This window comes from Epibacterium ulvae, assembly GCF_900102795.1.
GTDB classification, from domain to species: Bacteria; Pseudomonadota; Alphaproteobacteria; order Rhodobacterales; family Rhodobacteraceae; genus Epibacterium; species Epibacterium ulvae.
Map to the genome: position 1 here is coordinate 225638 of NZ_FMWG01000001.1, position 113229 is coordinate 338866.

The window sequence follows — 113229 nt, forward strand, 5'->3', positions numbered from 1 at the left end:
GTTCTTTAAGCGCCGCGAGGTGAGCAAGCGTGCCACCGATGTTACCAGCGCCAATAAGGGCAATTTTGGGTCGAGCCATTGGAATATCTCTCCGGTCCGGTTGAAATTCTTAGAGGTGCCTACGTTCTTCTGCGCGTTCGTGCAAGGGTTCTGCATCGCAGCAAGATCGTATGCGTGGCGATCCTGTCATAGGTTTGGGCGCTAAACAAAATACAAACAAAGGGCTTTGGCGGCGGAAATCGCTGTAATTTTTTGCGTGGTTTTTGCACTTTGACGGAGGCAGTTGTGAAAGTGAACGCAGATCAAATGGGGTGTCCAGACCGAAAACGGCTTTGATTCTGTGCGGGTATCAAGCGTCTGGGAAGCTTCCACCATGTGTTCCCACGGATTAGGCGAAAATTTCCCGGATCACTGCTAGAGGCGTACGTGATGACCGTGACATTCCAGTCGAAAGGTGATCGCAGAATGCATAGGCTGTGCCTGACACATTACTGTGAAGTCCTTTGGCGCGCCGTTTAAGCGTCGCTTTCAAACGCGGGGGCAACTTCGGCGAGTTTTTCGTAAGATTGCCCGGATGCGACCAAACAGGTCAGGCCTGTGGGTGTGGTCACTGTGATTGTCCAAGTGCCCGTATCTGAGGAGGCAAAGGTTTCCATGACCACGCCTTGCTGGCCAATTCCAATACTTTGTCTGCTTTCGCCATATTTTTCTGACAGCCGCTTCACCACGACATCCCGTGGGGCGCAATTGCGACCCGCGTTCTGTGCGCCAGCAACCTGAGTGGAGAGCAAAAGCCCTGCTCCGGCAATCAAGAGTGTCGTTGTCTTCAACATAGATATTACCCTTTCTATAAAGGGCCTGCCGACCGGGATGCCTCTGCGTCCCAACGCCCCGCAGCGAGCCGATTTCTGAGGGTAGGGCGTGTCTTGCCCAACCGAGTCCAAAGGTGCCTGTAAGTGGAGGCGGTAACTAGGGGCCGTGCGGTAAAGGTGGCATAGAGGCTGTTGAAAACTGGTTAACGGGGCGATTTCCTCTATCGCAACAGGCAATGACCGGAAGGGGTTTGCTGTGTTTCTGTGCTAATTTCTGCGTTGCGGAAAGATTATTGTTGAAATTATGTGTCGAAAAACATAGTTCAACTGTAACAAAATGACCTTTTGGAGGGTTGCATGTCTACTCAAATCCGTCCTTACCGTTCTGTTCTGTATATTCCCGGTTCGAAGCCGCGCGCACTGGACAAGGCGCGGTCGTTGCCGGTTGATGCGATCATTTTTGATTTGGAAGACGCTGTTTCCTATGAAGAAAAATCGACCGCACGAGATACGCTGGCAGAAGCCCTGAAACAGGGTGGCTATGGAGCGCGGGCTAAAATTGTCCGGATCAATGGGCTGGATACTGAATGGGGGCGTTCAGATGCCGAGGCGGCCGTTCAGATGGGATGTGACGCCATATTGCTGCCCAAAGTGTCAACGGCCAAAGATTTGGATGCGCTTGCAGAAATCACCGGGAATATTCCGCTTTGGGCGATGATGGAGACGCCTTTGGGGATGATGAATGTTGCTGAAATCAGCGCGCACCCCCGTCTGGAAGGGCTGGTGATGGGGACAAACGACCTCGCCAAGGAGCTGCAGGTGCGATTCCGTGCCGACCGTTTGCCTTTGATGACCAGCCTGGGACTGTGTTTATTGGCTGCTAAAACTCATGGGACAGTGATTGTCGATGGTGTCTACAACGCCTTTAAGGATCAAGAGGGGCTCGCGCAGGAATGTGAGCAGGGCCGCGATATGGGGTTTGACGGGAAAACATTGATCCACCCCGCGCAGGTTGAGGTTGCCAATACGGCCTTTGCGCCTTCGGCTGAGGAACAAGATTTGGCCCGCCGTCAGATTGCGGCCTTTGATGCCGCTGCCGCCGAAGGGCAGGGGGTTGCGGTGGTTGACGGTAAGATTGTCGAGAATCTGCATGTGGAGACGGCTCGGCAGATCCTTGCAAAAGCGGATGCAATCGCTGCGCTCGCAGAGTAGGTGTTAAGTGACTTAACATTTCTGCGGAGACTCACATGATTTTGCTCATCTTAGGCATCCTGCTGTGGTGGGGGGCGCATCTGTTCAAGCGCCTTGCCCCGGCGGCACGCGCAAACCTTGGTGATAAGGGGAAAGGCCCTATCGCGCTTGTGCTGTTTGGCAGCCTTGCCTTGATGGTGCTTGGCTATCGCGGATCTGATGTCTATGATCTGGCCGCCCCGCCTGCGGCGTTGCGCCATATCAATAACCTGTTGATGCTGATCGCCCTCTTTATGATGAGCCCCGCAGCCAAAAAGGGCAGGCTGCTGCACGGGATGCGACATCCAATGCTGATGGGTGTTGGTACCTGGGCGCTTGCGCATCTGTTGGTCAACTGGGATATCGCCTCTTTCCTGCTGTTTGGATCGATGTTGATTTGGGCCGTGGTTGAAATCAAAGTGATCAACCGCGCAGAACCAGATTGGGCACCAGGTCCACAGGGAACATTGTCTAAGGACGCTATGTTCCTTGTCGGTTCAATTGTTTTGCTGGGCGTCATTGGCTATGTGCATAGCCTTGCGGGCCTTGTGCCATTTGGCGGGTAGCCCAAAGGAGATTGAGCCGATGAAACTTTATCGTTTGTTGACCGAAGACGACACTTCAGCCTTTTGCCACAAAGTGACCGAGGCCCTGAATAAGGGCTGGGAGCTGCAAGGTGATCCCACATATGCCTTTGATGCCGCGCGTGGTGTCATGCGCTGCGCGCAGGCTGTGGTGAAAGAGGTTGAGGGAACATACACACCAGAGACCAAACTCGGAGCACATTGACCTATGGTAAACACCCGTCCGGCGAAAACCAATTCAGGTAGATTTTTTGAAGATTACAGCGTGGGGGACGTGATCGCCCATGCGGTGCCGCGCACCGTGTCAGGGGGGGAGCGTGCGCTGTACCATGCGCTTTATCCAGCCCGTCATGCGCTTTATTCTTCGGATGAATTTGCCCGCCGGTCGGGTTTGCCCAAATCGCCGCTGGACGATCTGGCGGCGTTTCATGTGGTGTTTGGCAAAACGGTGCCAGATGTGTCCCTGAACGCGGTGGCCAATCTTGGGTATGCTGAAGGGCGCTGGCTGAAACCGGTCTATGAGGGCGATACGCTGCGCTCTGAATCTGAGGTGATTGGGGTTAAGCAGAATTCCAATGGGAAATCCGGTGTCGTCTATGTGCGCACGCGTGGTTTGAATCAGCGTGATGAAACAGTGATGGAATATGTTCGCTGGGTCATGGTGCGCAAAGGCAATCTGGACGCGCCCGTGCCTGAAACGGTGATTCCAGAATTGCAAAAGGTGATTCCGGCAGATCAGCTGGTCATCCCTGAAGGACTGGATTTTAGCTCTTATGATTTTGCAGCCTCTGGTGAAAGCCACCGCTGGGGCGATTATGAGATCGGAGAGACCATCGATCATGTGGATGGTGTCACAGTGGAAGAAGCCGAACACATGATGGCCACACGGCTATGGCAGAATACAGCTAAGGTGCATTTTGATACAACGGCGCGTCCCGATGGGACCCGGTTAATCTATGGCGGGCATGTGATTTCGATGGCGCGGGCGTTGTCGTTTAACGGCTTGGCCAATGCGCAGATCATTGTGGGTTTGAATGGCGGCGCACATGCCAACCCCTGTCTTGCGGGGACTACAATCCGCGCCTGGTCTGAGGTTTTGGATAAGGCTGAAACCACCGCGCCGGGTGTCGGGGCAATTCGTTTGCGACTGGTTGCGACCAGTGGTGGTGCGCCGTTTGAACTGAAAGGCGAGGATGGCAAATACCGTCCAGAGGTTTTGCTGGATCTCGATTATTGGGCTTTGATGCCCCTCTAAATCTATCCTGATTTGAGGGTAGATTTGATCAGAACTGCGCATCGGTCCCGCCGGTGCGCAGTTTTGCTTTGAGGAATGTGATCTACAGAGAGACTCAATTCGGCAAAATAAATCTGATAGTTTTTATCGGATAGCGTCTTGTGGTCATTTTGTGATCACTAAGTAATTGCTGTGATCACAATGTGGTAATTTTAGCGCGAACAGCGCTTGAACTGGGTGTTTTTTACCTGTCGTTAGCGTGACAGGGCGCAAAAAAACGCTAAAACGTGCACAGCTAACCGGAAAGGAGCCAACATGGCCGATGTAAATCGGGGCAATCGCCCGCTTTCGCCACATTTGACCGTTTATCGCCCACAGCTCACATCTATGTCTTCTATCATGGTGCGGATCACCGGCGTTGCAGCGTTTGGGGCTGCATTCTTGGTCGCATGGTGGCTTCTTGCAGCAGCAGCATCACCTTCTGCATTTGCATTCATTGATGGACTGCTGCGCAGTTGGTTTGGTGATCTTGTGATGCTCGGCGCGACTTGGGCGATCTATTACCATATGTTGGGCCGCTTGCGTCATGTCATCTGGGATTTCGGATATTGCCTTGAAGTGAAGGTTTCTGAGAATCTCGCCATTTGCATGTTTATCGCGGCCACTGCCCTGACAATTGTCACGGCTGTTGCTGTTTAGGGGGCTGAACTATGCGTTATTTAACTGATCGTAAGCGCGCGCAGGGCATGGGATCTGCCGGCCATGGCACCCATCACCATTGGCAAATGATCGTAAGCTCTATTGCCTTGGTTGTGCTCGTACCATTGTTTGTGTTTGTGTTTGGCGCTGGGCTGGGTGGAAGCTACGAAGAGGTTCTGGCCTACTTTAGCCGTCCTTTCCCTGCAATCGTCACAGGCCTTGCATTGGTCGTAGGCATCTTGCACCTCATGCATGAGATTCAAGTCGCCATTGAAGATTACGTACATGGCCTTGCTGAAAAGTTGGCTTTGGTTGGCGTGCAAGCTTTGTCGTATGTGATGATTGCGATGGTGCTTTTCGCTTTGGTCAAGCTCGCCCTTTAAAGAATATGCGCGACAAGGAACAAAAACGATGACAGCAGCATATGAATATGAAACCCACGAATATGATGTCGTGGTGGTCGGTGCCGGCGGCGCAGGTTTGCGCGCAACGCTTGGCATGGCCGAGCAGGGCCTGCGCACGGCTTGTATCTCAAAAGTGTTCCCAACCCGCTCGCATACAGTTGCAGCACAGGGCGGTATTGCGGCGTCTTTGGGCAATATGGGCCCAGACAGCTGGCAGTGGCATATGTATGACACTGTTAAAGGCTCTGACTGGCTCGGTGACACCGATGCGATGGAATATCTGGCCCGTGAAGCGCCCAAGGCGGTTTATGAGCTGGAACATTATGGTGTGCCATTCTCACGCACAGAAGAAGGTAAGATCTACCAGCGTCCTTTTGGTGGCCATACCACTGAATTTGGTGAAGGCCCCCCGGTTCAGCGGACCTGTGCGGCGGCGGACCGGACCGGCCACGCGATCTTGCACACGCTTTATGGTCAATCCCTGAAAAACAACGCGGAATTCTACATCGAATACTTCGCGATTGATCTGATCATGTCTGACGATGGTCAGTGCCAGGGTGTTGTCTGCTGGAAGCTGGACGACGGCACTATGCATGTGTTCAACGCCAAGATGGTTGTTCTGGCAACCGGTGGCTATGGTCGTGCCTATTTCTCAGCCACGTCTGCACACACTTGTACGGGTGACGGCGGCGGTATGGTGGCGCGCGCGGGTCTTGCACTGCAGGATATGGAATTTGTTCAGTTCCACCCAACCGGCATCTACGGGTCAGGCTGCCTGATCACCGAAGGTGCGCGCGGTGAAGGCGGATATCTGACCAACTCCGAAGGTGAGCGTTTCATGGAACGCTATGCACCGAACTATAAAGACCTTGCGCCACGTGATTATGTTTCGCGCTCCATGACGATGGAGATCCGTGAGGGCCGTGGTGTGGGTGAACACGGTGATCACATTCACCTGAACCTCAGCCACTTGCCCGCAGAAGCACTGGCGGAGCGCTTGCCCGGTATTTCGGAAAGCGCCAAGATCTTTGCGGGTGTTGATGTGACCAAAGAACCGATCCCGGTTCTGCCAACGGTTCACTACAATATGGGTGGTATTCCAACCAATTATTGGGGTGAAGTCCTGAACCCCTCTGCGGACAATCCAACCGCCGTGGTGCCAGGTCTTATGGCTGCAGGTGAGGCGGGCTGTGCGTCCGTACACGGTGCAAATCGCCTGGGCTCTAACTCTCTGATCGATCTGGTTGTTTTTGGTCGCGCTGCATCCATCCGGGCGGGGCAGGTGATCGACAAAGATGCGCCTAATCCGACCTTGAACCAAGCATCGGTTGATAAAGCGTTTGCACGGTTTGATGATCTTCGCAATGCAAATGGCGGCACGCCAACTGCAGATCTGCGTCTGGAAATGCAACGCACTATGCAGGCTGATGCTGCGGTATTCCGCACCGACAAGACCCTGAAAGAGGGTGTTGAGAAGATGACTGCGATTGCGGGCAAAATGGGTGATCTGAAAGTCACCGACCGTTCGCTTGTGTGGAATTCTGACCTGATGGAGACGCTGGAACTCGACAATCTGATGCCAAACGCGCTTGCCACGATTGTGGGCGCTGAGGCACGTAAAGAATCTCGTGGTGCACATGCCCATGAAGATTACGCAGAGCGTGATGATGAGAAATGGCGTGTGCATACGGTATCGCGTGTTGACGGGGACAAGGTGGATCTTTCCTTCCGTCCGGTGATCACAGACCCACTGACCACAGAAGATGAAGGCGGTATCAGTCTAAAAACCATCGCACCAAAGGCGCGTACATTCTGATGTCGTTTGTGCCTCCTCGTATATTGTGCATCGGCACGCATCATAAAACGGGTACCGTTTGGATGCGGCGTGTCTGGCGCATGATTGGGGAGGCACTTGATATTCCATTCGTTGCGATCCACGATCCAAATAAATTCCACCGAATTCCTGAAATGGATCGGGTGATTGTTGCAAATTGGGCAGCGCAATTTGCGCCTGAGCTGTTTGCCCGGCGGGATGCGCGCTTTTTGCACGTTATACGTGATCCACGTGATGTACTTTTGTCAGGTGCGCGTTATCACGAAAGCACGTCGGGGCGACATGAGCGTTTTTTGCGTCAGCCTGACCCTGCGTTGAATGGGAAGTCGTATCAAGAGCATTTGCGTGGGTTGAAGACTGAAGATGAGAAGCTTGAGTTTGAAATGCACCGTATGCATCAGCGCGTTCTGGATGAAATGATGAGCTGGCCTTATGGTCATGAGCGCGCTTTTGATGTGCGCTATGAAGATCTAATCGAGGATACGGAGTGCAAGCTCTTTGTTCAGGCATTGCGTTTCTTTGGCTTTAATGCTTCCGAATGTGATGCTGCTCGAGAGATCTTTTTTGATAATTCACTGTTTGGCGGCTTGTCGTCTGACAGCTCTCAAGGGCGCGTTGCACATCATGTGAAATCAGGTAAGGCGCGACAGTGGCAGAACCAGTTACCTGTTGCCGTTGCCCGTAACTACCTGAACCGACATGGAAATGACCTTATTTCACTTGGATATGAGAATGATCATAGTTGGATCAATCATATCGGAGTTAAACAGGTGGGCACAGATGCCCACATCGGGGAGGCATTTTAATGATGCCTGCTTGCACTTTACTCGCGCAAAAGCGCCGCTCAATTTGCCCTATGCTATCTGGGCGCAGCCCCCTTCCCGCGTGCCGTATGTTCCCGGCTGCGGCGGGCAGCTAATTAAGGAGACAGATCATGGTCGAATTCGCACTTCCGAAAAACTCCAAGATCACCACCGGTAAAACGTGGCCCAAGCCGGAAGGCGCAACCAATGTGCGTAAGTTCCAGATTTATCGCTGGAATCCGGATGACGGGAAAAACCCACAGGTCGACACGTATTTTCTGGACATGGACAAATGTGGTCCGATGGTTCTGGATGCGCTGATCAAAATCAAAAATGAGATTGATCCAACGCTGACCTTCCGCCGCTCGTGCCGTGAAGGTATCTGTGGCTCATGTGCGATGAATGTCGATGGTATCAACACGCTGGCATGTATCTATGGTCTGGACGAGATCGTTGGTGATGTGAAAATCTACCCGCTGCCGCATATGCCGGTGGTGAAAGATCTGATCCCGGATCTGACGCATTTCTATGCGCAGCATGCCTCGATCATGCCCTGGCTGGAAACCAAAACCAACCGTCCTGCGAAAGAGTGGAAGCAGTCTATTGAAGACCGTAAGAAACTGGATGGTTTGTACGAATGTGTGATGTGTGCCAGCTGTTCAACATCCTGCCCCAGCTATTGGTGGAATGGCGATCGTTATCTTGGCCCAGCCGCGCTGCTGCATGCTTATCGGTGGATCATCGATTCCCGCGATGAAGCCACGGGAGAGCGCCTGGATGATCTGGAAGACCCGTTTAAGCTTTATCGCTGTCACACGATTATGAACTGCGCGAAGACATGCCCAAAGGGTCTGAACCCTGCAAAAGCGATCGCCAACATCAAAAAGATGATGGTTGAGCGTACGCTCTAATTGATTTTTCGTAGATATTTAAACCCGCCGCACGATTTCGCGCGGCGGGTTTTTCTATGCGCTGATCATTGCGTTAATGTGAGAAATGGAAGGTGGTAAAAGTGTACAAGTTGCTATGCGAAACGCCGCCCTTTGTTATGGGGCGGCGTTTATTTGATGGTATCTGGGATCAGGCGTTGCTGGACAGTCTGTTCCGGAGTTTTTCCAAGGTTAAGGCTTCACTCGCTTGTACCAGATCTGCGGTTCCCGTTTCTTCGGCCAATTCCCCAACCCTATCGTAGAACTGAGACATGCCCGCGAGTGTTTGGGAAACCAAGTCAAAGTCTTGCAGGGCCTGAAATTCCTTGCTTGTGGGTTTGGTTCCCCGTTCGAACACTGTGAAAACAACATCTTCCAGAATCTGCACCTTTTGCTGTAGGTCACGCATTTCCTTGGCGGAAACGGCGCACAATTCATTTATGGTGTTGACCGGGTCTTCCATGTTCAGAGCCGTCCTACCACTTGCTCGATAGCCTGTTTCATTGTTGCAACCGTGAAAGGTTTGCGAATGATATTGTTCAGGCCCAGCTTTTTGCCCACTTCGATGACTTCGGGCGTTGGTTTACCTGTTACCAGAATAAACCCAACACGTTGGGTTGCCTGATTTTCACGAACAGCCTTCAAAAGACCAAGGCCGTCCATTCCGGGCATGTTATAATCAGACAAAACCAGGTGAACCGGTGTCTTAGAGAGTTTCTGAAAAGCCGATTGACCATTGTTTTCAACCAGGTAGTTTTTGATGCCCAATTCATCCAAACATTGGGTCAAAATACCACGGCTAGTTGACATATCATCGACGACCATGACGCGCAGCTGATCTTTTAAGCTCATTTTCGGTTCCTCATTTCCCGTTTCTTTTAGACTGGAGGTATCCGTCTTAGGTGGGGTTGTTGATGTAGGTTGTGACACCTGCGGTGGTTAAATGTGTAGCGGCTGGACCGGACATACGTTCAGAATGTCCGATGAAGAGATAGCCGCCTGGGTTTAGGGCTTTTTGGAAAGCGCTCCAGACCTTTTGTTGTGTGGGCGTATCAAAGTAGATCGCGACATTCCGGCAGAAAATTGCATCGAATTTCCCTTTAAAGGGGAAGGGCTCGATCAAGTTCAATGTGCCAAAGGTAATCATGGACCGGATGTTGTCGGGCATCGTGTCGCCCGTTAGATCCTTGGGTTTGTATTCCTTTGGCAGCTGCGCCAGATCATCAAGCTGATATTTGGCAGCTTTAGCCGTGTTTACGACAACGGGGTCAATATCTGTTCCCAGAATTTTGACGTCCAAGTTGCTGACCTCTGGACACATTGACCGCAGCAACATGGCGATTGAGTAGGGTTCCTGACCAGTAGAACATCCCGCGGACCAAATTCTGACACGCCCGCCTCGACGTGCCTGCTCCAGAAGGGGGGGCAGAGTTTCGTCGCGTAGCGTGTCAAAATGGTGTGGCTCACGGAAGAAGTGAGTCACATTTGTTGTCAGCAGCGACAATAGTTCGTTGCGCTCTTGTCCCGCATTCGGTCCATCCAGCTGTTTGATATAGCTTTGAAAATCCGTAATGTTCAACTGGCGCAAGCGGCGCGCCAAACGTGAAGAAACCAGAGGTTTCTTGCTGCTGGACATCGCCAGACCAAAATTCTTGTGTGCGAACTCTGCGACTTTTTCAAAGTCTTGGTCCGACAACGAGAACTCTTTGGATTGAGAGGGGGGCAGAGGCTTGTTCATGGTTATAATAGAACCTGCTCAGGGGCAGTGATAACGGCATCAAGATTGATGATACGTACCATGCTCTCGTTGTGGGAAATGATCCCTTGAATATATTCCATCGTGTTGCGGCTATCGACCTGAGGCGTGTCTTGAATCTCTTCCGGATTGATCGAAATAATCTCGGATACGGATTCTGCCAAAAGGCCGACCTGCTTGCCATGCACCGCTACAACAATAACAACATTGCGTTCGCTTGCTTCGGTCTGTTGCAGACCAAAGCGTGCAGAAAGATCATAGATCGGGATCACTGCGCCACGTAGGTTCATCACCCCCAGCACATCTGAAGGAGCATGTGGCAAGATGGTCACTGGAGACCATCTGCGGATTTCACGAATTTGCGTGATCTTCAGACAGAACGCTTGGCCTGCAACCGAAAAGCTGACGAACTCGCTAAATTGGGTATGTTTGACTTCGTGGTCAAGTTGTTGAATTTCAGCTTGCGATGGCATTGCTAATTCTCCGATCTGTGTCAAAACCTGCTGCCGAAGGCGAGGCGGCAAGGATGCTTTCGGGGTCGAGGATCATAGCGATCTTACCATCCCCGAGGATGGTTGCTGCGGCGACACCTGGGATGTTTCCACAGACACCGTCCAGGCTTTTGATCACCACTTGGCGTTGGTCATAGATGTCGTCGACAGCGAGCGCGCTGCGTTGACCTGTTTCAGTTTCGACCAGAAGGTAAACCCCTGGAGGCTGGTCGTAGTGTTGGCGGAGGCCCAGGGCATCTGCGACATCACAAATCGGTACAAAATTGCCGCGAATTGACAAAAGCGTACCGTCTGCGCCCAGATTGTTGATCATCTCATCGCTGCCCCGCATCGTTTCAACGATAGAGGTAATGGGCACCACCATGGTCTGATCTGCGACAGAGACGACCATGCCATCCATAACCGCAAGTGTGAGTGGCAGAATGATCGTGAATGTAGATCCTTTGCCCGGGGTTGAAGAGATGTTAATCCGCCCACCGAGCCCGGTTACGGCGTTTTTGACAACGTCCATGCCAACACCGCGGCCTGACAGGTTGGAAATCTCTTTTGCGGTCGAAAACCCGGGTAGGAACAAAAGATTGTCGATTTCATTGTCGGTCAGTTCGGCGTTTTCAGGGATCAGCCCTTTGTCAATCGCAATCTGTTTTACACGCGGACGGTTCACACCGGCGCCATCATCTCTGATCTCGATGCAAACACTACCTGACCGGTGTGATGCGGTGAGGCGAATCTCACCTGCGTTTGACTTGCCTGCAGCAGCGCGGTCTTCGGGTTTTTCGATTCCGTGGTCGACTGCGTTGCGAAGAATATGCGTTAATGGGTCAGACAGCCGTTCGATAACTGTTTTGTCGACCTCTGTCGCTTCTCCTTCGGTGACCAACTTGGCTGTTTTGCCAGTGGCCGAAGAGGCTTCTCGTACAATCCGTGCCATACGCTGGAACAGCGGCTTTACCGGCTGCGCTCGGATTGACATGACCCCTTCTTGGATGTCGCGAGCGAGATTTTTGAACCCTTCAAGTTCTGTCTCGACTTCGCGCACATCACCAGCATCCAGGTTGGCAATTTGCTGGGCCAACATGGAATGATTGATGATAAGTTCCCCAACAGCGTTGATTAGCCGGTCCACCCGCTCAAGATCGACACGGAGCGTAGGCTTTGGCCCGGCCTTGGCGGTCTCGGCTTTTGGGGGAGAAGCTTTTTCTTCGACAGGGGCCGAAACCACAGCTTCAGGTGCGGGGGCCGGCTCTTCAAAAGGGGCTGCGGGTGCCGCGTCCCCAGAGGCGTCGGGATCAGTGCCAAAGGCTGCATTCAAAGCGGCCAGTGCATCGGTGTCTTCTGCTTCATCGGCTTCGGATTCGATTGTCAACTCACACAAACCTTCAACAAATTCGAAGACAGCTTCGATTGCGCTTCGAGGTTCATTCGAAACCAGAGTGAGATCCCATGCAAGATAGCTTTCGTCTGCATCGAATGCGTCGAAACCTGGTAGCTCGCTTTCATTAAGGCGCACAGACAGTTCACCCAGTTCGGACAGAGCCTGGAACAGGAAAAACGGTTCGTTCCCAGTGCCATACATGTCCTTTAGCGGCTGAAACCGAATTTCGTAGGCGCGCTCTGTCGTATCTTCGATGAGCGGCATAGGTGCCATTGCGCCACCCAACCCCATAGGTTCGAAGGTCAGATCTTCTTCTTCTTCTGGGATGTATTTGGCGAGTGCCTCAATCAATACGTCATGATGCGCTTCGTCGGTTGTGCCGCCATCACGTGCGGTTGCGACAAGATCGGCCAGATGGTCGCTTGAACGCAGCAGCAACTGGATGAGTGCGGCATCAAACTCTAACTTGCCGCTGCGCAGCTCATCAAAGACAGTTTCGAACTTATGGGCAAAGCCAACCAGTTCATCCAGGCCAAAAGCCCCTGCACCACCTTTGATCGAGTGAACTGCGCGGAAAATCGCATTTACGACTTCTTGGTCATGCTCCCCGCCTTCAATGGCGGTCAGACCCTCGTCCATTGCTTCAAGGAGGTCTTCGCACTCCTCAAAGAATGTATCTTGAATCGACCCGGACATCTTATGCCGCCGCTCCTGTGACGCGTTTCAGAGCAAAAATGAGAGATTGATCATCAAACGGTTTGGTGATCCAACCGGTTGCACCAGCGGCACGTGCGCGCGCTTTCAGTTCAGGCGCGCTTTCGGTGGTCAGAACCAAGATTGGCACCTTGGAGTTGATGTCAGTGCCGCGCAGTTCTTCGATCACGCCAAAGCCGTCAAGATTGGGCATGTTGATGTCGGTGATTACGACGTCAGGTGCGACATCACCGTACATATCTACGCCATCGCGACCATCTACGGCGCAATGATATTCAAAACCTGCTTCTTCTAGAGCGGCTGCAAGCAAATTCCGGATAGTGCGGGAATCGTCGATTGCCAGAACTTTGGTTTTCATGCTGTTTCCTCGTCTACAAATCGTGTGGGTTCCAAACCCAGCATGGTCAGGGATTTGCGGCACGTTTCAGTGATGTTCGTGACGGCAAACCCTACCTCTTCCGAACGCCATTGCTGCTCTGCACTTAAAAGCAGTTGCAGGCAGCGCGATGGCATAACCTTGGTGTTGCTGCAGTCGATCTCGACTGCTTTTGATTGCGCTCCGCGCAAGAAATCGATCAGAGGATCAAGTTCTGCAAAAGCATTGGGTAGATCCAATGTGAATTTTTGAGTTTCCACCGACATATCCAGCGATTCGCACCCCCGTTGTTGGCGACAGATTTGAATTTCGATGACCTATTGGTATGCGCTGGGCCTTAATATTTGATTGCCGCGAAATCAGAGTCTGGGCCTGGTTGCCCATTCTGGATGATTTTCTTGTGTGAACTTTGCTGGGTAGGGCTGGATATCCACATCTTTATATCTGGCCCTCTTGAGCCCTTTGGCTGGCAGGGCTATGCCAAACGTAAAGGAGAGCCGTCATGCCTGTTTTTCTCAATACACAAGACCCAGACTTTGAAACTGGCTTTGCGACATTGTTGAGCGCGAAACGCGAGGACAGTCCTGACGTTGATGCGGTTGTTGCAGACATTATTTCTGACGTGCGTGCACGGGGAGATGCTGCTGTTCTTGAGCTGACGGAGAAGTTTGATCGTTTGAAACTGTCAGCTGAGACGCTGCGATTCTCGGATGCTGAAATTGATGAGGCCATAGAAAAGGTCTCAGCCACGGATCGGGCGGCGTTGGAGTTGGCGGCAGAACGAATTCGCGCCTATCACCTGCGTCAGATGCCCCAAGATGAAGAGTGGCAAGATGCGGCAGGCGCCACGTTGGGTTGGCGATGGTCGGCAGTATCTGCGGCCGGTCTTTATGTGCCTGGAGGCCTTGCAAGCTATCCATCTTCGGTGTTGATGAACGCGATTCCAGCAAAGGTTGCGGGCGTGGCGCGGCTGGCGATCACAGTGCCAACCCCGGATGGGCTGGTCAATCCTTTGGTGCTGTTGGCGGCACGCCTTGCGGGTGTTGATGAGGTTTATCGCATTGGGGGTGCGCAAGCCGTGGCAGCTTTGGCCTATGGGACGGCAACGATTGCACCGGTTGATAAAATCACTGGCCCCGGGAATGCATTTGTTGCGGCCGCAAAGCGGCGGGTGTTTGGGAAGGTTGGCATCGATATGATTGCGGGCCCATCAGAAATTTTGGTCATCGCAGACAAGAATAACAATCCGGACTGGATTGCGCTCGACCTGTTGAGCCAAGCAGAGCATGATGAAAGCGCGCAGTCTTTGCTGATCACCGATGATGCCGCCTTTGGACAGGCCGTTGCAGAGGCAGTTGATGCGCGTCTAGAAACGTTAGAGCGCCGCGCCATTGCGGGACCAAGCTGGCGTGATTTCGGTGCCATTATCACAGTGCGTGATTTGGATGAGGCCGCTGCGCTGTCAAATCGGATTGCGCCTGAGCATCTGGAACTTTGTGTTGCGGATGCGGATGTTTTGAGCCTGAAAACGGTTCATGCCGGGGCAATTTTCCTAGGACAGTATACGCCCGAAGCCATTGGCGATTATATCGGCGGGCCGAACCACGTGTTGCCAACTGCGCGTTCTGCGCGCTTCTCGTCTGGTCTCTCGGTCATGGACTTCCTGAAACGTACAACGCTAAGCAAGATGACCCCTGAAGCGCTGCGCGCGATTGGGCCTGCTGCAGAGGCGCTGGCCCAAAGCGAGAGTCTTGAAGCGCATGGTCTGTCCGTCCGTGCGCGTTTGGACGGTCTGAATAGCTAATCCTGCGCTTAGGTCGATTGGATCTACTGCTAACGCATTGTCTGCGCGGCGGCCTTGCGTTAGCAATATGTGTCGCTGTTTCATTGAGGGTCGCACGATGAGCCGTATCAGTAAGATCGAATTAGACGATCGCAATCTTCCACCGCCGACACCTGAAATTTCGCAGGAACGTAAGGTGGCTATTTTTGATCTAATTGAAGAGAATAGCTTTGTCCTGCCTGCGCGTGAGGATCGCGTGGTGCCAGAAGGCCCTTATCATCTTGATCTGGCGATTCGTGATAAACGACTGGTCTTTGATCTGGCAACTGAGGCTGGCGACAAAGCTGCAGAGTTCCATCTGTCGCTGTCTCCCTTTCGGCAGGTTGTGAAAGACTACTACCAGATCTGCGAGAGCTATTTTAATGCTGTGAAGACTCTTCCGCCCAGCCAGATTGAAACAATTGATATGGCGCGGCGTGGGATTCATAATGAAGGAAGCCGCGTTTTGCAGGAACGTTTGGACGGGAAGGCTGAGGTCGATACTGATACAGCACGCCGTCTGTTCACCCTGATTTGTGTCCTGCACTTCGGAGCTTAGACCTTGGAGAAACTGCCGCAGTCAGTTCTGTTTTGTTGTGATCATAATGCCGTCCGCTCGCCTATGGCCGAAGGGATCATGAAAAAATTCTATGGCACTGGCACTTATGTTCAGTCTGTTGGTGTCAAAAACGACATGGAAATTGATGGATTCAGTATCGCAGTTTGTCAGGAAATCAATGTTGAGCTGAGCCGTCACAGATCCCGCTCCTTTGATGAGATGGAGCAATGGGGCGATGACCTCTCCTCTTTTGATCTTGTGGTTGCCTTGTCCCCTGCAAGTCAGCGCCGCGCCCTGGAGTTGACGCGTTTCTTTCATTTGGATGTGGATTATTGGCCGATTATGGATCCAACTGGGTTGGGCGAAAATCGTGAGAGTAAATTGCAGATGTATCGTCAAAGCCGCGATCAGATCATCGAAAAGCTGATTTCGCGTTGGGGAGACCCAAAAGAGGCCTTAGTCTGATTTTGGCGATGTGGAAAAGGGGAGCGCTTAGGTGCTTTCTTCTGCCAAGGTGACGATATCGCCCATGATCGCGTTCAACTGGAAGTTTTTGGGGGTGAAGACCCGCGACACACCCATTTCTTTGAGCCGTTCCGCATCTTCGTCGGGAATGATGCCCCCTACAATCACCGGCAGATCTGATAGACCCGCGTCTTTCAAGCGCTCCAAGGTCTCTTCGACAAGCGGAATGTGGCTCCCAGAGAGGATGGAGAGCCCCAGCACATGCGCTTTGTCCTGCTGGGCGCTTTCAACCAATTCTGCGGGCGTCATACGGATCCCGTCGTAGGTGATATCCATGCCGCAATCGCGGGCACGGAACGCAATTTGCTCGGCCCCGTTTGAATGGCCATCAAGTCCCGGTTTCCCCACAACAAATTTCAGTCGCCGCCCCAATTTGTCGCTGGCGGAGTTGACGGCTTCTCGCAGATCTTCCAATCCTTCGGTCTGGTTGGAAACGGAAGCTGACACGCCGGTTGGTCCGCGATAGGTGCCATAGGCCTTGCGCATTTCTTCGGCCCATTCGCCGGTTGTCACCCCGGCTTTTGCAGCCGCAATTGAGGGCTCCATGATGTTTTTGCCTGTTGCGGCAGCCTCTCGCAACGCGGCCAGAGATTGCGCAACAGCATCAGTATCACGGGCGGATTTCCAGCTGTTTAGTCGGGAGATTTGTTCTTGTTCGACGGCTGGATCAACAACCATGATACCGCCGTCTTCGGTTTGTAGCGGTGAAGGTTCGCCTTCAATCCAGCGGTTTACCCCGACGACAGTGGTTTCGCCGCGTTCAATCCGGTTCAGGCGTTCAGCGTTGGAATCAACCAGCCGCGACTTCATGTATTCGATAGAAGCGACCGCGCCGCCCATAGCTTCAAGGTTTGCCAGCTCAGCGCGTGCCCCCTCTTTTAGAGCCTCTACTTTGGTGTCCACCACAGGGTTGCCATCAAATAGATCGCCATATTCTAGAAGATCGGTTTCATAGGCCAGAATTTGCTGCATTCGCATGGACCATTGCTGATCCCAGGGGCGGGGCAGGCCAAGCGCTTCGTTCCATGCAGGGAGCTGCACAGCGCGGGCACGCGCTTTTTTCGACAGGGTAACGGCCAGCATTTCGATCAGAATGCGGTAGACGTTGTTTTCAGGCTGTTGTTCCGTCAGACCCAATGAATTCACCTGCACGCCATAGCGGAAGCGGCGGAATTTTGGTTCTTCAACACCATACCGTTTCTGGCAAATCTCGTCCCACAGGTCGACAAAGGCGCGCATTTTGCACATCTCGGTCACAAAACGAATACCTGCGTTTACAAAGAAAGAAATACGCCCGACCAGCGCGGGGAAATCTTCAGCGGGCACACGCGGTTTGAGCTCGTCCAGAACGGCCTGCGCCGTTGCGAGCGCAAAGGCAAGCTCCTGTTCTGGCGTCGCACCCGCTTCTTGCAGATGGTAGGAACAGATGTTCATCGGGTTCCATTTGGGAATGTTGTGATAGCAGTATTCTGCCACATCCCCGATCATTTTAAGGCTGGGCGCCGGAGGGCAGATATAAGTGCCACGGCTGAGATATTCTTTGATCAGGTCGTTTTGGACAGTGCCCTGCAATTTAGAGATATCAGCGCCCTGTTCTTCGGCAGCGGCGATATAGAGCGACAACAACCACGGAGCCGTCGCATTGATCGTCATCGAGGTGTTCATCTGTTCTAGGGGGATCTGATCAAACAGCGTGCGCATATCGCCAAGATGGCAGACGGGAACGCCAACTTTGCCGACCTCTCCACGGGCGAGAACATGATCGCTGTCATAGCCAGTCTGGGTGGGCAGATCAAACGCTACGCTCAACCCGGTCTGACCTTTTGCCAGATTGGCGCGATACAGCGCGTTTGAGGCGGTCGCGGTAGAGTGACCGGCATAGGTTCGGATCAGCCACGGGCGGTCTGTCTTTGGGGTCTGCTGCGTCTGCGACATGTCCAAGCCTTTCAGATTTAGAAAGCAACTATATTTCCATTTTGTAGCTTAAACAGTAATTTTAAATCTTTGTCAATTCGCTGCGTTGCGGCAATGGATCAGGTCTTATTGACTGTTACACAATCTTCCCGGGGTTCATGATGTTGTCGGGATCAATGGTTTGTTTCAGTTTGGCCATCAAATCGTAGGCGGCGCCGTGTTCTTCAGCCATATAGGCTTTCTTACCTGTTCCGACGCCGTGTTCCCCGGTGACTGTGCCGCCAAAGGAGAGCGCAGCGCGATTGACCGCTGAAGCGAGTGTTTTTGCGCGCGCCATTTCGTCTGTATTGTCAGGTTCTACCAAGATCAGGAGGTGAAAGTTGCCGTCACCCACGTGGCCGACCAGCGGTGCCACAAGGCCTGATTCTGCGATGAGCTTTTTGGTCTGTGCGATGCAATCTGCAAGCGCTGAAATTGGGACACAGCAGTCGGTGACGACACCTTCGCTGCCCTTACGGAGGCTTTTGCCGGCATAATAGGCATCATGCCGTGCCTGCCAAAGACGATTGCGATCTTCGGTTTTTGTCGCCCAGGTAAAGTCCGAGGCCTTAAATTCATCAGCGGCTCTTTGGAACATTTCAACCTGTTCAGCGACACCACGTTCCGATCCATGGAATTCGAGAAAGAGATGAGGTTTCTCTGGGAGTTTCAGGTCCGGGTTAAAGATATTCATACCCCGCATCTGGACATCATCTAGCAATTCAATTCGTGCCATTGGGATACCCATTTGGATGGCCATGATCACGGTGTTGACCGCATCATCAACGGTATCAAAGGCGCAGGTCGCTGCCATGATGGCCTCTGGTTGGCCAAAAAGACGCACGGTCAGTTTGGTAATGATGCCCAGTGTCCCCTCTGATCCGACAAACATATGCGTCAAATCATAGCCTGACGAAGATTTGCGGGCGCGCGTGCCTGTTTCAATGATACTCCCATCGGGCAAGACAACTTCAAGCGCGAGAACATTCTCGCGCATTGTCCCATAGCGTACAGAGTTGGTGCCCGAGGCGCGTGTTGCTGCCATGCCTCCCAATGTCGCATCTGCGCCTGGATCGACAGTAAACATCAAACCTGTTGCGCGCAGTTCATCATTCAGTTGTTTACGTGTGACACCGGGCTGTACGATCACGTCTAGATCACTTTCATTAATCTGTAGCACTCGGTTCATCTGACTGGTGTCGACGCTGATCCCGCCATGAATGGGAATAACATGGCCTTCGAGCGAGGTGCCGACGCCAAAAGGAACCATCGGGATCTTATGTGTCGCGCATATCTTTACGACATGAGCGACCTCTTCCGTGGAGTTTGGAAAGGCAACTGCATCTGGTAACGCGGGCGTGGAATAGGCTTCATCGCGACCATGGGCCTCGCGCACTGATACTCCGGTTGAAAGACGATCCCCCAGTAGAGACTTTAGCTCTAAAAGGGCGGTTGACAGAGAGTCCTGCATCAAATGGCATCCTTATCTGAAGCGGTTTTTATGCGCTGACAAACCGGAAGCGATCACAGGTTGGCGCGCATGAAGCGACCCTAACAATCCGACCTCGCTTGGCAAAGTGCGCAAGAACCTGTGATATGCGTCAGCGGTGTTTCATCAAGGTGGCGCAGCATTGGATATTTGTGCGCGGTCCTCTTGTAATGTATCTGCGGCTGCGCAACATGGGGGCTTGATGTCACAAACAGTTGAACTTCCTCTTTGGCTCTTTGCGCTGATCCTGGTCTTTGCTGCGGTCACCTTTGCCTCCCATTTTTTGTTTCCCTCTGTGCGCTGGTTTTTTCGCCGCCGTCTGGAGCGCGCTGTTGCGCGGTTGAATCAAAGGTTGGAACGGCCAATCCAGCCTTTTAACCTGACCCAGCGTCACGATATGATTCAGCGCCTGATCTTTGACCCACAGGTGACGCAGGCGATTGCGGATCATGCGCATGCTGAGGGAATCCCGGAAAATGTCGCTTTTCAGGAAGCCCGGCGCTATGCCCGCGAAATTGTGCCTTCTTTCTCGGCGTTTACCTATTTCAGTCTTGCAATTCGGGCAGCGCGTTTGCTGTCTAATGCGGTGTACACTGTGCGATTTGGTCACCAACGCAGCGGATCACTGCGGGCTATCGATCCGGATGCAACGGTCATTTTTGTCATGAACCATAGATCCAATATGGACTATGTTCTGGTCACCTATCTAGCGGCTGAGCGCTCTGCTTTGTCCTATGCTGTGGGTGAATGGGCGCGGGTATGGCCGCTTAGTGGCCTTATTCGTGCGATGGGGGCTTATTTTATCAGGCGCCGCTCGCGGAGTGGCCTGTATCACAAAGTTCTTGCAGCTTATGTACGGCTGGCCACACAGGCGGGGGTCACTCAGGCTGTGTTTCCCGAAGGGGGGCTGACACTGGATGGCCGGATTGCCCCGGTAAAGCTTGGCCTTTTGCGGTATATGGTGGAAGCGTATGATCCAAAACGGCGGGACGTGGTGTTCGTACCGGTTGCGTTGAACTATGACCGCGTTTTGGAGGATAGCGTTTTGACATCCGCTGCGCGCCGGGGACAGCGGAGATTTCGTGCGCGCATTGGGGTTATTGCATTGCGCCTGTTGCGGCAGCTTGGACTTTGGCTGATTGGGCGGTATCGCCGAGCAGGTTTTGCAGCAGTGAATTTTGGCGAGCCCTTAAGTTTGCGTGCGTATATGGAAGCCCATCCCACTACCGCAGAAACAGAGAGTGCGGTTGTGCGTGGTATCGGACATGAACTTATGGTGCGGATCGCGCGGAATATGCCCGTGCTCCCAGTGCCTTTGTTGTCTTGGGTATTGTTGAACGCAGGGGATCAAAGCCGTGCAACGCTTTTGGCGCGCGCTGAAGATATTCTTGCCACCTTGTCAGGGGGTACGGTTGCGGCCCGGAAGGTGGATTCAGGACTGGCTCTAGAGCAGGCGCTGGTCCGTATGCAGGCCCGAGGGTTGCTGGATATTCGCGAGGGCTGGGTCACGATCGAGGCTGAGCGCCTGGATGGTTTGCAGTTTTATGCGAATTCGATTGCTCATCTTATCCCTGCCAAGATGTTGGCAGAGCAGAAGGAAAATGCTGCGAGTGCGAACACATGATAATTTTCATAGGACATAAAATTACAAAATAACACCCAAAGGGGTTGCAATATTACTCATCCATTTTTATTCCTATCCGTGAAGCTGCGATTCTGCATCGCAGCGAAATCATGTGTGAAGGAGGCCAGCATGGCTTTGGATACTGAAAACACCGCCCTGTCCTATGACGCGCCCGAAAAAGATCTGTATGAGATGGGAGAAATCCCTCCGATGGGGTACGTGCCAAAGCAGATGTATGCTTGGGCCATTCGCAAAGAGCGCGAAGGCGAGCCTAATAAGGCAATGCTACAGGAAGTTGTGGATGTACCAGAGCTGGACAGCAACGAGGTGTTGGTTCTCGTTATGGCAGCGGGCGTGAACTATAATGGTGTTTGGGCCGGTTTGGGTGTGCCGATTTCGATGTTCGATGTGCACAAACAACCCTACCACATTGCGGGTTCTGATGCGTCGGGTATCGTTTGGGCTGTGGGCGATAAAGTGACACGCTGGAAAGTTGGCGATGAAGTTGTCATCCATTGCAATCAAGATGATGGGGATGATGAGCACTGTAATGGTGGTGATCCGATGTTCTCTAATTCGCAGCGGATCTGGGGTTATGAAACACCTGATGGATCTTTCTCACAGTTTACACGGGTTCAAGCGCAGCAGTTGATGCCACGCCCTAAGCACCTGACTTGGGAAGAAAGCGCTTGCTACACCCTGACCCTTGCGACGGCTTATCGTATGTTGTTTGGTCATGAACCACATGATTTGAAGCCGGGCCAGAATGTTTTGGTTTGGGGCGCGTCTGGTGGGTTGGGCTCTTATGCGATCCAGTTGATCAATACGGCCGGTGCAAATGCAATTGGTGTGATCTCAGATGAAAGCAAGCGTGATTTTGTGATGGGCCTTGGTGCCAAAGGTGTCATCAATCGCAATGATTTCAATTGCTGGGGACAGCTGCCAACGGTCAATACGCCTGAGTATAACGATTGGCTGAAAGAAGCGCGGAAGTTTGGTAAGGCGATCTGGGAGATCACGGGCAAGGGCGTCAACGTCGACATGGTGTTTGAACACCCTGGTGAAAAGACGTTCCCGGTGTCTTCTCTGGTCTGTAAAAAAGGTGGCATGGTTGTGATCTGTGCGGGCACCTCTGGATTTAACTGTACATTTGACGTGCGCTACATGTGGATGCACCAAAAACGTTTGCAAGGGTCGCATTTTGCCCATCTCAAGCAAGCGTCTGCTGCAAACAACTTGATGGTCGAGCGCCGTTTGGACCCATGTATGTCAGAGGTATTCCCTTGGGCAGAGCTGCCAGATGCACATATGAAAATGCTGCGGAACGAGCATAAGCCGGGGAATATGTCTGTGCTTGTACAGGCTCCGCGCACAGGATTGCGAACATTGGGCGATGTACTGGAAGCGGGCAGAAGCTAAGTTTTGTAACTCTTCCAGCCATACATTGGTGAGATTTCCAAAGTCGAAAACACTGAAGGCTCTTCCTAATATGGAAGGGCCTTTTGCGTATTTGGTTAATTTTCAATCAAAAAATGTGCGTATTGCGCACCAATTGGGGAAAATAAAAACCATTTTAACGATCTGTATACGTTCTCATTGACCTCTGAGGAGTGACCCGTGAAAACACATCTGAGCCCAGTGCAAGCTGGCTCCCTTCTTATGAAGGAAAATAAGTATGGGGAAACAGGTGGTTATATGTCGGGCGGCGACTCTCTTGACCAGATCTTAAATAGTATCGAAGCGGTTACACATTTGAATGGCCTTGACGATATTATGCTATGTGCGCGTTCTGCGTTGCAGGTCAAACATGCTGCTTATCTTTGGATAGATGCCAATGGGCAAAACTCGTATTTTGGTACCTTTCGCGAGTCTTGGTCCAAACGCTATCGAGATGCGGCAATGGTACGAGTCGACCCTGTCATAACAGGGTGTTTCCAACGATTTGCTCCAGTGGATTGGCGTGCTTTTGATTGGACTTCAAAATTGGCGCACTCCTTTTGGGCAGAGGCTGAAAATCAGGATGTGGGCACCCAAGGATATTCGATTCCCGTGCGGGGTCCGCAAGGACAATTTGCACTGCTGTCGCTTACGCATAGTTGTGACGATCATATGTGGGGTGAATTTACTGCCGCCCACGGGCATGATTTGATCCTGCTTGCCCATTTTTTACATCGTAAAATTCTTAGATTGGCAACGCAGGATGCGACCGCAACGAAAGCTGCGCTGTCGCCGCGTGAAGTTGACGCGCTGACATTGCTTGCCTTTGGCCACAGCCGCGCACAAGTGGCCGAAATGCTTTCGATTTCCGAACATACTTTGCGGGTTTATATCGAAGGTGCACGTTCTAAACTGGAGGCAACGAACACCACACATGCGATTGCCCGCGCCACAAGCAACGGGTTGATTGTTGTGTAGTTCATTTGATGTTCTACCTGCTCTGGTACTTGTCATAACAGATCTATAGGGTCGCGCCATGACAGGAACAGCCATACAATTTTCAGATGATCAGGCCGCTGCATTTGACAGTGTGACCGAACTGTTACGCCAAGCGGGCGTTGATCTTGATGATGGGCTTTTGCAACCACCGCGTGGCGATTCTGGTGTCATGGCTGTGATCGGAAAAGCGGGCTCTGGGAAAACACTTCTTTTGGCAGAGCTTTATAAAGCTCTCGAAGAGTCCGGGGTAGAGGTTGTTTCGGGAGATTATGAAAGTCGGAAAAAGACTGAACGGCGCACGCTAGCCATTCTTGCGCCAACCAACAAAGCGGCGAGTGTTTTGCGCCTGCGGGGAGTGCCTGCAACGACCATACACCGCATCCTCTATACGCCGGTCTACGATCCTGAATACGAAAAGGTCGCGGAATGGCTGGCGGGGCAGGGGGAAGAGCCCGAGATTGAAGGGCTGACGTCTGAAGTCCTGGCACGCGCTGCGGCATTTTATGAAAAGAACAAATCAATTCCAGGCGCCTTAGCCGTTGCAGGCTTGCGTGGATCGGACTTCATCACGGGATGGAAACGCCGGGATGAGCCGTTGGATATTGGTTTTGTCGATGAGGCATCCATGCTGGATGATCGGCAATTTGATGATTTGAAAGAGATCTTTCCAAACCTTGTGCTGTTTGGAGACCCTGCCCAGCTTGCCCCTGTGAACCAATCTGGATCGATGGTGTTTGAAGGCCTGCCACAGCCGCGCCAATTGGTCCTTAATCGCATTCACAGACAGGAAGCTGACAATCCAATTTTGGATCTTGCCCATGCTCTGGCTGATCCGCAACTTGGATTTGAGGATTTTGAGCGGATGGTTGAAGATACTGCACGTCGTGATGAGCGGGTGGTCTGGGGCCAGCGGGTTGAGGTTGATTTGATGGCGCGTTCTCCGGCATTGGTATGGCGCAATGCAACCCGTATTCGTCTTATCAATGCGTTTCGTAATGTTTATGGCGCGCCGGAAGATGAGTTGTTGCCTGGAGAACCCTTGATCTGTGATGGGCTGGAACTGCCGCTTAAACATCGCAAAAAACGTCTGGATCTGGAAGCGCGCGGTTTGATCAAAGGGGCACAGGTGATCTATTTGGGACCGGGCCGTAAACCGGGATTTTCTAGGTTACATGTGATGGGCGCCGAAGATCCGCAGGTTTCTGCGGCATCCATTGTGAAGATTGAAAAACCCGATGAAGACGAACCTTTTATTCCCTTTGCAGCGCGTATGGGGGCGACATTCCTGCATGGTGCAGCTGTAACCATCCACAAAGCACAAGGTTCACAGTGGGATACTGCTCAGGTCTTTGCACCTGATATTTATGCGGCCGCACGTATGGGGCGTGTTGAAGCAGGGCAACCTTTGTGGAAACGCTTGGCCTATGTGGCAATCACACGCGCACAAGAGCGGCTGATCTGGGTGGTGCGGAATCGTTTGGCAAAGCCATCAGATGTGCTGAGGGTTGATGACCTTAAAACTGCGCCTGTCGCACTGCAGCTGGAAACACAGACAAATGACGAAGGTTAGAGATTAACCAACAGCAGATGCGGGCCCTTGGGTGAATGTTTAAACAGGTAGGGCTCCCGCCGACTGATACAGGCCTAGGGCCAGTATCCAGTTGTTGGGCGTGGCATCTGGCCTTGTGAGGCAAGACCAGATGCGGTTTCGCCATATCTGACGTCAGCCGCTTTTGATCAGACGGAAGACTGCAGAGGCGCTCCACCCAGCAAAAATCGCGATGGCCAGAGACATAATACCATAGAGAAAGGGCTGTTCACGTGACAGATTGAACAGGAAGCGCTCTAGCCCTACCTTTTGCACATTGATCAAACCTTGATGTTCGGTCACTACCTTACCGTAGCGGGTAAGGAGCACGCGCACTTTATATTCGCCCTCTGTCAAATCTGGCGGCATTTCAATGTCGGTGCGAAAGAGTGTCTGTTGGTTCACCTGAACACTGTTTTCGTTCAGAGCATATTTGTCACCGTTTTCGCGAATGCGGATCACCGCATCGACAAAATTGCTGGTTTCTTTGGCATGACCTTCAGATTCGTGAGCTTGAATGGCGCGCTGAACAGAGACGCGATAGGCTTTATCTTCTTCGTCGCGAAGAATTTCATTAAAGGGCGCACTGGTTGCAACTGCATAGAAATCGGGAGCAGATGCGATTTCAGCTGCATCGGCATTGGCCCAGATCCCAAATTGCCTTTCTTTACGTCTTACAGTGAGCGGGTTTTCTGGGCCTGAAAGGGTGACAATCACCTGAACCGGCGCGCCTTCAGGCACGGCAAAGTCTCGTTTGATTGCGCCGTAGATCAGAATGTCTGAGCCGTCGAAATCTGTGGTGATAGAGACTTGATCCTTGCTTAGACCAAGAACAACCTGTTCTTCACTGGCTTGTACAGGCAGTGCACAGCAGAGTGCTAAGATGAAAAAGCGCCACATGTTAATGTCCTCCACCACTGCCAAGGGAGTAGAGTTCTGACGGCATAATCAACAGATCCAATGCCAGTTTGCCACAAACAGCCATAACCATCAGTGCGAGGAGAATACGAAGCTGTTCCGCTTTGAGGTAGACACCAATACGTGTGCCAATTTGTGCACCGATTACACCGCCGACCAACAGAAGAACCGCGAGGACAATATCAACCGTATAGTTCGTTGTCGCATGCAGCATGGTGGTAAAGCCAGTGACCATGATGATCTGGAACAGGGAGGTCCCAACAACCACTTTGGTGGGCATGCCGAGAATGTAGATCATCGCAGGCACCATGATAAAGCCTCCGCCGACCCCCATGATCGCAGCCAAAATTCCGACGCAAATGCCAACCAGAACGGGAGGGATGACCGAGATATAAAGGCCTGACGTGCGGAAGCGCATTTTGAACGGCATGGTATGAACCCAGCCGCGCTGACGTTTTTTAGGAGCACCTGCAGTTGGGCTTTTAGATTTGCGGATTGCGTTTAAGCTTTCGATGAACATCAAGCTGCCGACAATCCCTAGAAAAACCACATAGCAGAGTTTGACCAGAAGATCGACTTGCCCAAGGCTTTTGAGATAGTTGAACACAACAACCCCGATGGCTGCTCCCATCAAGCCTCCGACTTGCAGAACCACGCCCATCTTTATGTCTACCGTTCGTCGTCGAAAATGGGCCAAGACGCCAGAAAATGACGATGCAACGATTTGATTTGCCTCAGTGGCAACTGCAACCGCAGGTGGGATGCCGATAAAGAAAAGAAGCGGGGTCATCAGAAAGCCGCCGCCAACACCAAACATGCCGGAGAGCACGCCTACGAGGCCGCCTAGGCCAAGTAGGAGAAAGGCGTTTACGGAAACTTCTGCAATTGGAAGATAGATTTGCATGAGCTTTGTTAGGCCGTGGTTTGGAACAAAATCAACAGAAGATGCCGCTTTGCTGCATTCTGCGTCTTCTATGTCGCAAGTGACAGGTGGATTAAAGATCCAGATAGGGACACCCGATGTTCCAGACTGGCCAATAATTGAGACCAAACGTCTCATAAATTGTGCAAATAGTCAATCATCTATGCAAATGGCACGCGATAAAGAAAACCCGGTTGATTTAACCGGGTTTTTTGCATCTTTTTACTGTGGTTCTTATCGTTCCTTGACGTAGGGTTCGCCGCCAGCTTTAGGTGGCACGGCTTTGCCGACGAACCCGGCAAGAATGACTACTGTTAGTATGTATGGCAGAGCTTCCATCAGCTGAACTGGTACAGACACACCAGCGATATTGATGCTTTGAAAACGTAACGCGAGTGCTTGCAGTAGACCAAACAAAAGGCAGGCAGATAGGGCATGCCAAGGGCGCCATTTTGCAAAAATCAAAGCGGCGAGAGCGATAAATCCACGACCTGCAGTCATCTCTTTGACAAATCCAGCCTGCAGGGCTGTTGCCAGATACGCGCCCGCGATACCGCATAAGACACCACAAATGCCCACAGCTGCAAAGCGCAGACCAACAACTGAGATACCAGCGGTATCAACCGCTGCTGGATTTTCGCCCACAGCGCGCAGGCGTAGACCAAAGCGTGTGCCAAAGAGCACCCAAGCTGTCAGAGGTACGGCCAGAAATGAAAGGTAAACAAGGATAGAGTGGCCAGAGATCAGTTCGGAGTAGACCTGTTGCAAGGGCGAGGCCTCGGCCAGCAGTTGCGACAGTGGACGACCTGCAGCCTCTGCCTCGGATGCGCCGATCGCAAACGGCAGCTCTACTGGTGCAAACCGGCCCCCTCCGATCAAAGAGGGGGTTCGGCCCCCTTGCTGAAACCAATCCTGAGCAATCAAAACAGTGATGCCTGCCGCAAGAAAGTTGATTGCAACACCAGAAATCAACTGATTGCCCCGGAAGGTGATCGAGGCCAGCCCGTGAAGGCCTGCGAGTACGAGGGAAGAAGCGATGCCCGACAGCAAGCCGAGCCAAACGTTTCCGGTTAGTGCCGCCACGGCTGCCGAGAAAAAGGCAGCAATCAACATTTTACCTTCGAGACCAATGTCGAAGATCCCCGCACGTTCAGAAAACAGACCCGCAAGGCAGGCCAGCAATAAGGGGGTAGACAGGCGAACGGTACTGTCCAGAACCTGGACCAGGGTCAGAAAATCCATCAGGCTTTCTCCTTCCGTACCGCAATGAACAGCTTTTCAAGCGGCATGCGCACCATGTTATCCAGTGCCCCGGTGAATAGGATAACCAAAGCTTGGATCACGACGATCAGTTCGCGTGGAATAGAACTCCACAAAGCGAGCTCTGCGCCACCTTGGTAGAGGAAACCAAACAAAAGCGCTGCAAGGAAGACGCCAAAGGGATGATTGCGCCCCATGAGAGCAACCGCGATGCCAATGAAGCCTGCGCCTTCGGTTGAGTTCAGAACCAGACGCTCGGCCTCACCCATGACGTTGTTGATGGCCATCATGCCGCAAAGCGCGCCAGAAATCAGCATGGCGATCATGGTGATTTTCAAAGGGGACATGCCCGCGTAGCGTGCGCCGGATTCAGATTTACCAAACGCGCGGATCTCATGGCCCAGCCATGTGCGCCAGATCAACAGCCAGACAACAAAACAGGCCGCAATAGCGACCAAGAGGCTGACGTTTGCCGGGGCAGATTTGGAAAAATTAATTCCCAAAGGCAAAAGGATTTCATGCAGCGAGGGCAGGTGGATCGCTTCAGGGAAGCGCGCTGTTGCAGGATCCATCGCCCCTTGGGGTTTGAGGACATTGACCAGCATGTAGTTCAACACTGAAAAGGCAATAAAGTTGAACATGATGGTGGTGATCACCACGTGGCTGCCACGCTTGGCTTGCAAATAGGCGGGGATTGCAGCCCAGGCTGCGCCAAACAGACCCGCGGCAATGGCGGCAACAATCAAAGCAATCGACCAATGTGGCCAAGGAATGAAAAGGCAGATAAGCGCGACACCAAGTCCGCCGAGCATCGCCTGACCTTCGCCGCCGATGTTGAACAGGCCCGCATGGTAGGCAACAGAAACTGCTAGGCCTGTGAACAGGAAATTTGTTGCGTAATAAAGCGTATATCCCCAGCCGTAGGTAGACCCCAAGGCGCCGGTGATCATTGTTTTCACCGCTTCAATCGGGTCTTCACCTATTCCAAGAATCACCAATGCGGATAGGGCAGCGGCCAGAAGCAGGCTGATCAATGGGATCAGCACTACATCGGCCCATTTGGGCATTTTTTCCATTTACGCGGCCTCCCCCGCGACGCCAGCCATCATCAGGCCGAGTGCTTTTTCATCAGTTTGATCAGCAGGGCGTTCGCCCATGATCTGGCCATCGAACATGACGGCAACCCGATCAGACAGGGACAGGATTTCTTCTAGCTCAACCGAGACCAGTAAAATTGCTTTGCCTTGGTCGCGAAGAGCCACAATTTGTTTGTGAATAAACTCAATCGCACCAATGTCCACACCCCGTGTGGGCTGGCCAATCAGCAAGAGATCGGGATTGCGTTCAATTTCACGCGCGACAACGATCTTTTGCTGGTTCCCGCCTGAGAAGTTCTTGGCGGCAAGCCATGGATCTGGGGGGCGGACATCAAATTTGGCCATTTTGGCCTCCGTATCCGCGCGCACCGCAGCATTGTCCATCAACAGCCCTTTTTGGTATTCAGGCGACCGGTGGTAGCCAAAAGCCACGTTTTCCCAAGCATGGAAATCCATAATGAGGCCTTCGCTTTGGCGATCTTCTGGCACATGGCCAATATGCGCTGCACGGCGCGAACGGCCATCAGCACCCAGCCCGCTGAGCGGAAGGGGATTGCCATGCAAACGCACGGAACCTGTGCCGACGGTCATGCCGCCCAAGACTTCCATCAGCTCTGATTGGCCGTTTCCAGCAACCCCTGCTATCCCAAGAATCTCGCCGGCACGTACTGTCAGGTCGATCCCTTTAACGCGCTCTACACCTGCGTCATCTACGACGCGCAGGCCTTCGATTTCCAAGATCGGCGCACCCGGTTGTGCTGGAACTTTGTCCACGCGCAGCAAGACCTTACGCCCAACCATCAATTCTGCCAGCTCTTCTGGGCTGCTGTCTTTGGTTTTGACGGTTGCAGTCATCTGACCCCGACGCATCACAGAAACTGTGTCGGTGTATTCCATGATCTCTCGCATTTTGTGCGTGATGAGCAGGATTGTTTTGCCCTCACTGCGTAGCCTGTCGAGGATGCGGAACAGTTGATCCGCCTCTGAGGGTGTCAAAACGCCGGTGGGTTCGTCCAAGATAAGAATATCAGCCTGACGATAAAGTGCTTTGAGAATTTCCACACGTTGCTGCATGCCCACACCGATTTCGTCAATACGCGCATCTGGATCCACGTTGAGCTCATACTCTGCAGCAAGAGCTTTTAGGGCTTTGCGTGCTTTGGCGAGGGACGGGCGAAGTAATCCACCGTCTTCGGCTCCGAGGATTACATTTTCGAGCACAGTGAAATTTTCAACAAGCTTAAAGTGTTGGAATACCATGCCAATGCCTGCGGCAATTGCCGCTTGGCTGTCTGGGATCTCGGTTTTGTTGCCATTGATCCAGATTTCGCCACGGTCAGCTTTGTAAAATCCGTAGAGGATGCTCATCAGCGTGGATTTGCCCGCGCCGTTTTCACCGATGATCCCATGAATGGTACCGGGTTGTACGCTGATCGAAATGTCCTTGTTTGCCTGGACCGGGCCAAAGGCCTTGGAAATACCTTTGAGTTCAATTGCTGGTGCCGTCATTGGGGCTCCCCTAGCCCTATGAAACCGATCATACGAGTGATCTTACCTGCGGTATCGAGATCTGCGAAATATTGTCCGCGCATCATGTGTGTCCCGTTTGAGAGGAAATCCACAGTGACACGGGTACAAGACGCTGTCTGTGATGTCGCCACGACCCGAGCTTCCCCATCTGGCATATGCGCAGTGAACTGGGCAACATACTCAAGGAAGGCCGCCTGTCCGGTGACCACATCAGGTGTGTTAGGATCGGCATAGGTAAATTGTGGCCCAAGGGCCGCGGTCAGCTTGTCTGCGCGGCTCTCGGGCGGTAGGTCGCCCCAAGCCGAAAAGAATGTGGTGATACAATCTGTCATGGCTTGGGGCCTTTGCTGATTAGAACGACAGAGCGGGGCAGCTGTTGTCTGCGTAGTAGCTTGCGACGTTCAGCTCACCTTTGATGATCTGTTCACGTGCTGCATCGACTGCGGCTTTCATGTCTGCGCTGACCAGCGGGGCGTTGTTATCGTCCAGTGCGTAGCCAACACCTTCTTCGGCCAGGCCCATGGTGAATTTGCCGGTTTCCAGATCGGTGCCTGCTTTCATGGCTTCATAAACCGCAACATCGACGCGTTTTAGCATGGACGTCAGAACTTTGCCGGGGTGCAGGTGGTTCTGGTTGCTGTCAACGCCGATCGACAGGATGCCTTCGTCTGCTGCCGTTTGCAGAACACCAACGCCAGTGCCGCCAGCTGCAGCGTAGACAACATCAGCACCTTGGCTGATTTGTGCTTTGGTCAGCTCAGAGCCTTTCACGGGATCGTTCCACGCCGCGGGGGTGGTGCCGGTCATGTTGGCAACAACAGTGATGTCTGGGTTCACGGCTTTAGCACCCTGTGCATAACCGCAGGCAAAGTGGCGGATCAGCGGGATATCCATGCCGCCGATGAAGCCAACAGTGTCAGATTTTGACGCCATGGCAGCCATCATACCAACAAGATAAGAGCCTTCGTGTTCCGCAAAGCTTACTTGGCGCAGGTTCTCGCCGTCCAGCCAGTTTACGTCGATTGCAACGAATTTGGTGTCGGGATAGTCAGGCGCAACAGAGCTCAGCGGGTCTGCCATGCCAAAACCCATGGTGATCACGGGGTTAGAGCCTGCTTCCGCAAAGCGACGCAGAGCCTGTTCACGCTGGGCTTCGGATTGCAGTTCGATTTCACGGAAAGTTCCGCCTGTCTCATCGGCCCAACGCTTTGCACCATTATAGGCCGCTTCGTTAAATGACTTATCGAACTTGCCACCAAGGTCGAAGATCACAGCCGGATCAGCAAAAGCTGTACCTGCAGTGACAGCGATTGCGGCGGCCGCACCCATAAGAGATTTCATCAGACTCATGTAAGAGTACTCCCAGTTTGTTTTTGTTTGTGGGGTCGGTTTTAATAGAACTGACCGAGCGATTAAAGGCTCTACAAGTGAACCACTTTAGGACGTTGTCCTAGGGCAGGGTCAACAGCATTTTGATCATTTGGTAAGGTTTTATTTCGCGAGTGGAGAGAAAGTACGCTGCATCAGCACTGCGTCGACCAAAACGCCGTCTTTGCGCGCATAATATTCGTTGCGTCTGCCGCTGATCGCGAATCTTTGTGATTGGTATAAAGCCAGGGCAGCGATGTTGTCAGCAGCAACCTCCAGAAAGGCCTGTTCTGCGCCACGGCTTTGGGCTGCTGCCTGCCAGATTGGCATGAGGTTCGTCGCCAGCCCTTTGCGTTGATATTCGGGGTGAGTCGCTAGGGTAAGTAGCTCTGCTTCATCCGCGATAACGCGGACCAAGGCAAAACATCGTGAGTCTCCAGACAAGAAGACGAACGGGCTGTTCAGCAGAGTTGTAATTTCAGCCTCGGTCCAACAGCGTGTCTCCGTAAAGGCAAGAGCGTGTGTGTCCGCCAAATCTTTGATAGTGTAAAGGCTATTCATCGAGTAGTGGAGGTGGCGTATCGCGGCTGGGAGCGGCGTCAGCTGCACGCAGATAAAGTGGAGCGGGTGGGGTGGTTGTCGTTTTGTAGCGATTGGCGGTGTGTCGCGCTATTTGACCTGCTAGACCTGCGGGGCTGGCTGCGGGCGCAAAGGTTAAACCGGCACCGCGTGCAATATCGGAGGCTTCTTGGGCAGACATGAGACGCGGTGCTTCCCCGCGTGGCTGTGCATAAACCTGATCGCGGGGGGCAGGAATTGCAGGCAACTGCCCCACCTGCGCGCGCGCGTCAAAGCCGTCAACTCCCACCGCTGGAATATCTAATCCCAATGCAAGGCCGCGCGCAGCGGAAACTGCAATGCGAATGCCGGTAAAATTTCCTGGCCCGACGCCAACACCTATAGCTGTTAGATCTGACCAATTGATTTCGGCCTCTGACAGAATTTCTTCGAGCAGGGGCATTAGCCGTTCTGCTTGGCCGCGCGACATTGGTTCAATGCGTTCTAATAGGATGTCATCACCGCGCAACAAAGCGGCCGCGCAATGCGCGGCCGATGTGTCAAGCGCCAAAATGACTGGTTTAGAGGGCAACGGGGCGCACCTCTGCCACTTCGGGGATGTAGTGGCGCAGCAGGTTTTCGATGCCCATTTTCAAGGTCAGCGTTGCAGACGGGCAGCCTGCGCAGGCACCTTGCAGGTGCAAGTATACAATGCCGCGATCAAAGCCGTGGAATGTGATATCACCACCATCCTGCGCCACAGCAGGACGTACGCGACTGTCCAAAAGATCTTTGATTTGATTCACAACTTCAGCGTCTTCACCGTCGTGTTCAGCATGGGTTGGCGCCTGTGTTGCACCATCACTGATCACAGGTTGGCCAGATTGGAAATGCTCCATCACGGCGCCTAGGATAGCGGGTTTGATGTGATCCCAATCTACGCTCTCGTCTTTGGTGACCGTCACAAAGTCATTTCCGAAGAAAACACCGTTCACACCGGCAACGTCAAAGATACGCGTGGCCAGAGGAGAGCTTTCAGCAGCTTCTTTGCTAGGGAAATCAGCAGTGCCTGCGTCAAGCACGGATTGACCCGGCAGGAACTTCAGCGTCGCCGGGTTGGGCGTGGATTCGGTCTGAATAAACATGCAAAGTCTCCGTTGTATCTCCCCGGATATGAGGTCAGAGCTCTGGGAAGTCAAGTTTTGGAATGATTCTAAATATGGAGCGCAGGCCAGTGCACTTCAAGCCTTAAGTTGCCATATGCCCTATTCTGGCTGTATTTAAAGACAGGCAGGCGAGACGAGTTTCTACTTTAGGTGATGGCTTCCAGTTTTTCTTTACTGATGTCGCCGGGGACAATTGTTACGGGTACCGGAAGAGAAGTTGAACCGCGCGACAATTGGCTTACAAGCGGGCCGGGGCCTTTGCGATCGGTGCCTGCGCCTAGCACAAGCACACCGATTTCAGTGTCTTCTTCGATTTGAGCCATTATTTCTGGCAAGGCTTCACCCTCGCGAATGACCAGCTCAGGTTCGATCTGCTGCCGATCCCGCATCCATTTTGCGAAAACTTCAAAGTGCACTTCGATCCGCTCACGGGCTTCTTCCCGCATCACTTCGCCAACGCCAATCCAGTGATTAAATTCATCTGGTGGAATGATCGACAAGATCGTGACACCACCACCGGTATGGGCGGCGCGCATTGCAGCAAAGCGCATGGCGTTCAAACATTCGCGGCTATCATCTAACACGACAAGGAATTTGCGCATATGGCCTCTCAAATCAATTGTGCTTAAATCATGACCTATCAGTGCAAGGCGTGCAATAGAAGGTTTTGCAAGTTTCTCAATCGATTGTCTCAGAAGTAGAGAGCGAAGGCTGCGCCTGCCTTTGTGTTTTGCGCAGAATATTCCACGTGAAACCAATGATGGTCTTGTGGCTTCTCGCTGTATTACGGAGAGAGCCGCAAGCCTGTTCATCAATCTGCTGCCCTGTGATCTCTAAGGGCAGCAGGAACCATGATGCCAGCGAAAGCTGGCTGGCTGCGTTAGGTCAATGTTCCCTCAGCCGCGGCGCGAATGTTTTTGATGTTTTCGCCGTAGATTTCAGGTTGAGAGACTGAACCACCTCGAAAGACTGCGGATCCTGCGACCAGAACGTCTGCTCCAGCTGCGCTCAGCAAGGGCGCAGTTGTTGGGTCTACGCCGCCATCGATTTCAATATGAATAGGGCGATCTCCAATCATTGTGCGCAAACGGCGTACCTTTGCTGTCATGTCGATGAATTTTTGACCACCAAAGCCGGGGTTTACGGTCATGACGCAGACGAGATCCGTGAGGTCTAAAAGATGCTCAATGGCTTCGGCTGGTGTGCCCGGGTTTAGAGCAACGCCCGCCTTCATATCTGCTGCACGGATAGCTTGTAGTGTGCGGTGGATATGCGGACCCGCTTCAATATGTGCGGTCAAAACATCTGCCCCAGCATCCGCATAGGCGTCGATATAGGGGTCAACAGGTGCGATCATCAGGTGCACATCCATTACGGTTTTCACATGAGGACGAAATGATTTCACCGCTTGTGGTCCAAACGTCAGATTTGGCACAAAATGCCCATCCATGACATCTACATGGACCCAATCCGCGCCCTGTGCCTCGATAGCTTGGATTTCCTGACCAAAGTTGGCGAAATCAGCGGAGAGGATTGACGGGGCGATTTTGATCTTGCGGTCAAATGACATGCTTTGGCTCCTTGCATAGAGGTGCTGAACTGAAGGTTCAGCTGCTCCTATAGCGCTTCATCGCTTTGGTGCACAGATATCTATGACGGATTCTTCTGCGCTGTCGTTTGTGGTTACAAAACTTTCATTGCGAGGACACAAAACCTTTGGCTGCGGGGATTAGACAGCGCCTCAGAGTTCGATGGGGGCTGTGATGCTGCAGATACAAAAACTGACCAAACGGTTTGGTGACAAGCTGGCGGTAGATACTGCAAATCTGATGATTGATAAGCCGTGTATGATTGGAATTATCGGTCGCTCTGGTGCCGGTAAATCGACGCTGCTGCGGATGGTCAATCGTCTGGCCGCCCCAACGGATGGTGCAATCTTGTTCGAAGGGCGAGATGTGACGGCGCTGACAGGTCATCAGAAACGCATGTGGCAATCGCAATGCGCCATGATCTTTCAGCAGTTTAATCTGGTTCCTCGTATGGATGTTGTTTCTAACGTGCTGCATGGCACCTTGAATCGCCGCAGCACGCTGTCGACCTTGTTCAATCTTTACCCAGCTGACGATATTCATCGCGCAATCGATATCCTGGAACGCCTTGGTATTGCGGAACATGCGCCAAAACGCGCTGAAGCGCTGTCTGGTGGGCAGCAACAACGCGTCGCGATTGCGCGTGCTCTGATGCAGGATCCAAAGATTATTTTGGCGGACGAACCTATTGCCTCTTTGGATCCAATGAATGCGCAAACAGTCATGCAGGCTTTGCGCCGCATCCATGAAGAAGATGGCCGCACCGTTATCGCAAACTTGCATACGCTTGATACGGCGCGCCGCTATTGTGATCGCGTGGTTGGCATGCGTGATGGGCGCATTGTCTTCGACGGCCTGCCCGAGCAGCTGACCACAGGCGTTGCGCGCGAAATCTATGGAGCCAGCGCTGACTTTTCCGAGGCGGCGACCTCTACCGAGATCGAGACCTTGGATAAATCCCATACCGGGGCCACTAGGCCCTCTGCGGCAACGGTTCCTGCCGAATAGACCTGTTTTCATCCCCCGGGGTGAAGTGCTCTGGGGTCATTAACCTGGAGTGCTTCTGAGATGAAAAAAGTAATCGCGGCCGTTCTGGCCACAACCGCCCTGACGACACCTGTTTTTGCGGAAGGTATCAGCGAATTCCGTATCGGTATTCTGGGGGGCGAAAACGCTCAAGACCGTTTGAACAACAACGAATGCCTGCGTCAGTACACCGAAGAAACATTAGGTGTAGAGGCAAAGCTGTTCGCACCTGCTGACTATAACGGTGTGATCCAAGGCCTTCTGGGCGGCACCATCGATATGGCATGGCTGGGCGCATCGTCTTATGCGAAAACCTTCCTCTCTGATCCTGAAGCAGTTGAACCAGTTTTGGTTAAGTACAATCTGGATGGGGGCTACGGTTATCATTCTATTGGTTTTGCCCGTAAAGATGCGGCAATCGCCTCACTGGAAGATATGAAGGGCAAAACCTTTGGTTTTGGCGATCCAAATTCTACTTCCGGCTATCTGATCCCTTCTATTGAGATCCCAGGTCAGATCAATGCCACCATGGAAAGCGGCGATTACTTTGGTGATGTGAAATTCACTGGAGGCCACGAGCAGACCATCGTTGCAGTGAACAACGGTGACGTTGATGGCGGTGTCACTTGGGCAGATGGCCTTGGTGAATGGGAAGATGGTTTCAACTCAGGCGCGCTGCGCCGTGCGGTTGATGCAGGTTTGGTTGATATGAACGATCTGGTCATGATCTGGAAATCCGCGCCCATCCCAGAAGGTCCAATTGTTCTGCGCAAAGAACTGCCTGCTGATGTCAAAGAAAAGATGACCGCATTGGTCGCCGCCCTGCATGAAACAGATCAAGATTGTTTCTATGGCGTTGCTGCAGGTGAAGCGCTGGCCTTCAAGCCAATTGATCACAAAGCGTATGAAGTGATCATTGAAGCACGAAAGCTGAAATCCAAGTAATTTTAGCCCCTACGTCTGCGGGGTTCGGGTTTAGGCCTGAGCCCCGTAATTTCTGTTTGTCCCGTTTGGTACGGGTAACTATTTGACTGGACTTTTCCCGATGGCAGATCTGACAGCAGCGCCTACACAGACAGTGGAGATACGCGAGAGCTACCTTGCTATGACGCAGCGCAAACGTGTCTATGGCGCTATTTTGCTGGTGTTTTTTGTGGCAATGATGGTTGCTGGTTTTCAGACCGCTGATGCGCGCAATGCGGGTGGCTTTTGGGATGGGATCACACGGATCTTTGACTATCCCACCGAAGTATTGAGCGAAGCGTGGGAAAAGGCATCTGAGCTGCCCGGTCATATTGCACACTTCTTCCCGGCCTTGATCGAGACTTTGAATATCGCAGCAGCCTCTACGCTATTTGGAGCGATGCTGGGAACGGTTCTATCGCTTTTGTCGATCCGAGGATTGGCGCGCTGGCCGCGCCTTATTCCTATATTTCGCCGGGTCATGGATATCTGCCGTGCTGTGCCCGAGATTGTTATTGCATTGGTTTTGATCTTTCTTTTAGGCGGCGGCCCAGTGCCTGCGATGATTGCAATTGCCATTCACACAGCGGGTGCGCTGGGTAAATTGTTTTCTGAAGTGAATGAAAACGCCTCCCTTAAGCCAGTCGAAGGGTTGGCTTCTGTTGGCGCCACCTGGATTCAACGCATGTATCTGGGCGTTATTCCACAGGTCGGGCCAAACTATGTTTCCTATGCGCTGTTGCGATTTGAAATCAATATCCGGGCCTCTGCGATCCTCGGTTTCGTTGGAGCAGGCGGTGTGGGTTACGAGCTGAAAAATGCGATGTCCTGGGGGAAGGGGCGGTATGATGAAGCTGCTGCTATCTTTATTTTGCTGTTTGTGACGATTGTTGTGGTCGACCAGCTGTCAGGCATTTTGCGTGATCGATTGACACATGGCACGCGTAGCGGCGCACAGGCTTAAAGGAGAGGTTCTATGACACATACGGATATTTCATCTGAACCGCACATGCATCTAAAAGCTGACATGACGAGATTGTTTCACAGGAAACGCCTTATCAACTTTGCCTTGCCATTGCTGCTGCTCTCATATCTGACTTATGTCTTCTTTGCGTTTGATGTGCCTGACCTCTGGGCGAAAGCGAGCTGGAAAAATGCCAACACGTTGGTGAGTGACAGTTATAGTTATAAAACGCATGTGACGCGTGACAATCGCAACGGTGAAGTGCGCGTCGCGATTGAGGGAGAGCGAAAGGGAGCTTATCCAGCAGGTGAAGCTCCGGCTTGGGTTGCGCTTGGAGAAACCACTGTCATTGATCTGCAAAATGGCCATGAAGTGATTTTTGGGCCTGAAACCATCCGCTATACGATTCCGGGGTATGGGGTCGTGCGCGCGACGCCAAGCCGTAGTGCGGGCGTGCAGGCTGAATTGCCTGCTGGAGAGGTGCCAGAGTGGATTAACGCTTCGAAAAACCGGTTGAGCATCACGACGGATGCAGGACGTTTGACCATCACGCGAAACAGAGCCGAGGTTTTTCGTTATTTTACGGGGTGGGAGCTGTTCTTTTTCACGCTTGATAGCCCCTATCATGGGATGGGTCCCGTTGCTTTGCTGCAGCATGCTGCGCAGGGAGAGGCTGGCGCAATTTGGGACGCATTTTGGAACAATAAGATGTGGCGCCATGCTGATGTTGCCTGGGCGATGGGCGAAACCCTCCTGATGGCCGTATTGGGCACTTTTGGAGCCGGAATTGTTGCACTGCCTGTTGCATTTCTTGCGACACGGAATTTCATGCCACTGCGAAGCTTGCGGTTTGCAACACGGCGCCTGTTTGATTTTCTGCGCGGGGTGGATTCATTGATCTGGACGGTGGTGCTTGCACGTGCCTTTGGGCCGGGGCCTCTGACAGGTGCGCTGGCAATTTTGATCACAGACACTGGGACGTTTGGGAAGATTTTCTCAGAAGCATTGGAAAACGTTGATCAAAAGCAAATCGAAGGCGTACAATCCACCGGAGCAAAACCGCTGCAACGTTATCGCTTTGGGGTCATTCCTCAGATCACCCCTGTTTTGCTGAGTCAGCTGCTTTATTTTCTTGAATCAAACACGCGCAGCGCGACGATTATCGGTGCGATCACGGGCGGCGGTATTGGCCTGTTGCTGACGCAGGCGATTATCACCCAAAAAGACTGGGAAGAGGTCGCCTATTATATGGTTCTCATCGTTTTGATGGTCATGGTTATGGATTGGTTTTCGGGCTGGTTGCGTCGCCGTTTGATCACTGGTGAAACGGAAAGCGCGAATGGCTAGGCTGGGAGAGGAGCCATTCCTTCATGAAGGATGTGTGAGTAACGCAAGCCATTTTGGCCGGTTCGTGGAGATTGGGGCGCAGACACGCCTGAACAATGTGTCATTTGATGATTATTCTTATTGTGATCGTCTGTGTGACTTGGCGAATGTGCGGATTGGAAAATTTGCTAATATTGCCAGCATGGTGCGTGTGGGGGCCACTGATCACCCGATGACGCGGGCCTCACAGCACCATTTTCTCTATCGCTCTGCGTCTTATTGGGACGATACAGAGGACGATGCGCGCTGGTTCCAGCACCGTGCCAGCCGTCTTGCCCATATTGGCCATGACAGTTGGATTGGGCATGGGGCGTTGATCAAACCTGAGGTGACGATCGGGATCGGCGCGGTTGTGGCGTCAGGAGCGGTGGTGACCAAAGATGTTGCGCCTTATGCGATAGTAGGTGGCAATACAGCACGCTTGATACGGTATCGGTTTGCCCCGGATGAAATCAGCACCTTGTTGCAGATCGCGTGGTGGGATTGGTCGCATGAGCGTTTACGCCAAGCGCTTCCTGATTTTAGAGCACTGCCAATCAAGACGTTTCTTGAGAAGTACAGCTAAGGCCTTTGTCGCGCAAAGGCGGGGCTCCCGCGCCTCAGGCTCGTCCTGATAGGGCGAGCCTATGCGCCTTGGGCTTGGCAGATCGCTGTGTGATCTGCGTGCGTATGTATGGAATGTGTTGTAAGGTGAATTAAGCCTCTAACGCCTCTCCATCAACCGTGAGCGCGATCCGGTTGCCCGCAAAATAGGTGATGCCGTATTCGATGGGTGTTCCCGACAGATCTGCGTTGACGCATTCAGACCGTAATAATGGGTCACCTTCTGTCAGTCGGAGATGACCTGCCTGAATCGGAGACGCTGAGATGGCTGTAATACGCGTCCAGACGCGTGTGTAATCGTTCAGGCCCAGTGCGTGAAATGTTGCGGTTACAGATTTCGTGTCGCGGTGAATTTTAGGGAGGTCTGGAAAGCGTTCTGCATCAAAACAGCTTTGGCTGAGACCAACTGGCTGCCCATCCACGAAAGACAGTGCGTCGCAGATGTGGATGAGGGTTCCGGCTGAGACCTGTAATGCTTCGGCTTCTTTTGGGTCCGCGCTACGTGTTGTAATGGCGAGCTGCTCACCACCCGGAATGTGCCCAGCCGCCCGAAGGCTTTGACGAAACCTTACACGTTTTCCAAGGGGATAGTCAGCAGGTGTCGTCGCGACAAAGACACCCGCGCCACGCCGAGCGTGCAAAAGACCTTGTTCAGAAAGCTCTGCAAGTGCGCGCCTTACGGTGTGTCGGTTTACGCCAAATTGCGCGGACAGCTGTGCCTCTGAGGGGAGTTTTGCACCCGTTGCATAGCGCCCGTCCGCAATGTCGCGGGTTAGGGATTGAGCGATGGATTTCCAGATTGCGGTTCGGGCCATTGGGGCGTCCTCAGAAACTGTCGCGAAAGATTTACAAATCCCTGATTGCCAGGAAGAAGTCTCTGCATTAAAATTTGTATAGTTGTCTATATTATGTAGACAAGTTTGCCAAGAGGTAGAAATGACAACAGCTTCTGATCAAACTCCGCGACAGGCTTGGTTGAGCGTGTTGGCAACCGCAGATGCGGCGCAACTACAAGGGCTTTGGCACGAGAGTGGTTTTACACCTGAATTTGATTGGCTGCGGGCGCCGGAAGTGGGTGCGGTTATGACGCGCGCCCGCATGGGCGGGACAGGTGCGCCGTTTAATCTGGGTGAGATGACGGTGACTCGCTGTGCGCTCACGTTGCCAGATGGAACAGTGGGCCATGGTTATGTGCAGGGGCGCGACAAAGTAAAAGCTGAGACTGTGGCTTTGATTGATGCGCTGATGCAGGGCTCCCGCGCGCATATTCTTGATGAGGTTATTTTGGCGCCGTTGCGCAAAGCGCGTCACGCGCGAAAGCGCGTGCGGGCAGAAAAGGCCGCGGCCACCAAGGTTGATTTCTTTACATTGGTGCGAGGAGAGGACTGATCATGGGGGCACATGTATTTTCAGGCGGTTTTGCTGATCCAGCTGTTGATGCAGCGCGTGCGTTTCGCACTGTGATGTCTGTGCTTGCGCGTCCTGGAGAGGTGCAGAACCTTGCAGGAGGGGAGCCGCCGCAGGGGCTTTCTTGTGCTGCAGGCACATTGCTGTTGACCCTTTGTGACCCCGAGACGGGCATTTTTTTGGCGCCAGATGTGGATCGAGCCGAGGTGAGAGATTGGCTGACGTTTCACACAAATGCACCTTTTGTATCGGCCGAGGAAGCTGATTTCGCAGTAGGTGGCTGGTACGAATTGATGCCCTTGACCCAATATAGAACCGGGACCGCTGAATATCCGGATCAATCGGCAACCTTGATTGTCGAGAGCTCGGTGCAAGGTGCGAAAAACGCGATTTTGCAAGGACCAGGCATCAATGAACGAGCTGAGATGGCTCTGCCCGATATCGCGCGGTTTCAGCACAATGCAACACTCTATCCGCAGGGGCTGGATTTCTTCTTTACGTATGGCAGTCAGATTTATGCTCTGCCCCGTTCAACGCATGTGACACCAAAGGGGTAAGCGATGTATGTTGCAGTTAAGGGGGGCGAACGGGCGATTGACAATGCGCATGCCTGGCTCGCAGAGGAACGCCGGGGAGACCTTGCTGTTGCGGAGCTGAGCCTTGCGCAAATCCGTGAACAATTACGTCTTTCGGTCAATCGGGTGATGGCTGAAGGGTCGTTGTTTGATCCCGATCTTGCCGCACTCGCCATTAAACAAGCCCGTGGTGATTTGATCGAAGCGATTTTTCTGATCCGCGCCTATCGTACCACCTTGCCCCGATTTGGGTATTCGTATCCCGTGGACACAGGGCGCATGACCTGTGATCGTCGGATCTCGGCCACGTTTAAGGATGCGCCGGGGGGGCAGGTTCTGGGGCCGACCTTTGATTACACCCACCGTTTATTAGATTTTAAATTGGCAGCGGACGGCGGTGAAGTGGCAAAAGCTACGACTGCAACAGCAAGAGAGGATGACACGCCGCACATTGCGTCAATGCTTCAGGCTGAGAATATCCTGCAGGAAGAGCCGCATTCTGACCAGGAGCCAAAAGACATAACGCGCAGGCCGATGTCTTTTCCAAGTGACCGTGCAACGCGCTTGCAAGCGCTTGCCCGTGGCGACGAAGGGTTTTTGCTGGGGCTCGCTTATTCAACGCAGCGCGGATATGCGCGCAATCACGCGTTTGTAGGTGAGCTACGGATTGGGCGTGTTCCTGTCGAAATGGAGATTCCAGAGCTTGGGTTTTCCATCGAAATTGGTGAGGTCGAGCTTAGCGAATGTGAGACCGTGAACCAGTTTAAGGGCTCAAAAACCGAACCGCCCCAATTCACGCGTGGCTATGGTTTGGTGTTTGGGCAAGCAGAACGCAAGGCGATCGCGGTTGCCTTGGTTGATCGCGCTTTGCGATGGCAAGAGCTTGGCGAAGATAACCTTGGTGCTGTCTCTCAAGACGAGGAATTCGTCTTGAGCCATTGTGATAATATTCAGGCGACAGGGTTTCTGGAGCATATCAAGTTGCCGCACTACGTTGATTTCCAAGCAGAGTTGGAGCTGGTGCGTAAACTACGGGCGAATAGCATGACCGACGAGGAGAACGAAGCATGACGCTGTTAATCTCCACCACTGTCTCCACCATCAAAACCTCCGCTGCTCCCACTGTCAGTTGTCCAGGCACCGCCGGGTTCATACGGGCAGATCTGGGAGGATTTTTTTGTACCATCGGCTTCCACCCAAGCCCAGCTCCCATCATTTTTCTGGTGCAGGCTTTTTCGGCGCGCCTGTGTTCGCTGATGAGAGCGAAAAAGAAAGAAGCAGATCGCAACTGCGATGGCGAGGAACATCAGTTCAAACATGTAATGGGCCTTCTATTTGGTCAGAAAAAAGTTGAGGTCTAAAATGTCTGATTACAACTTTGCATATCTGGATGAGCAGACCAAGCGTATGATCCGCCGCGCCATCTTGAAAGGGCTTGCGATACCCGGCTATCAGGTGCCTTTTGCCAGCCGGGAAATGCCAATGCCCTACGGGTGGGGAACTGGCGGCGTTCAGGTGTCAGCCGCAACATTGACGCCCGAAGACACCTTGAAGGTGATCGACCAAGGCGCGGATGACACAACAAATGCGGTTTCTATTCGCAAATTCTTTGAAAACACGGCAGGGATTGTCACCACTGAAGAGACAACCAAGGCGAGCGTCATTCAGACACGCCACCGTATTCCTGAAACGGACCTGAACGAAGACCAGATCCTTGTATATCAGGTGCCTATTCCTGAACCCCTACGGTTCCTTGAGCCACGAGAGACCGAGACCCGTAAGATGCACAGTCTGCAGGAATACGGTTTGATGCATGTAAAGTTATACGAAGACATCAGCCAACATGGGGCAATTGCAACATCTTATGCCTATCCGGTGAAAGTTGCAGGCCGTTATGTGATGGATCCGTCGCCAATCCCAAAGTTTGACAATCCAAAATTGACGATGGCTGCAATCCAATTGTTTGGTGCGGGCCGGGAGCAGCGTATCTATGCGCTTCCTCCCTATACCGAGGTGGTTTCTCTGGATTTTGACGACTACCCATTTGAAGCCAGTAAAGCGGCTCACACATGTGATCTGTGTGGAGCAGAACACAGCTATCTGGATGAGGTTATTCTCGATGATGAGGGTAACCGTATGTTCGTGTGCTCAGATACAGATTTTTGCGCGAAGCGGCAAAGCGCTGGGCACAAAGGCCGTTTGGCCGGGGAGGTCGCGTGATGGATGAGACGTTGATGGATCAACCATTGTTGCAAGTGAGAGACCTTGCAAAGAATTACGGCGCTCGGATTGGCTGTGCGTCGGTGTCGTTTGACCTATTCCCCGGCGAAGTAATGGGGATCGTTGGGGAGAGTGGCTCAGGCAAATCAACGCTTTTGAACTGCATGGCGGGGCATGTTTCACCGGACGCTGGTAAAGTGCTTTTTTCGACGCGGGCTGATGGTTTGGTGGATACCGTTACTATGGCAGAAGCTGAACGTCGGATGCTTGCGCGGACTGATTGGGCCTTTGTGCATCAACATGCGCGCGATGGTTTGCGGATGAATGTAAGCGCAGGCGGCAATATCGGAGAGCGACTGATGGCTGTGGGCGCGCGCCATTATGGTGATATCCGTGATCAAGCCACGGATTGGCTGTCACGAGTGGAAATTCAGGGCAATCGTATCGACGACCGTCCGAGCGCCTTTTCCGGTGGGATGCAGCAACGTTTGCAAATCGCGCGCAATCTTGTGACGCAGCCGCGGCTGGTTTTCATGGATGAGCCAACAGGTGGTTTGGATGTGAGTGTACAGGCGCGCCTGTTAGATCTGTTGCGAGGTTTGGTCCGCGAATTCGGTCTGAGCGCGATCATCGTGACCCATGATCTTGCGGTGGTGCGGTTGCTTGCGGATCGCTTGATGGTGATGAAAGACGGCCATGTGGTTGAAAGTGGGTTAACCGATCAGGTGCTGGATGATCCACAGCACGCCTATACACAGCTTTTGGTCTCTAGCGTGCTACAGGTTTGAGGAGAGAGAGCAGTGATTGAACTTATCAACGTCAGTAAAAGTTTCACGTTGCACAATCAGGGCAGTGCTGTGATCCCCGTGATGGAACATGCAAACTTAAAGGTGGCTGCAGGTGAGTGTGTTGGGCTTATCGGAGCCTCTGGCGCAGGTAAATCCACACTCATGCGCTTGATTTATGGAAATTATCTTGCGGCTGCGGGGCAAATAGAGATTGGAACAGTAGATGTTGCACAAGCAGCGCCACGTGAAATTCTGACGCTTCGACGTGATACCCTAGGCTATGTGAGCCAATTTTTACGGGTCGTGCCACGGGTGGCCACTTTGGATGTAGTCGCAGAGCCGTTGCTGGCGCTTGGGGTTGCAGTCGATGAGGCGCAAGCACGAGCGGCAGAATTATTGACAAAGTTGAATATACCCGAACGGCTATGGGGGCTTTCTCCGACGACGTTTTCCGGTGGCGAACAGCAGCGCGTCAATATTGCAAGGGGGTTTGCCCATACTTATCCAGCGCTTTTGCTGGATGAACCAACTGCCAGCCTTGATGCCGAAAATCGCGCGACGGTGTTGTCTTTGATTATCGACGCCAAATCACGTGGTGCGGCAATCATTGGGATCTTTCATGATGAAGCGGCGCGCAATGCGGTCTGTGACAGGTTTGTAGATGTCTCAGACTTCACGCCCAGTCGGGTGGCATGATGTCTGAACTTGGCCCTGTTATCGCGGTTGTCGGTCCCTCTGGAGTTGGCAAAGACAGTTTAATGCTTGCGCTGGCTCAGGCCGAGCCACGGCTAAGTCTGCTCAAACGGGTGATTACAAGAACTCCGGATGCTGGTGGTGAAGAGTATCAAGCTGTTTCGGAGGCTGTATTTCAGGATTTGCAAGAGACTGGAGCCTTCGCGCTTCATTGGCAAGCGCATGGTTTGTACTACGGGTTGCCAGCGGCGGACCTCCAGCGCCAGCGCTGCGAGGGCGGCGGTGTGTTGGTGAACTTCTCACGCGCGGTTTTGCTGGAAGCTCAGGCCCTGTTTGATCCGTTTGTCGTTTTTTCAGTGACCGCGACGCCAGATGTGCTGGCCGCGCGGCTAAAGATGCGAGATCGCGAAACGAAGAGCGAGCAGCTGTTGCGTCTTGCGCGGGCGACAAAACCTTTACCGGACGGTCTGTTGCAGGTGATTGAAATCGACAACAGCGGCTCACTTGATGCGGCTGTCATGGCCGCGCAGCACGCTCTTTACCCGCCAAGAGGATAACGATGGATCATATGAAACTGTCCATCCTCAGCCTCGCCAACCAGTGCGATCTCATTGATCTCAAAGGGGGCGGGCAGATACGGGACCAGATGATGCCGAAGTGCGGTTTCAATCGCGGAAAGCTCGGCCTTGGGGCGTTTCCCTGTCAACGTGATATGAAATTTGAATTGATCAAGCACGTAGGGATATCCCCAGCGCAGCAAATGCGCATCTTGCGTCGCCGTCAATCCACCAGCGCGTCGTTTGGCGATCTCGGTATCGCTGGCCGGGGCACGAAACGCATCCAATGTGGTGACGCAGGTCGCCGCAAACTCTGCCAGAGCGGTTTCGTCACCGATTGTGCGCAATGCGAGGAAACGACCAAGTCGCGCAAGCTCAAGCCCGTTAAGCGTGACAGGAGACAAACCGTTGGCCAGGGTTTCACAGGCTTCGGTCAGCTCGGTCAAACTCATGTCATCGGCCAAGCGAAACGGCGGTTTCAAAGTGGCATGAAGCCCGTATTTGCGCGGCGTCTGGGTGATGCCAGATATGTCCAAGTTCGAAATTGTCGGATGCGGAATATGTGTTCCTTGCTCCATATCCCACCCCAGCCAATGCGAGGCGCGCTGTCCCCAGATGCTCCCCTTTGGAGGGGTATAATAAATCGCGTATCGCGTGAATGTCACATTGGCCTCCTATGTCTGGCCGAGCACATAGCCTGAAAGGTGTAATGATCAGATGACAGATGAAATGATCTTTGCCAATGCGATCCTAGTTTTGCCGGATGAAACATTGCATGGCAGTGTGAAAGTGCAAAATGGTGAAATCGTGGATATCGCTACGGGTGTGAACGCCCCCAAAGGCGCCTTGGACTGCGAAGGCGATTTCCTGGCACCCGGATTGGTGGAGTTGCATACAGATAACTTAGAACGCCATATTCAACCCCGCCCGAGTGTCGACTGGCCACATGCGGCAGCGATTATGGCCCATGATGCAGAACTGGCTGGCTGCGGTATTACGACTGTTTTTGATGCGCTGCGCGTTGGCTCGATCGTCAAGAATGAAGCGCGCTACGGGAAATATGCACGGGATCTGACAAATGAGCTTTGGCAATTGCGCGCGCAACAGGTCTTAAAAATCAGCCATTTTCTACATCTTCGGGCGGAGGTCTGCTCTGAAACGCTTGTGGCGGAGCTGAATGAATTTACCGGGGATGATCGTGTAGGTCTTGTTTCATTGATGGATCATACTCCAGGTCAACGGCAGTTTCGCGATATCTCCAAACTGGAAGCCTATGTGAAGGGCAAACATGGGTTTGATGACGCCGGATTTCAGGCGCATGTTCAGTCCCTGAAAGAAATGCGGGCCACTTATGGCGAAAAGCATGAGAAAGTGACGGTTGCTGCGGCCTCTCGTTTTGGCGCCGTACTTGCCAGTCATGATGACACAACCGAAGAGCAGGTATCCGTGTCAGCAGGCTATGGTATTCGTCTTGCGGAGTTTCCAACAACTGTTGAGGCGGCAAGAGCCTGTCGCGCGCATGAGATAAAGGTTATGATGGGAGCCCCCAACCTGGTTCGTGGGGGATCGCATTCGGGCAATGTTGCGGCGCGTGATCTGGCTGAGCTAGAGCTGTTGGATATTGTTTCGTCTGACTATGTGCCTGCAGCCTTGCTGATGTCAGCCATTTTACTGGGTGACATATGGGGAGATATGGCACGTGGATTGGCGACAGTGACCCAGACACCGGCTGATGCGGTGAATTTATCGGATAGAGGCCGGATTGCGTTGGGGAAACGCGCTGATCTCATACGCTTTCGTGTGCAAGATCAGACACCCGTGCTGCGTGGTGTGTGGTCACGTGGGCAGCGCGTGGCTTAGAGGCAAACGGGGGGAGCTCCCGCCCCCCATTGCCAGCTTTGAAAAGTAGGCTGGGCGTTGGGCCAAGCGCCGCGCGAGACGCGCGGCGGCTGCGATCAGGCGAGCGCCACATTGCACTGTTTTGCGCGCGGCAACTGGCTGATTTATAGATGGTAAAAATGGTAGCGATCTTTTGGGATACCCTGCGGTCCTGCGATCGGGGTTAAGCCCACTAAGGGCTGCCCGGAAATGATCAGGCCGTTGGGTTGCATCACACGCGCAATTAAGGGTGAGAGGCGGGCGGCTTCGGCCACATCTTTTTCTTTGACACCAAAACCAAAGTCATAATGCGCCAGTGCAATCTTATGCCCGGAGGCGGCCAGTTTTTCCAGCATTGGTTCCGCTTCACCTTGAAGGAAATCTTCTGCAGGGGGCACGCAGGACGGATGGCATTTGAGAACACGGTCAATCACCCAGACGCGGCGATTGGGGAACAATTCACGCAGGTGATCATACGTGCGCCCGTTGCCAAGCCCCATGTCCAGAATATCACCTTCTGAAGCGGCGATATGGTCTGCGCTCCAGTTCAACCCATCGCGTTGGGCTGTAAATCTGCGCAGCATGCTATCAAGTCGGCTCATGTCAGGTTCCTGTTGTTACGGCGCCGCGTGGGCGTGTGTGAAGTGCCAAGGATGGCCGGGGCCTGCAAGGAGGCGTTCCACAAGGGTTTCGGTAAACCACCATATGCTTGGGTCGTGCACCAGATGATGGGTTAAGATACCATAGGGTTCGGTTGCATCCGTCTTTCCAAAGCGGCGGTCCTGCAGATCACAGGTGAGTTGATCCACCAATATTTGCGGGGCCACTAATGACCGCCCACCGCGCCAGTCAATCAGGTCAAGGTGTGTGTTGACCTGAGAAAGATTGCGCGCCGCGAGAGCGTGTTTACGTGGTGTGAAAGTCGAAATCGCATGATAGCCGAGTGAAGCAAGATTCTGTGTAATGGCAGGGGAGATCCTGTTCCAGGGTGGCACAAACATTGGTTGTACTTTTCCGCCAAACAAGTTTTGCAAACGTTCCAGCCCGGTATTTGCATCGTTTAGAAGAGTTTCCAAAGCGCGATGCTCTCCGAATTCCATTTTCTTTTCCCCCGACGGGGCGTGGTTCTCGTGGGACCAGCCATGCACGACAGGGATGAAGGTGTCATCAAGCGTGTCCGCCAGAGTTTGTTGGGCAAACTTTGGGATAATGGCCAGATGGACAGGTAAGCCCATTTTCTCAGACAGGAGCGACAGAGTTTCAAGCTCTGTTGTGGGCGCAATTGCATCATCATCACGCCACCACAAAGGAAGGACACGGCCTTCCTGTTTCCAAACCTCAAACTCTTCTTCGAGCCGAGACCAATCTGGTTCGATCTGCGGTGTCATCTGAAACCTTTGCGTGATTGCATGTGCTTTGCGATCTCACAGGCCAGTGTCACAGTTTGTGTGGCGCCGTCAAATTGTGACAGGTCAATTTCGCGTGGTGGATCGGCGCAAACCTTCTTCACGGCACTAAGCAAGGTTGTTGCTGTCAGGTCTGCGCTTGAAATTGTGGCGATTCCAGGCAGTTGGGACAAAGCGTTTGCGCGCAGGGATTGTTCCACTTCATTTCCTGCATCAAACGGGGTGACAATCGCTGGGCAACCCGTTTGTAGCAGATCTAGCGCAGTATTATATCCACACATGCTGACTGATGCTTTAGCGTGACACAGCATTTGACGAAAGTCGGGGCGGGCAGGTTCTATGAGCGCAGGGGTGTTCAGCGATTGATATGTCACGATCCGGGCCGCTGCTTCAATGCCGCCAACCAATAGGCGCCATGTCAACTCGGGCGTTGCCTTTGCGGCCTCTAGCGCTGTGCGATAAAGTGCATCGCCGACATTGCCACCGCCTGCGCTGACTAATATTTCACCAGCACCCAATTGGTGCGGATGCTCTGTGGGGGCAGGAGGAGCGACAAAGCCAGTGTAGTGGAGCTTGCTTGCGAGCATAGCTGACACTGGCCAACTGAGATTGAGTTGAGTTGTATTGGGATCTGAATGGACCAGAACACCGTCGTAATACTGTGCGATGATAGTATCGGCATCTACCGCTTTTGGGGGCTTTGAGGGCGGGGCGAGGATGTCGCGGATAGAGGCCAGAACGGTGGCTGGGTGGTCTAACGATTTGGCGACCTCTAGTGCCGCGATGAACTCCGAACGCAGACTACGACGGCCAAACGGATAAAGCTCTGTGATCAAGATTTCGGGCTGAAAAGCGCGAATGGTTTTGATCAGTTGATCTGTTCGCTGTTGTAAATACGCCGTGTCAGCGTCGCGGCCTTCTGGGGTTAACAGACGTGTGAAATTTACACCATCGGATCGCAGTGCGGGAAGTTGAACAAAGGATAGGCTGGTGGTGTTGAGCTGTGGCGCAGGTCCGCCCCCTGAGATCAGTTCTATCTGATGGCCTGCATCTTGAAACGCACGGGCAAGGGTTAAGGCGCGCGATAGATGCCCGGTGCCCAACAAATGCGTAACAAGTATTTGCACCCTCATTCTGTTGTTCCTTTGATCCGTTGCTCCAGCCTGACAGGTGAGGACCATGGCGTTAAGCCGGCTTCACTCACCTCTACTACAAACAAACGATTGCGTTTTATACGAAAAGGGGCAGGCCCGTCAAAATTCCACCCATAGGCACGTGCCAATATCATACGCATGATCCCAATGTGACAGACCGCAACACTGTCTTGTGTAAGGCTGGTGAGCCAAGGTTGCAGGCGACTCCACACTTCTGCTGGGGTTTCCCCGCCTGGTGGACGGTAGTGCCACCCCCAATGCTCAATGTCGCGAAAGCCGCTTTGAGGATCAGAGGACAAAGCTACAGAAGATTGTCCCTCCCATTGCCCCCAATTCATTTCCACCAGTGCGTCTGTTGTTTGAGGTGTTTGATGGCTGATCAGCCGCGCGGTTTCATCAGCACGTGCAAGGGGGCTTGCCCATAAATCGGCAGTATCCCATGGGGTGGGCAGGCGTTGTTCAGCAAGCTCGGCCCGGGCGGCGCCATCCAGTGGGATATCACTGCGCCCCTGAATGCGGCCTGCACGGTTCCAAGATGTGTGACCATGACGCAAAAGAGCAAGGCGGATCATGAAGTGTGCTCCAACAGAGGGGAGAGTGCGCCCCAAAGGAGATCAGCTGCTATTGGGGCAATGTGGTTTTTGCTGATGTAGTCGCGGCTGTCTTGACTGCGCAGGTTTCGTTCAGTTTCAGTTGAGAGAGAGGTAATTTCTTGTGCAAGAGCCAAGCCGCCTGCACTGATTGAGGTCAAGGCGGATTTATTGTGTGGTGCTATGATGTCACGCAGGCCTGGTCGATCCTGGGCGACAACAGGAAGCCCATGAGATTGCGCCTCTAAATACACCATGCCAAAGGCTTCGTTGACGCCGGGCCATAGAAAGAGAGACGCGTTCTGATAGGCGTTTGCGAGGTCTTGCGCATTACATTGACCTAAAAACGTGACACGTGTGCCAAAGGGCGCCATGAGTTTTTCGACCTCTGAGCGGGCCGGTCCATCGCCTGCAATGCTTAGGGTCCAGTCTATAGGCACATGCTTTAAAGTTTCTGCAATCAGCTGATATGAGGCGAGTTTATCGCCCGAACGCATCATCCCTACGGAGAGCATTGAACCTTTCAGGTCTGACGCCTCAGGAAGGTGGTTAATCGGTAGGAAAGGGGGCAGATGCACGAGTGTCTGATGGTCAGGTTTGTCTTTTTGCAGAGTCTCATGGTCGTTTTCAGTGAGATAAAAGATCACATCTGCAGCGTTGGCTGCGGCATGGGCAGCCCGTGCAAAACGATCCCATGGCCCGTTCAACCGTTTATTTGCGCGTGTGCTTTCGATCTGCACATAGGGAATCCCGCGTTGCTGCGCGAGATGAGGACCAATCAGGTCCGGCACTTTGTAGTAATTGTGATAAGTGACCCATAGGTCCAGAGCAGGCAGAGAGGCATTGAGGCGCCGAACCTCATCCTGAGCATCAGAGAGCAAACGGGATTGTACTTGATCATTTCCCCACTTGTCCCGGCTTGAAAACGTACTGGTTAAATGTACTGTCGCACGGGGCTGCAAAAGCGCGATAAGATTGCGCGCCATTTCGCGATCGCCGGACGGAACCGGATGGTGAGGAGGTTTCATCGGGGCATAAAACCCGATGCATGGGGGCTTGCCCCTCTTCATTCAGCGTTCAGCATAGAGGTTAGGCGTGTTTTCAGCTGCTGAATGCCCGGATCCATGCCAAAGTCCTGACGTAGCCGTGCTAAAGCAGCTTCTGCCATTTCTGAAGCTTTTTCAGGGTTTCGTGCCATATACAGCAACGCTTCAGAGAGTTTTTCCGGTTCGTCCGAGCTGAGCACACCATGCGTGCCAGATGTAATGAATTCAGGAATGGCTGAAACAGCTGTTGAGAGAATTGGCAACCGTTGGGAGGCCGCTTCCATGAGGACGTTCGGCAGCCCATCTCGGTCACCGTCTTCAGCAATGCGACTTGGCAACACAAAGAGATCGCTGTTTCGCATGGCGTCAATGACCTCTGGCTGATCACACGGGCCACGCCAGATTATTTTATCGGCAATGCCTGCATCAGCGGCCTGATCCTGAAGTAAATCCAGAAGACCACCTCCGCCAATATGAGTGAAATGCCATTTCAGATCCTGAGGCAAGAGCGCGAGCGCATCAATTAGACGATCAAACCCTTTTTTTTCGACCAACCGACCGACTGACATAAGACGCAAAGGTGCTTCAGCACTGCGAGTGCGACGCGCCGGTGGCGCTGGAAAACGGGACAGATCCAATCCGTGGTAGATAAGATCGACAGGGGTACCATCTGACAGATCCCGAAGGTGTTTTGCCCCAAAACCTGTGCAAGTTGCCCCAAATATGGCTCCATGCGTTTTAGATGAGAGCTTTTCGCGCAATTCCCAGTCTGGCGATGTCCAGATATCCTTGGCGTGTGCTGCAAAGCTCCAGGGTAGTCCGCGCATGATCGCTGCGTAGCGTGCGACGGATGAGGGAGTATGCAAGAAATGCGCATAAAGTCCCAGCACTTCGGTGGGCATTTCTGCACCAAGCACGCAGGCCTGACCAAACCGGCGAATGCGGTTTTTTGTTGGGTCGCGCCGCAGATCGGCACGCCAGATTCGATAGGCCTCGGCATATCCCGGCAGTTTTTGCGCTGTGATGCGGGCGTTCCAGACTCGATCAGGTTCCTGATACAGGTACTCAGGCAAATAGCGGACCCGTGCTTGCAGGCGATCATGCAGGGGGTGGCGTTTCTTGTCTGTGGGGTGGCGCAATGACCATATTTCGAAGAGGACATCTGCGCGTTCGAGTGCGACGAGTTCTTGAGCGATGAACGTTTCAGAGAGGCGCGGCCATCCTTTGACCAGCACCGCAAGAGGCGGAGGTGTATTTGTCATTCTGCAGCCTTTGAGACTGTACCCTGCAACAAAGCAGCAACGCGCGCTGTTACATAATCGAGACCATCAAGAAGACCTTCTGACTGAGCGGCGGCTGATGGCAGTTTTTGCTGAGCCAAGGCTTTGATTGCGCGTACCATGGAGGCGGGTGTCAGCCCGTCACGCTGCTCGTCCAGCATTGCGATGAGGCCAAGCTCTTCGGCGCGGCTGGCACGGATCCATTGTTCCAGCCTGGGGGTGGTTCGGGGGACAATAACGGCTGGTTTATCAAACGACAAAACTTCGCAGAAGGTGTTGTACCCTCCCATGCAGACCACGCCTTGGGCTCCTGCAAAGAGCGTTTCGATCTTGGATTCAAATCCAACCGCAGTGACACGACCATTCAAAGCTGCAACGCGTCTTTCAAACTCTTCACGTGTCTCGCCGGACAAAAATGGGCCATACACCAGCACCGCCCGTGGTTCTAAATCGGACGATTGCTCATATGCCGATAGCACCAAATCTACCATCGCAGCCCCATCGCCGCCGCCGCCGGGTGTTATCAGAATATAAGGCTGTTCCGGTGGAGGATCAATTTCGCCAAGATCGCGACGCAGATAACCGGTCCAGTGCATCCGATTTTGTGCTGATGCACTCAGCTCAAGACCCTGCGTCGGGTCATAAACTGAACGCGTGCCATAGACCCAGATCTCATCGTAGAAAGTCTCGGTCGTGCGTAGGGCATCTTTGCGTTCCCATTCCGCGGCCAAGACTTCTGGTTCGTCTAAAACATCGCGTAGTCCCAAAACCAGTTTTGTTTCGTGATGCTCTTTCAGATGGGCAAGCGTTGGCATCAGTTCACCACGAAACCCATTTGGTTCTTTGTCAACGATCAGCACATCCGGGGCGTAGCTTTGGGCGGATGAGAGGATAAGATTAGCGCGCAAATCGGTGGTTTCATCAATATCCATGCCCATGGTTCGTGACGCATAGGACCCATCTGCCCGTTTGATAACGCCGGGAAGTCGCAGGTGATCGACCCGACTTGGAAAGGCAAAGCGACCAGCAACCGGAGAGCCGGTCAGGATCAGCGCGGAGGCCCCTGATGAGGCTGAGGTGATGGCTGCCGCCAGAGCACGTGAACGGCGGAGATGACCAAGACCAAATGTATCATGGCTGTAAAGCATAATACGCGGGCCACGTATTGTGGGATTGGGATCTGTTTTTCTACAGTGGGTGGGTGACTGTAAGATTTTTGAGGTCATAAGTTACCCCCGAAAGATTGAGCCATAGGTCCCTTGGCCGTAAGGATACAACGATCACAAAGGTCCCGGACGTCACTTTGCCCTGTGTTTGCGACCATCTTACGCCTCAGTCCACGCAGTCCAACCTATTTCAGGTCGATCTCTGTCATTCTTTCTTATGCGCCAAATCTGTGGCGCGTACAGCTATTCCTGACCATCCGTACAGTTTTTTGCCTATTCCGCAAGCGGGAACGGATCGTTTCAAGTGCATTTTGTAATATAAGTGCATCGCTCTCTGTGAACAATCAAACAAAGTTCACAAGTGTTTGTTGCATTAAATTGCAGTTGGGCTTGGTTTTGGCAGAGAATAAGATAAAGCAAATTGGTACTTAAGGCAGGGAAAGGCCCGCAATGTTTACACTCGCACGCTTGTTTCTGAGTATATTGCTCAGCGTTGTTTTGCTTAGCTCTATTCTCTTTGGGACCAGCGTTGACGCGCAAGATGCAGATAATTCGTCTGTGCTGGCAGAGGTGATTTCAGAAGCTGCTGAAAATGGTGTGGGTGTTGTTGTGGTCGACAGCAGCGGGCAACTGTTGTCGCTGCCTGAGGAAGGCGCAGGTGAAGCTGAAAGCACCAATATGATGGATAGCCCCTCGTCGCTGATGAAGGTTCAGTCGGAGGTCGATGCATTCCGAGAAGAGTTCAACAGCCGTCTTGAAGCTCTTCCTTATTCTATTTTCGAAGTGCAGTACATCTTGCAGCAAACCAGCCCAGACGGGCGTATTGTGACCTATGTTGAGATCCTGGGCTGGAGCATTTTGTTTCTTCTCATTGGGCGTTGGCTATCGGTTGAAATATATGGAAAGCGTATCGCCAAACAATATGTTGTCGCACGTATCAAAGAACAGCCTGACGGTTATGCGGAAAAAGTGCCTTTTCTTGTTTATCGGTTTTTCATGGGCGTCGGAGCGACAATCTTTGCGATGGTGTTCGCACTCTCGGTTGGGCGCATTGTTTTTGGACCTGCAGAAGATAGCTCTATTGCCTTTACGGTAACCGCAATCTTTGCTGCTTATTTTCTTGCCAGTACTGCGTCAGATTTATGGCGGATGGTGCTGTCGCCTTATCTTAGCCAATACCGGGTGCCTGTCCTGTCTGATCGTGACGCAAAGCGCCTGTATTTATGGGCTGCCTTTCTGGCCACTTATGATATCTGCGCTGTTCTGTTTACGACATGGGTGGGTGATTTTGGTCTGAATTACAACGTCTACGCATTGGTCTATGGGGTAACAGCTTTGGTTGGGGCCTGTGGCAATGTGCTCATGGTTCTTGTCAATGCGCGCGCAATTTCAGGCGCGATCCGTGCGGGGCGCCACAAGGAAGAGTGTTCATGGCTGATCCGGGTATTGGCTGTGGCCTGGGCCCCTGTGGTTGTCGCCTACATGGTTTTTGGATGGCTGGAACTGGTTTTCGATCTGGTGCTTGAACATAATGTGTCTGTGCCGCTTATGGCAGGCACCTATCTGGTGTTGACGTCCATTTTGGTTGTCTACGGGGTGATGAACTATGCAATTGAACGCATGTCTAAGAAGCGTAGATTCCATGCAGCTGATTTGGAGGAGATTGCTGAATCTGACGTTGAAGGCTTGGAAACGGGAGAAGACAGCGTTTCTGATGAGGTGTTGGAAGAAACGCCCGCTGTTCCCGTCAGACATCCTATATCAAGCTATGAGGATCTTGCACGTCGTGTTGCAGGTATCCTTGCGTTTATGGTTGGTATTTTTGCGCTGTTATTTGTGTGGAACCCAGATGCTGAATGGATGGAAAGCACTGCGGTCGAGAGCGGCATTGATGTTATTGCGGTCTTGTTTATCGGATATATTGTCTACCACTTTTTCCGGATTTGGATTGATAGCAAAATTGATGAAGAAACCGGTGACCTGCCCGAAGCGGAGCTGGGAGATGAAGGCGGAGCGGGCGGAGCTTCGCGCTTAGCCACGCTTTTACCGCTGTTCCGTGGCGCTATTCTAGCAGTCGTGATTGTGTCCATCGTCTTGATCGCCTTGCTGGAACTTGGGATCAATGTTAGCCCCCTGTTTGCCGGTGCTGGTGTTGTTGGCCTTGCAGTCGGGTTTGGGTCACAAACGCTTGTACGTGATATTTTCTCTGGGGCGTTCTTCCTTGTGGATGATGCGTTTCGCAAAGGCGAATATATTGATATTGGTGACGTGAAAGGGACGGTTGAAAAGATTTCAGTCCGGTCTTTCCAACTACGACATCACTTAGGTGCGCTGCACACGATCCCATTTGGTGAGATTAAGGTTCTTACCAACTATTCACGGGATTGGGTCATGATGAAATTACCTTTGCGGGTAACTTATGATACAGACGTCGAGCGTGTGCGAAAACTGATTAAGACACTAGGGAAAGAACTGCTGAAGGATCCGGTGATCGGTGACAATTTCATTCAACCTTTGAAATCGCAGGGTGTGATCGAAATGCAGGATTCTGCAATGATCATTCGAGTGAAGTTCATGACGAAACCTGGAGATCAGTGGTTGGTCCGCAAGAAAGTGTTTCAGGAAATTCGCGAGCTCTTTACACGTGAAGGGATCAAGTTTGCACACCGTGAGGTGACGGTGCGTTTGGCACCAGACCAAGAAGGCGAAGTTAGCCCCAAAAAGAAAGAGGCAGCTGTAGGTGCAGTGCAGGCTGCTATCGATGAAGACTTTTTGGACGACATGCATGGTGATGGTGACTAGGTGGTGTAAAACACCCTTCGCGAAGATATCTTTTATTTTTGAGAATATTCTGAGGGTCGTAGCAGATTAGCTGCGGCCCTCAGAATAGGGCCACAAGATGCTTTTAGCCAGCTCCTGTTTTAAAGAGCGTGTGGCGCCGCATTCAGACGTTGCGTGATGCCTATCTAGGGTAAAAGTTATTGCCCTAGGTTTTTGGTACATAAGTGAGCGCTTGATCAGGATCTGATTGCAAGACAAGCCTCTGTGCTCTCTCCAGAATTTATTGCTGATATGGATCTAAACTGTCGCGCAACCCATCACCTAAGAAGTTAAAAGCCAGTACCACAATTACAATTGGCAGCATCGGAATAGCGGTCCACCAGTAGATTTCGATGTTGGCAAGGTTTTGGGCGTCGTTCAGCATAACGCCCCAACTGACTGCGGGGGCTCGTAGTCCTAGGCCAAGAAACGATAGGGCCGTCTCCCCGAGGATCATAGCTGGGATAGAAAGGGTTGCAGACGCGATGAGATGGCTCATGAAATTGGGCAGCAGGTGTTTGCGGATTACACGGCCAGAAGAAGCTCCCATCATCTCTGCGGCGCGCACATATTCTTCTTCACGCAGGGACAAGAATTTTGCACGCACAGATCGTGCAAGTCCGGGCCAGTCGAGTAAGCCCAAGATGATTGAAATCACGAAAAACACAGCAACGGGCGACCAATTGGATGGAACCGCTGCAGATAAAGCGAGCCAGAGAGGAAGTTCAGGCAGAGAGCGCAAAACTTCGATCACGCGGTTGATCACCCAGTCGATTGCACCACCAAAATAGCCAGCAACAGCGCCAAAGAAGATGCCCAAGACGAACGATACTGTAATCCCGATTAGGCCAACCGTGAGAGATAGCTGAGCTCCGTAGAGAATACGACTGAAGATATCGCGGCCCAGACGGTCGGACCCCCAAAGGAAAAAGGGGATTTCAGTTTCCGGCGGGCAAAACAGATGTGTGTCTGCAGGGATCAGGCCTGCAACCTTGTAAGGCGCACCTTCACAGAAGAACCTTAGCTTTTGTGGGTTTTCAAGGTCTGGGGAAAACTCCCACTGAAAGGTTTCGAGATTGGCCTCGGATGTCATTGGATAGATAAAGGGTCCAAGGAACTGACCTTCATGAAACAATTTTACGTTTTGGGGCGGGGAGTACAGATGCTCGCTGTTGCGATCATTGGGACCGTAAGGCGCTACAAAACCGATAAAAGGAAGGATCAAGTAGCAAAATAGCAGAAACACACCGGAGAGCAGACCCAAACGGTGTGTTTTGAATTTTCGCCATACCAGAATCCAGTTTGGCGCGTCCAAGTCCTTGCGTTCAAGTTGCTGCAGGGCTGCTTCCGCGTCATAGGGCGCATCATCGACGAAACGATCATCGGTGTACTGACTCATATTTATTTGCGCCCTTCATAGCGAATGCGGGGATCCAATAGGACCAAGAGAACATCGGAAACCATGGTCCCGATCAACGTAAGAAGCGCGACAAACATCAAGACAAACCCCGAGAGAAACATGTCTTGTGATTTGAGTGCTTGAAGGAGATCGGGACCAATGGTTTGCAAGCCAAGCACGACAGAAACCAGAACGGATCCAGAGACCATGGACGGCAGCAGATTACCAATATCCGCAACAAAGGGATTAAAGGCCACGCGCAGTGGATATTTGGTGAGCATTTTGCGGGGAGCGAGCCCTTTTGCGACAGCGGTTTCCACATAAGGTTTGCCGAGCTCATCAAGCATATTTGCCCGCAGGCGCTGCATCATGGCTGACGCTCCAGATGTGCCAATGACAAATGTGGGGACAATCAGATGGAGCAGAATGGATTTCACTTTATCCCAGCTCATGGGCGCGTTTTCATAGATTGGGTCCATCAGTCCGCCAATCGGCAGATTAAAGTAGCGATGCCCGTAATAGAACAAGATCAGAGCCAAGAGAAAATTCGGGGTTGCGAGACCCAGATAGCCAACAAAAGCGGAGGTATAATCTACCCAAGTGCGTGAGCGCGCCGCAGCGAGGACACCCAATGGCAGTGCAACCATATAGACAAATGCCACTGCCGCGAGATTGACCAAAACAGTCATCCAAAGACTGTCACCGACAATTTCCGAAACCGGGGCATCAAATTCAAATGACCAGCCAAAGTTGCCTTGGATCATGCCTGAAAACCCGTGTGGTCCCGGCATAAACCCCATCCAGATCATATATTGTTGCCATAGGGGTTTATCCAGCGCGTATTCGGTGCGCAAGAATTCAGCTTTGGCCACACCAGCTGATTGGCCTGTGGCTTGCAGCTCGGCAATCTGATTTGAGAGGAAATCGCCCGGTGGCAAGTTGATAATGGCAAAGATGAGGATGGAGACCACCCACAATGTCAACAGCATGGTGCCAAAGCGATAGATCGCGTAACGCAGTATTCCCATCAGCCTTTGCCGCCTTCAAAGAAAAACTCATCCATGCGGTGAATGCCAAAATGTGCGCCCGGATCCCAGGCCCAAAGGCCGAACTCTGGTACGTTGCGGAGATTGCGATTGACCACAACCGGCTGTGGAGCGTTTGAGACAAGGCCAATAGCGTAAACTTGATCCGCGTGAATTTCTAACATCTCATGCCAGGCTTTTGTACGTGCCTCATCGTTTGTTGCACGCTCCCAATCATGCATCAGCTCCATCAGTCGCTGTGCTTCTGGGAGATCTGGCGCTTCGCCAACATCTCCACCTGTTTGATAGTATTGTCCCCATTTGGGCCATGCCAGAAACACCTGATCTGTCGGCGCTAAATAGGCTGGAGAGGTGTAGGCTTGCGGTAGGCCATTGTCCCAGCCATACCAGACCGAAGCCATGGTGGTGCCTGAAAAAACGCGGTTTCGTAAAATGTCGCGGTCCAGAGGGCGCATGACCAATTTGATGCCAATGTCATTCCAATCATCGGCGATGATTTGTAAAGCGTTTTCAACCTCTTGACGCTCACCTGCCGTTTCTACGACGAGTTCCATTTTGCGCCCATCCGGTAAAATCCGAATACCATAAGAGTCGCGCTCGTTCAGGCCCACTTCATCCAGCAGTGCGTTTGCCAGCTCCATATCTTGCTGCGCCCAAGCTGATCGCATCTTATCTTCGTAAAAGGGGCTTTTCTCCAGTACGGTCATTGCACCTGGTTTGGCTAGCTTGAAATACAGCGCTTTGTTGATAGCACGACGGTTGATGGCCAGTGAAAGCGCACGTCTTACCCGTACATCGCGCAGGATTGGCTTCCATACGGGATCAGTCACGTTCAGATTAGGATAGATTGCGATTTGTGAGGCGGCTCCACTGCCCCAAAGCAGGGTTTTGTAGTTGCCCCCGTCATTTTCACCTTTGCGCAAAATCGGAATATCCCGGAAACCCAACCCACGTGCCTGTAGATCCGCCTCTCCTGCATTGGATTTTGCGGCGATCAACCCACCAGATACAATCTCCATTTCAACAGTGTTGATGTAGGGAAGCTGGATGCCATTGCTGTCGATACGGTGATAGTACGGATTGCGTACAAACTGATGGCGGATCTTTTTCCCAGAGGAAGCATTCATCCACGGTTGCAATGTGGGAAGTTCGTGATTGTCGAACTTATACATGTTGTCGAGTTTATTGTGCAGAGCCGCCCAGGATTTGACGCGTGCGTAGCTCACTTCATCTGCAAGCTCTTCGGGAGAAGTGAAATCCGCATGAAAACGCTTCAGATATGCTGAGGGGCGGTAAATGAATGGAGGGCGTGCTTGGGCAAGGGTCTGTAAAAACTGGGGGTTTGCACTCTCCCATTCGTATACAACTGTGGTTGCATCTGGAAAGCTGACAGTTGGTGGTTTTCCATCGACCAACAAGAAATCAGGGGGGCCTGCAGGGCTGAGTTCTGGGTGGTTTGCAACACTTTCCCACCAATACCGGAAATCCTCAGTGGTGAAAGGATCACCGCTTGACCAGTGGTGTCCGGGCCGCAGGTGCAGAGTAAACCGCTTATTGTCTTCATTGTCTGCGGCGAGCAATAGATCTGGACGAAGCTTGTAGTTTTGATCATATCCCATCAAACGCGCATATCCATAGACAACCATTTGTCGTATGTCCTTGGAGCGGCTGACCATTGTGTTCAAAGTGCCGCCATGCACGCCGAATGAGCGACCTTTGGCAGCAAGATCAACGATCAAGGGGGTCTCAGGTAAGCGCTTTGACACAGGTGGCAGATGGCCGGCATTTACTTCTGAGCGCCAAAAATCACCTTCTTGTGGTATTGGATCGGCAAAAGCGACAAGGGGCGTGGTGACACAAGCGAAGATGAGGCCAAAAAGTTTGCGTGATTGATTAAACATGACAACGTACCTTATGGCCGGGCTCTAACTGAATCAGAGGCGGTGCTGTGAGGCCAGAAAACCGGAACGCATCTGGCCAAGCTTCAGGCGACCCAGCTCCTTGTGCCACCAGTTTGAGATTGATAGGGCGATTGATATCCGGCTCAGGTTGAGCCGCGATCAGTGCCTTAGTGTAGGGGTGTTGTGGATTGTAAAAAAGCGTCTCTGGTGGGGCCTGTTCGACAACAAGCCCGCGGCGCATGACTGCGACCTCATCCGCAATGCGTGCTACAACTGCCAGGTCGTGACTGATGAAAAGATAAGACAGATTTTTGCGATCTCTAATATCTTCTAACAGTGTCAGAATTTGCTCTTGCACGGAAACGTCAAGAGCAGATGTGGGCTCATCACAGACTAGAAGCGCCGGATCTAACATGAGTGCACGTGCAATAGATAGTCGTTGGCGTTGGCCTCCCGAAAACGCATGAGGATAGCGTTTTAACATATCAGGGCTCAATCCAACCATACGCAGCATTTCATTGGCCTTGTCGCGCCGGTCGGATTTGTTGCCAACGTGATGGATTTCTAAAGGTTCTGTCAGCGTATCCTGAATGCGCATACGGGGGCTTAACGAGGAATACGGATCCTGAAAAACCATTTGTGCGCTGCGCTGAAAGGCAAGTCGGGTTGGGTGATCCATATCATGGACCTGTACTGTCTCACCTTGCGCAGGGTGAAAGAGGACTTCACCGCCTTGATCGGGTGCTTCTGCCCCCAATGCCATCCGGGCTGCGGTTGTCTTACCTGATCCGCTTTCCCCAACCACCGCGAGTGTTTTACCACGCGGTAGAGTCAAGTCGATGCCTTGGCAGGCTTGGATCATGGTCGGAGCAGTCCAAGCTTTGCCTGCACGCAAAGTATATGTTTTTGCGACTGATTTCAGTTCTAGAATAGGGTCTTCTCGTGAAGCGGGTAGGCCCACTGCAGCTTGTTCTGGGATTTCGGGTGCTGCATCAAAAAGCGCCTTTGTGTAGGCATGTGCAGGATTAGTGAGGATCGGAGGAGCTTCTCCTGCTTCCATCACGCGCCCCTTGTGCATGACGACGACGTGTTCAGCCATGTTCGCAACAACACCGAGGTCATGAGTGACAAGGATCATCGCCATGCCAGTTTCACGTTGCAGATCTTTCATCAGACCCAAAACCTGTGCCTGTGTTGTCACGTCTAGGGCGGTTGTGGGTTCATCTGCTATCAAGAGTTTTGGCTTGGCCACCATGGCCATTGCGATCATCGCGCGTTGCCGCATGCCTCCCGAGAGTTCAAACGGGTAGGATCGAAATGTGCGCTCTGGATTAGGAAAGCCGACGCGTTCAAACACATCCAAGACGGTTTTTTTCGCTGCCGCTCCTTTTTGACCACCATGCAACCAAAGGACTTCGCTGACCTGATTGCCGATTTTATGCAAGGGGGAGAGCGACCGCATCGGTTCCTGAAAAATCATCGACACCGAATTTCCGCGAATATCACGCATCTGCCGATCATTTAGTTGGGCCAGGTCTCGCTCTTCTTGACCAAGATTTAGTAGCATACGTCCAGAGGTGATCTGGGCCGCACGTGGCAAGATACGTAACACCGCGCGGCAAGACAGTGTTTTTCCAGACCCACTCTCGCCGACAAGAGCAAGCGTTTCGCCTGAAGACACAGCGAAATTTACATTTTGGACAACAGGCGTTTGAGCACCAAACGCAATGCTGAGGTTTTCGACAGACAGAAGTGGCTTCATTCGTAATTGTCACACATCTGTCCAAAGGGGTGTTTCTGCCCCATTGTTCTGAGCCGTCATACCGATCCCATCATTCCCTGTTTACTCTAGCATCGCGTGACACATGAGCTTCGTCAAACCCTTTGCGGGTTGTTTTTTGTCGGTCCGTTCGGCCGTTCATGCTACTTTGCGAGCGCTACCAAGTTTTATCAAAGGAAAAAGACCAACACGGCTCAACACGATTTTGTCATTTATACCCAGCTTTCGGATGTTTATGGCTATATCGCAAGAGATTGCAAAAGGAACGTGACCATGATCACAAGACTGGACCTTTTTATTCACCGTATGGTTTCACAACGCGCTTGCCTTGACCATTCCATTGCTCAGACTTCAGGAATGACACAGCCAGTATTTGAGCTTGGGCTGGGGAATGGTAGGACATATCATCATATGAAATCACATATCGTAGATCGTGATGTCTACGTTTTTGAACGTGCAGTTGGGGCTCACCCCGACAGTATTCCACCTGAAGAGCTGACTATTTTAGGGGATGTTCGTGAGACCTTGCCAGCTGCAACGGATCGTTTTCCTGACGGAGCTAGCCTAATCCATGCTGATCTTGGCGGGCATAATCGAGAGAAAAATGATATCTTTGCACGCTTCGTTTCACCATTGGTTGAACCACTGTTGGCTGTCGGCGGGCTAATGGTTTCATCAGACCGTATGTATTTTGAAAACTTGGTTGAACAGCCTCTGCCACAGGATGCCGTCGAAGGGCGTTGCTTTATTTATCGTCGCGAAATCTAATACATTTGGTTGAGAACGTGGCATCTATACCTTGCGACTGATGTTGCTTAGCTCAACACAAAAGCACACCAAGCCCAGCCCATCGCAACATATGTAAGCTGATGCAGGGCTTGGTCCGTCCCCATTGCCCACCAAAATAGTGATTGGGTTGGGGTCAGACATTTCCGTTCATTGTATTTGGCTTTTCCGTAATCAATGTGGAAGTGGATTATCCATTCAATAATGCAGATCGTCAGTAAAAAAACCAAAGGTGCTGCCATGATCAAAAGCGCGATGACGCTTCCTGCAAAATGTACAGTTGCGTGTTGTGCCCGCCCGAGATGCAAGTAGGCTCCACGTCCTGATAACATGCGTGGTGTCTGTAAAAAAAAGTCGGCAAACATATGTTTGACCTGCAAAAGGCACAGTAGCAGTAGCAGAGATCCGACATGATCAGGCAAGTGGCAGTCCTCGTCAGGGATGTATTCGATTGAACCTTACGGATTTTTCCCAGCAACGCCAATAGCACGTTGCGTTCGAGCCTTGAAGGTTTTTTCATATGAACCTGCCATTGCCTGATCTGGTGCTTCCGGGGTAGGCACAAGAGAGCTAGAGTTTGGCGATATTCGGAGCAGACCTATAGAACGCACGCTTTTTCGTTTCATTTGGAAATATTCGAGACGTGATCAGCTCATTTTGCTGGTTGTAACGGCCTGTCTGTTTCCAATCCTATATCTCACGCTGGAGCTGCCCAAGCGGATCATTAATGATGCCATCGGTTCGCAAACCGGTATGGTTGAGTTTATGGGGCAAAGCTTTGATCAGCTGACCTTTCTGTGGATGCTGTGTGGCGCTTTCCTGTTATCAGTATTAGCGCATGGGCTTTTGAAAATGCGCATCAACACCATGAAGGGTGTTCTCGCTGAGCGGATGCTGCGCCGTTTTAGATATCTGCTGATTGGTCGCGTTCTCCGGTTCCCACAGCCTTATTTCGAACGTGTCAGCCAGGGTGAGCTGGTATCGATGGTTACCTCTGAGAGCGAACCTATGGGTGGTCTGATGGGCGATGCGGTCAGCCAGCCGGTCTTGCAGGCCGGTCAGATGTTGACGATTTTGTACTTTCTGTTTCTGCAAAACATCTGGTTTGGTCTTGCGGCAATTGCCCTGATCCCATTGCAGGGGTGGCTCATTCCGATGCTGCAGCGACGTATTAACCTGCTGAATAAAAAGCGGATTAAACAGGTGCGTGCGCTTGCGTCTGAAATCGGCGAAAGTGCTGCGGGCGCGTCTACGTTGCGGATCAATGGGGGATGGCGGTATCGCCTCTCGGTTATAACGGATCGTCTTGGGCGTCTTTATGATATCCGCTTCGAAATCTATCAGAAGAAATTCTTTATGAAGTTTATCAATAACTTCATAACGCAGCTTACACCTTTTTTCTTCTATTCCGTCGGTGGGTTTCTGGTTTTGCAGGGCAAAGTCTCCCTTGGCGCTTTGGTTGCGGCACTGGCCGCGTATAAAGACCTTGCCTCACCCTGGAAAGAGTTGCTTGCCTATTACAACCAGACCCAAGATATGAGCCTGCGTTGGGAAATTATTCTAGAGCGTTTTGCGCCACAAGGTATGGTTCGTAAGGAACTGATGGAAGGTGAGCCCAAAGAATTGATCCGTCTTGACGGTGATGTTGTTTTGGAAAATGTAAACGTGCGTGATGGCGACGGGAATCTTGTTCTCGAAGATCTTAATGCGACCCTCCCTAAGGGTGGTGTGGTTGGGATTGCTGCGCCATCTGAAGAAGATCGCCGAGCCTTGGCGGATCTATTGACACGCGAAGTTCTGCCCACAAATGGGCGCGTCCTGATTGATGGTCATGATCTAAGTGATCTTCATCAAAGTATTATTTCGGCGCGTGTTGGGCACGCGACGTCGCGTCCTGTTCTGTTTCAGGGATCGTTTGGTGACAATGTCATGATGCCGATGCGAACGCATCCACAAGGTGCTGGCACAGATCCCACGGCCCATGCGAAATCCCTGAGGGCTGGGAATAGTGGTGATCCTTTCGACACCTCATGGCTAAACCCGGAACTGGCTGGATTTACCAACGAGATGGAGCTGAGTAACTGGTGGCTTAAACTTGTCGAAGGCATTGGATCTGATACTGCTCTGTTTCGGCGCGGTGTAGAACAAAAATTTGATATCCTGCGCCATCCAAAATTGGCAGAACGATTGATTGCCTTACGCCCAACTGTCCAAGCTGCGATACGCGCGGCTTGCAGTGACGAACAGGTCTACTTTTTTGATGACGATGCTTATAACCCAGCAATGCCTGTTGCTGAAAACCTGTTGTTTGCCACCGTACGTCAACCTGTGACGATAGATATGGTGCAGAAACAGGTCGCTTTTTTGGACCGGCTTGTTGCGCTGAAATTAGACGATGATTTGGTGTCTTTGACCCAGGATGTTGTAGATGTTCTGCGTCAGATCTTTGGCTTGGATGGGACCGACCATCCGCTCTTTCGCAAACTTGGGCTGGATGTCTCTGCTTATGAAGCGGCGTTGGCTTTGGTCGAAAAAACTCGTGAAGGTGGCTCTCACGCGCTGACACGAGAAGAGCTTGCGCGTCTGTTGATTGTCCCATTTAGCATTTCAGCAGAACAGATTGGCCCTGCGTTTAGCGAAGAAATGAAAACCCGCATTTTGGGGTTCCGGCGCAATCATGGAAGTGAATTGCTCGCGGCTCTGGGGCAGGGTTTTACACCGATTCATCCGGATCGTATTGCACCAGGCCTCACAGTTCTGGAAAACGCTTTGTACGGTAAAATTTCCGACTCTGCAGGAGCCAAGGGAGAAGAGCTTCGTAAGTTGGTTTCTGATATTCTGATCGAACATGGTTTGCGAGACCTTGTTGTCCAATTGATTTTTGATTTGCCAATTGCAGTTGGTGGTCAGGGTCTGGCGGCGAGTTTTGCCGAACCTTTGGCCTTTTCTCGTGCGACAATTAAACGACCTGATATTCTCATTCTGGACAGTGCTATGGCCAGTTATGATCAGGACACACGCGTGGCCGTTCATAAGAACCTGCGTAAGCTGCTGCCCGATACCACGCTTGTCTATCTTGGGTCGTCATTTGAGCAACCAGAGGTATTTGATGCTTTCTATGAAATGCGCCAAGGCCGCTTGGTTAGTGATGCGGCAACCGAAAGTATCAGCGAAGATGGGGCGGGGAGTGCTGATCTGGCACGAAAATTGCGTGCGCTTGAACAGACAGAGCTTTTCTCCGGGTTGAACAGGCGCCAGTTGCGTCTTTTAGCGTTTGGTGCGCGCTGGTACACGGCAGATGCAGGTCATGTTGTGTTTCGCAAGGATGAAGAAGCGTCTGACGGTGCCTATATGATCCTCGATGGGGAAGCAGACTTTTATCTGCCACAGGAAAGTGGCGATGATCGTTTTATTGTGACTTTGGGGGCAGGGCGCTTAGCGGGTGAGCTTGGCTTGATCAGGAAAGAGCCGCGTGCATTGACGATGATTGCAAAATCAGATCTGACCTGTTTGCGGATTGGTGAAGAAGAGTTTTTTGCTGTTGTTGAGCATGACGCTTCTACCGCATTTAAATTATTGCAAGTGGTGGCGGGCTATGTGTCCAGTTGATTTGGGCTAGGATGCAATTCCTGTACCAGCTCTAGCAATGTCGCAGCATTTTGATTGCTTAAACTGTAGTAGATGGTTTTGCCCGATCGGCGTGCATAGACCAGTCCATCGTCTCTTAAACGGGCCAGCATTTGGCTAACGGCTGCTTGGCGTGCTCCCAGCGCGATCTCTAATTCGCGCACCGAATGTTCGCCATTCATCAAATGGCACAGAAGGGCCAAGCGGCCCTCATGCCCAAAAGTTTTCATAAAAGCGGCGGCGCGAGGCACATCAATGGGCAATGAAGGCAAGTTAATTGAACTCCGCTTAGAGGGTTGGATATGCCCCCCTTTATGGCTTTAGTGCTGCCGAGTTGCAAAGTATGTCGTCTTACTCAGGGGGCTGTAAGGATTTTCGAATGGCGTATGTGGTTGCGCAGGCGCTTAGGGCGATGTGTGGCAGGCAAAGCAATTCGGCGAATTGAGGGCCGGTTTTTACAGTGCTCACCAAAGCGCGGCTTTGGAGTGTGAGCGCGCGAAGTTGGGGATTTGGCTCTTCTTCGGTATTCGACAAGATGATCAGTGTGTCAGAGCAATTCTGTAGCCAATCGATGATGTGGTAAATGCCTTCGCGGTCGTTGTGCCAATCGCGTTTGGGGTCAGCGAGGGCAAGACCTTCTGCGAGTGCGGCGCGAATGTCAGGTAATACGTTTGCTGGAACGGCCTCTAGGTCACCAGAAAAAGAGACACAGAGACAAGATGCGCGCAGGTCGGGCAATGCGCCTAGTAGAGACACGATTGCACTGCTGGAAATGCCCTTTTTAGTGAGCAGGTCTGCAATCAATTTGAGATCTGCCTCAAGCAGGTTCAGGATCTGACGCAAGCGTAACATGAGTGCGGTGTCTGTGACATCTTGTACCGCTGTTCCCCAATTCACAAATTGTGCGTGTTCGGGAGCATTCATTTCGCTGCGTAGGGCTGCGACCAACGCAGGCACTGGAGTTCCTTTACGGGCCGTTTCTTTGCGCAAAGCGCTAGGGTCTATTGCAACCTCAACCACAGCGCGCCCGATGGCTGCGGCGCTTTCTGCCGGGATAAGATCACGCGCGCCTTGTGCTTTTGCGATTGCCCCTAATACCAAAAGCATTGCACGGACTTCAGCGCTGTCTGAGAACAACCGACCTGCATCGCCAGGTGATACGAGTGAGCCATAGAGCTGGCTGTCAAAAAGCGATGCGGCCATGGGGTTTCCTTTAAGGATATTGTTTGAGTTGGGTTTTCATAGCCGAGGTTATCTAGCGATGCCAAGATGACCTGTTCGATCAATGAACTCCATTAACAGCTGTGTATAGGTGTCTGGCTGTTCGACGCTGGGCAAATGCCCTGCGCGGCGTACAATGGCGACGTCGCTGCCTGGAATCAATCCGACAGTTTCACGTACAAGATCTGCTGGGGTCACGCCATCCTCAGTTCCTGCAATACCAAGTGCAGGAAGGCGGAGTCCGCTTGTTGGGGTGTAAAAGTCAGTGCCAGCGATAGCAGCACAGCTGCCTGCATAGCCATTTTCAGGTTGGCTTAAAAACATATCTCGCCATGGAGCGATCTCATTTGATTTTAAAAAAGCGCGTGTGAACCAGCGTTTCATAGTGTCTTGTTCCAACGCGCTTACGCCGTGGCCTAGGACCTGTGCGCTGCGTGTTTCCCACATATCAACCATGCCGAGTTTCGCAGCTGTATTTGACAAGACCATCGCTCTTATCTGGTCAAGCCGCTTGATTGCGAGCCCCTGCGCTACCATGCCGCCTAAACCGTGGCCAACAAACAGGCTATCGCGGATATTAAGGTGGTCCAATAAGCGTTCACTGTCGCGCACTAAATTGCCCATGCGATAAGGAGGCTCTGGGCAAGAGGATTGCCCATGGCCGCGCATATCATACCGCAGAATTCTAAGTGATTTGGGAAGACGTTCTACGACCTGTTTCCAAATCCGCAAATCACACCCTAAGCCCTGTGCAAAGACAAGGGTGGGTGCTGTATCGCTGCCTTCAATCACATAGTTTATCTGGACATCACCAAGATCTGCACGTTGCATGGAAGCGCCTCATATTTATCTTGGCTTACTCCTAGAACGTTCTGTCGGGGGACGCACTATATCATTGTGTGTATCTGCGTTCGCAGTCAGGGAGGAGGGTGAGCGCTTTCTGAAAGATTTCAGTTGATACATTCCCACCTGTGGCAACCGCAATCACTGCATCTGTTTGTATTGCGGCACCATGAAAAAGCGCCGCAGCCAATGCGACAGCGCCACCGGGTTCAAGTACGATCTTCAGATGTTGATAGGCCAGAGCCATGGCGCAAAGTGCATCTTCGTCGCTGACCACTATGCCAGAGCCAGCCAGCCGTGTGAGAATGGGAAATGTGAGTTGGCCGGGGCGCGGTGTTAATATGGCGTCACAAATCGAACCTGTTAGCTTTGAATTGCTGGTTACCTCATGCTGTTTCAGTGAGCGGGCCATATCCTCAAAACCTTTTGGCTCCACTGGCCGAACACGCATCTGTGGAGCGCGCTTTTCAAGCGCCAGAGCGATCCCTGCTGATAAGCCACCACCTCCACAACAAACGAGGACTTCAGCCTCGCGAATGCCAAGCTCTGACGCTTGATCTGCGATTTCTAATCCGACTGTACCCTGACCTGCTATAACCTGTGGGTCATCATAGGGCCGTATCAACGTGAGATCGCGCTTTTGGGCAATGGTTTCCCCGACGGCTTCACGGCTTTCACCACCTGCGCGGTCATAAAGTATGACTTCGGCACCCAATGCGCGGGTGTTGTTTATTTTTAAATCAGGTGCGTCTTTTGGCATGATGATTACGGCTGGCGCACCAAAGGCTTTTGCCGCAGTTGCGACACCCTGGGCATGGTTGCCGCTGGAATAGGCGAGTACGCCGCGTTTTAACGCATCAGGTTTGAGTGCAGAAACGGCCGCCCATCCGCCACGAAACTTAAAAGATCCGGTATGCTGTAGGCATTCTGCTTTGACGAGAAGGTGCCGACCGGCGATCATATCCAACATGGGAGAACATAAGAGCGGCGTTACGCGCGCATGTTGGGAAACACGTTCTGCTGCTGACTGGATCAGAGCAAAACTTGTCATATGATTTGCTCCATTACACTGTGGATCACACGCAATGATGCGGTCTCATCCAAGAAAGGCACATGCCCGCGATCTGCAAGTTCAGCACATACCATGTCTGGTCGCTCAGTCTGCATTTTGGCAAATGTTGCTGCAGTTAAGATATCTGATTGGCCACCTCTTAGCGCACCAAGAGGAAGATCTGCGAGCATACCAAAGACAGGCCAGAGATCGGGTAGGGGGCCTGCGCTGGCCTGCTCAATCATCGCATCACGCAGCTTAGGATCATAACGTAAAGTCAGGCCTGTTTCTGTTTGCGTGTAGAATGTCCGAGCTTCCTCTAACCATCGTTCTGAGGGCACGTTTGAAAAGGCAGGTGTCATTGCGGTCTTAAGCTGCGCAGCTGCGCTTTCGTGGGTCTTGGCTGTGGGAGGCCGTCCAACATACTCCATGATGCGTTGTAGCCCAACGCTTGGGAGATCTGGACCAATATCGTTGAGGATCACACCTGACAATCGGTCTTTAGCGATTGCTGCAAGTGTCATTGCGATCAATCCACCGCGTGATGTTCCTAATACTGCAGTTTTTGCAAGGGATAGATGATCCAGCAATTCAACGACATCCTGCGCTTCCCGCAAGACATTGTAGTTCATGTAATTGCTATCGTATTGCGATGCGCCACGCCCGCGAGAGTCGAGAGTGATCATACGATACTTGTTGGCATGTGGTTCAAAGTATCTGAAATCAAGGCTGCAACGAGTGAGCCCTGCAAGGCAAAGGATCGGTTTTCCCGTGCCCTGATCTGTGTATGAGAGCGAAAGCCCATCTGAAGTTTTGAAATAAGGCATATCTGTTAACGCAGGTCTGGAATTGTTGTCAGGTCGGTAAGAATATGATGTGGCCTCCAAGGCAGGCGGTCTATTGGTTCTGCGCTCCGATTAACCCAAGCGGTGGTGAACCCATATCCGGTGGCACAACCAGCATCCCAACCATTTGAGGAAACAAACAGGACGTCTTGTTTTGTGCAGCCAAAATACGCCTCAACCAAATCGTAGACACGGGCATCAGGTTTGAACACGCCCACAGTGTCTACGGAGAGAAGAGCGTCCAAATGATGTGCAATGCCAGCAGAGCGTGATGCTGCGTCCAGCATTTTCATGGAGCCGTTGGAGAGGATTGCAGTTTTATGCCCTTGTGTTTTGAGTGTTTCCAAAAGCGCAGGAACCTCAGGATAAGCCTGTAGATGCCAATAAAGATCCAAAAGCCTCTTTCTAAGTGCGGTGTCGTCTGCAAGTCCGGTTGCTTCTAGCGCCCAATCCAGCCCATTTTCAGTCACCTCCCAGAAATCGGTATGGGCGTGTGTCACCGCGCGTAACCAAGTGTATTGTAACTGTTTGGTTCGCCAATGTTGTGCTAGATCACGCCAGATATCTTGCAGTTCCGGAAAATCGGACTCTCTTGCGGCTTGTCTTGCTGCGGCTGTCACATCAAACAGCGTACCATAGGCATCAAAGACGTAGGTCGAAAATGACATTAAACGCGCCTCCAACAACTATGCTTGCACACGAAAAGTCAGCATGAAGGGTGAAAGTACACCCGTGTTACTTTGAGAATACAATGTGTTTTCTATAAGAATACGATCACTTTGCTTTACAAGGCGTTGTGCTCCGCTAGTGTGTCTCTTTAGCACTCATGGATCTGAACGGAGCAAGGATGACTGAAGTCAAAAACGGGGATACGGTTCGTATCCATTACACAGGCAAACTGACTGATCAGTCAGTCTTTGATAGTTCAGAAGGGCGTGAGCCGCTTGAATTCACAGTGGGCGCGGGCCAGGTCATTGCAGGCATGGACGCAGGCATGATTGGGATGGCTGTCGGAGACAAAAAGGTATTGGAAATTCCGGCCATGGAGGCCTACGGGCCGATCAATCCAGAGGCACGCCAGGCAATTCCGCGTGAAAATGTTCCCGCGGATATTCCACTTGAAGTTGGCATTCAGTTGCAGATGCAAACTCCAGATGGGCAGGCATTGCCGGTTACCGTAGTCGAGATTTCAGAAGAGAGTGTTACGCTCGATGCAAATCATTTCTTGGCGGGCAAAGACCTGATTTTTGATGTCGAGCTTGTGTCAATCGATTGAATTGAGACAAAAATAGGTCTTGTATCGATTTGCTTGGCACCACTTTTGGGGTGCCAAGCTTTGAACAGGTAAGAATACTGGGATCAGAGATGATCTGGCTGTGGCATGCCCAATGCGTGAAAGCCGCCATCCACGCGGATAACTTCTCCTGTTGTGCAGGCACCTGCATCAGACGCCAAATACACAGCGGTTCCCCCAACGGCTTCGAGCGTCGCATTAGACCGTAAGGGGGCATTTTGATCTGTATGCTTGAAGGTTTTGCGCGCGCCGCCAATTGCCGCTCCCGCTAATGTCTTCATCGGACCTGGGGAAATCGCGTTGACACGGATACCATCAGGACCAAGGTCATTGGCAAGATACCGCGTCGCAGATTCCAGAGCAGCCTTTGCTACTCCCATAACGTTGTAGTTTGGTACAACACGGTTTGACCCCAGATAGGTCAGAGTCAGCAAGGTGCCGCCATTTTCCTGCATCATCGGATAAGCACGGCGTGCAACTTCAATGAATGAATAGGCTGAGATATCCATTGAATTCTTGAAATTTGCACGGCTGGTATTCAAAAAACGGCCGGTAAGCTCAGTCTTGTCTGAATAAGCAATAGCATGCACGATGAAATCAATGGTCGGCCAACGTTCTGCAAGCTGTTCAAATGCCGCATCAAGAGAGGCATCGTCGGTGACATCAACATCGACCATGAAATCGCTACCGATGCTTTCGGCCAGAGGTTTCAATCGGTTGCCGAAGGCTTCGCCTTGATATGTAAAGGCCAGCTCTGCGCCTGCTTCGGACATGGCTTTGGCAATGCCCCAAGCAATTGACCGATCGTTGGCCACCCCCATGATGAGACCGCGTTTGCCGGAAAGTGCGTGCATGATTTTCCCTCGAATTTTATTTTGGATAGGCGCAATTGACTACAAAGGTCAAGAATTGGGCGTTTCGTAAATGTGGAGCCCAGTGCGCCTGTGATACAAACGGCCCTTTTGGGCCGTCTGCGTCCCACCCGTGATTAATCGCGATATTTGGAGAGAACCATCGAACCGTTGGTCCCTCCAAACCCAAAGCTGTTGGTCATAACGCTGTCGAGACCGGCATTTTTGACCAGTTCAGTTGCGATCTCGCCGTCGTTGATCCCTTCAGCCAAAGTCTCAACATTGATCGAGGGGGTGATGAAATCATTATCGAGCATGAGCAGACAGAAAATCGCTTCCATTGCGCCTGCTGCACCTTGCCCATGGCCTGTCATTGATTTGGTAGAACTGATGGGGGGAACACTGCCTTCACCAAAGACACGGCGGACGGCTTCAACCTCACCAACATCGCCAACAGGCGTGGACGTGCCATGAGCGTTGATGTAACTGACAGCGCGTCCTTCAGGTAAAGTTTGAAGAGCCAGTCGCATGGCGCGTTCGCCACCTTCGCCAGATGGCGCGACCATATCATGCCCATCTGATGTGGCTGCAAACCCGGTTACTTCGGCGTATATTTTTGCGCCACGTGCCAGCGCATGTTCCAGATCTTCCAAAACGACAATGCCGCCACCGCCGGTGATGACAAAACCGTCGCGATCTTGGTCAAAGGCACGGGATGCTTTTTCAGGAGTGTCATTGTTTTTTGAGGACATGGCGCCCATTGCATCGAACAGGCAAGAGAGAGTCCAATCCAGCTCTTCCGCACCACCAGCGAACATCACGTCTTGCTTGCCCATCATGATCTGTTCGGCAGCGTTTCCGATGCAATGCAGTGAAGTTGAACAGGCCGAGGTGATGGAATAGTTGATGCCTTTGATTTTAAACGCAGTCGCTAAGTTTGCAGAAATGGTCGACGACATGGCTTTAGGGACTGCAAACGGGCCAATGCGTTTGGTCGCGCCTGATTTCAAAACCGTCTGATGGGCAGTCAGCATCGCAGATGTAGAAGGACCACCAGAGCCGGCAACCAGACCTGTGCGTTCATTTACAATCTGCTCTTGTGTCAGACCCGCATCAGAAATGGCTTGTTGCATGGCAATATGGGCATAAGCGGCACCAGGGCCCATAAAACGCAAAGTGCGTTTATCGACATGTTCTTTGATATCGATTTTCAGCGTGCCTGCGATCTGGCTGCGAAACCCGTGTTCGGCCATCTCGGAGCTGGCTACAATACCGGACTTCCCGGCTTTAAGAGAGGCAAGCACCTCTTCGGCATTGTTCCCGATGCTGGATACAATCCCCAGCCCTGTGACGACGACTCGGCGCATGCGGCCTCCCTGATTTGCTTACGCCTTAGTAAGACAGGCGGCTGTGATGGGCAAGACAGAGACCGTATGCACTAGTGTCACATTCAAGAATGCACCTTTGGCACCAACAGAGAGACAAGGTTGAGATCTGTCTGCTGCGGCAACGTGCATTCTTGAAAACCCAAACAGCTGTTAGCGCTTAAGCATAAATAAAGCTGCCCCCGCTGCGATCGCAGCCAAGATCAAAAGTAATTCGATACCATGGGTGTGAAAATGATCATCGGTATGGGCCAACACGGGCGCCGCTGCTGAGGTTGCAACTATTGCGGCAATAAGCGTTTTCATGCCTCTATCTCCTGTTTTCTTTGATATAAAAAGTCGCGAATATCGAGTGTCGATTTTTCTTTCAGCGATACGTAAATCAACGACATATTGGTACGTTCCTGAACCATCTCGCCGGGGAAGGGAAGGTAGCTCAACTCTTGTGAGCCAAAGGACGGAGATGCGGTGCCCACTTGCCAATCGGTCTTCAGCTCGACGTCGATTAGCTTCAATGCTTTTTTGCCATCTTTGGCTGGACGCTCAAATGGCACACCTGCGAGTTTCAGATAGCTGGTCTTGTCAGTCGCTTTTAGGAACCCATCAATGAACTGCGTGGCCAGCACCTGCAGATCAGCGGCTTCATCTTCATGATGCATATGGCTGTGCAGGTGATCCCCGTGGGCATGATTGTGACCATGCCCGTGAGGGGCATGGTCGTGATGGTGGTGATGTGGATGATCGTGTGGCATCAGACCCCCACCTTATGCGGGCCATCGTTGCGCCAGCGGCGCCCTGAAAATTCTCCGTGTGGCGTTGAGACAGGTTTGTCGATGAATTTTTTATGCGCCCCGAGCTTGCCGTTAGAGACCAAGGCACCAAGCACATCGACAATGACACGCGTCCCCATAAGGGCTGTGATGTCTGAGGTATCATAAGGCGGAGAGACCTCTACCAGCTCAAGGCCACAGATGCCTTCAGCAGCAATGCCAGAGGCAAGCGCCAAAGCTTCACGTGGTAGGAAACCACCGGGTTCAGGCCAGCCGGTTCCGGGGACAAACCCACAATCGATAGAATCGATGTCAAATGACATGTAAACCATGTCGACATCTTTCCACGCCATTTCCAGTGCCATCTCGATGGTTTTATCGATCCCCATTTTCTCCATATCACCCATGGTGATAATATTGGTGTTGCGCTCACGAGCGACTTTGACGGCCTCGCGGGGAACTTGCCAGCCTCCGATACCAATCTGCACAAGGTTGGTGGCAGGTACGTTGGGCAAGTTGGTTGAATGGAACCATGGTGTTGTGTGCATCCGCTCATCCAAGTCTTTTTCCTGAATGTCGGCGTGCCGGTCAAAGTGAACGATACCAATCTTCTTGGATGTGCATTCTGCAATGCCACGCACACAGGGGAAGCCGATAGAGTGGTCGCCTCCAATCATGATCGGCAGAGAGCCAGAGCTGAACACATGGCTGACGGCGCGGCTGATCTGGTCAAATGATTTTTCGATGTTTGCAGGGATGGTAAACACATCCCCCGCATCGCAAAGCGTCATCTGTTCGCGCAGATCAACTCCGATTTCGTAATTGTACGGCGTGTAAAGCGCTGAGATTTTCCGCACTCCTTGCGGGCCAAACCGGGTGCCGGGGCGATAAGTGGTGCCGCCATCAAAGGGGATGCCCAGAACGGTTGCGTCATAGTCGGCAACTTCCAGAACGTCTTCGGCATAGGGGGCTTTCAGGAAAGTATTGATCCCAGCAAAGTGCGGAAGCTCACCGCGCGCAAAGGTCGGAATTGATTTGTCTTCTATGCTGTCGGCACCGGTCAAGCCCATGCGCAATGCCCACTGGCGTTCTTCTTCCATGCGCCCTTCTGGCAGATCCGCTTCAAGATGCATGGCTTTCCATCCGGCAAGCTTCGTAAGGTCCGGGTGGTGATTTCGCTTTTCGCGTTGATCGGCAAGTTGCTGCAGCTCAACAGGGTGATGAGAACGGGATTTGGCCCGATCATTCAGAAACATCAGTTTCCTCCTTCATTTGAAACGGGATGCCGCCATCGCGGGCATCAAAATCATAAGTGATAGTTGCGCCATATCGGCCGGGATCATGTGGATCCCAGCGGGGCTTGTCGAAAACGAGCACGCGATCGCCCAGTTTAAACCCTTCTTGCAGATCATGTGTGACCATGAAGACGGTCATGTTGGTTTCGTCGCGCAATTCCATAAGGAAATCATGCATTTGCAAGCGTGTTCCGGGATCCAGTGCGCCAAAGGGTTCATCCAGTAGCAGGATGCGCGGTTTGGCATTCATTGCTTGGCCAATGGCCAGGCGTTGCTGCATCCCACCTGATAAAGAGGCAGGATACTGATGTGCAACATGGTTCAGGCCAATACGTTCCAGCATATCATCGGCGCGCCTGCCGGCAGCTTTGCGCGCGTTGCGGCTAAGGCGTCCGAAGGGGGTGTTAAAGCTTTCAGCAGCGATCAAATTGTCGCGCACGCTAAGATGTGGAAAGACCGAGTACTTTTGGAATACGACACCGCGTTCAAGGTTGGGTTCGCGCGCAGGCGTGCCGCCATCGATGCGGATTTCGCCACGATAAGGTTGCTCTTGCGCTAAGAGCATACGCAGGAATGTGGATTTGCCGCAGCCTGACGCTCCAACGATCGAGATGAATTCTCCTTCGTGAATGTCCACATTGACACGTTCGAGGATGGAGCGGGTTCCGTAGCGCTGCCAGAGGTTTGAGACGGTGACAAAGCTCATAGACCTGCCTCCATCCATGGAAAGGCCCGGCGTGATAGGTTTTTCAACAGCCAGTCGATGAGGAAGGCCAAAACTGTAATCCACATGACGTAAGTAAGGATCACATCCATTGCGAGATACCGCCGTACAAGGAAGATCCGGTATCCTAAACCGACGTTTGAGGCGACAGCTTCGGCTGCGATCAGGAACAGCCAAGCAGATCCCAGTGAAAGGCGCACGTTTGAGATCAGCCTTGGCAACACCTGCGGTAAAGCGACGCGCATGGCAATGACCGCTGAAGATGCCCCAAGGGTCTGGGCTTTAACAATTTGTTCGTGGGGGATTTCCAGTACGCGCTGTGCAAGATCCCGTGTCATAAAGGGGGTAATGCCAATGACGATGAGAACAATCTTGGAAGTTTCACCGAGGCCAAACACGATGAAAAGGATCGGTAAAAGCGCAAGTGGCGGAACCATTGATAAAACAGCAATGACGCTGGACAGGGTTGAGCGTGCATAGGGCAAAAGCCCAACTGCTAGCCCAATCGCAAGCGACAGTGTTGCCGCAATCCCGACACCAGCCGCCAATCGACCAAGGCTTGCCAAGGTATCATTCCACAAGAGGATTTCTTTTGACCGCCGATCGGGTTCCGTAAAGAGCCGTTGTGCCGTTTCAACAATGGTTGAGGGGGCAGGCAGAAGTTTGTCCTGTGGATTTGCTTCCAAGCGAATGTCAGAAGCAATGGCATATGCAAGAAAGATCGCCAAAAATGGCAGTGCAGCTAAAAGTATGGCCGCAGGGCGTTCTGGGATTTTGTTGATCCATCGCATGCGGAGCCCTCCTAGTTAGGTTGTGGCCCCCTCTGTCTAAGAGGGGCCACTGTGAGGTCACATCGTTACAGTTTGCCGTCGGCTGCCAACTGCATGTATGTCGTATCAAAGCGCAGCTTGACGTTGCCTGCATCGCCAGTGGTGCTGCCATCTGGATAGCTGACACCAATAAAATCGGCACTGGGTGCGCCTTCGCCTAAGATGCCTTTGTCAAACAGGAAATCTGCAACATTTGTCATGGTTTCTGGCAGGTCAGCTGCACTGGCCTGCGCAACCGCATCTTTTGCATCAAAGAACATTTCAGTCGCTGCCAACTGTGCCTTGTAACCTGCTAGATCCGTGCCAGAGGCTTCGGCGAGTGCTGTTAGCACATCTTCATCACCAGCAGCTATGAGTGACATAACCTCGTACCACGCACCTGTAACAGCTTTGCCAAAAGCAGGATTGTCGGCCAGAGTTTCCGTATTGACGACCATCAGGTCGAGGATCTCACCAGCGATGTCTGCACTGTCAAACAAGACATTGGCATCCGCGTTTGAGCCGGTGATTTCAGAGACCAATGGGTTCCATGTCACCACAGTCTCGACATCTTTGGTGGCATAGGCTGCGATCATATCGGCGTCTGAGGTGTTGATGACACCGTCCAGATCAGATTCTTCTAGTCCGACACTGTCGAGTGCGCGGGCAAGAAGGTAGTGCGATACGGAGAGTTCGACCAGGTTGACAGGTTTACCTTTAAGGTCTTGTAGGCTGCCTTCACCTTTCAGAATAACCGCATCATTGCCGTTTGAATAATCTCCAACGATGAGCGCTGTCGTGTCAACGCCCCCACCTGAGGGAATGGACAGCGTATCCATATTGGTCGCTGAGACGCCATCAAATGCGCCAGCTGTGTATTGGTTGATCGATTCGACATAATCGTTAAACTGTACAATCTCTACGTCGATACCGTATTTGTCCGCCCACTTGTCCATGATGCCACTGTCTTCCAGATAGCCCCATGGCATCCATCCGACATAAATCGACCAGGCAAGTTTGAATTCGGTTTTCTCTTCTGCTGCGGCAGGTACAGCGAGACCGGCCAGAACACCCATCGCAAGGGCCGTTGCAGACATTATTTTTTTAAATTTCATGTCTTTCCCTGTTGTTGCGTTCCGCCGTTTTTTTGGTTTTCGGCCCGCTGGCGGAACTAAAGAGATCGGGCGCGGACTAAACCAGCGCAGTAACCTCCCGGGATTTTGGCCCGCCGTGTGCCCTTTCGGATTTTGCCAAAAGGGTGACGCTTCTCGGACCTGACCCGCTGGGAAAGCGGCGGAACCCTAAGCGTCCTGCTTTCTCAAGTCAGGGCAAAGCTGGCTTTGAAATCAATGAATGTGACGGGTGAGGTTCAGGCAAAATCACAAATTGGTGGATTTATGAGCAATTCTGGGGGGATTTTGAGTAATTTTAGCGCAAAAAATTGAGGCGCAGGGCGTCTCGCAACAACCCGGTTTTGCGCGTAGCGTAAAAGATGTTCGGTTGCCCCCGAATCAAAAAAGAGGCCCTTGGGCCTCTTTCTATAAGTTCTTATTTCGATATCTAACGACTTCAGCTTTCGCTTAAAGCCACCTTCATGTCTTTAACCTGATAGATGACTTCGCCATCTGCTTCGACAATCCCATCTGCGACACCCATTGTAAGGCGGCGGGTTTGAACGGCTTTTGTGAAGTCAATTTTATAGGTGAGCATTTTGCGATCTGGTCGCACCATGCCCGTCAATTTAACTTCACCGACACCCAATGCATAGCCGCGACCCTGCCAGCCACGCCAGCCTAGGTTGAAACCCGTCAATTGCCATAAGCCGTCAAGCCCGAGGCATCCTGGCATGATTGGGTTGCCGGGGAAATGGCAATCAAAGAACCAAAGATCAGGGGTAATATCAAATTCCGCCAACACATGACCTTTGCCGTGCGCGCCGCCATCGGCGGAGATGTCTGTGATACGATCCATCATAAGCATCGGAGGAGCAGGAAGCTGCGCATTCCCTGGGCCAAACAGCTCACCTCGGGCGCATTTCAAAAGGTCTTCCTTGTCAAAGCTGCTTGGGTATTCGGCCATTCGGGCAGGTCTCCTGCTGTGTCATCGCTAATTTGCCCTCCTGTAGCACCGGGCAAATGTGTCCTGCAAGAGCTGACGCCACGATTGATTGGAGGGCGGGTGGCTAGTTGCGAGTGAATTTCATTTGAAATTTGGACAAGGCTACGCCATATTTGTATGGCAGGATAGCTAGGAACAGATATGACGCTCGAACGTGCGCCCTCAGCGACAGAAACAGCTACACAATGGTTGGCTGCAGCAGGCTTGCGCCCGACACGGCAGCGTGTCGCCTTGGCAGAGCTTTTGGTTGGAGATGGAAGGCATCGCCATGTGACGGCTGAAAGCCTATTTGAAACGGCGAAATCCCAAGGCGCAACGGTGTCCTTGGCAACTGTGTATAATACGCTGCGTGCTTTTTGTGATGCGGGGGTTCTGCAGGAGATCATGGTTGATGGAGCCAAGAGCTATTTTGACACGAATACGCACGATCACCCTCATTTCTTTTGGGAAGACGACGGTCGTGTGACAGATGCCCCCTCTGATCAGTTGGTGATCACCAAATTACCTGATGCTCCTGATGGGGTGGAAATTGCGTCGGTCGATGTAGTTATTCGCCTTCGCAAGACGGAAACATGAGGCGCGTGCCTGATCGTACCGCTTAAAACCACTGCCCTGGTTCCATCAGTCCGAGATCTAGCAGTTGGTTGGAGTTCCATTGAAATGGAACTGAGTTTCGATAGTAAAAAGTTTTGATTTCACTGCGTGAGCCGGGGTTGTGCTTTAGAGCTTTCGCTGTACGGAACGAGCATATTGCTGCCGTAAGGTTGTGATGCCATGGGCAAGAATAAGTATTATACTCTGGCTCATTAAACGTGTGGTTTGCGTTTAATCGCAATCCGGGTCGCGCTCGAAACAAAGCAATACGGTCGATTTTACGGCTCGTTGCTGGGATGTGTTCCTCAAATCGCCATCTGAGACCGCCGAAAAAGTCTAATTGGCGTTCTCGAATTTGACTGGTTTCGGGATCTTTGCGCGCTTGAGCGTAATACCCTGATCTGTCTAGATAGGCGTGCTCGATTGAAACAACCCTTTCCGGTTTGTCCGGCTGATGAGCGTATAGATCAACAACATAGGTGAGCATAGAGTCGCGTCGCTCTTCGGTATGAAATGCAAGCATCTCGCCGATGGTGCGGGTTTTTGAAAAGGGATAGAAAAGATATTCCGCATTAAAACAGTAGTATAGCCAGCATCCAGCCGCTGCTCCTGCGATGATTCGATTGAGTGTTTCAAAGACAAGTCTGCTTGGATGACATTCGAAAGGAATGCGGTGCACTTGGTTTTCCAGCTCTTTTGGCAGCGTGAAGGCGTCTGGCATAAGAGCGACGACAGTTTTAAATCCACATTGCAGGTGGTGGCGCAACGTTGTGGCGACCTCTACATCATCCTCTACAAACACAAGGGCAATGGGGCCGTTTGTCAAAATCGTTTTGCTACTGGCCAGAAAGGCATCCAGAGAATGGTAAATCATCTTTTCAGGGCCTGATGTGGTGGCATTTGTAATAAAATCCGGTAAACGCACGCGCATTGCAAGCCGTTCTGTTTCAGGATATGTGCTGCGGCTGATCCCACCCGGTATGAAAGGCGGTCTGCGATGAGCGCTCCCAAGAAGCTTTTTATCAAAACTTACGGCTGCCAGATGAATGTCTATGACAGCGAACGCATGGCTGAGGCGCTGGGCGGGCAGGGGTATGTGGAGACCAAAATCGCAGATGATGCAGATATGATTCTGCTCAACACCTGCCACATTCGCGAGAAGGCAGCAGAAAAGGTCTATTCGGAACTTGGGCGTTTCAAAGGATTGAAAGCCGCAAAGCCAGATCTGAAAATCGGTGTGGCCGGGTGTGTCGCACAGGCGGAAGGTGAAGAAATCATGCGCCGCCAGCCCATGGTCGATCTGGTGGTGGGGCCTCAAAGTTATCACCGCCTTCCTGAGATGGAAGCGCGCGCTCATAATGGCGCAAAGGTTATCGATACTGATTTTCCCGAAGAAGATAAGTTTGAAAAACTAAAAAACCGCCCCAAGGCCAAGCGCGGCCCAACAGCGTTTTTGACCGTTCAGGAAGGCTGTGATAAATTCTGTGCCTTTTGTGTTGTCCCCTACACGCGCGGTGCAGAAGTGTCGCGCCCGGCAGATCGCATTCTACGTGAAGCACAAGATCTGGTGGAGCGGGGCGTACGCGAGATCACGTTGCTTGGCCAGAATGTAAATGCATATCACGGTGCCGGGCCCAACGGTGATTTGACCTTGGCGCAATTGATCTGGGAATTGGACAAGATCGACGGGCTGGAACGTATTCGCTTCACCACAAGTCATCCCAATGACATGCAGGATGATCTCATTGAGGCACATGGCACTTGTGCGAAATTGATGCCCTATCTGCATCTGCCTGTGCAGGCGGGATCTGACAAGATTCTGAAACGTATGAATCGCAGTCATACAGCTGAAAGCTACATTCGTCTGATCGAGCGTATTCGGGCGGCGCGACCAGATATTCTGATCTCGGGCGATTTCATCGTTGGGTTCCCTGAGGAAACCGAGGAAGATTTTCAAGCCACACTTGATCTGGTCGAAGAGGTCAAATACGGCACCGCTTATTCATTTAAATATTCAACACGCCCTGGCACGCCAGCAGCAGAACGCCCTCTTGTTGATCCAGCGGCTGCAGATGATCGATTGCAACGTCTGCAGGCGCTTTTGACCCGCCAACAACGCGAAGTGCAGGACAGCATGGTTGGGCGCGAAGTTGGTGTGCTCTTTGAAAAAGCCGGGCGCTTTGAGGGGCAGATGGTTGGAAAATCTGATTATCTACATGCGGTGCATGTTTCCGATTGTGATCGCCCAGTTGGAGATCTGGCACGAGTTCGCATTGTATCATCAGGCGCGAACTCATTGGCAGGTGAGTTGATCTGATTTTGTCGCCAAATTGACAGGTGAATCACTTGGTCGGCGCACTTTTGTGGCGGCCATTTTTTATTGATGAGTGTTAGAGTGCGCCTCAATTGCATCGCTTTGGGAAACAATTTCTTTAAAATTGTTTCAGTGTGCTGTGAACTGACGTAAATATTAATGCAAAATTGCATTCATGATCCTGAACTGGTTTGGTGGATCTGACGAATTGGAACAATGCGCGCAGATGTGATGGCGAAAGCTGTGTTCTGGGGGACTTTGAATGAAGGAAGTTGGGTTGTGTTGAGTAAGGTGATGAAAAAAATACCTGCGCTGGTGGCCATCGGTGCCATTGCGCTGGCGCTGAGCGGTGCAAGCGTTTCGGCGCAAACGCGCACTGTTGTCGGTGAACGCTATGTTCCAACCATCTGGGTTGATCCTGATGGCTGTGAGCACTGGGTGCTGGATGATGGTGCCGAAGGTTTTATGACACCACATGTGACGCCGAATGGTAAGCCTGTCTGTCGTCGCGGTGAACTGTGTGGCATGATGCCAACAGATCAGTTTTTTGCCACTGACAAGCACCATATCAATCGCGCTGGACGTGACCGCTTGGAAGCGTTCTTTAACTCAAAAAGAGGTCAGTTTCGTGGCTTTGTGGTTGCTGGGCACACAGACAGCCGGGCCTCCGATGAATACAATATCGGCCTGTCCCAGCGTCGTGCGAATGCAGTTGCCGGCGTAGCGCGTTCTGTGGGTGCACGTTTGTTTGCGGTTCGGGCTTATGGTGAACGTGATCCACGGGTTCCAAACACCAGCGCTGCCAATATGGCCGAGAACCGCCGTGTTGAAATTTACTGTTTGCGCTAAGGGAGAATACTCAATGAACGCGATTAAAGGTATTGCTCTGGTAGCGCTTGCGGGAATGGTGTCTGCTTGTACAGGTGGGCATGGTGTTGTTGGACCTGATAAAACACGTGACCGCGGTACCGATAGAAAAGATCTGTCTCAGCTGCAGGCCGGCATTTGGGTTGATCCGCAGGGCTGTGAACATTGGTTTATTGATGACGGGCTTGAAGGCTATGCGGATCTGCGTCGCACACCTGATGGCAAACCCGTTTGTAACAGCGAATTGCCGCGCAATGTTGTGACGGGTCCTTTCAAAGGTGGCTCGAATATTGCCGATACGCTGTAAAGCGGGTCAAACGCAAATCACATCTTATGACAAGGCCGCCCATTTGGGCGGCCATTTTGTTTCAATTCGGTGAAATTTTCGCTCTGGTGCTTGCAGGTTGTGTGCCACAGCGGCAAACTAAAGAAGAACTGCCAGTAACAGGAGAACCGCTTGGCCCTTGGTGCCCCGACCCCGACCGAAGATATGACTGCTTTGCATGAAGTGGTCTTGGAATTTCCAGACAACCGACTGTTGATTGATCTGTGTGGCGAATTTGATCGCCACTTGGCTGAAATTGAGCAAAAACTCTCAGTTCAAATTATACGAAGGGGCAATCAGTTGGCCGTTCTTGGTGAAACGGGCATGAGAGAGCAGGCTGCTGCTGTTCTAACTACACTTTATGATCGCTTGGAAACGGGGCGTACGGTGGAACCTGCAGATGTGGACCGCGAACTGCGTATGGATACCAGCCCGGATGAAGAAACACCGGGCAGTCAGCTGGAAATGTTCCGTGGCGGCAAGGTTGAAATCAAGACGCGTAAGAAACTGGTTGAACCCCGTACAGATGCGCAAAAAGCATATGTGCAGTCTTTGTTTGAGCACGAGCTCGCATTTGGTATTGGCCCGGCAGGGACTGGTAAAACCTATCTTGCGGTCGCAGTTGGTGTGTCGATGTTTATCACCGGCCACGTTGATAAGATTATCCTTAGCCGCCCGGCGGTGGAGGCTGGTGAAAAGCTTGGCTATTTGCCGGGGGATATGAAAGATAAAGTCGATCCTTATATGCAGCCATTGTACGATGCGCTGAATGACTTCTTGCCGGGCAAACAGCTCGCAAAGCTGATGGAAGACAAGCGGATTGAAATTGCGCCACTGGCCTTTATGCGCGGTCGCACATTGTCCAATGCTTTTGTTGTTTTGGATGAAGCGCAGAACGCAACCACGATGCAGATGAAAATGTTCCTGACCCGGTTGGGCGAAGGGTCTCGGATGGTGATCACAGGGGATCGTAGCCAGATCGATTTGCCACGTGGGGTCCAATCGGGCTTGCGCGATGCAGAACGGTTGCTGAACAATATTCCAAAGATCAGCTTTAATTACTTCACTGCGCGGGATGTGGTGCGTCATCCTCTTGTTGCTGCCATCATCGAAGCCTATGAGGCAGATGAAAAACAAGGCTAACTGCCTTGGCCATCGGTGAAGGGCATGTTTGATGCTAGATATTGAATGCGAGGATGCACGTTGGCAGGCGGCAGATCTGGACAGGCTCGTAGCAGAGGCCGCTGGCGCGGTACTTGCACATTTTGGCCTGAATCTGGATGAATGTGAGTTTGCGGTTTTGGCCTGTTCTGATGCGCGGATTGCTGAATTGAACGCCGAGTTTCGCGATAAGCCGAAGCCGACCAATGTTTTGAGTTGGCCAGCCGAGGAACTGTCTGCGGCAGAAGATGGCGGCTCACCCCAGAAGCCCGAGCCGGATTTTACGGGCGAATGTGCGCTTGGTGATATCGCAATTGCTTATGAAACTTGCGCACGCGAAGCGGAAGAGGCGCACAAATCTTTTGCAGATCACGTGCGACATTTGGTCGTTCACGGAATACTGCATCTTTTGGGGTATGATCACATTCGTGACAAAGACGCCACTTTGATGGAATCTTTAGAGGTCGAGATACTTGGCAAGCTGGGGATCAAAGACCCATATATATTGGATGAAGGTCCCGACCCGGGATCATAACGGATAGGACAAATGGGCGACATAGAAGGCAGTTCTAACGCAGCGCAAAGCGCGCTGCAGAATGCAAGCAGTGATGTCTCGACAGACACTGTACAGAAAACCGGATTTTTTGGACGCCTCTTTGGCTCAATTTCCGTTAGTGACACGAAAGAACAGGTTGCAAACGCTCCTGTCGCACCTCAGGATCAGCCCCTCCACGGTATGATCAACCTGCGTAGGATGCGGGTTCAGGACGTCGCTATTCCGGTCGCTGAGATTGTTTCGGTCTCGTCTACGACATCGAAAGATGAACTTGTGCAGGTGTTCCGCGATAGCGGTTTTACACGAATCCCTGTCTATGATGGTACGCTTGATACGCCTTTAGGTATGGCTCACCTCAAAGACTTTGCGCTGACGAATGGATTCAACTGTGAAGATGATGCTTTTGATCTGGAAAATCTATTGCGTCCTCTCTTGTTTGTGCCGCCATCGATGACGATTGGTGTCCTGCTGACCAAGATGCAGGCAGAACGCCGCCATATGGCTTTGGTGATTGATGAATATGGCGGTGTCGATGGGCTGGTGACGATCGAGGATCTGATCGAACAGGTGGTTGGTGAGATCGAAGACGAGCATGACACCGACGAAAGTCAGACTTGGTTTCGTGAAAAGCCAGGGTGTTTTGTTGCGCAAGCCCGCACACCTTTGCCAGAGTTCGAGAGCGAGATTGGCCATGCGCTCTCTGCTCATGATGACGTGGACGATGAAGACATTGATACACTGGGTGGACTGGTCTTTATGCTGTCTGGACGGGTTCCCGCGCGCGGAGAAGTTATCCTACATCCCGACGGGACAGAGTTTGAGGTAATGGACGCCGATCCACGTCGCATTAAACGACTGCGCGTTCGTTTGCCACAGGCTGCCGCTGAATGATGTTTTCTTTGCACAGTCAGCTGCCAAACCGGCTGACTGCAGGGGTAATACCAGCGCTTTCATTTGGCTTGGGTGCTTTGATGGCGCAAGGGTTAGCACCATTCAATTGGATCTGGGCAGCGCCGGTTTCATTGATCGTGATTGCCGACCTGTTTTTACGGGCGACGACCACAAAGCAGGCGGCCTTATATGGCTGGTTATTTGGCTGTGGGTATTTCGCCAATGGTCTTCAGTGGATTTTAGAACCATTTCAAGTGGATGCGCAGGCACATGCCTGGATGGCACCCTTTGCATTGCTCTTCCTAGCTGCAGGGCTTGCGTTGTTTTGGGGGGCGGCATTTGCCTTGTCGCACCGGCTTGCAAACGGACACTGGCGCATTCTAGCCCTGATTGGCTGGTGGGGCCTCGCTGAGTTTGCCCGTGCGTATTTGCTGACGGGGTTTCCTTGGGCTGGACTCGCTCAGCTGCATATGGGAACCGATTATAGGTTTGCTTTACTGCCTTTTATCGGGCCGCATGGGGTCGCGACGCTGCTGTTGGGAGCCACTTTGCCATGTGTCCTTTTCTGGCGTTCTTCAGCGCGCGCGCTGCGTATTGAGAGGGTAATTCCTATGCTGGCGCCTCTCTGTCTTGCGGGTGCTGTTGGTTGCGCACTCTTGCAAAAAGAGAGCAGGCCTGATCAGTTAGAAATGACAGATAAGACTGTCCGCTTGGTGCAGCCCAATGCGCCGCAGGACCAAAAATGGGATCCTGACTTGCGTTGGACCTTCGTGCAGCGTCAGGTTGATTATTCGGCGCAGACGCCGCGCCCGGATCTGATTGTTTGGCCTGAAACCTCGGTGCCTCAATGGCTGAACTACGCTGAGGACACATTGCGCATGATTTCAAGCGGAGCACGCGGTGTGCCAATCATGCTTGGTATTCAGCGAGAAGAAAGTGGCCTTTACCATAACTCCGCTATTCTATTAGATCGGGATGGCGCGGTGATGCAAACGTATGACAAAGCGCATCTTGTACCCTTTGGCGAATATGTCCCTTTTGGTGATGTGATGGCTAAGCTCGGCATTCATGGCCTCGCCTCGCAAGATGGAGCTGGTTACGCTGCAGGACCATCATTGCAGGTGATTGATACGCCTGTTGGAAAAATGTTGCCTCTCATCTGCTATGAGGCTGTTTTCCCGCAAGACATCTATCAGGTGACTGAACGCCCTGAAATGCTGACGCAAATTACCAATGATGCTTGGTTTGGAGTGAAGGCGGGGCCACAGCAGCATTTGGTACAGGCACAAATGCGAGCTGCGGAACAGGGGCTGCCGATGATACGCGTAGCAAATACGGGTATTTCAGCGATGATTGACCCTTATGGACGTTTGCGCGAAACGATTCCGCTTGGTGAAGCAGGCTATATTGACGCACAGCTTCCATCCCCGCTTTCCGTGACATTGTACAGCAAGACCGGGGATTGGCCGATTTTTGCGCTGGTCGTTTTACTTGTTGTGGCTGCTGGTTTTTCGAAAGCTTTGCAACAACGTCATAGCCGCTTAATCTTTCCATAGTAAGAATTGACGAATTCGCTTGCGCACCCTATCTCAGGGCTACTCTCTGTCACAACGGCTTCCTGGCGTGTCAGAGCAAACCCAATGGAGCATCTTCATGACACGACAAAACTACACCTTCACTTCGGAGTCCGTTTCCGAAGGGCACCCAGACAAGGTCTGTGACCGTATCTCGGACGCTGTACTGGACGCTTTTCTTTCTGAGGAACCCGAAGCGCGTGTCGCTGCGGAAACCTTTGCCACCACAAACCGCGTGGTGATCGGGGGCGAAGTCGGCCTGTCAGATCAGGCAAAACTCAAAGACTACATGGGCCGTATTGATGAAATCGCGCGCGCTTGCATCAAAGATATCGGCTATGAGCAGGATAAATTTCATCATGAGACGGTTGAAATCACCAATCTATTGCATGAACAATCTGCACATATCGCCCAAGGTGTAGATGCTGCAGCTGATAAGGATGAAGGGGCAGGCGATCAGGGTATCATGTTTGGCTATGCCACCACTGAAACACCTGCTTTGATGCCTGCACCGATTCAGTACAGTCATGCGATTTTGCGGCGTCTGGCGGAAGTGCGCAAAAACGGTACTGAACCCGCACTTGGCCCTGATGCAAAATCCCAGCTATCCGTAGTATACCGTGACGGAAAACCAGTTGGCGTAAGTTCACTTGTTTTGTCTACGCAGCATTTGGATGAAACTCTTACATCTGGTGATATCCGTGCAATTGTTGAACCTTATATTCGCGAAGTCCTGCCCGCTGGTTGGCTGACGGATGCTACGGAGTGGCACGTCAACCCTACCGGTAAATTTGTGATCGGTGGCCCTGACGGGGATGCGGGTTTGACCGGGCGTAAAATCATCGTGGATACGTATGGCGGTGCGGCCCCTCATGGTGGTGGTGCATTCTCTGGTAAAGACCCGACAAAGGTTGATCGCTCTGCGGCTTATGCGGCGCGCTATCTGGCTAAAAATGTCGTTGCGGCTGGTCTGGCAGAGCGTTGCACGATCCAGCTGTCTTATGCGATCGGTGTGTCTAAACCTCTGTCGATTTATGCAGATACCTTTGGCACTGGGGAAGTGGACCCCGCGCAAATTGAGGCGGCTATTGATAATGTCATGGATCTTACCCCACGCGGTATTCGCGAGCATCTGGGCCTGAATAAACCGATTTACCAGCGCACCGCTGCCTATGGGCATTTCGGGCGCGACCCAGAAACGGACGGCGGCTTTAGCTGGGAACGCACAGATCTGGTGGAAGCGCTCAAAAAAGCGCTTTGATCTATCTTTAATCGTGTCGACATTGAAAAAGCGGGTTGCGTGCAGCCCGCTTTTTTTGTGATCACTTGATCGGCGGTGTTCAGGGGGCTTACACATGGTAATCGAACGACAAGGCACGCCGGGAACAAATTCAAGCGGGATGCGAGCGCATAACGAGCGTCTTATTCTCACACTTTTACATCAAGAGGTTGAGGGAATACCGGGGAGCGAGCTGGCACGGCGCACAGGGTTATCCAGCCAGACTGCGTCGGTTATCCTCAGGAAAATGGAAGCCGATGCGTTATTACGGCGGGGACAGGCTCTTAAAGGGCGTGTTGGGAAGCCCTCTATCCCGATGCAAATAAACCCAAATGGCGCTTTTGCTTATGGTTTGAAGATTGGCCGACGCAGCGCGGATTTCGTCTGGATGGATTTTACAGGCAATCTGCGTCATCAGAGTAGCTTTTCATATACCTATCCGCGCCCTGCAGATGTCTTCGAATTTGTGGCGTGTGAAATGTCTGAGATAGAGGATGGGCTCTCAGAGGATGAGATACAGCGGGTCTGTGGACTGGGAATTGGGGTGCCCCACGATCTATGGAGTTGGAGCCGTCAAATCGGTGCGTCAGAGACAGAACTGGCGGCTTGGCGTGAGATGGACTTTCATGCGGAAATTGCTCGGTTTTGCGAGCACGATGTTTTTGTACTGAACGATGCCACTGCAGCTTGCCGTGCAGAGCATATTCTGGGGCAGGGGAAGGGGTATCAGGACTACGCTTATTTCTATGTCGGGAGTTTTGTTGGGGGCGGTGTTGTGTTGAACCATTCCGTTTATGAAGGACGGCGTGGCAATGCAGGGGCAATGGGGCCTATGCCGGTTTGTGGGCCCACTGGCGCGCACCGTTTACATGATCAGGCGTCATTGCATGTGTTAAAGACGGCCTTGGAAACTGATGGCCAAGACAGCCCGATATTGTGGGAACATCCGCTAGATTGGGATGCGATTGAACCGCAACTGCAGCAATGGATCGAAGAGAGTGCGGAGGCCCTAGCAGAGGCCTGTTTGTCTGCATGTGCGGTTATTGATTTTGAAGCGATTGTCATTGATGGTGCTGTGCCGGATGGCGTGCGGCGTACTTTGGTTGCTCAGGTGGAGCAAAAACTGAGCACCTTAGATCACCGCGGCCTGCTTTTACCCCGCGTCGTTGCAGGCAGCATGGGCCCTATGGCACGGGTAATGGGGGCCGCGTGCACTCCATTTTTTAGAAAATTCCTGCTCAATACCAATGAGGCGTCTGCTTTTTGATCTCTTAAGGAGAACCTACGGTAAAGCTGCCAGTCAGCGCGTTGGTAGCAACGACTGGATCTAGTTGAGCACGATTGGCCATGCGTTCTAGGTTTACGATTGTGGAGAGCATGATGCGGTCATGGGTCCAATCGTTTGATCGTTGTAGCAGGATCGCGCTGTAAAAGATGGCACCCACAAGGATGACTGTGATAAATGTCCAAGTTACAGGCATAGATACGGGGCTTCGTGGCATGGTGACCACAAAGATACGCTTAGCCAATGCGCTGCTACGGCGAATTTCTCTTTGATTGACCAATGGCACAACAGGTGAACGGCGCATGAACAGATTGGGCTGTTTAACCGCATCAGCACAGGCACGGATCAGGCATTCGCAGTAATCGCGTGCATCAAAGTTGAGACGGCGCATCAACACTTGATCACAGGCAAATTCTCGCAAGGCACGTACATCGCGGCGCCACAGAAAATACGCAGGGTTCCAAAAAAGGATCGGGCGCAGCAGTTCTAATAGGAATTCATATTCGATATCTCGATGACGGAAGTGCTGCAGTTCATGAGCGACAGTCATGCGCAGATCAGCAGGCCGGTCCAGTAGGGGTGCAGGGATCACAACAAAGTGGCGGAAAAATCCGCGAGTTGAGAATGCCACTTGTGTCTCTTGAGAGACGCGCAGCTCAACTTTTCCAATGCGTTTATAAAGGAAGCTATCATATACCACTTGGCGCAGTTTGATCAGCGAGGCAAACAGCGACAGAACATAAAACACAGAACCAGCGATAATACTGTAGGTGATAACCTTGGCCCAAAGCGTTTGTTGCAAGATCAGGGCCCGAACGGCATCTTCTCTCAGCCCCAGCAATGTTTCGAATTTGGTCGCGCTCATACTGACGTTACCCTGTAAATACTGGGCAACGAGCAGGTCCGATATATTCGAAGGAGCACGCACGTTTATGTATGACAGCAACACCACCACAAAAGGCGCAAGTGGCAGAGCAAGGGTCAAAATGTTCAAAACGCGGAGCTGTGGCAAATAGGATTTTCCAGCGCGCGTGGTTGATAGGCCGCGCCGCATAAGCAGCCATAATACAACAGCAGCTAAGAATAGAAGGTTTAGGTCGATGTAGGCGTTCAGCAGTGCATCAGCGTTCATTGTCCCCCAGCCTTTCAGTCAAAAGCGCTCGCATCTCTTCGAGCATTTCATCGGTGATGTCTTCGTCATCCACCAAACGCGCAACCAAGGTTGCTGGCGCGCCATTGAATAATTTGCTCGAAAGGTTTTTGAGTGTTGTTTTCTGATAGTCTGCCTTGGGAACTGCTGGACTGTAAACCAGCGAGCGATCCACGCGGGTACTGCTGACAAAGCCTTTCTGTTCCATGATTTTCAACACGGTGGCAACAGATGTATAGGCACGTTCCTGTACTTTGTTCAGTTCCGCTAGAATGTCGCGCACAGTGCCAGAGCCGATGTCCCAGACAACTGTCATGAACTCGAGCTCCACCTCTGTGAGTAGCGTTTTTTCTTGTTTTTTACGCATTGGGTCTGTCGTCCGGTCCATGATGTGGTTCCTGACATGCTATGATTATAAGAGGTATTTGGAAACTAATTTTTCGGATGCCTGGGGCCATCGCAGCTGCGATGGCCCCGGAACGCTGTTAAAAATGTGAAGTAATCAATCGAAGTTGCGCCGCAGTTACACTTTCCAGAAGCAAAAAACACACCATGCAACAGACAGTCCCAATGGCCACCATAGGGGCATTCCGATCAATCCGAGCCATGCGAGAAAGATGTATGATGTGCCCAGCAGTGAGATAAACAAGCGATCTCCGCGTGTTGTTTCAAGCCCCAGCACACCTTTGCGCAGGTCGCCACCGGGGCTGCGGATTTCTAAAACAATCAGCAGGCCGATTGCTGAGAAAATCCCAATGAACAATAGCGCCGTGGGCCAAGTCCAAGCCATCCATGAAAACATATCAAACTCTCCCCATCGCAAAACCTTTTGCGATGTAATTGCGGACAAAATAGATCACGATAGCACCGGGGATAATGGTGAGTGTTCCGGCCGCTGCCAAAAGGCCCAGTTCATATCCCGCGCTTGATGCGGTTTTGGTCATGGTTGCTGCAATTGGTTTCGCAGCCACAGCGGTGAGTGTTTTTGCGAGGAGCAGTTCGACCCATGAGAACATGAAGCAGAAGAACGCTGCCACACCAACACCGGCTTTGATGGATGGGATAAAGATCGTGGCAAAGAAACGCGGGAAAGAATAGCCATCGACATAGGCGGTTTCGTCCAACTCCTTTGGGATCCCCCCCATAAATCCTTCCAGAATCCAGACCGACAGCGGAATGTTGAACAGACAGTGTGCTAGCGCAACAGCCAGATAGGTGTCAAACAGCTCAACCGCGGAATAAAGCTGGAAGAAGGGTAGGGCGAAAACGGCGGCGGGGGCCATCCGGTTGGTCAACAACCAGAAGAACAGCTGCTTGTCCCCCAAAAACCGATAACGGCTAAAGGCATAGGCGGCAGGCAGGGCGACAGCGATCGAAATCACCGTGTTGATGCTCACATATGCGATAGAGTTGATATAACCCCAATACCAGCTGGGATCGGTGAAGATCGTTTTATAGTTATCCAGCGTAAAGGTTTGCGGGAACAATGAGAAACCAGACAGGATCTCATTTGTTGTCTTAAAGCTCATCGCGACCAGCCAGTAGATTGGTAGCATGAGGAACAGGATATAGACGATGGGGACGATTGTACGTTTTTTCATATTATTGTCCTCCTTTAAGTTTGGTCATCTTTGGTCATGACGGTGTAAAACAGCCAGCTGACCAGAAGGGTGATTGCAAAGTAGATCAGGCTCATCGCGGCAGCGGGGCCGAGGTCAAACTGACCCAAAGCAATTTTAACCAGATCGATTGACAGCAAAGTGGTTGAGTTTCCAGGGCCACCGCCTGTTAGAACAAAGGGTTCTGTATAGATGTTGAAACTGTCCATGAACCTCAGAAGGATTGCGATGGTCAGAACGGTTTTCATCTTGGGCAGTTGGATAAAACGAAACACGCTCCAGTTTGAAGCCCCGTCGATTTTGGCAGCTTGGTAGTAGGCATCGGGGATCGATACCAGACCCGCATAAGCCAGCAAAACCACCAATGAGGTCCAGTGCCAAACATCCATGGTGACGATGGTCACCCAGGCGGCAACAGGGTCTTGGGTCATGTCATAGTTGATGCCCAGAACGTGGTTCAGGAAATATCCCAAAAGGCCAATATCCGGCAGGGTGAAGATGTTCCACATCGCACCAACCACATTCCATGGGATCAGCATGGGCAAAGCCATCAAGACCAGACAGACAGGCACCCAGAATCCTTTGCGTGGCATCGAAAGCGCGATGGCAATGCCAAGGGGGATTTCGATGATCAGGATCAGGAACGTAAACATGAATTGGCGACCAAGCGCTGCATGGAAGCGGTCTGAGCGCAGGATTTGCTGGAACCAGTCCAGCCCCTGCCAGAAAAAGACGTTGTCGCCAAAGGTTTCTTGGACCGAGTAGTTCACCACCGTCATCATTGGGATCAGGGCGTTAAAGGCCACTAGGATCAAAACGGGAAGGACAAAGAACCAGGCTTTTTGGTTTTCAGTTTTCATGCCGCCGCCTCCTGTGCGGTGGTTGCCAGCCAGCCATCAACATAAAGGCGGGTCTGGTCTTGACGAAATTGCAGATGAACCGCATCGCCTTTTGCGGGTGGCGTGCCTTCTATGACTGCGTTGATTTTGGTGCCTTGTGCGTTGCATTCAACAACAATGTGGCGGCCAACATCTGACACTTTGGTCACGGTTGCGGGCAGGCCTGCTGTGCTCAGGCTTACAAATTCCGGGCGCACACCGATTTCAGTGGTGCCATTTGCACTGCCATGAATAGGCCCTTCTAGCGCAACAGGTTGATCACCGAACATGGCGACGCTGTTTTGCAAAGTGCAGGGAAGAATGTTCATCCCAGGCGATCCAATGAAGTGACCGACAAATGTGTGGGCTGGGCGTTCAAATAATTCAACAGGTGTACCGATCTGGACCACTTCACCCAGCTGCATAACAACCACCTGATCTGCAAAGGTCAGCGCTTCGGTTTGGTCGTGTGTCACATAGATCATCGTCGCTTTGACGCGCTGGTGCAGTTCTTTCAGCTTGGATCGCAATTTCCATTTCAAATGGGGATCAATCACGGTGAGCGGTTCGTCAAACATCACCACGTTGACATCCTCGCGTACCAAACCGCGGCCCATCGAAATTTTTTGCTTGTTGTCAGGGCTTAGACCGGCGGCGCGCGTGTTTAGCATGTCTGTGACTTCCAGCATCTCAGCAATCGCCATGACACGTTCACGTACTGTGTCCTCATCACGGCCACGATTGCGCAGTGGAAAGGCGAGATTGTCGTAAACTGTCATCGTGTCGTAGATCACAGGAAACTGGAACACTTGCGCAATGTTACGCTGATCCGGGGGCAGATGCGTAACATCCTTTCCATCAAACAGGATCTTGCCTTCGGACGGGACTAACAGACCTGAAATGATGTTCAAGAGGGTCGATTTTCCACAGCCAGACGGGCCCAAAAGCGCATATGCACCGCCATCAGTCCAGTCCAGATCAACCTCTTTCAAAGCATACTCAGAGTCTGATTTGGGATTGGGATAGTAGCTGTGGCGCAGTGTAGAAAGTGTAATTTTAGCCATGATCCACCTCAGGCAACGCGGGAGCCATCAGCGGCAAAGAAATAGCACGCTGTGGGATCCATGTAGAAATCGTGCATTTCACCAACCTCATAGGGGTGTACGCCGGATGAAAGCGACACCCAGCTGCTGCGATGGCCTTGATCGAAATGCGCTGAACTTTCAGAGCCAGATAATTCTGTGACTTGGACGCGCCCTTGCAGGCGTACTGTGCATCCATGTGTCGCAACCGGCAAAACGTGATGTGGCCGGACTGCGATGGTATATTCACCATCCTGCAGGTTGGCAGCATCACCAGAGAGATCCCATGCCACATCCACGCCCATCTGCGCTGTTGTGCCTTTCTTTACGATCAATGCTGTGTTGATTGGGGGATCTGAAAATACCTGTGCGGCCTGTACGTTGGCTGGGTCGCGATAGATTTCAGCCGTTGGGCCAAATTGTGTGACATGGCCATCATTCATCAGCGCAGTTTTGCCGCCCAGCAGCAAGGCTTCTTCAGGTTCAGAGGTTGCATAAACCACCACAGCACCCCGGCCAGAAAACAGTTCTGGTAGCTGATCGCGCAATTCTTCGCGCAGTTTGTAGTCAAGATTGGCAAGCGGCTCATCAAGGAACACAGCCTTACTTTCCTTTGCAATCGCGCGAGCAAGCGCACAGCGCTGCTGTTGGCCACCTGACATCTCATGTGGGCGTCGGTTCAACATGGGTCGCAACTGCAGAATATCAGCAGCTTCTTCGACGCGACCCTGAATTTCTGAGGCAGCCATGCCTGCCACTTTGAGCGGGGAGGCGATATTGTCAAAGACCGTCATATGTGGGTAATTGACGAAAAACTGATGCACCAAGCTGATATTCCGCTTTTGCGTATTCAGACGCGTAATGTCTTGCCCATCCATATGGATAGAGCCGCTGGCCATTGGGTCTAACCCTGCCATTAGTTTGATCAGTGAGGTCTTTCCCGACCCGGTGGCGCCCAGAAGGACGTTAAAGTGACCCGGTTCCAGGATCAAAGAGGTCTCTTTGATATGCTGGATGGCGCCAACGCGCTTGGTCACGTTTCGTAGCTCAAGTGCCATCTTGTTCTAACTTTCTGGCAAGAGGTTTGCATCGCGCAAAGCGGGCGCGGTGCAAAAACGCAGTGTTTCGAGGAAGGCTAAGATCCGAAGCACCGCAGAAAATGGCGCTTCGGAAAAGAGGGCAGGCCTCTGAGACAGTGTCCCAAAGCCCTGCCAGGAGGAACAGTTTAGTTGTTCGCCCAGCGAGCAACCAGTTCATCGTAGTTTACGGTTTCACCCTGTGGCTTTTCATTTGCCAGCTTGGGTTTCGCACCGCCGTTTGCAAACCACCACTCAGCCTCTTTTTCTTCGTTCAGACGTGGGCCACAGCCGCCATAGATCTCGGCTTGTTCATCCGCACGCTGCATACGCGCCATGGTGATGTCCATTTCTTCGGCCAGACGATCCATTGCTTCTTGTGGTGTGAACGCACCAGAGTTCACGTCACCGATTTGCTGCCACCAGATTTGCGCCAGTTTTGGATAATCAGGCACGTTAACACCGGTTGGAGACCATGCAACACGATCAGGAGAGCGGTAGAATTCAACCAGACCACCCAATTTAGGTGCGCGTTCAGAGAAGCTCTCGTGGTTTACAGAAGAGTTGCGGATGAAGGTCAGGCCAACGTGTGATTTCTTCACGTCTACTGTTTTAGACACGACGAATTGTGCGTAAAGCCATGCTGCCTGCGAACGGTCCAGTGGGGTGGACTTCAGGAAGGTCCAGGAGCCAACATCCTGGTAACCGACCTTTTGGCCGTTTTCCCAGTAGGGACCGTGGGGCGATGGAGCCATGCGCCACAGTGGAGTACCTTCTGCGTCAACTGTGTTGTTGCCTTCAGACTGTGGTTTCACCATGTCTGCAGTAAAGGCTGTGTACCAGAAGATTTGCTGTGCAACATTGCCTTGTGCAAGTGCAGGCAGGGACTGATAGAAATCAAAGGATGCAGCACCTGGAGGCGCATAAGCGCGCAGCCATTCGTCCCATTTGCGAATTGCGTAAACCGCTGCGGGACCGTTTGCAGCACCGCCGCGTGTCACGCTTGCACCAGCCGGGTTGCAAGATCCCGCTTCCATGCGGATGCCCCATTCATCGATTGGTACGCCGTTTGGTTCGCCAACAGAACCAGCGCCCGCCATGGACAGCCATGCATCGGTCATACGCCAACCCAGATCAGGTGCGCGTTTGCCGTAATCCATGTGGCCGTAAATTGCCGTGCCGTCGATCTCTTTCACGTCGTTAGAGAAGAACTCAGCGATGTCTTCATAAGCGGACCAGTTGACGGGAACACCAAGATCATAGCCATACTTTTCTTTGAATGCGGCTTGCAGGTCTTCGCGATCAAACCAATCTTTGCGGAACCAGTACAGGTTCGCAAATTGCTGATCGGGTAGTTGGTAAAGATCACCGTCTGCACCAGTCGTGAATTCAATGCCCATGAAATCTTGCAGGTCAAGATCGGGGTTGGTGATGTCTTTGAAATCTCCCGCCATCATATCTGTCAGGTTGTGCGCCAGCTGCAAGCGGGAGTGCGTACCAATCAGATCTGAATCGTTCACGTAAGCATCGTAAAGGTTGCGCTTGGTCTGCATCTGGGTTTGCACCGCCTGCACGACCTCACCTTCGCCAAGGATCTGGTGATTGACCTTGATGCCCGTGATTTCCTCAAACGCCTTGGTCAAGACTTCGGATTCGTAGGAGTGGGTTGGGATGCCTTCGGACAGGACGTTGATTTCCATACCCTTGTAAGGCTCTGCGGCTTCGATGAACCAGTTCATCTCGGCCAGTTGTTCGTCTTTGGTCAGAACCGACGGTTGAAACTCTTCGTCGATCCATTTCTTGGCTGCCATCTCGTCGGCATAGGCCATTGTTCCCGCAACGACGGCACCAACCGCTGCTGCGGACAAAAGATACCTGCGCATCTTTATCCTCCCTAAGTGTGTGTCATCAGCAAACTTTTCAGCCCGTCTGATTGGTCAAAAACATTCACAACTGCTCTTCCGTTGTCAAACTAAAATTATAGTATTTGAGCTATTATATTGATAATGCTCGAATACTTTTTTATTTTATCTGCTATTAAATGTCAGGCGTGTTGATCTATCTCCACGCTGCTTTGCGGCATTTATGACATTTCGCTCACAGCGGGGGAGGTGATTTTTACATCGAACCTTGTGACGATTCCGGTTAAGGAAGGGCATGGATGATAGTACACAATTTGAGATTTTTCTGACCGCAGCTCCAGGTCTGGAAAAGGCGCTTTTGCAGGAAGCACGAGATCTGGACTTTTCTGGGCTCAAATCGGTTCCGGGTGGGGTCACGTGCCAGGGATCCTGGCCAGAGGTTTGGCGCGCAAACCTGTGCCTCAGAGGGGCCGTACGTGTCCTAGCGCGTATTGGTGAATTCCGCGCGTTTCATTTGGCACAGCTCGACAAGCGGGCACGTAAATTCCCCTGGGGTGATGTGCTGCGCTCAGATATCCCTGTACGCGTCGAGGTTGTGACAAATAAAAAGTCTAAAATATATCATGCGGGTGCTGCCTGTCAGCGCATCGAACGGGCATTGGCTGAAAGCTTTGGCGTGCCTGTTGTCAAAGGGGCAGACACACCAGACGCCATCACGCTTAAGTTGCGCATTGATGATAATAATTGCCTCTTTAGTGTCGATACCTCTGGCGAGGGGCTCCACAAACGTGGACATAAAGTTGCCATAGGCAAAGCGCCGATGCGGGAAACACTGGCTGCGCTATTTCTACGTGAATGCGGGTACGATGGCACCCAGACTATTGTCGACCCAATGTGCGGTTCTGGCACATTTGTTTTGGAAGCTGCTGAAATTGCCCTTGGTCTGTTGCCGGGGCGAACCAGGTCCTTTGCATTTGAAAACCTAGCAACCTTTGATGCCGAAAAATGGGCCGCGTTGAAGACCAAGGCGGGTTTGTCAGACAACGAAGTGCGGCCGCGCTTCTTTGGATCTGACCGCAATGCCGGTGTTGTAGAGATGGCTGCAGCCAATGCAGATCGTGCAGGTGTTTCAGAATTGGTGTCTTTCAAACAGGCAGCAGTGAGTGACTTGCACCCCCCGCCCGGTGATCCGGGGTTGGTGATCGTTAATCCACCTTATGGTGCGCGGATCGGCAACAAAAAACTGCTCTATGCGCTTTATGCAAGTCTGGGACAGACATTGCAGGAGCGTTTTAAAGGTTGGCGCGTGGGCATTGTCACCAGTGAAACAGGGCTCGCAAAAGCAACCGAATTGCCGTTTTTACCCTATGGCCCTCCGGTTGCCCATGGGGGGCTGAAAATCCGTCTCTTTCAGACTGACCCGCTTTAACGACTGCAGGCCTGTTTCAGCCCGATCTGTGTCATACGAATAGAGTCTGCGACGGTGACGGGAAGGTATTGTGCGTCGAACGCGGTCCGGTAGGAGGGCTCTAGCTCTTTGGGGGCGATCAGCGCCAGATTTTGCCCCAGCCAATAGGGTCGCGTTGCCGCAAGTTCAGCGCCTATTAGATGTGCCCAAATCTGTGCGGTGGTGTCTTCCCAAGTATTGAGACCCATGTGTCGGCGTGCGGAAAGTTCGCCAAAGCGGGCAGCCATAAGTTCTGGTTTGGACAGGCTGTCTTGCACCGCGTCCACCGGTATCCTGTGTTGCGGCACAGGTGCGCCAAGGCCTCTGGCAAGCGTTGGCGTCATAGCACTTTGGAGGCTGATGACTTCATTTGCACTGACCAAGACCCAATGACTGTGGCTGGCACCGGGCAGACATATCACACCGTCCCAATTGGGATTTAAGGACAAGAAACCAATCACCTTTGTGACATCTGCTTGTAAAAGCGCTGCGGGGTTTTCTTGAAAAAGGTTTGGAACAATACGCACTTGGCGACCGGACTGCGAGACAATCTCGCAAGGAAGGTCCATAACCTTTGCCGGCAGTTGTACGCTGTGGCTTGTCAAACCCGCTGCGTAGACAGGACATTGTTTGGGCAAAGCGGGATCTAACAAAGAGATCACCTCTTCGATCGAAGCTGGAGATGAAATTTCAGTACGAGATGTCTTTATGCAATCTGCCCCGTCCATCATCCACATGGTGATAGACTGAAACGAAGCTTCGACGGCAAGCCAACGCTTATCTGAGGCCATTGCAAGATCCTTTACGTTGCAACAATTTGCGGACTGCTTTGTAGCGTCAGAGCGTGCAGGGGTAAACTAAAGGTGGTGTGTTTCTATTCATTTGGACAGTCTGAGGTCTTTTGCGCGAATAGGATCACCCTAAGAGGCATAAGCCGACGTTGCCATACCCTTGGTTTGGTTTACGTTTATTGATGAACACAAGGCTGGTGCTTTGATCCGAACGAATAGGTCAGTGCTGTGTCTTCAGGTATTTGGGTAAATGGTAAGGGGCAGGGTGTTCGTCTGGGCTGCATGAAATGTGGTCGATCTGTTTCAGGTTGGGCTATCAAATTCCTTGTCTGTACCCTTTCCGGAGTGCGTTTAGATGCAATTTAGTGAAGTTGGTCAGCCTGTCGTTTTTGCACAAATTCTCGCGCGTTCTTTGGAGAAACAGAACGTAAAGACTGATAAGATCAATTCCTTATGTGATGCAGGGGTGAAACTTTTAGATCCAGAAGGCACGACCTTTAACTTTCAGACAGTCGCTTTTTTTTTTGAACATGCGGCTTCTATGATGGAAGATCCGATCTTGGGATTTCGGGCCGGTCGTGAACAAGATTTTCGTGCAGCAGGACATATCGCATATATTGCGCTGAGTAGTGAAACCCTCGCAGAATTTCTGTATGCGTTGGTTCGATATCTTCCACTATTTTCGAAAGATCTAAAGCTTTCGGTCAAAGCAAACCAAAGGGTGATCTTTGAAAATGATGCCCCAGAAGAGATGAAAAAGTGCCAATTTACTGAATTTTTCCTGACTTTGTTGGTACAGAGCATGCGGCGGTACACTGGCCGCCATATTGCTGTGTCAGAGTTAACGTTTCGACACGCCGCTCCAGAAAATTATTCAGAGATGCGGAGATTTTTCGATGGGCCCATTACTTTCGGCGCGAGCTTTACTTCGGTTTTGCTTCCCCCCGCAGTTTTAACGTGGCCATTATTGGGAGCCGATCCATATTTGCACCGCTTGCTTTGCGCTTTGGGAGATAATGCGCTTTCGTCTATCCAGACGGATAGACCTAGATTTGTTGCGCGAGTGGAACAGGAACTCCAACGCGCTCTGCCGTCTGGAGAAGTCAGTCAGCACAATCTAGCGTGTCAGTTGGGGATGAGCGTGCGGACCCTGTCCCGCCGATTGGCACAACATGGTACAAGCTATTTTGCCCTGTTGGACCAGATGCGTCATAATATGGCTATTTCATATTTAAGTGAGGGCGAGTTGAAGCTGACCGAAATCGCAACTGCGCTGGGTTACGCATCACTTGGCAGTTTCTCGTATGCATTCAAGCGATGGACGGGGCAAACGCCAGGACAATTTCGTGGCATTTTTAGACGATGAGAATCCTTAAATGCACGGAATACAAGCCAACAAATTAGCCTACGGATTCTGTCACTCTTTCGATCTTGAAGTGCTTATTGTGAACAGTTTCTACTCGAAGGTATAATTGTTTACTAATTTAGGTGCGGTTTTAACTAATATTCCCCTAATTTTCACCTAATCACACAATTCCCAAGAAGTTTTCTTAATATATCGTAAAGACAGGGAAGCTGCTTGTTCGTGGGTATCAAAATATGAACAGCGGCGCGCTGGCTCCTTGGGGGGAGCCACTACAGCTGAAACAAACGAACTTGTCGCGCCGCACATTCGTCTGCGGATTGCGTTGTACTTTATAAAGTGTGCCCGGGTGGGCTAGGTGGGGGCCTAAGAATGAAAGATACGTTTAAAAACGATAGTCCCGTATTGCTTGGTCAAACGAACGGGCGGGGTGTCATCTTGTCACCGAGGCAAGGGCACACCTCTCTTTCACGCTTGGGTGTTGAAAAGGAACGCGCGCCTCAGAGTCAGTTTTACCGTGCGATCGGGAAACGGGTCTTAGACATTGCCATTGTACTGGTCAGCCTGCCGATTGTGCTACCTTTGGTTATCTTGTGTGTGATTGCTCTTTGGGCCGAAAGTGGTCTTCCCTTTTATCGCCAAGCACGACTGGGGCGGAGCGGAAAGACGTTTTCAATATTGAAACTCCGCACGATGGTTCGGGATGCGGACACATTGCTGGCCTATTACCTCGATAATGATCCAGCTATGCGGGCGGAGTGGATGGAGACGCAAAAGCTCAAGAATGATCCCCGGATTACAAAGGTGGGCCGTTTTTTGCGCGCAACATCTCTGGATGAACTGCCGCAGCTTTGGAATGTTCTGAAAGGAGACATGAGCCTTGTTGGTCCACGTCCGATGATGCCTGAACAGCTATCTCTCTACGGCGGGGCATCTGCCTATTTTTCGGTACGCCCTGGGCTCACTGGGATCTGGCAAGTGTCAGCACGGAATGAAAGTGCTTTTGCGATGCGCAACACGATGGACCGTGAATATTGCCATAGTTTGTCATTGTGGAAAGATCTGTCGTTGATCCAGCGCACGTTCGGAGTGGTCCTAAGAGGCACCGGATATTAACCGCAACCGTGTCTATTGCTGAATGTTCAGCTTGTTATCAAATGAACCATGAGAGAGATGGAGATTTCACATTGAAAGACCTATCTAGAGAACAGACTGTGCGAGAACGGTCACCACAAATGGCCGGTAAAACGCTTAAACAATGGGAAGACAAAGATTTGTCGGGAGATCACAAAATGAAACGGTTTCGTCGTGTGCGGGGAAACGCAGCTGATTTAGCTGCGCCTAAACACACAGGCGAACGGTCTCCGTCTCTTGATTTCGACGACACACCTGAAACCCAGCTGCCTCCATTGGTTGATGATCATTTAGATGCGATTGATCAGCCTGCAGATGATACAAAAGCTACAGCACACGACCCTGTGAGGCGTCGGGGAGATCAGAATATATCTGATCGTTTGGTGGTGGAGCCGGAGCCTCGTCTTCCGTCGAGGATTCCTCCTTTGTGGGAGCGTTTGCCACGTGTCATGGTTGATACGAAAGCCGCGCGGCAGCGCCGTTTGCCGTGGGTTGATTTGTTTCGTAATTCTGGCAGCTCAAAGGCAATCGATCTGCTACGGACGCGCCTGTTGCATACGTTACGGGCCCAAGGATGGCGGCGTGTTGCTGTCGCCGCCCCGACAAGTGGATGCGGCACCACGTTTACCGCTGTGAATCTCGCTCAAAGTCTTGCGCGCGTACCGGATTCTCGCACCCTAGTAATGGATATGAATTTCCGTAGCCCAGGTCTTGCAAAGGCCTTGGGGCTGACTGCTCAAGGCAATATGGTAGATTTTCTCAATGGAAATATCTCTGCACAAGACCACCTAATGCGTGTGACCAATGGGTTGGCCATCGGGGTCAGCCGGGACGGGCGCAATGATGCAGCTGAGATCCTCCATGACCCGCAAACCGCCGAGGTCATTGATGAGCTGGTTGCAGAAACCTCGGCGGATGTTGCCTTATTTGATGTAGCACCTGTTTTGGAACACGATGATCTTTCGGCGTTCCTGCCGCAAGTGGATGGCGTTCTTTTGATCGCGGATGGCACACGGACAACGGCCAAACATCTTGCGGCGTGTGAAAAAATCCTATCAGGCCATACCCAAATGTTGGGAGTTGTCCTAAATCGCGCGCGCGCGGCTTAATGATGCGAACCAATTCGGGCTGTTTCGCACTTGCGTCACAGTTTTGCCAGTTTGATACTATCTATTAAGATAAGGTCAGAACTTGCACTGACTTTCTAGTCACTTTGAACGAATTGAGTCGTCTCATGGGTCCGATATATTCATTTCTGGATTTTATCGAAATGTTGCGCCGTCGGGCGCTTTTGATTTTTGTGGTGACCTGCTTGGGCGCCGTGATGGCTTTTTTCGTTGCTTTGCAGAAAAAGCACGAATACGAATCTTCGGTTGTTATTCAGGTGGCCCAGCCAAAGGTTGCAGATGACCTGGCAAGTTCTACAGTTGATGGCTCGTCAGCACGGCGCATTCAGCTTATTGAACAACGTTTAATGGCCCGTGGAACGCTGTTAGAAATCGCGGATCAATTTGAACTCTATCAGGGACTGCCCTTACGTCCATCCGAAATTGTGGACTTGATGCGGCGCTCGATCAGTATCACCGGAGTCGCAGCGGCACGCGAAGGTTTCGCAGACGATGGCAGTATCTCAGTTTTGACGATCACAGCCCGTATGGGATCGCCTGAGCACGCCCAGCTGGTCGCGGATGAATTCGCAAAACGGACAATTGACCTAGATGTGCAAAGCCGTATTGAACAAGCGCGTGAAACTCTTCAGTTTTTTTCCGAAAAAGAAAGTGCATTAGCCACAGGGCTCAACGAGCTTGAACGCCAAATGGCTGAATACCGTGACGCGCATGAGGTGACACTTCCAGGTGTGCTTGAATTGCGTCGCAATGAAATCTCTCAGATCAATGAAACCTTGTTAGAGCTTGCACGCGATCAAATTGAACTGCGCCGTGCTGCCGGACAGGTGAACACAAACGAACGACAAGCAACGGCGCAAAGAAAGCTTGCTGAATTCAACGACCAGATTGCGGGCTTAGATGATCAGATTGCGTTGCTGACTGCGCGGAAGTCCAATCTGGAACAATCGTTGCAAACCTCGCCTCAGGTGGAACGTCAGCTTGGCACCTATATGCGGCAGATTCAGCAGCTGCAATCTGAATATAACGAGATCATTCAACGACGAAATGAAGCTGAAGTTGGCTTTCGTTTGGAAAGTTCCAGTCGATCAGAACGTCTGACTATCATTGAACCTGCGATTTTGCCTGATCTCCCGGTGACCAGCGGCCGTAAGAAGCTTGTGATTTTGGGGCTGATGGGCAGTTTTGTTCTTGGTGTTGCTTTGGCATTTGTAAAAGAGCTGCAGCACCCTGTATTGCGAACAGCTGAGCAGCTAGAGCGCGAGACAGGTTTGACGCCTGTAGTAACGATCCCGGAATTGATCACGGACGGGCCAAAGCGGCGCGGCTGGTTTACACGCCGCCCAAAAGGTGACACCGCGACCTTGTGACTACGGTTTCATTTCGATGAACAGCAAGGTGACGCTGTCCCAATGAAGGCGCAGAACTATCAGCGCCACAAGCGCACTGAGCAGTAAAAAACAAGCGTCATGAACTGGATCCCAAACATTGTGTTTGCGGGCCAGATACACAATGACTGGATAGGCAAATATCATCGCGGCCCCCAGCGCCAGAATGCCCCCAGGCAGGCCAAGCCATAGCACCCCCACCAAGAAGAGCATGGTTTGTGCAATCGCACGCGTCGCATTCAGGATAAAGAATAGACGGCTGTCACCCGCTGCAAGGGCAGCTTGGTCGTAGGTCATCACAATTACCGCTGGCGTGGTACACAGGGCAAGGATTACCACGATAGGCCCGGCCATCTCATATCGCGCATCATAAAGTAAACTGACCAACCAAGGTCCGCAGAACGATAAAAAGAATATTAGGGACAATAGCCCGGCGCTAAGACCGGTCCGCAGCAGCCGTTGTTTGCGGCGGTTGTTTACATCGTGGTGAACAGGTTTGTCCCGATAGATTGGGATCATCAATCGCGCATTGACTGCATAGCCCAAAGCCATCGGAAAGCTCGCAAGGAAAAAGGCGATATTGTAGATTCCAAGCGTTTCCAATGAGATAAACTTGCCCAAAATGGCACGATCCCCTTGCGAGGTGATGAACCAGAATGCCGTCGACAGAAAAATCCATTTGCCAAACTTAATAAGCTCTTTCGCGGCGTCAGGGCTCCAGTGGAACTGGTTGCGATGGCCAGGCAGGTAGCGATGCGCCAGACCAACATGAAAAGCCGCCTGCAGCACACTCCCGATAACCAAGGCAAAGACGGATTGTGTGAGAACTGCGAGGGCCACCATGCCCAGCAACCCCAAAAACTGACTGATCAATTCGATAACTGTGACCCGCCCTGCAAGCAAATGGCGATGCGCTGTATGAACGCGTGTTGGCAAGAAACCGGAAATAGCAAGCGCGATACCAGCGACAGGCAGATAAAATAGCAAATCCGGGGCGTCATAAAATTCTGCAACCGGCCATGCCAGAAGGAACGTGAACCCCCACAATGCCCCTCCCCGGATGACCTGTATCGTCCAGGCCGTATCTAGAAAATCAGGTTCGTCCCCGCGTTTATTTTGGGCAATTGCAGGGCCAAGACCGATATCTGAAAACAGCGCCAGCCCAACCGTGATGACCGAAACCAACGCCATCAGGCCAAAAGCTTCGGGAAACAGCAGACGTGTCAGGATCAAATTGGACGCAAGGCGCAATGCTTGGCTTCCGCCATAACCCAACAATAGCCAAGAGGCAGACCGAAGGGCGCGCGCCATCAAACCAGCGCCGCGAAACCGTGCCACAAGATCAACCATTGATGCCTCTTAACTTTATCTCTGCGCAGGCTATGGCTTGCATTGCAGAGGGTCAATTTGCAACCACGGTATCATACGGATATTGCGGCTTATTTTAAGCCTAGCCCTTTGCAGATGGCTCTGGGGCGGGTAGCTTGAGCTTATGATGGACTGTAGGAGCCTTGTCGGTGAAGATTGCTTATGTTTTGAACACCTATCCGCAGCCGTCTCATAGTTTTATCCGTAGAGAATTACATGCCTTAGAGCGGCAAGGGATAGATATTTTACGCCTGCCTATGCGTGCTGCGACCGTGCCGCTTGTCGATCCAGACGATCAGCTGGAGGCCACGCGGTGTGAATATGTATTGCAAGCAGGCCTACTGCGTTTGCTGTTGGCTTTGTGTTTACAAGCCAAACAGCCCAAACGCCTCTGGAACAGTCTCAAATTGGCCTTGTCTCTGGGGGGGCGCTCCGATGTTAGCCGGTTGCGTCACCTGATTTACTTGCTCGAAGCTGCATATGTAAAAGAAAGCTGCGCGGCCTGGGGTGTGCAGCATGTGCATGCGCATTTTGGAACCAATGCAACGGCTGTTGCCATGCTGGTGCAAGAGCTTGGTGGGCCAAGTTATAGTTTTACCACCCACGGTCCCGAGGAGTTTGACGCACCACATGCCCTGTCGTTGGGAGAAAAGATCAACCGATCAGCTTTTGCTGTCGCGATTAGCAGTTTTGGGCGCAGCCAGTTGAGCCGCTGGGCAGACTTTGGCAGCTGGCAACGTTTGAACGTGGTCCACTGTGGCATTGAACCCGCACGATTTTCCGAACCAAAACCGCTGCCAAAGGGAGATTTGCGCATCGTTGCCATTGGCCGGTTCGTCGAGCAAAAAGGTCAGATGATCTTGATTCAGGCCTTGGCGGAAGTGGTTAAAACCCATCCAGAAATTCACTTGTCGTTGGTTGGAGATGGTGAAATGCGCCCAGATCTGGAGCGTGCTATTGCCGCAAAAAAGCTGCAAGATCATGTAACTTTGACGGGCTGGCTGGCCGAAGAAGGTGTGCGCGCTGAACTTGCAAAGTCACACGCGCTTGTTATGCCTTCCTTCGCGGAAGGTCTTCCAATGGTGGTGATGGAAGCAATGGCCGCTGCCCGACCTGTCGTTGCCACCTATGTGGCAGGCACGCCTGAGCTGGTTCAACAGGAAGAAACGGGTTGGCTTGTCCCCGCAGGTGATCCGATTGTTCTGGCGGATGCCTTGAAACAGTTGGCTGGAACTTCACATGAGATGCTTGAAAAGATAGGGCAGCAGGGGCGGTTGCGGGTTTTACAACGTCATGACAGTGACGTCGAAGCCGCAAAACTGGCTGCTTTATTTCGAAACCACCTCAGCAGTTAACGCCCGCGCGCCCATGTGTTGGTGCTGCGAAACAAAGATGTTTTCACCGCAAGGCTAACGACAAGGTAGGCGAGAAATGCAAAGGGGCGCTGACATAACAGCTTCAATAGAAGTGTTGCTGAAGGACTATGTTTGTCTTCGTTTTTAAAGAGCTCAGGGAAATTTGCGCTAAGCTGTGCCACGCCTGCATTTTGTCGCCGCCGCACACGGACCAGATTGCGAAACCCTTCGACCAGCGGCCAGCTATATGTGGCGGGCACGCAAATGCGTTCTTCTGGTGCAAAGTTCAATCGGGCAAATGTATCATCCGCGATAATGTCTGGCCAGTCTGCCCAACGTGCACGCCCTGTGCGGTTCATCGCAAACAGGCCAAACCCCGGAACCCCCGTCGTGTAAAAAGGTAAGTTTTGCCACAAACGGCCATATGCATTTGAAAAATGGGTGATATTTTGTGCCAATACAGGTCTGCCAGAGCCATAGCGCGGGGTGTCACCTGCAAGCGATTGATATAATTGTGGCAACAGATCCGGACTGACGCGCACGTCTGCATCTAGATAAACCAGCACATCGCCCTGCGCAGCATGATCTCCAACTGTCAGCGCTGCAAGTTTGCCACCTGTTTCTTGTTCTAAAACGGTGATCTTCCAACGGCCTGATCCAGCAACAGCGCGCGCGATTTCGGCCGTCTCATCCGTGCATCCATTTGCAAGGACCAGAATTTCGGCGCAAACGCCCTTGGGTAAAGGCGTACTGTTCAACACTGCAGCGAGGCAGTCTGAAATTTCCGCAGCCTCATTGTGGGCCGGGATCAGTACTGAAAGCTGCGTCATTTTGCGGCCTCAATTGCGGTCCAGCGTGGGTTTTGATCTGTAAGACTGCGCAGCGCACCCCAGCTGCCCCATTTGCTGGGTGTGTAAACATCAGCATAAGCAGCAAAGAGCTGACCACCCGCAGCTTTCCAACCTCGTAGCAGCTCTTGATATAGGGTTCCCATTTCTGCGGTATAGTTGAAATGGGTGAAAAACGCGGTGAGGTTTTCGTCTTCGACGTTGCTGCCCACACCCACGACATGGCTGCCGCCTTCATACATGATCAGATCCAGATCATATTGTGCAGCGATCTCCACATGATAGGGCAGAATACGGTCCAGAAAATCTGCTAATGTATCGGCTTCGTCCCCCGAAATGAGCCCATCTCTGAGTTCGATTTGCGCCTGTGCGCTGGCCACATCAAATTGATGTTTTTGAAGGAAATCAAACAGAGCTTTTCCGTTTAACCCCTTAGCGCGCCCTATTTCTTGGGCATGTTGTCGGCTATCAGAAATCCATGCGCGCACCACGTCGGCATATTCTGTACGCCCTAGGACGCCGCCAAAATATCCAGTAATAGCATAGGCATCAAAATAGTGATGAGGTTCGCGCCGATCTGCACGTTCCGCTTTCCAAAGAGGAGCTTTGAGCACGTCTTGCTCTAAGCCCAGCCAACCGGTTTGTGTTGATATGACCCGGACAAGCCGTGTCATATCGTCTGCAAAGATCTCACTCCAGATTTCGGCCATCTCAGCGGCGCGACCACCATTGAACTGCATCCACAGGTTTTCGCCACTCCAGTGGTTTTGGGCTTGTTGTTCTGCCCACTGTGCTTGAGTGAACTGCCAATTCCAGACCTCGTTGGAAAACTCAACATAGGCCGTCAGATCTGGATCAAGCAGCTGATGGGTCAGACGCGCGAAATTTCGCATGTAACTGTCGTCGCTCATATGCGGCATGGACACCCATGGATCAGCCTTTAAACGGTTTGACAGTTCCATCAGGATTTCTGCCGGTACCCCTGCGCGTGCCCAGGTGTAGTCGGTGGCCAACGGGCGATCCTCCCAGCCGACCTGTGATGAATCGTTGATGTCCATCCAATCCATAAACCGGAGTGTCGTAAATCCGTCCAGCAGTTTGAGCCATCTTGGGTTGAACGTCTGCCCATTTGCGTAAAGATCGATATGCTCTTGTTTTACAACGCTGATATCGCGAATGTAATCGCCTGTTCCACGACGGTCCGTGCGCTGAATGCGAATGTCGACAAAGCCGGGGCCAGGGGTGAAATCAAACCAGATCTCGCCATTACCGTAGCGTACATTTTCAGCGCGCCCCGTGACTTCAAGAATACCGTCACCAGAATATTGCAATCTGTACCGACCGGCGAGACTGCGTGCATCTTCGGGGAGGTCTGTCAAAAAGACCGTGCCGATAGAGCCGAGTTCTGGCGGAATAGAGGTGGGCCAGCCGTTGGGGTCCAGATATCCTGCGGCGCTCAGATCAGCTTCTTCAACCCCTCCCCATTGTCCCGCAATATGCCCGATCCAGGGGCGTGTGGTTTTGAAATGATCCAGAAAGGGCGCTTGTGGTGACCAATCTGCAATTGGAGACAGGTTCATTGCCATAGGTTGCCGGTAGTCGGCGACCGGCGCAGCTGCTGGAACCTCTTCTGGCAGGAAAGCATTTAAACCAAAATGTGGGGGATCATCAGGTAGCGAACGGACCGCTGATGGCAAAACGGTGCGGCGTGTGTCATTGCGCGCCGCGCGTTCGGCGATCTCTTGCAAGCGGGCTGCAAGTTCGGCTGAAGGTGCTGGGTACGCCTCGCCCCAGCGGTTTTTTAGGGCAGCAGGCAGCCCAACTGGGCTGTGCCCGGTCAGTGTTGCGTATTGAAACAGGCTGATAAAATAAAAACCCAGCGGGTTAGGGTGTATGTCATCCACAAACATGTCGTTTATGCTGTTTACACCCGGGACCGTACCCGCGGTGATGGCATCATCT

Annotated in this window: 115 protein-coding genes and 2 riboswitches (2 of these 117 only partly in view); of the genes, 50 read left to right on the forward strand and 65 right to left on the reverse strand. The window is 52.1% G+C overall.

The window, feature by feature from the left end; all coding sequences use genetic code 11:
• Positions 1-79, reverse strand: partial view of a malate dehydrogenase gene (mdh, locus tag BLP79_RS01135; RefSeq protein ID WP_090214951.1) — the beginning only. 884 nt of this gene lie to the left of the window's left edge; only the first 79 of its 963 coding nucleotides appear in the window; the start codon lies at positions 77-79; its stop codon lies off the left edge, out of view.
• A gap of 436 nt (positions 80-515) precedes the next feature.
• Positions 516-833 carry a hypothetical protein gene (locus BLP79_RS01140; protein WP_090214953.1) on the reverse strand — a complete coding sequence of 106 codons (318 nt, stop codon included), beginning with the start codon at positions 831-833 and terminating at the stop codon, positions 516-518.
• A 336-nt stretch (positions 834-1169) separates the two neighbouring features.
• Here BLP79_RS01140 and BLP79_RS01145 point away from each other — a divergent pair, with 336 nt between their 5' ends.
• From BLP79_RS01145 to BLP79_RS01185, 9 genes are all read left to right on the forward strand, one after another.
• On the forward strand, positions 1170-2024 hold the full coding sequence (locus tag BLP79_RS01145; protein ID WP_090214956.1) for an HpcH/HpaI aldolase/citrate lyase family protein: 855 nt from the start codon (positions 1170-1172) through the stop codon (positions 2022-2024).
• 35 nt (positions 2025-2059) lie between these two features.
• A complete protein-coding gene (locus BLP79_RS01150) occupies positions 2060-2608 on the forward strand; it encodes an NnrU family protein (protein ID WP_090214959.1) in 549 nt (182 codons plus the stop codon).
• A gap of 19 nt (positions 2609-2627) precedes the next feature.
• Positions 2628-2831 (forward strand): DUF1737 domain-containing protein, encoded by a 204-nt coding sequence (locus BLP79_RS01155; protein ID WP_090214961.1) that lies wholly within the window; start codon positions 2628-2630, stop codon positions 2829-2831.
• Positions 2832-2834: 3 nt separating this feature from the next.
• The gene (locus tag BLP79_RS01160; RefSeq protein WP_090214964.1) at positions 2835-3881 is read left to right on the forward strand and encodes a MaoC family dehydratase; all 1047 of its coding nucleotides are present in this window, start codon (positions 2835-2837) and stop codon (positions 3879-3881) included.
• A gap of 294 nt (positions 3882-4175) precedes the next feature.
• Positions 4176-4559: a succinate dehydrogenase, cytochrome b556 subunit gene (sdhC, locus tag BLP79_RS01165; RefSeq protein WP_090214965.1), complete on the forward strand. Its 384-nt coding sequence runs from the start codon at positions 4176-4178 to the stop codon at positions 4557-4559.
• An 11-nt stretch (positions 4560-4570) separates the two neighbouring features.
• The gene (sdhD, locus tag BLP79_RS01170) at positions 4571-4942 is read left to right on the forward strand and encodes a succinate dehydrogenase, hydrophobic membrane anchor protein (RefSeq protein WP_090214968.1); all 372 of its coding nucleotides are present in this window, start codon (positions 4571-4573) and stop codon (positions 4940-4942) included.
• A 28-nt stretch (positions 4943-4970) separates the two neighbouring features.
• Positions 4971-6779 (forward strand): succinate dehydrogenase flavoprotein subunit, encoded by a 1809-nt coding sequence (sdhA, locus tag BLP79_RS01175; RefSeq protein ID WP_090214971.1) that lies wholly within the window; start codon positions 4971-4973, stop codon positions 6777-6779.
• Positions 6779-7603, forward strand: coding sequence for a sulfotransferase domain-containing protein (locus tag BLP79_RS01180; protein ID WP_232716339.1), 825 nt, complete (start codon positions 6779-6781; stop codon positions 7601-7603). Before sdhA ends, BLP79_RS01180 begins: the two co-directional genes overlap by 1 nt.
• Positions 7604-7731: 128 nt before the next feature.
• Positions 7732-8511, forward strand: a complete 780-nt coding sequence (locus BLP79_RS01185; RefSeq protein WP_090214975.1) for a succinate dehydrogenase iron-sulfur subunit — start codon at positions 7732-7734, stop codon at positions 8509-8511.
• 169 nt (positions 8512-8680) lie between these two features.
• On the opposite strand, the gene BLP79_RS01190 is transcribed toward BLP79_RS01185, so the two are convergent.
• Genes BLP79_RS01190 through BLP79_RS01220 form a run of 7 tightly spaced genes read right to left on the reverse strand, consistent with a single transcriptional unit; the run spans position 8681 to position 13528 of the window.
• Positions 8681-8992, reverse strand: a complete 312-nt coding sequence (locus tag BLP79_RS01190) for a hypothetical protein (protein WP_090214979.1) — start codon at positions 8990-8992, stop codon at positions 8681-8683.
• Between the two features lie 2 nt (positions 8993-8994).
• Complete coding sequence (locus BLP79_RS01195) at positions 8995-9381, reverse strand: response regulator (RefSeq protein WP_090214982.1); 387 nt, start codon at positions 9379-9381, stop codon at positions 8995-8997.
• 46 nt (positions 9382-9427) lie between these two features.
• Entirely contained in the window at positions 9428-10267 is an 840-nt protein-coding gene (locus tag BLP79_RS01200) for a CheR family methyltransferase (RefSeq protein ID WP_090214984.1), read from the reverse strand.
• A 2-nt stretch (positions 10268-10269) separates the two neighbouring features.
• Complete coding sequence (locus tag BLP79_RS01205; protein ID WP_090214987.1) at positions 10270-10758, reverse strand: chemotaxis protein CheW; 489 nt, start codon at positions 10756-10758, stop codon at positions 10270-10272.
• On the reverse strand, positions 10742-12868 hold the full coding sequence (locus tag BLP79_RS01210) for a chemotaxis protein CheA (RefSeq protein ID WP_090214990.1): 2127 nt from the start codon (positions 12866-12868) through the stop codon (positions 10742-10744). The genes BLP79_RS01205 and BLP79_RS01210 overlap by 17 nt, the downstream gene beginning before the upstream one ends.
• A gap of 1 nt (position 12869) precedes the next feature.
• The gene (locus BLP79_RS01215; protein WP_090214992.1) at positions 12870-13244 is read right to left on the reverse strand and encodes a response regulator; all 375 of its coding nucleotides are present in this window, start codon (positions 13242-13244) and stop codon (positions 12870-12872) included.
• A complete protein-coding gene (locus tag BLP79_RS01220) occupies positions 13241-13528 on the reverse strand; it encodes an STAS domain-containing protein (protein WP_090214994.1) in 288 nt (95 codons plus the stop codon). The genes BLP79_RS01215 and BLP79_RS01220 overlap by 4 nt, the downstream gene beginning before the upstream one ends.
• Positions 13529-13764: 236 nt before the next feature.
• Here BLP79_RS01220 and hisD point away from each other — a divergent pair, with 236 nt between their 5' ends.
• The 3 genes from hisD to BLP79_RS01235 all read left to right on the forward strand — a co-directional run bounded on the left by hisD (position 13765) and on the right by BLP79_RS01235 (position 16108).
• Entirely contained in the window at positions 13765-15066 is a 1302-nt protein-coding gene (hisD, locus tag BLP79_RS01225) for a histidinol dehydrogenase (RefSeq protein WP_090214996.1), read from the forward strand.
• Positions 15067-15163: 97 nt separating this feature from the next.
• Positions 15164-15643, forward strand: coding sequence for a UPF0262 family protein (locus BLP79_RS01230; protein ID WP_090215000.1), 480 nt, complete (start codon positions 15164-15166; stop codon positions 15641-15643).
• Positions 15644-15646: 3 nt separating this feature from the next.
• Positions 15647-16108 (forward strand): arsenate-mycothiol transferase ArsC, encoded by a 462-nt coding sequence (locus BLP79_RS01235; protein ID WP_090215002.1) that lies wholly within the window; start codon positions 15647-15649, stop codon positions 16106-16108.
• Positions 16109-16135: 27 nt separating this feature from the next.
• Here the strand turns inward: BLP79_RS01235 and BLP79_RS01240 are convergent, their stop codons facing one another.
• Both BLP79_RS01240 and BLP79_RS01245 read right to left on the reverse strand, forming a co-directional pair.
• Positions 16136-18103, reverse strand: a complete 1968-nt coding sequence (locus tag BLP79_RS01240) for a protein meaA (protein ID WP_090215005.1) — start codon at positions 18101-18103, stop codon at positions 16136-16138.
• A gap of 115 nt (positions 18104-18218) precedes the next feature.
• Positions 18219-19592 (reverse strand): FAD-binding oxidoreductase, encoded by a 1374-nt coding sequence (locus tag BLP79_RS01245; RefSeq protein WP_090215009.1) that lies wholly within the window; start codon positions 19590-19592, stop codon positions 18219-18221.
• Between the two features lie 220 nt (positions 19593-19812).
• Between BLP79_RS01245 and BLP79_RS01250 the strand changes: the two genes are divergently transcribed.
• The 4 genes from BLP79_RS01250 (at position 19813) to BLP79_RS01265 (ending at position 25240) form a co-directional block, all read left to right on the forward strand.
• Entirely contained in the window at positions 19813-21234 is a 1422-nt protein-coding gene (locus BLP79_RS01250; RefSeq protein ID WP_090215654.1) for a 1-acyl-sn-glycerol-3-phosphate acyltransferase, read from the forward strand.
• Positions 21235-21363: 129 nt separating this feature from the next.
• Entirely contained in the window at positions 21364-22653 is a 1290-nt protein-coding gene (ccrA, locus tag BLP79_RS01255; protein WP_090215012.1) for a crotonyl-CoA carboxylase/reductase, read from the forward strand.
• 198 nt (positions 22654-22851) lie between these two features.
• The gene (locus BLP79_RS01260; RefSeq protein ID WP_232716337.1) at positions 22852-23649 is read left to right on the forward strand and encodes a helix-turn-helix transcriptional regulator; all 798 of its coding nucleotides are present in this window, start codon (positions 22852-22854) and stop codon (positions 23647-23649) included.
• Positions 23650-23707: 58 nt separating this feature from the next.
• On the forward strand, positions 23708-25240 hold the full coding sequence (locus tag BLP79_RS01265) for an ATP-dependent DNA helicase (protein WP_090215015.1): 1533 nt from the start codon (positions 23708-23710) through the stop codon (positions 25238-25240).
• Between the two features lie 153 nt (positions 25241-25393).
• On the opposite strand, the gene BLP79_RS01270 is transcribed toward BLP79_RS01265, so the two are convergent.
• From BLP79_RS01270 to rpe, 12 genes are all read right to left on the reverse strand, one after another.
• Positions 25394-26158, reverse strand: coding sequence for a TIGR02186 family protein (locus BLP79_RS01270; protein ID WP_090215018.1), 765 nt, complete (start codon positions 26156-26158; stop codon positions 25394-25396).
• Position 26159: 1 nt separating this feature from the next.
• Positions 26160-27080, reverse strand: coding sequence for a sulfite exporter TauE/SafE family protein (locus BLP79_RS01275; protein ID WP_090215020.1), 921 nt, complete (start codon positions 27078-27080; stop codon positions 26160-26162).
• A 252-nt stretch (positions 27081-27332) separates the two neighbouring features.
• Positions 27333-28340, reverse strand: coding sequence for an ABC transporter permease (locus BLP79_RS01285; protein WP_090215024.1), 1008 nt, complete (start codon positions 28338-28340; stop codon positions 27333-27335).
• Complete coding sequence (locus tag BLP79_RS01290) at positions 28340-29434, reverse strand: ABC transporter permease (RefSeq protein ID WP_090215027.1); 1095 nt, start codon at positions 29432-29434, stop codon at positions 28340-28342. Before BLP79_RS01290 ends, BLP79_RS01285 begins: the two co-directional genes overlap by 1 nt.
• Positions 29435-30964, reverse strand: coding sequence for an ABC transporter ATP-binding protein (locus BLP79_RS01295; protein ID WP_090215029.1), 1530 nt, complete (start codon positions 30962-30964; stop codon positions 29435-29437).
• Positions 30961-31317 (reverse strand): nuclear transport factor 2 family protein, encoded by a 357-nt coding sequence (locus BLP79_RS01300; protein ID WP_090215031.1) that lies wholly within the window; start codon positions 31315-31317, stop codon positions 30961-30963. The genes BLP79_RS01295 and BLP79_RS01300 overlap by 4 nt, the downstream gene beginning before the upstream one ends.
• Positions 31318-31336: 19 nt before the next feature.
• A complete protein-coding gene (locus tag BLP79_RS01305; protein WP_090215033.1) occupies positions 31337-32335 on the reverse strand; it encodes a BMP family lipoprotein in 999 nt (332 codons plus the stop codon).
• A 141-nt stretch (positions 32336-32476) separates the two neighbouring features.
• Positions 32477-32914, reverse strand: a complete 438-nt coding sequence (locus tag BLP79_RS01310; protein ID WP_170830435.1) for a GNAT family N-acetyltransferase — start codon at positions 32912-32914, stop codon at positions 32477-32479.
• Positions 32907-33503 (reverse strand): tRNA (adenosine(37)-N6)-threonylcarbamoyltransferase complex dimerization subunit type 1 TsaB, encoded by a 597-nt coding sequence (gene tsaB / locus BLP79_RS01315; RefSeq protein WP_090215035.1) that lies wholly within the window; start codon positions 33501-33503, stop codon positions 32907-32909. The genes BLP79_RS01310 and tsaB overlap by 8 nt, the downstream gene beginning before the upstream one ends.
• Complete coding sequence (locus BLP79_RS01320) at positions 33493-34056, reverse strand: NifU family protein (RefSeq protein ID WP_090215037.1); 564 nt, start codon at positions 34054-34056, stop codon at positions 33493-33495. Before BLP79_RS01320 ends, tsaB begins: the two co-directional genes overlap by 11 nt.
• Before the next feature lie 167 nt (positions 34057-34223).
• Positions 34224-34679, reverse strand: coding sequence for a universal stress protein (locus BLP79_RS01325; protein WP_090215664.1), 456 nt, complete (start codon positions 34677-34679; stop codon positions 34224-34226).
• 278 nt (positions 34680-34957) lie between these two features.
• On the reverse strand, positions 34958-35647 hold the full coding sequence (rpe, locus tag BLP79_RS01330; protein WP_090215040.1) for a ribulose-phosphate 3-epimerase: 690 nt from the start codon (positions 35645-35647) through the stop codon (positions 34958-34960).
• A 193-nt stretch (positions 35648-35840) separates the two neighbouring features.
• On the opposite strand from rpe, the gene phnC reads away from it, so the two are divergent.
• From phnC to BLP79_RS01355, 5 genes are all read left to right on the forward strand, one after another.
• Positions 35841-36674, forward strand: coding sequence for a phosphonate ABC transporter ATP-binding protein (gene phnC, locus BLP79_RS01335; RefSeq protein ID WP_090215666.1), 834 nt, complete (start codon positions 35841-35843; stop codon positions 36672-36674).
• 60 nt (positions 36675-36734) lie between these two features.
• Complete coding sequence (phnD, locus tag BLP79_RS01340; RefSeq protein ID WP_090215042.1) at positions 36735-37637, forward strand: phosphonate ABC transporter substrate-binding protein; 903 nt, start codon at positions 36735-36737, stop codon at positions 37635-37637.
• Between the two features lie 100 nt (positions 37638-37737).
• A complete protein-coding gene (gene phnE / locus BLP79_RS01345) occupies positions 37738-38619 on the forward strand; it encodes a phosphonate ABC transporter, permease protein PhnE (protein WP_090215045.1) in 882 nt (293 codons plus the stop codon).
• Between the two features lie 12 nt (positions 38620-38631).
• Entirely contained in the window at positions 38632-39966 is a 1335-nt protein-coding gene (phnE, locus tag BLP79_RS01350; protein WP_090215047.1) for a phosphonate ABC transporter, permease protein PhnE, read from the forward strand.
• The gene (locus BLP79_RS01355; protein ID WP_090215049.1) at positions 39959-40570 is read left to right on the forward strand and encodes an LbetaH domain-containing protein; all 612 of its coding nucleotides are present in this window, start codon (positions 39959-39961) and stop codon (positions 40568-40570) included. The genes phnE (BLP79_RS01350) and BLP79_RS01355 overlap by 8 nt, the downstream gene beginning before the upstream one ends.
• A 130-nt stretch (positions 40571-40700) precedes the next feature.
• Here BLP79_RS01355 and phnF read toward each other — a convergent pair whose 3' ends face one another.
• Positions 40701-41423 (reverse strand): phosphonate metabolism transcriptional regulator PhnF, encoded by a 723-nt coding sequence (phnF, locus tag BLP79_RS01360; protein ID WP_090215051.1) that lies wholly within the window; start codon positions 41421-41423, stop codon positions 40701-40703.
• Positions 41424-41544: 121 nt separating this feature from the next.
• Between phnF and phnG the strand changes: the two genes are divergently transcribed.
• Genes phnG through phnN form a run of 8 tightly spaced genes read left to right on the forward strand, consistent with a single transcriptional unit; the run spans position 41545 to position 46848 of the window.
• On the forward strand, positions 41545-41997 hold the full coding sequence (phnG, locus tag BLP79_RS01365; RefSeq protein WP_090215053.1) for a phosphonate C-P lyase system protein PhnG: 453 nt from the start codon (positions 41545-41547) through the stop codon (positions 41995-41997).
• A gap of 2 nt (positions 41998-41999) precedes the next feature.
• A complete protein-coding gene (gene phnH / locus BLP79_RS01370) occupies positions 42000-42572 on the forward strand; it encodes a phosphonate C-P lyase system protein PhnH (RefSeq protein ID WP_090215055.1) in 573 nt (190 codons plus the stop codon).
• A gap of 3 nt (positions 42573-42575) precedes the next feature.
• Positions 42576-43661 carry a carbon-phosphorus lyase complex subunit gene (locus BLP79_RS01375; RefSeq protein WP_090215059.1) on the forward strand — a complete coding sequence of 362 codons (1086 nt, stop codon included), beginning with the start codon at positions 42576-42578 and terminating at the stop codon, positions 43659-43661.
• Positions 43658-43951: a hypothetical protein gene (locus tag BLP79_RS01380; RefSeq protein ID WP_090215062.1), complete on the forward strand. Its 294-nt coding sequence runs from the start codon at positions 43658-43660 to the stop codon at positions 43949-43951. The genes BLP79_RS01375 and BLP79_RS01380 overlap by 4 nt, the downstream gene beginning before the upstream one ends.
• 1 nt (position 43952) lies before the next feature.
• Positions 43953-44810, forward strand: a complete 858-nt coding sequence (locus BLP79_RS01385) for an alpha-D-ribose 1-methylphosphonate 5-phosphate C-P-lyase PhnJ (protein ID WP_090215065.1) — start codon at positions 43953-43955, stop codon at positions 44808-44810.
• The gene (gene phnK / locus BLP79_RS01390) at positions 44810-45598 is read left to right on the forward strand and encodes a phosphonate C-P lyase system protein PhnK (RefSeq protein ID WP_232716335.1); all 789 of its coding nucleotides are present in this window, start codon (positions 44810-44812) and stop codon (positions 45596-45598) included. The genes BLP79_RS01385 and phnK overlap by 1 nt, the downstream gene beginning before the upstream one ends.
• 12 nt (positions 45599-45610) lie before the next feature.
• A complete protein-coding gene (phnL, locus tag BLP79_RS01395; protein WP_090215068.1) occupies positions 45611-46294 on the forward strand; it encodes a phosphonate C-P lyase system protein PhnL in 684 nt (227 codons plus the stop codon).
• Positions 46294-46848 (forward strand): phosphonate metabolism protein/1,5-bisphosphokinase (PRPP-forming) PhnN, encoded by a 555-nt coding sequence (phnN, locus tag BLP79_RS01400; protein WP_090215673.1) that lies wholly within the window; start codon positions 46294-46296, stop codon positions 46846-46848. Before phnL ends, phnN begins: the two co-directional genes overlap by 1 nt.
• Here phnN and BLP79_RS01405 read toward each other — a convergent pair.
• Positions 46830-47513 carry a DUF1045 domain-containing protein gene (locus BLP79_RS01405; RefSeq protein WP_090215070.1) on the reverse strand — a complete coding sequence of 228 codons (684 nt, stop codon included), beginning with the start codon at positions 47511-47513 and terminating at the stop codon, positions 46830-46832. The two genes, phnN and BLP79_RS01405, sit on opposite strands and share 19 nt — an antisense overlap.
• 52 nt (positions 47514-47565) lie before the next feature.
• Here BLP79_RS01405 and BLP79_RS01410 point away from each other — a divergent pair, with 52 nt between their 5' ends.
• The gene (locus tag BLP79_RS01410) at positions 47566-48708 is read left to right on the forward strand and encodes an alpha-D-ribose 1-methylphosphonate 5-triphosphate diphosphatase (protein ID WP_090215077.1); all 1143 of its coding nucleotides are present in this window, start codon (positions 47566-47568) and stop codon (positions 48706-48708) included.
• A gap of 143 nt (positions 48709-48851) precedes the next feature.
• Here BLP79_RS01410 and BLP79_RS01415 read toward each other — a convergent pair whose 3' ends face one another.
• The 7 genes from BLP79_RS01415 to BLP79_RS01445 are packed head-to-tail and all read right to left on the reverse strand — an operon-like array spanning position 48852 to position 55350.
• Positions 48852-49328 carry a class I SAM-dependent methyltransferase gene (locus BLP79_RS01415; RefSeq protein WP_090215080.1) on the reverse strand — a complete coding sequence of 159 codons (477 nt, stop codon included), beginning with the start codon at positions 49326-49328 and terminating at the stop codon, positions 48852-48854.
• A gap of 15 nt (positions 49329-49343) precedes the next feature.
• The gene (locus BLP79_RS01420; protein WP_332835856.1) at positions 49344-50114 is read right to left on the reverse strand and encodes a polysaccharide deacetylase family protein; all 771 of its coding nucleotides are present in this window, start codon (positions 50112-50114) and stop codon (positions 49344-49346) included.
• Positions 50111-51265 (reverse strand): glycosyltransferase family protein, encoded by a 1155-nt coding sequence (locus tag BLP79_RS01425; protein WP_090215084.1) that lies wholly within the window; start codon positions 51263-51265, stop codon positions 50111-50113. Before BLP79_RS01425 ends, BLP79_RS01420 begins: the two co-directional genes overlap by 4 nt.
• Positions 51262-51858 (reverse strand): histidine phosphatase family protein, encoded by a 597-nt coding sequence (locus BLP79_RS01430; protein ID WP_090215087.1) that lies wholly within the window; start codon positions 51856-51858, stop codon positions 51262-51264. The genes BLP79_RS01425 and BLP79_RS01430 overlap by 4 nt, the downstream gene beginning before the upstream one ends.
• Entirely contained in the window at positions 51855-52904 is a 1050-nt protein-coding gene (locus BLP79_RS01435; RefSeq protein ID WP_232716333.1) for a glycosyltransferase family 4 protein, read from the reverse strand. Before BLP79_RS01435 ends, BLP79_RS01430 begins: the two co-directional genes overlap by 4 nt.
• Positions 52905-52942: 38 nt before the next feature.
• Entirely contained in the window at positions 52943-54184 is a 1242-nt protein-coding gene (locus tag BLP79_RS01440; RefSeq protein ID WP_090215094.1) for a glycosyltransferase family 4 protein, read from the reverse strand.
• On the reverse strand, positions 54181-55350 hold the full coding sequence (locus tag BLP79_RS01445) for a glycosyltransferase family protein (RefSeq protein WP_090215097.1): 1170 nt from the start codon (positions 55348-55350) through the stop codon (positions 54181-54183). The genes BLP79_RS01440 and BLP79_RS01445 overlap by 4 nt, the downstream gene beginning before the upstream one ends.
• A 468-nt stretch (positions 55351-55818) precedes the next feature.
• Between BLP79_RS01445 and BLP79_RS01450 the strand changes: the two genes are divergently transcribed.
• Entirely contained in the window at positions 55819-58170 is a 2352-nt protein-coding gene (locus BLP79_RS01450; RefSeq protein ID WP_090215100.1) for a mechanosensitive ion channel family protein, read from the forward strand.
• Between the two features lie 259 nt (positions 58171-58429).
• Here the strand turns inward: BLP79_RS01450 and BLP79_RS01455 are convergent, their stop codons facing one another.
• The 4 genes from BLP79_RS01455 to BLP79_RS01470 are packed head-to-tail and all read right to left on the reverse strand — an operon-like array spanning position 58430 to position 64296.
• Positions 58430-59587 carry an ABC transporter permease gene (locus BLP79_RS01455; RefSeq protein ID WP_090215104.1) on the reverse strand — a complete coding sequence of 386 codons (1158 nt, stop codon included), beginning with the start codon at positions 59585-59587 and terminating at the stop codon, positions 58430-58432.
• A gap of 2 nt (positions 59588-59589) precedes the next feature.
• Positions 59590-60615: an ABC transporter permease gene (locus tag BLP79_RS01460; protein WP_090215108.1), complete on the reverse strand. Its 1026-nt coding sequence runs from the start codon at positions 60613-60615 to the stop codon at positions 59590-59592.
• On the reverse strand, positions 60615-62534 hold the full coding sequence (locus BLP79_RS01465; protein WP_090215110.1) for an ABC transporter substrate-binding protein: 1920 nt from the start codon (positions 62532-62534) through the stop codon (positions 60615-60617). Before BLP79_RS01465 ends, BLP79_RS01460 begins: the two co-directional genes overlap by 1 nt.
• Positions 62527-64296, reverse strand: a complete 1770-nt coding sequence (locus BLP79_RS01470) for an ABC transporter ATP-binding protein (protein ID WP_090215112.1) — start codon at positions 64294-64296, stop codon at positions 62527-62529. The genes BLP79_RS01465 and BLP79_RS01470 overlap by 8 nt, the downstream gene beginning before the upstream one ends.
• 291 nt (positions 64297-64587) lie before the next feature.
• On the opposite strand from BLP79_RS01470, the gene BLP79_RS01475 reads away from it, so the two are divergent.
• A complete protein-coding gene (locus tag BLP79_RS01475; RefSeq protein ID WP_090215114.1) occupies positions 64588-65082 on the forward strand; it encodes a class I SAM-dependent methyltransferase in 495 nt (164 codons plus the stop codon).
• 47 nt (positions 65083-65129) lie between these two features.
• On the opposite strand, the gene BLP79_RS01480 is transcribed toward BLP79_RS01475, so the two are convergent.
• Positions 65130-65522, reverse strand: coding sequence for a DUF3307 domain-containing protein (locus tag BLP79_RS01480; protein ID WP_090215116.1), 393 nt, complete (start codon positions 65520-65522; stop codon positions 65130-65132).
• 232 nt (positions 65523-65754) lie between these two features.
• Here BLP79_RS01480 and BLP79_RS01485 point away from each other — a divergent pair, with 232 nt between their 5' ends.
• A complete protein-coding gene (locus tag BLP79_RS01485; RefSeq protein WP_090215119.1) occupies positions 65755-68709 on the forward strand; it encodes an ABC transporter transmembrane domain-containing protein in 2955 nt (984 codons plus the stop codon).
• Here the strand turns inward: BLP79_RS01485 and BLP79_RS01490 are convergent.
• From BLP79_RS01490 to BLP79_RS01515, 6 genes are all read right to left on the reverse strand, one after another.
• On the reverse strand, positions 68694-68957 hold the full coding sequence (locus BLP79_RS01490) for an ArsR/SmtB family transcription factor (RefSeq protein WP_090215679.1): 264 nt from the start codon (positions 68955-68957) through the stop codon (positions 68694-68696). The genes BLP79_RS01485 and BLP79_RS01490 overlap by 16 nt on opposite strands.
• Before the next feature lie 121 nt (positions 68958-69078).
• The gene (locus BLP79_RS01495) at positions 69079-69930 is read right to left on the reverse strand and encodes a lyase family protein (protein WP_090215122.1); all 852 of its coding nucleotides are present in this window, start codon (positions 69928-69930) and stop codon (positions 69079-69081) included.
• Positions 69931-69978: 48 nt separating this feature from the next.
• Complete coding sequence (gene pcaD, locus BLP79_RS01500; protein WP_090215124.1) at positions 69979-70779, reverse strand: 3-oxoadipate enol-lactonase; 801 nt, start codon at positions 70777-70779, stop codon at positions 69979-69981.
• Positions 70780-70840: 61 nt separating this feature from the next.
• Complete coding sequence (locus BLP79_RS01505) at positions 70841-71842, reverse strand: threonine ammonia-lyase (RefSeq protein ID WP_090215125.1); 1002 nt, start codon at positions 71840-71842, stop codon at positions 70841-70843.
• Positions 71839-72669, reverse strand: coding sequence for an alpha/beta fold hydrolase (locus BLP79_RS01510; protein WP_090215128.1), 831 nt, complete (start codon positions 72667-72669; stop codon positions 71839-71841). Before BLP79_RS01510 ends, BLP79_RS01505 begins: the two co-directional genes overlap by 4 nt.
• A gap of 5 nt (positions 72670-72674) precedes the next feature.
• The gene (locus BLP79_RS01515) at positions 72675-73355 is read right to left on the reverse strand and encodes a haloacid dehalogenase type II (protein WP_090215131.1); all 681 of its coding nucleotides are present in this window, start codon (positions 73353-73355) and stop codon (positions 72675-72677) included.
• A gap of 179 nt (positions 73356-73534) precedes the next feature.
• On the opposite strand from BLP79_RS01515, the gene BLP79_RS01520 reads away from it, so the two are divergent.
• Positions 73535-73963, forward strand: a complete 429-nt coding sequence (locus tag BLP79_RS01520) for an FKBP-type peptidyl-prolyl cis-trans isomerase (protein WP_090215682.1) — start codon at positions 73535-73537, stop codon at positions 73961-73963.
• Between the two features lie 83 nt (positions 73964-74046).
• On the opposite strand, the gene BLP79_RS01525 is transcribed toward BLP79_RS01520, so the two are convergent.
• The 9 genes from BLP79_RS01525 to fabA all read right to left on the reverse strand — a co-directional run bounded on the left by BLP79_RS01525 (position 74047) and on the right by fabA (position 81894).
• A complete protein-coding gene (locus BLP79_RS01525) occupies positions 74047-74835 on the reverse strand; it encodes an enoyl-ACP reductase FabI (protein WP_170830436.1) in 789 nt (262 codons plus the stop codon).
• A gap of 134 nt (positions 74836-74969) precedes the next feature.
• Positions 74970-76199 carry a beta-ketoacyl-ACP synthase I gene (gene fabB, locus BLP79_RS01530; protein WP_090215137.1) on the reverse strand — a complete coding sequence of 410 codons (1230 nt, stop codon included), beginning with the start codon at positions 76197-76199 and terminating at the stop codon, positions 74970-74972.
• Between the two features lie 171 nt (positions 76200-76370).
• Complete coding sequence (locus BLP79_RS19435) at positions 76371-76523, reverse strand: peptidase M23 (protein WP_100269068.1); 153 nt, start codon at positions 76521-76523, stop codon at positions 76371-76373.
• Entirely contained in the window at positions 76520-76969 is a 450-nt protein-coding gene (locus BLP79_RS01535; protein ID WP_090215140.1) for a hypothetical protein, read from the reverse strand. The genes BLP79_RS19435 and BLP79_RS01535 overlap by 4 nt, the downstream gene beginning before the upstream one ends.
• Positions 76969-78243, reverse strand: coding sequence for an agmatinase family protein (locus BLP79_RS01540; protein WP_090215143.1), 1275 nt, complete (start codon positions 78241-78243; stop codon positions 76969-76971). The genes BLP79_RS01535 and BLP79_RS01540 overlap by 1 nt, the downstream gene beginning before the upstream one ends.
• Positions 78230-78988 (reverse strand): ABC transporter ATP-binding protein, encoded by a 759-nt coding sequence (locus tag BLP79_RS01545; RefSeq protein ID WP_090215146.1) that lies wholly within the window; start codon positions 78986-78988, stop codon positions 78230-78232. The genes BLP79_RS01540 and BLP79_RS01545 overlap by 14 nt, the downstream gene beginning before the upstream one ends.
• The gene (locus tag BLP79_RS01550) at positions 78985-79797 is read right to left on the reverse strand and encodes an ABC transporter permease (RefSeq protein ID WP_090215150.1); all 813 of its coding nucleotides are present in this window, start codon (positions 79795-79797) and stop codon (positions 78985-78987) included. Before BLP79_RS01550 ends, BLP79_RS01545 begins: the two co-directional genes overlap by 4 nt.
• Before the next feature lie 65 nt (positions 79798-79862).
• Entirely contained in the window at positions 79863-80930 is a 1068-nt protein-coding gene (locus BLP79_RS01555) for a putative urea ABC transporter substrate-binding protein (RefSeq protein ID WP_090215153.1), read from the reverse strand.
• 92 nt (positions 80931-81022) lie between these two features.
• Positions 81023-81131, reverse strand: a riboswitch (guanidine-I (ykkC/yxkD leader).
• 253 nt (positions 81132-81384) lie between these two features.
• Complete coding sequence (gene fabA, locus BLP79_RS01560) at positions 81385-81894, reverse strand: bifunctional 3-hydroxydecanoyl-ACP dehydratase/trans-2-decenoyl-ACP isomerase (protein ID WP_090215155.1); 510 nt, start codon at positions 81892-81894, stop codon at positions 81385-81387.
• A 180-nt stretch (positions 81895-82074) separates the two neighbouring features.
• Here fabA and irrA point away from each other — a divergent pair, with 180 nt between their 5' ends.
• The gene (gene irrA / locus BLP79_RS01565; protein WP_090215158.1) at positions 82075-82509 is read left to right on the forward strand and encodes an iron response transcriptional regulator IrrA; all 435 of its coding nucleotides are present in this window, start codon (positions 82075-82077) and stop codon (positions 82507-82509) included.
• Between the two features lie 22 nt (positions 82510-82531).
• Here irrA and BLP79_RS01570 read toward each other — a convergent pair whose 3' ends face one another.
• Complete coding sequence (locus tag BLP79_RS01570; protein ID WP_408607937.1) at positions 82532-83458, reverse strand: hypothetical protein; 927 nt, start codon at positions 83456-83458, stop codon at positions 82532-82534.
• A gap of 66 nt (positions 83459-83524) precedes the next feature.
• On the opposite strand from BLP79_RS01570, the gene miaB reads away from it, so the two are divergent.
• From miaB to BLP79_RS01615, 9 genes are all read left to right on the forward strand, one after another.
• A complete protein-coding gene (miaB, locus tag BLP79_RS01575) occupies positions 83525-84844 on the forward strand; it encodes a tRNA (N6-isopentenyl adenosine(37)-C2)-methylthiotransferase MiaB (RefSeq protein ID WP_090215160.1) in 1320 nt (439 codons plus the stop codon).
• 291 nt (positions 84845-85135) lie between these two features.
• A complete protein-coding gene (locus tag BLP79_RS01580) occupies positions 85136-85690 on the forward strand; it encodes an OmpA family protein (protein ID WP_090215688.1) in 555 nt (184 codons plus the stop codon).
• Positions 85691-85703: 13 nt separating this feature from the next.
• Entirely contained in the window at positions 85704-86015 is a 312-nt protein-coding gene (locus tag BLP79_RS01585; protein ID WP_090215163.1) for a hypothetical protein, read from the forward strand.
• Between the two features lie 150 nt (positions 86016-86165).
• Positions 86166-87176 (forward strand): PhoH family protein, encoded by a 1011-nt coding sequence (locus BLP79_RS01590; protein WP_090215165.1) that lies wholly within the window; start codon positions 86166-86168, stop codon positions 87174-87176.
• Between the two features lie 28 nt (positions 87177-87204).
• Positions 87205-87729 (forward strand): rRNA maturation RNase YbeY, encoded by a 525-nt coding sequence (gene ybeY / locus BLP79_RS01595; protein WP_090215168.1) that lies wholly within the window; start codon positions 87205-87207, stop codon positions 87727-87729.
• Between the two features lie 12 nt (positions 87730-87741).
• The gene (locus BLP79_RS01600; RefSeq protein ID WP_090215171.1) at positions 87742-88641 is read left to right on the forward strand and encodes a hemolysin family protein; all 900 of its coding nucleotides are present in this window, start codon (positions 87742-87744) and stop codon (positions 88639-88641) included.
• Complete coding sequence (lnt, locus tag BLP79_RS01605) at positions 88638-90197, forward strand: apolipoprotein N-acyltransferase (RefSeq protein ID WP_232716332.1); 1560 nt, start codon at positions 88638-88640, stop codon at positions 90195-90197. Before BLP79_RS01600 ends, lnt begins: the two co-directional genes overlap by 4 nt.
• 43 nt (positions 90198-90240) lie before the next feature.
• A riboswitch (SAM-SAH riboswitch) is annotated at positions 90241-90289 on the forward strand.
• Positions 90290-90294: 5 nt separating this feature from the next.
• Positions 90295-91476, forward strand: coding sequence for a methionine adenosyltransferase (metK, locus tag BLP79_RS01610; protein WP_090215174.1), 1182 nt, complete (start codon positions 90295-90297; stop codon positions 91474-91476).
• Positions 91477-91570: 94 nt separating this feature from the next.
• Positions 91571-92761: an ROK family transcriptional regulator gene (locus tag BLP79_RS01615; RefSeq protein ID WP_090215176.1), complete on the forward strand. Its 1191-nt coding sequence runs from the start codon at positions 91571-91573 to the stop codon at positions 92759-92761.
• Between the two features lie 4 nt (positions 92762-92765).
• Here the strand turns inward: BLP79_RS01615 and BLP79_RS01620 are convergent, their stop codons facing one another.
• The 8 genes from BLP79_RS01620 to BLP79_RS01655 all read right to left on the reverse strand — a co-directional run bounded on the left by BLP79_RS01620 (position 92766) and on the right by BLP79_RS01655 (position 100467).
• Positions 92766-93911 (reverse strand): M56 family metallopeptidase, encoded by a 1146-nt coding sequence (locus BLP79_RS01620; RefSeq protein ID WP_090215178.1) that lies wholly within the window; start codon positions 93909-93911, stop codon positions 92766-92768.
• Positions 93901-94317: a BlaI/MecI/CopY family transcriptional regulator gene (locus tag BLP79_RS01625; RefSeq protein WP_232716331.1), complete on the reverse strand. Its 417-nt coding sequence runs from the start codon at positions 94315-94317 to the stop codon at positions 93901-93903. Before BLP79_RS01625 ends, BLP79_RS01620 begins: the two co-directional genes overlap by 11 nt.
• Before the next feature lie 135 nt (positions 94318-94452).
• The gene (locus BLP79_RS01630; protein ID WP_090215180.1) at positions 94453-94731 is read right to left on the reverse strand and encodes a DUF2160 domain-containing protein; all 279 of its coding nucleotides are present in this window, start codon (positions 94729-94731) and stop codon (positions 94453-94455) included.
• A 1-nt stretch (position 94732) separates the two neighbouring features.
• A complete protein-coding gene (locus tag BLP79_RS01635; protein WP_090215182.1) occupies positions 94733-95530 on the reverse strand; it encodes a carbohydrate ABC transporter permease in 798 nt (265 codons plus the stop codon).
• 14 nt (positions 95531-95544) lie between these two features.
• On the reverse strand, positions 95545-96408 hold the full coding sequence (locus BLP79_RS01640) for a carbohydrate ABC transporter permease (RefSeq protein WP_090215188.1): 864 nt from the start codon (positions 96406-96408) through the stop codon (positions 95545-95547).
• On the reverse strand, positions 96405-97490 hold the full coding sequence (locus BLP79_RS01645) for an ABC transporter ATP-binding protein (RefSeq protein WP_090215191.1): 1086 nt from the start codon (positions 97488-97490) through the stop codon (positions 96405-96407). The genes BLP79_RS01640 and BLP79_RS01645 overlap by 4 nt, the downstream gene beginning before the upstream one ends.
• An 8-nt stretch (positions 97491-97498) precedes the next feature.
• A complete protein-coding gene (locus BLP79_RS01650; protein ID WP_090215194.1) occupies positions 97499-98566 on the reverse strand; it encodes an ABC transporter ATP-binding protein in 1068 nt (355 codons plus the stop codon).
• A 167-nt stretch (positions 98567-98733) separates the two neighbouring features.
• A complete protein-coding gene (locus tag BLP79_RS01655) occupies positions 98734-100467 on the reverse strand; it encodes an ABC transporter substrate-binding protein (protein WP_090215196.1) in 1734 nt (577 codons plus the stop codon).
• A 274-nt stretch (positions 100468-100741) separates the two neighbouring features.
• On the opposite strand from BLP79_RS01655, the gene BLP79_RS01660 reads away from it, so the two are divergent.
• Entirely contained in the window at positions 100742-101875 is a 1134-nt protein-coding gene (locus BLP79_RS01660; protein WP_090215199.1) for a THUMP domain-containing class I SAM-dependent RNA methyltransferase, read from the forward strand.
• Here BLP79_RS01660 and BLP79_RS01665 read toward each other — a convergent pair.
• Positions 101872-102684: a 2-dehydro-3-deoxygalactonokinase gene (locus BLP79_RS01665; RefSeq protein WP_090215201.1), complete on the reverse strand. Its 813-nt coding sequence runs from the start codon at positions 102682-102684 to the stop codon at positions 101872-101874. The two genes, BLP79_RS01660 and BLP79_RS01665, sit on opposite strands and share 4 nt — an antisense overlap.
• 355 nt (positions 102685-103039) lie before the next feature.
• Between BLP79_RS01665 and BLP79_RS01670 the strand changes: the two genes are divergently transcribed.
• From BLP79_RS01670 to BLP79_RS01685, 4 genes are all read left to right on the forward strand, one after another.
• Positions 103040-104050, forward strand: a complete 1011-nt coding sequence (locus BLP79_RS01670; RefSeq protein ID WP_090215204.1) for an AraC family transcriptional regulator — start codon at positions 103040-103042, stop codon at positions 104048-104050.
• A gap of 369 nt (positions 104051-104419) precedes the next feature.
• Positions 104420-105163 carry a sugar transferase gene (locus BLP79_RS01675; RefSeq protein ID WP_090215208.1) on the forward strand — a complete coding sequence of 248 codons (744 nt, stop codon included), beginning with the start codon at positions 104420-104422 and terminating at the stop codon, positions 105161-105163.
• A gap of 176 nt (positions 105164-105339) precedes the next feature.
• Positions 105340-106290 (forward strand): P-loop NTPase family protein, encoded by a 951-nt coding sequence (locus BLP79_RS01680; RefSeq protein ID WP_139163154.1) that lies wholly within the window; start codon positions 105340-105342, stop codon positions 106288-106290.
• Between the two features lie 125 nt (positions 106291-106415).
• Positions 106416-107678: a GumC family protein gene (locus BLP79_RS01685; protein ID WP_090215216.1), complete on the forward strand. Its 1263-nt coding sequence runs from the start codon at positions 106416-106418 to the stop codon at positions 107676-107678.
• Here the strand turns inward: BLP79_RS01685 and BLP79_RS01690 are convergent, their stop codons facing one another.
• Positions 107679-109046 (reverse strand): oligosaccharide flippase family protein, encoded by a 1368-nt coding sequence (locus BLP79_RS01690; protein ID WP_090215218.1) that lies wholly within the window; start codon positions 109044-109046, stop codon positions 107679-107681.
• 167 nt (positions 109047-109213) lie between these two features.
• Here BLP79_RS01690 and BLP79_RS01695 point away from each other — a divergent pair, with 167 nt between their 5' ends.
• Positions 109214-110419 (forward strand): glycosyltransferase family 4 protein, encoded by a 1206-nt coding sequence (locus BLP79_RS01695; RefSeq protein WP_090215221.1) that lies wholly within the window; start codon positions 109214-109216, stop codon positions 110417-110419.
• On the opposite strand, the gene BLP79_RS01700 is transcribed toward BLP79_RS01695, so the two are convergent.
• A complete protein-coding gene (locus BLP79_RS01700; protein ID WP_090215223.1) occupies positions 110416-111249 on the reverse strand; it encodes a glycosyltransferase family 2 protein in 834 nt (277 codons plus the stop codon). The genes BLP79_RS01695 and BLP79_RS01700 overlap by 4 nt on opposite strands.
• Positions 111246-113229: the 3' portion of a hypothetical protein gene (locus BLP79_RS01705; RefSeq protein WP_090215226.1), read on the reverse strand. The gene runs 539 nt beyond the window's last position; the window shows 1984 of its 2523 coding nt (coding positions 540-2523); its start codon lies off the right edge, out of view; it ends in the stop codon at positions 111246-111248. Before BLP79_RS01705 ends, BLP79_RS01700 begins: the two co-directional genes overlap by 4 nt.

Bases quoted from the DNA above. Each gene is read 5' to 3' on its own strand.
- BLP79_RS01445 (WP_090215097.1), bottom strand. From the start codon at position 55,350: ATGCTTTACAGCCATGATACATTTGGTCTTGGTCATCTCCGCCGTTCA.
- BLP79_RS01680 (WP_139163154.1), top strand. From the start codon at position 105,340: ATGAAACGGTTTCGTCGTGTGCGGGGAAACGCAGCTGATTTAGCTGCG.
- BLP79_RS01685 (WP_090215216.1), top strand. From the start codon at position 106,416: ATGGGTCCGATATATTCATTTCTGGATTTTATCGAAATGTTGCGCCGT.
- phnF (WP_090215051.1), bottom strand. From the start codon at position 41,423: ATGGCCCGAACCGCAATCTGGAAATCCATCGCTCAATCCCTAACCCGC.
- BLP79_RS01295 (WP_090215029.1), bottom strand. From the start codon at position 30,964: ATGACGGCACCAGCAATTGAACTCAAAGGTATTTCCAAGGCCTTTGGC.
- BLP79_RS01580 (WP_090215688.1), top strand. From the start codon at position 85,136: ATGAAAAAAATACCTGCGCTGGTGGCCATCGGTGCCATTGCGCTGGCG.
- BLP79_RS01275 (WP_090215020.1), bottom strand. From the start codon at position 27,080: ATGCAAATCTATCTTCCAATTGCAGAAGTTTCCGTAAACGCCTTTCTC.
- BLP79_RS01185 (WP_090214975.1), top strand. From the start codon at position 7,732: ATGGTCGAATTCGCACTTCCGAAAAACTCCAAGATCACCACCGGTAAA.
- BLP79_RS01625 (WP_232716331.1), bottom strand. From the start codon at position 94,317: ATGGACCGGACGACAGACCCAATGCGTAAAAAACAAGAAAAAACGCTA.
- BLP79_RS01655 (WP_090215196.1), bottom strand. From the start codon at position 100,467: ATGCGCAGGTATCTTTTGTCCGCAGCAGCGGTTGGTGCCGTCGTTGCG.
- BLP79_RS01160 (WP_090214964.1), top strand. From the start codon at position 2,835: ATGGTAAACACCCGTCCGGCGAAAACCAATTCAGGTAGATTTTTTGAA.
- BLP79_RS01635 (WP_090215182.1), bottom strand. From the start codon at position 95,530: ATGAAAAAACGTACAATCGTCCCCATCGTCTATATCCTGTTCCTCATG.
- BLP79_RS01490 (WP_090215679.1), bottom strand. From the start codon at position 68,957: ATGAAAACTTTTGGGCATGAGGGCCGCTTGGCCCTTCTGTGCCATTTG.
- BLP79_RS01555 (WP_090215153.1), bottom strand. From the start codon at position 80,930: ATGAAATTTAAAAAAATAATGTCTGCAACGGCCCTTGCGATGGGTGTT.
- BLP79_RS01450 (WP_090215100.1), top strand. From the start codon at position 55,819: ATGTTTACACTCGCACGCTTGTTTCTGAGTATATTGCTCAGCGTTGTT.
- BLP79_RS01180 (WP_232716339.1), top strand. From the start codon at position 6,779: ATGTCGTTTGTGCCTCCTCGTATATTGTGCATCGGCACGCATCATAAA.
- BLP79_RS01155 (WP_090214961.1), top strand. From the start codon at position 2,628: ATGAAACTTTATCGTTTGTTGACCGAAGACGACACTTCAGCCTTTTGC.
- BLP79_RS01240 (WP_090215005.1), bottom strand. From the start codon at position 18,103: ATGTCGCAGACGCAGCAGACCCCAAAGACAGACCGCCCGTGGCTGATC.
- sdhA (WP_090214971.1), top strand. From the start codon at position 4,971: ATGACAGCAGCATATGAATATGAAACCCACGAATATGATGTCGTGGTG.
- BLP79_RS01220 (WP_090214994.1), bottom strand. From the start codon at position 13,528: ATGTCGGTGGAAACTCAAAAATTCACATTGGATCTACCCAATGCTTTT.
- BLP79_RS01470 (WP_090215112.1), bottom strand. From the start codon at position 64,296: ATGAAGCCACTTCTGTCTGTCGAAAACCTCAGCATTGCGTTTGGTGCT.
- BLP79_RS01440 (WP_090215094.1), bottom strand. From the start codon at position 54,184: ATGACAAATACACCTCCGCCTCTTGCGGTGCTGGTCAAAGGATGGCCG.
- BLP79_RS01600 (WP_090215171.1), top strand. From the start codon at position 87,742: ATGGGCGACATAGAAGGCAGTTCTAACGCAGCGCAAAGCGCGCTGCAG.
- BLP79_RS19435 (WP_100269068.1), bottom strand. From the start codon at position 76,523: ATGAAAACGCTTATTGCCGCAATAGTTGCAACCTCAGCAGCGGCGCCC.
- BLP79_RS01375 (WP_090215059.1), top strand. From the start codon at position 42,576: ATGTATGTTGCAGTTAAGGGGGGCGAACGGGCGATTGACAATGCGCAT.
- BLP79_RS01460 (WP_090215108.1), bottom strand. From the start codon at position 60,615: ATGGGAATACTGCGTTACGCGATCTATCGCTTTGGCACCATGCTGTTG.
- BLP79_RS01430 (WP_090215087.1), bottom strand. From the start codon at position 51,858: ATGATCCGCCTTGCTCTTTTGCGTCATGGTCACACATCTTGGAACCGT.
- irrA (WP_090215158.1), top strand. From the start codon at position 82,075: ATGACGCTCGAACGTGCGCCCTCAGCGACAGAAACAGCTACACAATGG.
- BLP79_RS01145 (WP_090214956.1), top strand. From the start codon at position 1,170: ATGTCTACTCAAATCCGTCCTTACCGTTCTGTTCTGTATATTCCCGGT.
- BLP79_RS01520 (WP_090215682.1), top strand. From the start codon at position 73,535: ATGACTGAAGTCAAAAACGGGGATACGGTTCGTATCCATTACACAGGC.
- BLP79_RS01665 (WP_090215201.1), bottom strand. From the start codon at position 102,684: ATGGCCTCAGATAAGCGTTGGCTTGCCGTCGAAGCTTCGTTTCAGTCT.
- miaB (WP_090215160.1), top strand. From the start codon at position 83,525: ATGAGCGCTCCCAAGAAGCTTTTTATCAAAACTTACGGCTGCCAGATG.
- BLP79_RS01535 (WP_090215140.1), bottom strand. From the start codon at position 76,969: ATGCCACACGATCATCCACATCACCACCATCACGACCATGCCCCTCAC.
- BLP79_RS01510 (WP_090215128.1), bottom strand. From the start codon at position 72,669: ATGCCTTATTTCAAAACTTCAGATGGGCTTTCGCTCTCATACACAGAT.
- phnK (WP_232716335.1), top strand. From the start codon at position 44,810: ATGGATGAGACGTTGATGGATCAACCATTGTTGCAAGTGAGAGACCTT.
- BLP79_RS01250 (WP_090215654.1), top strand. From the start codon at position 19,813: ATGTCACAAACAGTTGAACTTCCTCTTTGGCTCTTTGCGCTGATCCTG.
- BLP79_RS01325 (WP_090215664.1), bottom strand. From the start codon at position 34,679: ATGCGCAAATTCCTTGTCGTGTTAGATGATAGCCGCGAATGTTTGAAC.
- BLP79_RS01310 (WP_170830435.1), bottom strand. From the start codon at position 32,914: ATGAATAGCCTTTACACTATCAAAGATTTGGCGGACACACACGCTCTT.
- BLP79_RS01150 (WP_090214959.1), top strand. From the start codon at position 2,060: ATGATTTTGCTCATCTTAGGCATCCTGCTGTGGTGGGGGGCGCATCTG.
- BLP79_RS01700 (WP_090215223.1), bottom strand. From the start codon at position 111,249: ATGACGCAGCTTTCAGTACTGATCCCGGCCCACAATGAGGCTGCGGAA.
- BLP79_RS01475 (WP_090215114.1), top strand. From the start codon at position 64,588: ATGATCACAAGACTGGACCTTTTTATTCACCGTATGGTTTCACAACGC.
- BLP79_RS01230 (WP_090215000.1), top strand. From the start codon at position 15,164: ATGAGCCGTATCAGTAAGATCGAATTAGACGATCGCAATCTTCCACCG.
- BLP79_RS01630 (WP_090215180.1), bottom strand. From the start codon at position 94,731: ATGTTTTCATGGATGGCTTGGACTTGGCCCACGGCGCTATTGTTCATT.
- BLP79_RS01210 (WP_090214990.1), bottom strand. From the start codon at position 12,868: ATGTCCGGGTCGATTCAAGATACATTCTTTGAGGAGTGCGAAGACCTC.
- BLP79_RS01355 (WP_090215049.1), top strand. From the start codon at position 39,959: ATGGCTAGGCTGGGAGAGGAGCCATTCCTTCATGAAGGATGTGTGAGT.
- BLP79_RS01415 (WP_090215080.1), bottom strand. From the start codon at position 49,328: ATGAGCCGACTTGATAGCATGCTGCGCAGATTTACAGCCCAACGCGAT.
- ccrA (WP_090215012.1), top strand. From the start codon at position 21,364: ATGGCTTTGGATACTGAAAACACCGCCCTGTCCTATGACGCGCCCGAA.
- BLP79_RS01585 (WP_090215163.1), top strand. From the start codon at position 85,704: ATGAACGCGATTAAAGGTATTGCTCTGGTAGCGCTTGCGGGAATGGTG.
- sdhC (WP_090214965.1), top strand. From the start codon at position 4,176: ATGGCCGATGTAAATCGGGGCAATCGCCCGCTTTCGCCACATTTGACC.
- phnD (WP_090215042.1), top strand. From the start codon at position 36,735: ATGAAAAAAGTAATCGCGGCCGTTCTGGCCACAACCGCCCTGACGACA.
- BLP79_RS01190 (WP_090214979.1), bottom strand. From the start codon at position 8,992: ATGGAAGACCCGGTCAACACCATAAATGAATTGTGCGCCGTTTCCGCC.
- pcaD (WP_090215124.1), bottom strand. From the start codon at position 70,779: ATGCAACGTGCAGATCTTGGTGATGTCCAGATAAACTATGTGATTGAA.
- rpe (WP_090215040.1), bottom strand. From the start codon at position 35,647: ATGTCATTTGACCGCAAGATCAAAATCGCCCCGTCAATCCTCTCCGCT.
- BLP79_RS01525 (WP_170830436.1), bottom strand. From the start codon at position 74,835: ATGCACGCACTTTCCGGCAAACGCGGTCTCATCATGGGGGTGGCCAAC.
- fabA (WP_090215155.1), bottom strand. From the start codon at position 81,894: ATGGCCGAATACCCAAGCAGCTTTGACAAGGAAGACCTTTTGAAATGC.
- BLP79_RS01285 (WP_090215024.1), bottom strand. From the start codon at position 28,340: ATGGATTTTCTGACCCTGGTCCAGGTTCTGGACAGTACCGTTCGCCTG.
- BLP79_RS01410 (WP_090215077.1), top strand. From the start codon at position 47,566: ATGACAGATGAAATGATCTTTGCCAATGCGATCCTAGTTTTGCCGGAT.
- lnt (WP_232716332.1), top strand. From the start codon at position 88,638: ATGATGTTTTCTTTGCACAGTCAGCTGCCAAACCGGCTGACTGCAGGG.
- BLP79_RS01195 (WP_090214982.1), bottom strand. From the start codon at position 9,381: ATGAGCTTAAAAGATCAGCTGCGCGTCATGGTCGTCGATGATATGTCA.
- BLP79_RS01200 (WP_090214984.1), bottom strand. From the start codon at position 10,267: ATGAACAAGCCTCTGCCCCCCTCTCAATCCAAAGAGTTCTCGTTGTCG.
- BLP79_RS01620 (WP_090215178.1), bottom strand. From the start codon at position 93,911: ATGAACGCTGATGCACTGCTGAACGCCTACATCGACCTAAACCTTCTA.
- BLP79_RS01540 (WP_090215143.1), bottom strand. From the start codon at position 78,243: ATGTTTCTGAATGATCGGGCCAAATCCCGTTCTCATCACCCTGTTGAG.
- BLP79_RS01380 (WP_090215062.1), top strand. From the start codon at position 43,658: ATGACGCTGTTAATCTCCACCACTGTCTCCACCATCAAAACCTCCGCT.
- BLP79_RS01425 (WP_090215084.1), bottom strand. From the start codon at position 51,265: ATGAGGGTGCAAATACTTGTTACGCATTTGTTGGGCACCGGGCATCTA.
- phnE (WP_090215045.1), top strand. From the start codon at position 37,738: ATGGCAGATCTGACAGCAGCGCCTACACAGACAGTGGAGATACGCGAG.
- BLP79_RS01245 (WP_090215009.1), bottom strand. From the start codon at position 19,592: ATGCAGGACTCTCTGTCAACCGCCCTTTTAGAGCTAAAGTCTCTACTG.
- metK (WP_090215174.1), top strand. From the start codon at position 90,295: ATGACACGACAAAACTACACCTTCACTTCGGAGTCCGTTTCCGAAGGG.
- hisD (WP_090214996.1), top strand. From the start codon at position 13,765: ATGCCTGTTTTTCTCAATACACAAGACCCAGACTTTGAAACTGGCTTT.
- BLP79_RS01290 (WP_090215027.1), bottom strand. From the start codon at position 29,434: ATGGAAAAAATGCCCAAATGGGCCGATGTAGTGCTGATCCCATTGATC.
- BLP79_RS01650 (WP_090215194.1), bottom strand. From the start codon at position 98,566: ATGGCACTTGAGCTACGAAACGTGACCAAGCGCGTTGGCGCCATCCAG.
- BLP79_RS01265 (WP_090215015.1), top strand. From the start codon at position 23,708: ATGACAGGAACAGCCATACAATTTTCAGATGATCAGGCCGCTGCATTT.
- BLP79_RS01615 (WP_090215176.1), top strand. From the start codon at position 91,571: ATGGTAATCGAACGACAAGGCACGCCGGGAACAAATTCAAGCGGGATG.
- BLP79_RS01675 (WP_090215208.1), top strand. From the start codon at position 104,420: ATGAAAGATACGTTTAAAAACGATAGTCCCGTATTGCTTGGTCAAACG.
- BLP79_RS01660 (WP_090215199.1), top strand. From the start codon at position 100,742: ATGGATGATAGTACACAATTTGAGATTTTTCTGACCGCAGCTCCAGGT.
- BLP79_RS01300 (WP_090215031.1), bottom strand. From the start codon at position 31,317: ATGACAGATTGTATCACCACATTCTTTTCGGCTTGGGGCGACCTACCG.
- BLP79_RS01640 (WP_090215188.1), bottom strand. From the start codon at position 96,408: ATGAAAACTGAAAACCAAAAAGCCTGGTTCTTTGTCCTTCCCGTTTTG.
- phnN (WP_090215673.1), top strand. From the start codon at position 46,294: ATGTCTGAACTTGGCCCTGTTATCGCGGTTGTCGGTCCCTCTGGAGTT.
- BLP79_RS01270 (WP_090215018.1), bottom strand. From the start codon at position 26,158: ATGTGGCGCTTTTTCATCTTAGCACTCTGCTGTGCACTGCCTGTACAA.
- BLP79_RS01305 (WP_090215033.1), bottom strand. From the start codon at position 32,335: ATGAGTCTGATGAAATCTCTTATGGGTGCGGCCGCCGCAATCGCTGTC.
- BLP79_RS01550 (WP_090215150.1), bottom strand. From the start codon at position 79,797: ATGCGATGGATCAACAAAATCCCAGAACGCCCTGCGGCCATACTTTTA.
- BLP79_RS01385 (WP_090215065.1), top strand. From the start codon at position 43,953: ATGTCTGATTACAACTTTGCATATCTGGATGAGCAGACCAAGCGTATG.
- BLP79_RS01140 (WP_090214953.1), bottom strand. From the start codon at position 833: ATGTTGAAGACAACGACACTCTTGATTGCCGGAGCAGGGCTTTTGCTC.
- BLP79_RS01205 (WP_090214987.1), bottom strand. From the start codon at position 10,758: ATGCCATCGCAAGCTGAAATTCAACAACTTGACCACGAAGTCAAACAT.
- phnE (WP_090215047.1), top strand. From the start codon at position 38,632: ATGACACATACGGATATTTCATCTGAACCGCACATGCATCTAAAAGCT.
- BLP79_RS01495 (WP_090215122.1), bottom strand. From the start codon at position 69,930: ATGGCCGCATCGCTTTTTGACAGCCAGCTCTATGGCTCACTCGTATCA.
- phnC (WP_090215666.1), top strand. From the start codon at position 35,841: ATGCTGCAGATACAAAAACTGACCAAACGGTTTGGTGACAAGCTGGCG.
- BLP79_RS01505 (WP_090215125.1), bottom strand. From the start codon at position 71,842: ATGACAAGTTTTGCTCTGATCCAGTCAGCAGCAGAACGTGTTTCCCAA.
- BLP79_RS01435 (WP_232716333.1), bottom strand. From the start codon at position 52,904: ATGAAACCTCCTCACCATCCGGTTCCGTCCGGCGATCGCGAAATGGCG.
- BLP79_RS01420 (WP_332835856.1), bottom strand. From the start codon at position 50,114: ATGACACCGCAGATCGAACCAGATTGGTCTCGGCTCGAAGAAGAGTTT.
- BLP79_RS01320 (WP_090215037.1), bottom strand. From the start codon at position 34,056: ATGTTTATTCAGACCGAATCCACGCCCAACCCGGCGACGCTGAAGTTC.
- BLP79_RS01690 (WP_090215218.1), bottom strand. From the start codon at position 109,046: ATGGTTGATCTTGTGGCACGGTTTCGCGGCGCTGGTTTGATGGCGCGC.
- fabB (WP_090215137.1), bottom strand. From the start codon at position 76,199: ATGCGCCGAGTCGTCGTCACAGGGCTGGGGATTGTATCCAGCATCGGG.
- sdhD (WP_090214968.1), top strand. From the start codon at position 4,571: ATGCGTTATTTAACTGATCGTAAGCGCGCGCAGGGCATGGGATCTGCC.
- BLP79_RS01515 (WP_090215131.1), bottom strand. From the start codon at position 73,355: ATGTCATTTTCGACCTACGTCTTTGATGCCTATGGTACGCTGTTTGAT.
- BLP79_RS01455 (WP_090215104.1), bottom strand. From the start codon at position 59,587: ATGAGTCAGTACACCGATGATCGTTTCGTCGATGATGCGCCCTATGAC.
- phnG (WP_090215053.1), top strand. From the start codon at position 41,545: ATGACAACAGCTTCTGATCAAACTCCGCGACAGGCTTGGTTGAGCGTG.
- phnH (WP_090215055.1), top strand. From the start codon at position 42,000: ATGGGGGCACATGTATTTTCAGGCGGTTTTGCTGATCCAGCTGTTGAT.
- BLP79_RS01545 (WP_090215146.1), bottom strand. From the start codon at position 78,988: ATGAGCTTTGTCACCGTCTCAAACCTCTGGCAGCGCTACGGAACCCGC.
- BLP79_RS01670 (WP_090215204.1), top strand. From the start codon at position 103,040: ATGCAATTTAGTGAAGTTGGTCAGCCTGTCGTTTTTGCACAAATTCTC.
- BLP79_RS01465 (WP_090215110.1), bottom strand. From the start codon at position 62,534: ATGTTTAATCAATCACGCAAACTTTTTGGCCTCATCTTCGCTTGTGTC.
- BLP79_RS01645 (WP_090215191.1), bottom strand. From the start codon at position 97,490: ATGGCTAAAATTACACTTTCTACACTGCGCCACAGCTACTATCCCAAT.
- BLP79_RS01215 (WP_090214992.1), bottom strand. From the start codon at position 13,244: ATGAAAACCAAAGTTCTGGCAATCGACGATTCCCGCACTATCCGGAAT.
- BLP79_RS01570 (WP_408607937.1), bottom strand. From the start codon at position 83,458: ATGCGCGTGCGTTTACCGGATTTTATTACAAATGCCACCACATCAGGC.